93 protein-coding genes and 2 tRNA genes (1 of these 95 only partly in view) are annotated in these 96,011 nt (G+C 70.1%); 46 read left to right on the top strand and 49 right to left on the bottom strand.

The window, feature by feature from the left end:
• Positions 1 to 344: 344 nt before the first annotated feature.
• From BLQ43_RS08855 to BLQ43_RS08845, 3 genes are all read right to left on the bottom strand, one after another.
• Positions 345 to 1,604 (bottom strand): MFS transporter, encoded by a 1,260-nt coding sequence (locus BLQ43_RS08855; RefSeq protein ID WP_176758598.1) that lies wholly within the window; start codon positions 1,602 to 1,604, stop codon positions 345 to 347.
• Between the two features lie 271 nt (positions 1,605 to 1,875).
• Positions 1,876 to 2,976: an alkene reductase gene (locus BLQ43_RS08850; RefSeq protein WP_090019866.1), complete on the bottom strand. Its 1,101-nt coding sequence runs from the start codon at positions 2,974 to 2,976 to the stop codon at positions 1,876 to 1,878.
• An 89-nt stretch (positions 2,977 to 3,065) separates the two neighbouring features.
• Positions 3,066 to 3,659, bottom strand: a complete 594-nt coding sequence (locus tag BLQ43_RS08845) for a TetR/AcrR family transcriptional regulator (protein WP_090019918.1) — start codon at positions 3,657 to 3,659, stop codon at positions 3,066 to 3,068.
• Positions 3,660 to 3,810: 151 nt separating this feature from the next.
• On the opposite strand from BLQ43_RS08845, the gene ccmA reads away from it, so the two are divergent.
• The 7 genes from ccmA (at position 3,811) to BLQ43_RS08810 (ending at position 7,930) form a co-directional block, all read left to right on the top strand.
• Positions 3,811 to 4,479 (top strand): heme ABC exporter ATP-binding protein CcmA, encoded by a 669-nt coding sequence (ccmA, locus tag BLQ43_RS08840; protein WP_090019864.1) that lies wholly within the window; start codon positions 3,811 to 3,813, stop codon positions 4,477 to 4,479.
• Positions 4,476 to 5,192: a heme exporter protein CcmB gene (gene ccmB, locus BLQ43_RS08835; protein WP_245659521.1), complete on the top strand. Its 717-nt coding sequence runs from the start codon at positions 4,476 to 4,478 to the stop codon at positions 5,190 to 5,192. The genes ccmA and ccmB overlap by 4 nt, the downstream gene beginning before the upstream one ends.
• A 211-nt stretch (positions 5,193 to 5,403) precedes the next feature.
• Positions 5,404 to 6,165 carry a heme ABC transporter permease gene (locus BLQ43_RS08830; protein ID WP_090019915.1) on the top strand — a complete coding sequence of 254 codons (762 nt, stop codon included), beginning with the start codon at positions 5,404 to 5,406 and terminating at the stop codon, positions 6,163 to 6,165.
• A 4-nt stretch (positions 6,166 to 6,169) separates the two neighbouring features.
• Positions 6,170 to 6,361 (top strand): heme exporter protein CcmD, encoded by a 192-nt coding sequence (ccmD, locus tag BLQ43_RS08825; RefSeq protein WP_218119167.1) that lies wholly within the window; start codon positions 6,170 to 6,172, stop codon positions 6,359 to 6,361.
• A complete protein-coding gene (gene ccmE / locus BLQ43_RS08820; protein ID WP_090019862.1) occupies positions 6,358 to 6,819 on the top strand; it encodes a cytochrome c maturation protein CcmE in 462 nt (153 codons plus the stop codon). The genes ccmD and ccmE overlap by 4 nt, the downstream gene beginning before the upstream one ends.
• On the top strand, positions 6,816 to 7,403 hold the full coding sequence (locus BLQ43_RS08815) for a DsbE family thiol:disulfide interchange protein (protein ID WP_090019860.1): 588 nt from the start codon (positions 6,816 to 6,818) through the stop codon (positions 7,401 to 7,403). The genes ccmE and BLQ43_RS08815 overlap by 4 nt, the downstream gene beginning before the upstream one ends.
• Positions 7,404 to 7,429: 26 nt before the next feature.
• Positions 7,430 to 7,930 (top strand): GNAT family N-acetyltransferase, encoded by a 501-nt coding sequence (locus BLQ43_RS08810; protein WP_090019858.1) that lies wholly within the window; start codon positions 7,430 to 7,432, stop codon positions 7,928 to 7,930.
• Here BLQ43_RS08810 and BLQ43_RS08805 read toward each other — a convergent pair.
• Together BLQ43_RS08805 and BLQ43_RS08800 are read right to left on the bottom strand one after the other, a co-directional pair.
• Complete coding sequence (locus BLQ43_RS08805) at positions 7,927 to 9,159, bottom strand: EAL domain-containing protein (RefSeq protein WP_090019855.1); 1,233 nt, start codon at positions 9,157 to 9,159, stop codon at positions 7,927 to 7,929. The two genes, BLQ43_RS08810 and BLQ43_RS08805, sit on opposite strands and share 4 nt — an antisense overlap.
• Positions 9,160 to 9,494: 335 nt before the next feature.
• Positions 9,495 to 10,454 carry a methyltransferase domain-containing protein gene (locus tag BLQ43_RS08800; protein WP_090019853.1) on the bottom strand — a complete coding sequence of 320 codons (960 nt, stop codon included), beginning with the start codon at positions 10,452 to 10,454 and terminating at the stop codon, positions 9,495 to 9,497.
• A 209-nt stretch (positions 10,455 to 10,663) separates the two neighbouring features.
• Here BLQ43_RS08800 and BLQ43_RS08795 point away from each other — a divergent pair, with 209 nt between their 5' ends.
• From BLQ43_RS08795 to BLQ43_RS08755, 9 genes are all read left to right on the top strand, one after another.
• On the top strand, positions 10,664 to 11,434 hold the full coding sequence (locus BLQ43_RS08795) for an ABC transporter ATP-binding protein (protein ID WP_245659519.1): 771 nt from the start codon (positions 10,664 to 10,666) through the stop codon (positions 11,432 to 11,434).
• Between the two features lie 207 nt (positions 11,435 to 11,641).
• Positions 11,642 to 12,436 carry a lysine/arginine/ornithine ABC transporter substrate-binding protein gene (locus BLQ43_RS08790; protein WP_090019848.1) on the top strand — a complete coding sequence of 265 codons (795 nt, stop codon included), beginning with the start codon at positions 11,642 to 11,644 and terminating at the stop codon, positions 12,434 to 12,436.
• 444 nt (positions 12,437 to 12,880) lie between these two features.
• Positions 12,881 to 13,675 (top strand): transporter substrate-binding domain-containing protein, encoded by a 795-nt coding sequence (locus BLQ43_RS08785; protein WP_090019846.1) that lies wholly within the window; start codon positions 12,881 to 12,883, stop codon positions 13,673 to 13,675.
• Between the two features lie 75 nt (positions 13,676 to 13,750).
• A complete protein-coding gene (locus BLQ43_RS08780; protein WP_090019840.1) occupies positions 13,751 to 14,440 on the top strand; it encodes an ABC transporter permease in 690 nt (229 codons plus the stop codon).
• A gap of 3 nt (positions 14,441 to 14,443) precedes the next feature.
• Positions 14,444 to 15,217, top strand: coding sequence for an ABC transporter permease (locus BLQ43_RS08775; protein ID WP_090019838.1), 774 nt, complete (start codon positions 14,444 to 14,446; stop codon positions 15,215 to 15,217).
• Positions 15,201 to 15,980, top strand: a complete 780-nt coding sequence (locus BLQ43_RS08770; protein WP_090019837.1) for a hypothetical protein — start codon at positions 15,201 to 15,203, stop codon at positions 15,978 to 15,980. Before BLQ43_RS08775 ends, BLQ43_RS08770 begins: the two co-directional genes overlap by 17 nt.
• Positions 15,981 to 16,068: 88 nt before the next feature.
• Positions 16,069 to 16,422 carry a response regulator gene (locus BLQ43_RS08765; RefSeq protein WP_176758597.1) on the top strand — a complete coding sequence of 118 codons (354 nt, stop codon included), beginning with the start codon at positions 16,069 to 16,071 and terminating at the stop codon, positions 16,420 to 16,422.
• Between the two features lie 329 nt (positions 16,423 to 16,751).
• Positions 16,752 to 18,188, top strand: coding sequence for an RsmB/NOP family class I SAM-dependent RNA methyltransferase (locus tag BLQ43_RS08760; RefSeq protein WP_090019833.1), 1,437 nt, complete (start codon positions 16,752 to 16,754; stop codon positions 18,186 to 18,188).
• A gap of 37 nt (positions 18,189 to 18,225) precedes the next feature.
• On the top strand, positions 18,226 to 19,932 hold the full coding sequence (locus tag BLQ43_RS08755) for an ABC-ATPase domain-containing protein (protein ID WP_090019831.1): 1,707 nt from the start codon (positions 18,226 to 18,228) through the stop codon (positions 19,930 to 19,932).
• 69 nt (positions 19,933 to 20,001) lie between these two features.
• Here BLQ43_RS08755 and BLQ43_RS08750 read toward each other — a convergent pair whose 3' ends face one another.
• Positions 20,002 to 23,148, bottom strand: coding sequence for an Ig-like domain-containing protein (locus BLQ43_RS08750; protein ID WP_143006213.1), 3,147 nt, complete (start codon positions 23,146 to 23,148; stop codon positions 20,002 to 20,004).
• Between the two features lie 15 nt (positions 23,149 to 23,163).
• On the opposite strand from BLQ43_RS08750, the gene BLQ43_RS14380 reads away from it, so the two are divergent.
• A complete protein-coding gene (locus BLQ43_RS14380) occupies positions 23,164 to 23,907 on the top strand; it encodes a hypothetical protein (protein WP_143006212.1) in 744 nt (247 codons plus the stop codon).
• On the opposite strand, the gene BLQ43_RS08745 is transcribed toward BLQ43_RS14380, so the two are convergent.
• A complete protein-coding gene (locus BLQ43_RS08745) occupies positions 23,887 to 25,587 on the bottom strand; it encodes a tetratricopeptide repeat-containing sulfotransferase family protein (protein WP_143006211.1) in 1,701 nt (566 codons plus the stop codon). The two genes, BLQ43_RS14380 and BLQ43_RS08745, sit on opposite strands and share 21 nt — an antisense overlap.
• A 374-nt stretch (positions 25,588 to 25,961) precedes the next feature.
• Positions 25,962 to 26,546 (bottom strand): cupredoxin domain-containing protein, encoded by a 585-nt coding sequence (locus BLQ43_RS08740; RefSeq protein ID WP_090019826.1) that lies wholly within the window; start codon positions 26,544 to 26,546, stop codon positions 25,962 to 25,964.
• A gap of 202 nt (positions 26,547 to 26,748) precedes the next feature.
• Here BLQ43_RS08740 and putA point away from each other — a divergent pair, with 202 nt between their 5' ends.
• Positions 26,749 to 29,904 carry a bifunctional proline dehydrogenase/L-glutamate gamma-semialdehyde dehydrogenase PutA gene (gene putA, locus BLQ43_RS08735; protein WP_090019822.1) on the top strand — a complete coding sequence of 1,052 codons (3,156 nt, stop codon included), beginning with the start codon at positions 26,749 to 26,751 and terminating at the stop codon, positions 29,902 to 29,904.
• A 594-nt stretch (positions 29,905 to 30,498) separates the two neighbouring features.
• A complete protein-coding gene (locus BLQ43_RS08730; RefSeq protein WP_090019820.1) occupies positions 30,499 to 30,693 on the top strand; it encodes a DUF742 domain-containing protein in 195 nt (64 codons plus the stop codon).
• A gap of 831 nt (positions 30,694 to 31,524) precedes the next feature.
• Here BLQ43_RS08730 and BLQ43_RS08720 read toward each other — a convergent pair.
• The 4 genes from BLQ43_RS08720 to BLQ43_RS08710 form a co-directional block, all read right to left on the bottom strand.
• Complete coding sequence (locus BLQ43_RS08720) at positions 31,525 to 31,980, bottom strand: YbaN family protein (RefSeq protein ID WP_090019911.1); 456 nt, start codon at positions 31,978 to 31,980, stop codon at positions 31,525 to 31,527.
• Positions 31,981 to 31,993: 13 nt separating this feature from the next.
• Positions 31,994 to 32,911 carry a Glu/Leu/Phe/Val dehydrogenase family protein gene (locus BLQ43_RS08715; protein WP_218119166.1) on the bottom strand — a complete coding sequence of 306 codons (918 nt, stop codon included), beginning with the start codon at positions 32,909 to 32,911 and terminating at the stop codon, positions 31,994 to 31,996.
• Entirely contained in the window at positions 32,878 to 33,036 is a 159-nt protein-coding gene (locus BLQ43_RS14750; protein WP_218119165.1) for a hypothetical protein, read from the bottom strand. The genes BLQ43_RS08715 and BLQ43_RS14750 overlap by 34 nt, the downstream gene beginning before the upstream one ends.
• 66 nt (positions 33,037 to 33,102) lie before the next feature.
• Entirely contained in the window at positions 33,103 to 33,441 is a 339-nt protein-coding gene (locus BLQ43_RS08710) for a DUF4112 domain-containing protein (protein ID WP_090019816.1), read from the bottom strand.
• A 153-nt stretch (positions 33,442 to 33,594) separates the two neighbouring features.
• Here BLQ43_RS08710 and BLQ43_RS08705 point away from each other — a divergent pair, with 153 nt between their 5' ends.
• Positions 33,595 to 34,863 (top strand): MFS transporter, encoded by a 1,269-nt coding sequence (locus BLQ43_RS08705; protein WP_090019815.1) that lies wholly within the window; start codon positions 33,595 to 33,597, stop codon positions 34,861 to 34,863.
• 13 nt (positions 34,864 to 34,876) lie between these two features.
• Here BLQ43_RS08705 and BLQ43_RS08700 read toward each other — a convergent pair whose 3' ends face one another.
• The 6 genes from BLQ43_RS08700 to BLQ43_RS08675 all read right to left on the bottom strand — a co-directional run bounded on the left by BLQ43_RS08700 (position 34,877) and on the right by BLQ43_RS08675 (position 47,737).
• On the bottom strand, positions 34,877 to 35,206 hold the full coding sequence (locus tag BLQ43_RS08700) for a DMT family transporter (RefSeq protein ID WP_090019813.1): 330 nt from the start codon (positions 35,204 to 35,206) through the stop codon (positions 34,877 to 34,879).
• 171 nt (positions 35,207 to 35,377) lie between these two features.
• Positions 35,378 to 37,837: an ATP-binding protein gene (locus BLQ43_RS08695; protein WP_090019810.1), complete on the bottom strand. Its 2,460-nt coding sequence runs from the start codon at positions 37,835 to 37,837 to the stop codon at positions 35,378 to 35,380.
• Between the two features lie 174 nt (positions 37,838 to 38,011).
• Positions 38,012 to 38,917 carry a transglutaminase family protein gene (locus BLQ43_RS08690; protein ID WP_090019808.1) on the bottom strand — a complete coding sequence of 302 codons (906 nt, stop codon included), beginning with the start codon at positions 38,915 to 38,917 and terminating at the stop codon, positions 38,012 to 38,014.
• A gap of 147 nt (positions 38,918 to 39,064) precedes the next feature.
• Entirely contained in the window at positions 39,065 to 41,842 is a 2,778-nt protein-coding gene (acnA, locus tag BLQ43_RS08685; protein ID WP_437123476.1) for an aconitate hydratase AcnA, read from the bottom strand.
• Positions 41,843 to 42,269: 427 nt separating this feature from the next.
• Positions 42,270 to 47,150 carry an NAD-glutamate dehydrogenase gene (locus tag BLQ43_RS08680; RefSeq protein WP_090019806.1) on the bottom strand — a complete coding sequence of 1,627 codons (4,881 nt, stop codon included), beginning with the start codon at positions 47,148 to 47,150 and terminating at the stop codon, positions 42,270 to 42,272.
• A 122-nt stretch (positions 47,151 to 47,272) separates the two neighbouring features.
• On the bottom strand, positions 47,273 to 47,737 hold the full coding sequence (locus tag BLQ43_RS08675) for a CopD family protein (protein WP_090019804.1): 465 nt from the start codon (positions 47,735 to 47,737) through the stop codon (positions 47,273 to 47,275).
• Positions 47,738 to 48,072: 335 nt separating this feature from the next.
• Between BLQ43_RS08675 and BLQ43_RS08670 the strand changes: the two genes are divergently transcribed.
• Positions 48,073 to 49,179, top strand: a complete 1,107-nt coding sequence (locus BLQ43_RS08670) for an SMP-30/gluconolactonase/LRE family protein (protein WP_090019802.1) — start codon at positions 48,073 to 48,075, stop codon at positions 49,177 to 49,179.
• A 57-nt stretch (positions 49,180 to 49,236) separates the two neighbouring features.
• Here BLQ43_RS08670 and BLQ43_RS08665 read toward each other — a convergent pair.
• Positions 49,237 to 49,312 (bottom strand) — tRNA-Gly (locus tag BLQ43_RS08665).
• Between the two features lie 174 nt (positions 49,313 to 49,486).
• Between BLQ43_RS08665 and BLQ43_RS08660 the strand changes: the two genes are divergently transcribed.
• The 5 genes from BLQ43_RS08660 (at position 49,487) to BLQ43_RS08640 (ending at position 52,466) form a co-directional block, all read left to right on the top strand.
• Entirely contained in the window at positions 49,487 to 50,044 is a 558-nt protein-coding gene (locus BLQ43_RS08660) for a prolyl-tRNA synthetase associated domain-containing protein (protein WP_090019800.1), read from the top strand.
• 113 nt (positions 50,045 to 50,157) lie between these two features.
• Positions 50,158 to 51,096, top strand: coding sequence for a thioredoxin (gene trxA / locus BLQ43_RS08655; RefSeq protein ID WP_090019798.1), 939 nt, complete (start codon positions 50,158 to 50,160; stop codon positions 51,094 to 51,096).
• Positions 51,093 to 51,830, top strand: coding sequence for an LON peptidase substrate-binding domain-containing protein (locus BLQ43_RS08650; RefSeq protein ID WP_090019796.1), 738 nt, complete (start codon positions 51,093 to 51,095; stop codon positions 51,828 to 51,830). Before trxA ends, BLQ43_RS08650 begins: the two co-directional genes overlap by 4 nt.
• Before the next feature lie 44 nt (positions 51,831 to 51,874).
• Positions 51,875 to 52,054: a Trm112 family protein gene (locus BLQ43_RS08645; protein WP_090019794.1), complete on the top strand. Its 180-nt coding sequence runs from the start codon at positions 51,875 to 51,877 to the stop codon at positions 52,052 to 52,054.
• 7 nt (positions 52,055 to 52,061) lie between these two features.
• Positions 52,062 to 52,466 carry a gamma-butyrobetaine hydroxylase family protein gene (locus BLQ43_RS08640; RefSeq protein WP_090019793.1) on the top strand — a complete coding sequence of 135 codons (405 nt, stop codon included), beginning with the start codon at positions 52,062 to 52,064 and terminating at the stop codon, positions 52,464 to 52,466.
• A gap of 8 nt (positions 52,467 to 52,474) precedes the next feature.
• On the opposite strand, the gene BLQ43_RS08635 is transcribed toward BLQ43_RS08640, so the two are convergent.
• Together BLQ43_RS08635 and BLQ43_RS08630 are read right to left on the bottom strand one after the other, a co-directional pair.
• Positions 52,475 to 53,089, bottom strand: coding sequence for an exopolysaccharide biosynthesis protein (locus BLQ43_RS08635; protein ID WP_218119164.1), 615 nt, complete (start codon positions 53,087 to 53,089; stop codon positions 52,475 to 52,477).
• 35 nt (positions 53,090 to 53,124) lie between these two features.
• Entirely contained in the window at positions 53,125 to 53,793 is a 669-nt protein-coding gene (locus BLQ43_RS08630; RefSeq protein WP_245659517.1) for a DUF938 domain-containing protein, read from the bottom strand.
• Between the two features lie 180 nt (positions 53,794 to 53,973).
• Here BLQ43_RS08630 and BLQ43_RS08625 point away from each other — a divergent pair, with 180 nt between their 5' ends.
• The 3 genes from BLQ43_RS08625 to BLQ43_RS08615 all read left to right on the top strand — a co-directional run bounded on the left by BLQ43_RS08625 (position 53,974) and on the right by BLQ43_RS08615 (position 55,878).
• Positions 53,974 to 54,438, top strand: coding sequence for a tellurite resistance TerB family protein (locus BLQ43_RS08625; protein ID WP_090019789.1), 465 nt, complete (start codon positions 53,974 to 53,976; stop codon positions 54,436 to 54,438).
• 61 nt (positions 54,439 to 54,499) lie between these two features.
• Positions 54,500 to 54,841, top strand: coding sequence for a ferredoxin FdxA (gene fdxA / locus BLQ43_RS08620; protein WP_090019787.1), 342 nt, complete (start codon positions 54,500 to 54,502; stop codon positions 54,839 to 54,841).
• Between the two features lie 506 nt (positions 54,842 to 55,347).
• A complete protein-coding gene (locus tag BLQ43_RS08615; RefSeq protein WP_090019904.1) occupies positions 55,348 to 55,878 on the top strand; it encodes a CarD family transcriptional regulator in 531 nt (176 codons plus the stop codon).
• Positions 55,879 to 55,953: 75 nt separating this feature from the next.
• Here the strand turns inward: BLQ43_RS08615 and BLQ43_RS08610 are convergent, their stop codons facing one another.
• Together BLQ43_RS08610 and BLQ43_RS08605 are read right to left on the bottom strand one after the other, a co-directional pair.
• Entirely contained in the window at positions 55,954 to 57,429 is a 1,476-nt protein-coding gene (locus BLQ43_RS08610; protein ID WP_090019785.1) for a M48 family metalloprotease, read from the bottom strand.
• Positions 57,426 to 58,235 carry a thermonuclease family protein gene (locus BLQ43_RS08605; protein WP_090019783.1) on the bottom strand — a complete coding sequence of 270 codons (810 nt, stop codon included), beginning with the start codon at positions 58,233 to 58,235 and terminating at the stop codon, positions 57,426 to 57,428. The genes BLQ43_RS08610 and BLQ43_RS08605 overlap by 4 nt, the downstream gene beginning before the upstream one ends.
• Positions 58,236 to 58,269: 34 nt before the next feature.
• Between BLQ43_RS08605 and pip the strand changes: the two genes are divergently transcribed.
• Together pip and BLQ43_RS08595 are read left to right on the top strand one after the other, a co-directional pair.
• Positions 58,270 to 59,226: a prolyl aminopeptidase gene (pip, locus tag BLQ43_RS08600; protein WP_090019902.1), complete on the top strand. Its 957-nt coding sequence runs from the start codon at positions 58,270 to 58,272 to the stop codon at positions 59,224 to 59,226.
• A 62-nt stretch (positions 59,227 to 59,288) separates the two neighbouring features.
• Positions 59,289 to 59,365: transfer RNA gene (locus tag BLQ43_RS08595), tRNA-Arg, on the top strand.
• A 28-nt stretch (positions 59,366 to 59,393) separates the two neighbouring features.
• Here the strand turns inward: BLQ43_RS08595 and BLQ43_RS08590 are convergent.
• From BLQ43_RS08590 to BLQ43_RS08555, 8 genes are all read right to left on the bottom strand, one after another.
• Complete coding sequence (locus tag BLQ43_RS08590) at positions 59,394 to 60,542, bottom strand: PQQ-dependent sugar dehydrogenase (RefSeq protein WP_090019780.1); 1,149 nt, start codon at positions 60,540 to 60,542, stop codon at positions 59,394 to 59,396.
• Positions 60,539 to 61,660 (bottom strand): pyrroloquinoline quinone biosynthesis protein PqqE, encoded by a 1,122-nt coding sequence (gene pqqE / locus BLQ43_RS08585; protein ID WP_090019778.1) that lies wholly within the window; start codon positions 61,658 to 61,660, stop codon positions 60,539 to 60,541. Before pqqE ends, BLQ43_RS08590 begins: the two co-directional genes overlap by 4 nt.
• Positions 61,657 to 61,938, bottom strand: a complete 282-nt coding sequence (pqqD, locus tag BLQ43_RS08580; RefSeq protein WP_090019776.1) for a pyrroloquinoline quinone biosynthesis peptide chaperone PqqD — start codon at positions 61,936 to 61,938, stop codon at positions 61,657 to 61,659. Before pqqD ends, pqqE begins: the two co-directional genes overlap by 4 nt.
• Positions 61,935 to 62,705, bottom strand: coding sequence for a pyrroloquinoline-quinone synthase PqqC (gene pqqC, locus BLQ43_RS08575; protein WP_090019773.1), 771 nt, complete (start codon positions 62,703 to 62,705; stop codon positions 61,935 to 61,937). The genes pqqD and pqqC overlap by 4 nt, the downstream gene beginning before the upstream one ends.
• Positions 62,702 to 63,628, bottom strand: a complete 927-nt coding sequence (pqqB, locus tag BLQ43_RS08570) for a pyrroloquinoline quinone biosynthesis protein PqqB (protein ID WP_090019772.1) — start codon at positions 63,626 to 63,628, stop codon at positions 62,702 to 62,704. The genes pqqC and pqqB overlap by 4 nt, the downstream gene beginning before the upstream one ends.
• A gap of 24 nt (positions 63,629 to 63,652) precedes the next feature.
• Positions 63,653 to 63,778, bottom strand: a complete 126-nt coding sequence (gene pqqA / locus BLQ43_RS08565) for a pyrroloquinoline quinone precursor peptide PqqA (protein WP_090019770.1) — start codon at positions 63,776 to 63,778, stop codon at positions 63,653 to 63,655.
• A gap of 76 nt (positions 63,779 to 63,854) precedes the next feature.
• On the bottom strand, positions 63,855 to 64,658 hold the full coding sequence (locus BLQ43_RS08560; protein WP_090019768.1) for an ABC transporter permease: 804 nt from the start codon (positions 64,656 to 64,658) through the stop codon (positions 63,855 to 63,857).
• Positions 64,651 to 65,586 carry an ABC transporter ATP-binding protein gene (locus tag BLQ43_RS08555; RefSeq protein WP_090019766.1) on the bottom strand — a complete coding sequence of 312 codons (936 nt, stop codon included), beginning with the start codon at positions 65,584 to 65,586 and terminating at the stop codon, positions 64,651 to 64,653. The genes BLQ43_RS08560 and BLQ43_RS08555 overlap by 8 nt, the downstream gene beginning before the upstream one ends.
• A gap of 238 nt (positions 65,587 to 65,824) precedes the next feature.
• Here BLQ43_RS08555 and BLQ43_RS08550 point away from each other — a divergent pair, with 238 nt between their 5' ends.
• The 5 genes from BLQ43_RS08550 (at position 65,825) to BLQ43_RS08530 (ending at position 71,923) form a co-directional block, all read left to right on the top strand.
• Positions 65,825 to 66,886 (top strand): efflux RND transporter periplasmic adaptor subunit, encoded by a 1,062-nt coding sequence (locus BLQ43_RS08550; RefSeq protein WP_176758596.1) that lies wholly within the window; start codon positions 65,825 to 65,827, stop codon positions 66,884 to 66,886.
• A 9-nt stretch (positions 66,887 to 66,895) separates the two neighbouring features.
• Positions 66,896 to 70,018 (top strand): efflux RND transporter permease subunit, encoded by a 3,123-nt coding sequence (locus BLQ43_RS08545; protein WP_090019763.1) that lies wholly within the window; start codon positions 66,896 to 66,898, stop codon positions 70,016 to 70,018.
• A gap of 220 nt (positions 70,019 to 70,238) precedes the next feature.
• Positions 70,239 to 70,937 carry a nucleotide-binding protein gene (locus BLQ43_RS08540; protein WP_090019761.1) on the top strand — a complete coding sequence of 233 codons (699 nt, stop codon included), beginning with the start codon at positions 70,239 to 70,241 and terminating at the stop codon, positions 70,935 to 70,937.
• 3 nt (positions 70,938 to 70,940) lie between these two features.
• Positions 70,941 to 71,291 (top strand): hypothetical protein, encoded by a 351-nt coding sequence (locus tag BLQ43_RS08535; RefSeq protein WP_090019759.1) that lies wholly within the window; start codon positions 70,941 to 70,943, stop codon positions 71,289 to 71,291.
• A complete protein-coding gene (locus BLQ43_RS08530) occupies positions 71,288 to 71,923 on the top strand; it encodes a hypothetical protein (RefSeq protein ID WP_090019757.1) in 636 nt (211 codons plus the stop codon). Before BLQ43_RS08535 ends, BLQ43_RS08530 begins: the two co-directional genes overlap by 4 nt.
• A gap of 58 nt (positions 71,924 to 71,981) precedes the next feature.
• On the opposite strand, the gene BLQ43_RS08525 is transcribed toward BLQ43_RS08530, so the two are convergent.
• Together BLQ43_RS08525 and BLQ43_RS08520 are read right to left on the bottom strand one after the other, a co-directional pair.
• Positions 71,982 to 74,510: an ABC transporter permease gene (locus BLQ43_RS08525; RefSeq protein ID WP_090019755.1), complete on the bottom strand. Its 2,529-nt coding sequence runs from the start codon at positions 74,508 to 74,510 to the stop codon at positions 71,982 to 71,984.
• A complete protein-coding gene (locus BLQ43_RS08520; protein ID WP_090019753.1) occupies positions 74,507 to 75,202 on the bottom strand; it encodes an ABC transporter ATP-binding protein in 696 nt (231 codons plus the stop codon). Before BLQ43_RS08520 ends, BLQ43_RS08525 begins: the two co-directional genes overlap by 4 nt.
• A gap of 139 nt (positions 75,203 to 75,341) precedes the next feature.
• On the opposite strand from BLQ43_RS08520, the gene BLQ43_RS08515 reads away from it, so the two are divergent.
• Together BLQ43_RS08515 and BLQ43_RS08510 are read left to right on the top strand one after the other, a co-directional pair.
• Complete coding sequence (locus BLQ43_RS08515; RefSeq protein ID WP_090019751.1) at positions 75,342 to 75,980, top strand: arylesterase; 639 nt, start codon at positions 75,342 to 75,344, stop codon at positions 75,978 to 75,980.
• Between the two features lie 90 nt (positions 75,981 to 76,070).
• The gene (locus BLQ43_RS08510; RefSeq protein WP_090019748.1) at positions 76,071 to 76,841 is read left to right on the top strand and encodes an SDR family NAD(P)-dependent oxidoreductase; all 771 of its coding nucleotides are present in this window, start codon (positions 76,071 to 76,073) and stop codon (positions 76,839 to 76,841) included.
• A gap of 487 nt (positions 76,842 to 77,328) precedes the next feature.
• Here the strand turns inward: BLQ43_RS08510 and BLQ43_RS14375 are convergent, their stop codons facing one another.
• From BLQ43_RS14375 to BLQ43_RS08465, 11 genes are all read right to left on the bottom strand, one after another.
• On the bottom strand, positions 77,329 to 78,369 hold the full coding sequence (locus tag BLQ43_RS14375) for a hypothetical protein (RefSeq protein WP_143006210.1): 1,041 nt from the start codon (positions 78,367 to 78,369) through the stop codon (positions 77,329 to 77,331).
• Positions 78,370 to 78,534: 165 nt separating this feature from the next.
• The gene (locus BLQ43_RS14370; protein ID WP_176758595.1) at positions 78,535 to 79,431 is read right to left on the bottom strand and encodes a HEPN domain-containing protein; all 897 of its coding nucleotides are present in this window, start codon (positions 79,429 to 79,431) and stop codon (positions 78,535 to 78,537) included.
• Between the two features lie 181 nt (positions 79,432 to 79,612).
• A complete protein-coding gene (locus tag BLQ43_RS08505; protein ID WP_090019746.1) occupies positions 79,613 to 80,389 on the bottom strand; it encodes a succinate dehydrogenase iron-sulfur subunit in 777 nt (258 codons plus the stop codon).
• 47 nt (positions 80,390 to 80,436) lie between these two features.
• Positions 80,437 to 82,299, bottom strand: a complete 1,863-nt coding sequence (gene sdhA, locus BLQ43_RS08500) for a succinate dehydrogenase flavoprotein subunit (protein WP_090019744.1) — start codon at positions 82,297 to 82,299, stop codon at positions 80,437 to 80,439.
• Between the two features lie 9 nt (positions 82,300 to 82,308).
• A complete protein-coding gene (gene sdhD, locus BLQ43_RS08495; protein WP_090019742.1) occupies positions 82,309 to 82,692 on the bottom strand; it encodes a succinate dehydrogenase, hydrophobic membrane anchor protein in 384 nt (127 codons plus the stop codon).
• Positions 82,693 to 82,720: 28 nt separating this feature from the next.
• Complete coding sequence (sdhC, locus tag BLQ43_RS08490) at positions 82,721 to 83,110, bottom strand: succinate dehydrogenase, cytochrome b556 subunit (RefSeq protein ID WP_090019740.1); 390 nt, start codon at positions 83,108 to 83,110, stop codon at positions 82,721 to 82,723.
• Between the two features lie 250 nt (positions 83,111 to 83,360).
• Positions 83,361 to 83,906 carry a carboxymuconolactone decarboxylase family protein gene (locus BLQ43_RS08485; protein ID WP_176758594.1) on the bottom strand — a complete coding sequence of 182 codons (546 nt, stop codon included), beginning with the start codon at positions 83,904 to 83,906 and terminating at the stop codon, positions 83,361 to 83,363.
• A gap of 85 nt (positions 83,907 to 83,991) precedes the next feature.
• A complete protein-coding gene (locus BLQ43_RS08480; RefSeq protein WP_090019735.1) occupies positions 83,992 to 84,561 on the bottom strand; it encodes a carboxymuconolactone decarboxylase family protein in 570 nt (189 codons plus the stop codon).
• A 163-nt stretch (positions 84,562 to 84,724) separates the two neighbouring features.
• Positions 84,725 to 85,681 (bottom strand): hypothetical protein, encoded by a 957-nt coding sequence (locus BLQ43_RS08475; protein ID WP_090019733.1) that lies wholly within the window; start codon positions 85,679 to 85,681, stop codon positions 84,725 to 84,727.
• Between the two features lie 106 nt (positions 85,682 to 85,787).
• Positions 85,788 to 86,141, bottom strand: a complete 354-nt coding sequence (locus BLQ43_RS08470; RefSeq protein WP_090019731.1) for a cupredoxin domain-containing protein — start codon at positions 86,139 to 86,141, stop codon at positions 85,788 to 85,790.
• Between the two features lie 89 nt (positions 86,142 to 86,230).
• Complete coding sequence (locus BLQ43_RS08465; protein WP_090019729.1) at positions 86,231 to 87,202, bottom strand: hypothetical protein; 972 nt, start codon at positions 87,200 to 87,202, stop codon at positions 86,231 to 86,233.
• 148 nt (positions 87,203 to 87,350) lie between these two features.
• On the opposite strand from BLQ43_RS08465, the gene pdxY reads away from it, so the two are divergent.
• Positions 87,351 to 88,205, top strand: coding sequence for a pyridoxal kinase PdxY (gene pdxY / locus BLQ43_RS08460; RefSeq protein ID WP_143006208.1), 855 nt, complete (start codon positions 87,351 to 87,353; stop codon positions 88,203 to 88,205).
• 6 nt (positions 88,206 to 88,211) lie between these two features.
• On the opposite strand, the gene BLQ43_RS08455 is transcribed toward pdxY, so the two are convergent.
• Both BLQ43_RS08455 and BLQ43_RS08450 read right to left on the bottom strand, forming a co-directional pair.
• Positions 88,212 to 88,709: a GNAT family N-acetyltransferase gene (locus tag BLQ43_RS08455; protein ID WP_090019725.1), complete on the bottom strand. Its 498-nt coding sequence runs from the start codon at positions 88,707 to 88,709 to the stop codon at positions 88,212 to 88,214.
• A gap of 257 nt (positions 88,710 to 88,966) precedes the next feature.
• Complete coding sequence (locus BLQ43_RS08450) at positions 88,967 to 89,587, bottom strand: regulatory protein RecX (protein ID WP_218119163.1); 621 nt, start codon at positions 89,585 to 89,587, stop codon at positions 88,967 to 88,969.
• Positions 89,588 to 89,655: 68 nt separating this feature from the next.
• On the opposite strand from BLQ43_RS08450, the gene BLQ43_RS08445 reads away from it, so the two are divergent.
• The 7 genes from BLQ43_RS08445 (at position 89,656) to BLQ43_RS08415 (ending at position 94,706) form a co-directional block, all read left to right on the top strand.
• Positions 89,656 to 90,471 carry an ABC transporter permease gene (locus BLQ43_RS08445; protein WP_090019723.1) on the top strand — a complete coding sequence of 272 codons (816 nt, stop codon included), beginning with the start codon at positions 89,656 to 89,658 and terminating at the stop codon, positions 90,469 to 90,471.
• Positions 90,472 to 90,686: 215 nt separating this feature from the next.
• On the top strand, positions 90,687 to 90,965 hold the full coding sequence (locus BLQ43_RS08440) for a helix-turn-helix transcriptional regulator (protein WP_176758593.1): 279 nt from the start codon (positions 90,687 to 90,689) through the stop codon (positions 90,963 to 90,965).
• A gap of 279 nt (positions 90,966 to 91,244) precedes the next feature.
• Positions 91,245 to 92,051, top strand: a complete 807-nt coding sequence (locus BLQ43_RS08435) for a hypothetical protein (protein ID WP_143006207.1) — start codon at positions 91,245 to 91,247, stop codon at positions 92,049 to 92,051.
• A 108-nt stretch (positions 92,052 to 92,159) separates the two neighbouring features.
• The gene (locus tag BLQ43_RS08430) at positions 92,160 to 92,708 is read left to right on the top strand and encodes a hypothetical protein (RefSeq protein ID WP_090019717.1); all 549 of its coding nucleotides are present in this window, start codon (positions 92,160 to 92,162) and stop codon (positions 92,706 to 92,708) included.
• Between the two features lie 27 nt (positions 92,709 to 92,735).
• On the top strand, positions 92,736 to 93,143 hold the full coding sequence (locus tag BLQ43_RS08425) for a curli assembly protein CsgF (RefSeq protein WP_090019715.1): 408 nt from the start codon (positions 92,736 to 92,738) through the stop codon (positions 93,141 to 93,143).
• 56 nt (positions 93,144 to 93,199) lie between these two features.
• Positions 93,200 to 94,114, top strand: coding sequence for a CsgG/HfaB family protein (locus BLQ43_RS08420; protein ID WP_245659516.1), 915 nt, complete (start codon positions 93,200 to 93,202; stop codon positions 94,112 to 94,114).
• The gene (locus tag BLQ43_RS08415; protein ID WP_143006206.1) at positions 94,101 to 94,706 is read left to right on the top strand and encodes a hypothetical protein; all 606 of its coding nucleotides are present in this window, start codon (positions 94,101 to 94,103) and stop codon (positions 94,704 to 94,706) included. Before BLQ43_RS08420 ends, BLQ43_RS08415 begins: the two co-directional genes overlap by 14 nt.
• 5 nt (positions 94,707 to 94,711) lie before the next feature.
• Here the strand turns inward: BLQ43_RS08415 and BLQ43_RS08410 are convergent, their stop codons facing one another.
• The 3 genes in view from BLQ43_RS08410 to BLQ43_RS08400 are tightly spaced (at most 18 nt apart) and all read right to left on the bottom strand, a layout consistent with a single transcriptional unit that may run on beyond the window.
• Complete coding sequence (locus BLQ43_RS08410) at positions 94,712 to 95,410, bottom strand: class I SAM-dependent methyltransferase (RefSeq protein ID WP_090019711.1); 699 nt, start codon at positions 95,408 to 95,410, stop codon at positions 94,712 to 94,714.
• The gene (locus BLQ43_RS08405) at positions 95,407 to 95,694 is read right to left on the bottom strand and encodes a hypothetical protein (RefSeq protein WP_090019709.1); all 288 of its coding nucleotides are present in this window, start codon (positions 95,692 to 95,694) and stop codon (positions 95,407 to 95,409) included. The genes BLQ43_RS08410 and BLQ43_RS08405 overlap by 4 nt, the downstream gene beginning before the upstream one ends.
• Positions 95,695 to 95,712: 18 nt before the next feature.
• On the bottom strand, positions 95,713 to 96,011 hold the final stretch of the coding sequence (locus tag BLQ43_RS08400; protein WP_090019707.1) for a TAXI family TRAP transporter solute-binding subunit. The gene runs 781 nt beyond the window's last position; 299 of the gene's 1,080 nt are visible here — the last part of the coding sequence; its start codon lies beyond the right edge, outside the window; the stop codon is at positions 95,713 to 95,715.

Here is a 96,011-nt window from a genome sequence, read left to right as displayed (position 1 = left end):
CGACCGTGGCTTCCAGGACGCCTTCGACGGCTTCGCCCTCACCAACGCCGGCGGAAAACTCGCCGTCGAATCGCTGGTGATCAACGATTCGAGCGGATCGCGATAACGCCGCAACCACGCCTAGAGCATCGTGCGTGAAATCGTGTTTCCCAACGAACCAGAAGCGTCGGGATAACGCCATGTTTTTCCAGTGCGAGCAGTTTGCGCGCCTGCGGCGCGCGAGCCTTGCGGCTGTCCACGCACAAGCAAGCAGAATCACGCCGGGATGGCCACGGCGGCGTGGGCGTGACACCCCGAACAAGCTGATTCTGCTTTACGGCGATCTGCTCTAACGGCGAACGGCGCTAGGTCTGCTCATCCGCCGCGGGCAACCGCGGGCGCGGCATGCGCAGTTTGGCGCCGAACCACAGCGCCGTGGCGAGCGGCGGAATCGCGGCGACGAGGAACATGACCACCGGCCCCTCGGCCGCGGCCAGGAGCCCCGCCAGCACCGGCCCCACCACGCTGCCGACGGCCATGCTGAGCAAGGCGGCCGTGAAGCCGAGCGTGCTCAGCCCCGGAAACAACCGCACGCTCCAGAACGAGAAGACCGCGCTCACCATCATGATGGCCGCGCCGTGCAGCCCCGACGCGGCGATCACCCCGATCCACGACGTCGGCGCGAGCGCGATCAGCACAAGCGAAAGCGTCGCCGCGCCGAAGATGAAGCAAAACAGCGGCGCCAGGCCGCTTCGGGCCTCGATCCGGCCCGTCGCGAGGCCGAGAACGCCGAACGCGGCATAGCCGAGAAAGATCACGGGCGATGCCCCCGCGTTCGCGAGGCCCGGCAAGCCGCCGACGCTCGCCACGCGGTCGGCCGCGAACGACAGGAAGATCGCGTTGGTCATGCCGAAACACAGCGCCGTGGCATAAAGCGGAATGGCGGCGCGCTGGGCGAGACGGGCGCTGGCGGCCGCCGTCTCGGGCGTGGGCGCCGGCGCCAAGTTGGCCGGCAGGGCCGCGTGCACGATCTCCTTGACCGCCGTGGGGGTCGATTTCGGGTACCGGGTCGACGGCAGCCCGGCCCACGCGACGCCGGCCAGCACGAGCCCGCCGAGCGCGAAGCCGGCCCAGGCCACGCGCCAGTCCAGCACCCCCTGCGTCACGGCCAGGGCCAATCCCGCCGCCGCCGCGACGCCGAAGGTGGTCCCGGTCGAGACCACGGACAGCGCGGTGGGCCGGGCGTGCTCGGGCACGACACGCTCGGCCGCGTCGTTGAACGGCGCCCAGCACAGACCCGCGCTGCTGCCGGCAAGCGCGATCCCCACGGCGAGGAGCGTGGGTGTCCCGGCAACCGCAACCGCCGCGAACCCCACGGCCGCCGCCAGGGCACCGGAGACGACCGAGACGCGCTCACCGAAGCGCCGGCCCATCCAGGCACTCAGGAGAAGCGCCACGAGGAACGCCAGGAAGCCGCCGCTCGCGATCAGGCCGGCGGTCGAGGTCGAGAGCGCGAACGCGTCCCGGAAGCCCGGCAGGAAGAGGCCGAAGCCCATGCGCGCGGGGCCGAACGCGACAGCGGTGGCAAGGAAGCCGGCGGCGGTCAGCCGGGTCGCTGGGGTCATTGTCATGCTTGCCCTTCGCTGGCGGCCCTTGGCCGTTTCAGTGCAATGCGCGCGTCAACCCGGCGAATTCAGCCTTGGCATCGTTCGGCCATGGGGGGCGGGCAGCGTTTGCCCGTCCTGGGGCGCGCGAGCCGTCCCGGCGAACGCGGCACTGGACCGCCGCAGGGTTCGTGGGGACCCTCCCCGGGTCCACCCGCAAACGCAAACCGGGAATCGTCTTGGGCTGCCGCTGCGCGGCCGGGCGACAGGCCGAGCCCCGCCCGTGTCGCCGTCACGCCGCGCGCGACTCCGCGAGCGTCGGGTAGTCGGTATAGCCCTCGGCGCCGCCGCCGTAGAAGGTGTTCGGATCGGGCGTGTTGAGCTCGGCGTTCAGCTCCAACCGCTCCGGCAGGTCCGGGTTGGCGATGTAGGGCTTGCCGAAGGCGATGAGGTCGGCGTGGCCGGTCTCCACCGCCTCGATCGCGTCCGCGCGCCCGAAGCCGTTGTTCGCCATGTAGGGGCCGTCGAAGCGGCGGCGGAGCGCGTTCACGTCGCAGCCCTCGGGGTTCTCGCGGCTTTCCCCGATCTGGCCCTCGACCATGTGCAGGTAGCCCAGCCCGGCCTCGTTGGCCGCCTCAATGGCGTGGCCGAAGGTGGTCATGGGATCGCTGTCGTGGATGCCGTTGAAGGTGGAGAAGGGGCTGAAGCGCACGCCCACGCGGCCCGGCGACCACACCTCGCTCACGGCCGCCAGCACCTCGCGCAGGATGCGCACGCGGTTCTCGGGCGAGCCGCCGTAGGCGTCGGTGCGGTGATTGGCGCCGTCGCGCAGGAACTGGTCCAGCAGGTAGCCGTTGGCGGCGTGCACCTCGACCCCGTCGAAGCCGACGTCCTTCGCGTTCCGCGCGGCGCGGCGGTAGTCGTCGAGGACGCGCGGGATCTCGTCCGTCTCCAGCGCGCGCGGCGTGGAGGTCTTGACGAAGCCGGTGCCGTCGAAGGTGTGGGCGTCCGCCGCCTCGGCCGAGGGCCCGACCGGGGCCTGCCCGTTCGGCTGCAGCGAGGTGTGGGAGATGCGCCCGACGTGCCAGAGCTGCAGGAAGATGCGCCCGCCGCGCGCGTGCACGGCCTCGGTCACGGCGCGCCAGCCGTCGAGCTGGCTCTCGCTGTGGATGCCGGGCGTCCAGGCGTAGCCCTTGCCCTCGGGCGTGATCTGCGTCGCTTCGGTGATGATCAGCCCCGCCGAGGCGCGCTGGGCGTAGTATTCGGCGTGCAGCGCGTGCGGCGCATCGTCGCTGGCCCGCGCGCGGTTGCGCGTCAGCGGCGCCATGACGACGCGGTGGGGCAGCTCCAGGTCGCCGACCTGGATGGGCGTGAAGAGTTTGGGCGTGGTCATCGGGGTTCCTCCACCGGTTCGGAATATGGACCATTTAGTCCAGAATTAGCGGGAGTCAGAGCACGGCGGTGCGTGGACCGCCGGGATGGTCAGGCTGTGGGAAGCAGCGGCTCGGCGCGGTTCAGCGCGGCGTCGACCTGCTCGGGCGGCAGGCCCGCCTTGCGCAGCGTGATCGCCCCCAGCGTCAGCGACACCAACGCCCGCGCCCGGTCGGCCGCGCCGTCGGCGTCGGCCTCCGCGATCGTCTCCGCCAGCAGGCGCTCGACACGGGCGATGTGGCGCTGGATCAACTCGGTGATCTCGGCGTCGCGGGCGGCCAGCTCGCTGATGCAGTTGACCAGCAGGCAGCCGCGGTGGGCGTCCTTCGTCGTCACCATGGCGTGGATCATGGCGCGCACGGCCGCGCGCGGCGTGCGTTCCGCCGCCGCCACCTCGGCCAGCCGGTCGAGGCTGTCGTCGGCATAGCGGCGCAGCGCCGCCAGCATCGCCCCGTGCTTGGAGCCGAAGCAGCCGTAGAAGCTGGACCGGCTGATCCCCATGGCCCGGATCAGCGTGTCCACCGAGGTGGCTTCGTAGCCCTGCTCCCAGAACACCGTCAGCGCGGCGCGCAGCGCCTCGGCCTCGTCGAAGGCGCGCGGCCGGCCGGGACCGGCGTGCTCGGTCTTGGTGGGTGCTTCGGGCATCATACGCTGCGATCTGGACCGCTGAGTCCGAAATTCAAGGCCGCCCGCGCATGTTGACGGCGCTGGCCGCGGCGTGGTCTTCCCGCCTTCGGCCCAGGATGGCGTCCACAGGGCCCGGTGAACACCCCGATCCGAGGCACGACCCGCCGCGATGGCCCGCCACGCCTTGCCCGCCGGAACCCTGGAAGCCGACGGCCTGGGCTGTCTGCGCGGGGACGTGCCGGTGTTCGCGGGCGTGCGCTTCGCGCTGGAACCGGGCGACGCGCTGGTGCTGCGCGGCCCCAACGGGAGCGGCAAATCGTCGCTGCTGCGCGTGCTGGCCGGGCTGCTGCCGCCCGCCGCCGGGCGGCTCTTCTGGAACGGCGAGGCGATCGATCCGGGCGACGAGGCGCACCGCGGCCGGCTCGCTTACCTGGGCCACGCCGACGCGCTCAAGCCCGTGCTGACGGCGCGCGAGAACCTGGCGTTCTGGGCGAAGCTGCACGGCGCGGCGCCGGACGGGGTGGACGCGGCGCTGGACCGCCTGGACCTGCGCGAGCTGGCGGACACGCCCGTCGGCCTGCTCTCGGCCGGGCAGCGGCGGCGGCTGGCGATCGCGCGCATCGTGGCGAGCCCGGCGGCGGTGTGGCTGCTGGACGAGCCGGGGGTGAGCCTGGACGCCGCGGCGGTCCACCGCCTCGCCGCCGCGCTGGCGGCGCACCGGGCGGCGGGCGGGATCGTCGTCGCGGCGACCCATCAGCCGCTCGACCTCGCGGCCGCGCGCGAGCTGGACATGCGCAACCACGAACCCGCTCCCCTGCCCCCGGAGGCGATCCCGTGAAGCCAGGCGATCCCGTGACCGGAGGCGGTGCCGCGAGCGGCGGGCTGGCTGCGACCTTCGCCCAGGTGCTCGCGCGCGACCTGCGGCTGGCGCTGCGCCAGCGCGGGGACGCCATGCTGGCGGTGCTCTTCTTCGTGCTGGCGGCGAGCCTGTTTCCCTTCGGCGTGGGCGCGGGCACAGAGCTGCTGGCGCGCATCGCGCCCGGCGTGGTCTGGGTGACGGCGCTGCTCGCGGTGCTGCTGTCCCTGGACCGGCTGTTCGAGCGCGACCATCTGGACGGGTCGCTGGAGCTGCTGGCGCGCGCGCCCGCGCCGCTGCCGGTGATCGTCGCGGCCAAGACGGCGGCGCACTGGCTGACCAGCGGCTTGCCGGTGGTGGTCGCGGCGCCGGTGATCGCGCTGATGTACGCGCTGCCCTCTTCGGCGTATCCTGTCCTGCTGCTGGCGATGCTGCTGGGCACGCCGTGCCTGAGCCTGATCGGCAGCGTGGGCGCGGCGCTGACGCTGGGGGCGCGGCGCGGCGGCGTGCTGATGCCGCTGGTGGTGCTGCCGCTCTACATCCCCGTGCTGATCTTCGGGGTGGCGGCGGTGGACGCCAGCCTGGCGGGGCTGCCGGTGCGCCCGCACCTGATGCTGCTGGGTGCCATGCTGCTGGGCGCGACGGCGCTGGCGCCCTGGGCCGCCGCGGCGGGCGTGCGCCAGGCGGTGGCGTGATCGGCTGATGTCATCATGCCCCATCCACCTCTGGGTTTCGGGCCGCCGCCCCAAACCCATCTCCCCCTGGCCCTGGAGGGGGACAGGCGAGCTTGGCTCGCCTCGCACGCCGGAGGCGTGCAAGGGGGAGATCATAGAGGGGGTTGGGGCCACACACACGTCGCTCGGCCCGCGCTCAAAATGCGGGCCGTGAGGAATGACGGACGGCTCGATGACCGACACGGCCGCGCCGGCTCAGCGCCGGTGGAACCTTCACCGCTGGGCGAACCCCGGGCGCTTCCTGCGCCTTGCCGACGCCGTGCTGCCCTGGCTCGCGGGGCTGACGGCGGCGCTGCTGGCGGTGGGGCTGGTGGGCGCCCTGGCGCTCTCGCCGCCGGACTACCAGCAGGGCATGAGCGTGAAGATCATGTACGTCCACGTGCCCTCGGCGTGGCTGGCGCTCTTCGCCTACACGACCGTGGCGGCGGCGAGCGTCGTGGCCCTGGTGTGGCGGCACCCGCTGGCGGACATCGCGGCGCACGCGGCCTCGCCCGTGGGCGCGGCCTTCACCTTCCTGGCGCTGGCGACGGGCTCGCTGTGGGGCAAGCCCATGTGGGGCGCTTGGTGGGTCTGGGACGCGCGCCTGACGTCGATGCTGGTGCTCTTCTTCCTCTACCTGGGCCACATGGCGCTGGCGGGCGCGTTCGAGGACCCGGCGCGCGGGCGCAAGGCGGCGGCGGTGCTGGCGATCGTGGGCTTCGTCAACGTGCCCATCATCAAGTTCTCGGTGGACTGGTGGAACACGCTCCATCAGACGGCGAGCGTGATGCGCTTCGACGCACCCGCCATCCACGTCTCGATGCTGTGGCCGCTGCTGGTTATGGGGGCCGGGTTCACCGCCTTCTTCGCCACCGTGGTGCTGGTGCGCATGAAGGCCGAGCTGCTGGCGGTGCGCGAGCGCAACCTGCGCGCGCTGCAGCTGCGCGGGGATTGAGGCGATGCAGGCGGTGCTGGACTATCTGGCGATGGGCGGCTACGCGGCCTACATCTGGCCCGCGTACGGGCTGAGCGTGCTCGTGATGGGCGGGCTGGTGGTGCAGTCCGTGCGCCAGCTGCGCGCTCGCCAGCGCGCCGTGGCGGCGCTGGAACGCGGCCGCCGGCGGCAGCGCGACACCGACGGGGAGTCATGACGCAGCGCAAGAAACGCCGGCTGAGCCTGATCGCCCTGATGCTGCTGCTGGTCGGCGGGGCGACGGCGCTGGTGCTCACGGCCTTCCGCGACAGCGTGGTCTTCTTCTACGCGCCCACGGAGCTGCGCGCGAAGGAGATCCCGGCCGACCGGCAGCTCCGGGTCGGCGGGCTGGTCGTCGAGGGCTCGGTGGCGCACCACGGCGAGGGGCTGGTGACCTTCGCCATCACCGACAAGCGCACCGAGATCCCGGTGGAATACCGCGGCCTGCTGCCGGACCTCTTCGCCGAGGGCAAAGGCGTCGTCGTGAAGGGCCAGATGAACGGCAACGGCGTCCTGGCCGCCGACAATGTGCTCGCCAAGCACGACGAGAACTACGTGCCGCCGGAAGTGCAGGAGGCCCTGGAAAAAGCCGGTGAATGGAAGAAGGGCGCGCCGGAGGGCATGACGGCGGAATGAGCGAGCACGGCGCGACGCCCCCCGGCCTGGGCCGGCGGCTGCTGTTCGCGCTGCCGCTGCTGGCGGTGCTGGCCTTCGCGGGGCTGGCCTACTGGGGCCTGCAGCCGGGCCACGACCCGGACGCCGTGCCCACGGGCATGGTGGGCGAACGCATTCCGGACTTCACCCTGCCCGCGCTGGCGGGTGTGCGCGGCGGCGGCGTGAGCCTGGCAACGCTGACGGCCCACGAGGGCCCGGTCCTGGTGAACGTCTTCGCCTCGTGGTGCGCACCGTGCCGCGCCGAGCATCCGGTCATCATGCACCTGGCCGAGCAGCGCGGCATTCCAGTTTACGGCATCGCCTACAAGAACGCGCCGGCCAAGGCACGCGCGTGGCTGAACGAACTGGGCAACCCCTACCGCGCCGTGGGCGTGCTCTCCGAAAAGCGCGCGGGCGTGGGCATCGACCTGGGCATCTCGGGCGTGCCCGAAACCTTCCTGGTGGGCCCCAACGGCGTCATCCGCTACAAGCACAACGGCGCGCTCACGCGCACGATCCTGGAAAACGATCTGCTGCCCAGGCTCGCCGAGCTTCGCGACCAGTAACCCATGCCGCCAAGAGGGCCCGCCGCATGCCGACGGTGCACCACCGCGACGCCGAGCCGCGCGACGTTCCCCTGATCCTGCGGATGATCCGCGAGCTGGCCGAGTACGAAGCGCTTTTGCACGCCGTCGAGGCGGACGAGGCGGCGCTACACCGCACGCTCTTCGCGCCCGAGCCCAAGGTGTTCGCCATGATCGTGGAATGCGACGGCGAGCCGGCGGGCTTCGCGCTGTACTACTACACCTACTCCACCTTCCAGGGAAAACACGGCATCTACATCGAGGATCTCTACATCCGCCCGGCGTGGCGCAACCAGGGCCTGGGCAAGGGCGTTTTCCGCTGCCTGGCGGACAAGGCGTGCCGCGAGGACTTCGGGCGCATCGAGTGGAGCGTGCTGGACTGGAACAGCGATGCCATCGCTTTTTACGAGCGCCAGGGCGCCGTGGCGATGAACGAGTGGATCCGCATGCGCCTGGAAGGCGAGGCGATCACCGCGCTGGCTGCGCCCACAAGCGATGGTGCCGTTTAGCCCGCCGCGTCCTCCATCTCGTCCATGGAGCCGAAGGCGAGCAGGTCGTCGACGTAGAAGCCCTGGAAGTGGCGCACGTCCAGCGTCTGCGCCGCCTTCACGCCGCGCGCCTCTTCCACCCGGCACAGCACCACCGGGCGGTCCTGGGCGGTCACCGTCTTCACGGCGTCGCGGATGGAGTCGAGCCCCTTGTCGCGGCGGTCCCAGACGAACTTGTAGCCGTGCAGGTCGAGCTTGGCGGCTTCCGCCTGGGCGAGGGTCTCCGGCGTCACCCGGTCCGCCATCGTGCGGACGTTGTACTTTTCCAGCATCCGCTGGGCTTCGCGGAAAGAGTCCAGATTTTCAAGGATGTCGGGGATCGTCAGCTCAACCCAGAGTTCCGCGTCCACCTGGTCGGCAAGGTAGGTCGCCAGGCGCTCGAAAGCGTCGGACACCATGCTGGCGACGTTCATGTTCACGGAGACGTGGCCGACCTCGGCGTCCCAGCTGTTGGCGCGCTCGGCCGCCAGCGAGGCGAGCACGACTTCGTCCAGGCGCAGCGTGAGCTGGCGGTAGGCTTCCGGATCGCTGTCGAAGGTGACGCCGGGCAGCAGCTGGCTGCGCAGGTGCCCCATGCTGATGAAGGCTTCCCAACCCACCGGGTCGGGCCGGTCGTTGCTGCGCGGCATGTAGGCGATGGCCTGGCTGCGCCCGAATTCGCGCGTGAAACGCTTGGCGCCGGCGGCCTTGATGCGCTTCGCCAGCTCCTCGACGTGGCGGTTGGTCAGCGGCCCGGCGGGGCCGATCGGGGTCTGCAGTTCCTTCGGCGTGTCCACCGCCGAGCGCACGAGACGCGCGAGCTTGTTGGCGTCGCGGCGGGTGTGGATCACCTCCGTCAACTCGGAGGGGTCGACATCCAGGCTGGTGGCGTAGGTGCGCACGGTGTTCACCACCATCAGCCGCACCTTGTAGACGGTGTTGATCAGCGCCTGTTCGTTGCGCTGATTTTCCGGGATCAACGCGAACATGCGGTTGTTCACGTCGAAAAAGCGCAGCTCCTGTTTGCGGGCGTAGTCGGCCAGCTTGCGGCCCAGCGCCTCGCGTACGGCGCGGCTGTCCAGCGTCGCGTCGAAGGGGTGCATGGCGACGCTGATGAGCTTCACGCCCGGCCGGTTGCCCTTTCGCGTGCCGGCGACGAAATCCATGAAGGCGTGCGCTTCACTGCGGTCCGGTGCGGCCTGTTCCGCCATCGACGCTCCCGCCCACTCTTGAGGTTTCGCATCAAATCGAAAAACGTCGAACGTAGCGCGATGGTATGCAGTCTACCTCTTTGATCGCCTAAAAAAAGTTTCCCAAATGTTTACTCGGGCGATTGTCCTGCCCCGCCAAACACCGCATTCGCAGCCGTTCGACCAATGCACGCCGGCGAGGCCGCGGAGTCACGATCCCATTTGCGCCGCAACGGCCGCATTCCCGCGGATGCGGTTCGCGCTCAATCGGACGGCCGGAAACGAATTCAAATTTTCGTGAGCCGATCCTGTGTGACCGGCCCTTCGCACTCGCCGGTCCGTGCCCCGCGTGACGGTCAGCCGGACAGCATGCGGCCCTCTTCCTTCTTCATGGCCTGGAAGCGGACGACGCGGAGATCGCCGCTTTCCAGCGCGCGCAGGCGGCGGTTCCACACCTGCGACTCGTGCTGGACCACCTTGTCCATCTCCTCGCCGCGGCTGTCCTCCCCGGCGTTTTCCATGTAGGTGGCCCAGGCGCGCTTGATGGCGTTGGTCATGCCCGCCGAGATGTCCTCGGTGGTGGGCACGTCGAGCTTCAGGTCCTGAAGCGCCTTGACGTACTGCTTCGCCGTCCAAAGCTCGCCGATCTCGGGATCGTTGTCGCGCCAGCCCTGAAGCGCCTCCGAATCGGCGGCATCCTCGGCGAGCACGTAGTCGGTGAACAGCATGTAGCCGCCGGGCTTCAGCCCCTCTTCCAGCATCTGGAAGAGGTTTTCCTTGTCCGGGCAGCGGAAGAAGGCCTCTTTCGCGAAGATGCAGTCGTAGCCGCGCGGCTTCACGTCGAACTGCTCGAAGGTTTCCTCGTAGATGGCCGCGCGCTGCACCAGCCCCGCCTTGTCGGACAGCAGATGCCCGGCGGCGGCGAGCTGGGCGTCGGGTTCCAGCGCCGTGACCCAGGTGTTGAAGGCCTCGCAGATCGTGCGCGTGCTGCCGCCGAGCCCGGCGCCCACGTCGAGCACGCTCATCGAGGAATCGAGCCCCACCGGGGCAACCAGATCCACCACGTAATCGGGGTTGCAGGGCCGGTCGAAGCCCTTGCCCCAGACCTCCTGCATCAGGACGACGCGCTCCTGCTGGAGCGGCGACTTCTTCTTCTCCGACGCTTCGACCGCCTTTGCGTGCTTTTTCTTCTTCTTGCGCGCGTCTTCGGGAATCCGGATGTCGTAGCCTTCCCACCACGCCTTCAGCCGGACCCACAGGGGGATTCGGCCTTTTTCGACGTATTCGCGGGGGATGCGCATGCTCTTCTGCGCCATGGATCGTCCCGTTCGTTGGTGGGTGCCCGGCGACCGATGTAGAACCTTGCGACGGAAGAGGTAAACCGGCGGTAAAGGGGCCGTGCGCCGGACGTTGCGAGCCTCCCGCGCGGCCTGTAACACTCATGGCTGTGTGCGGCCGCGTGCCGCAGCCCCGGCGGCGCGCGCGGCGGCGCGCCCGGCATCAGCGATTGGGACGGATCGTGACGGTGGCCAACGGACACGCGCTCGACGTGCACGAGGTTCACAAGCGCTTCGGCAACGCCGAGGTGCTCAAGGGGGTCTCGATGCAGGCCCGCCAGGGGGACGTGATCGCCCTCATCGGCTCGTCCGGATCGGGCAAGAGCACCTTCCTGCGCTGCGTCAACCTGCTGGAAGTGCCCGATTCCGGCCGGATCCTCGTGGGCGGCGAGGAAATCCACCTGACGACGGGCAAGCGCGGCGCCACCGTGCCCGCGGACTGGCACCAGGTCGCCCGCATCCGCACGCGCCTGGGCATGGTGTTCCAGAACTTCAATCTGTGGACGCACATGACGGTGCTGGAAAACGTCATCGAGGCGCCCGTCCACGTGCAGAAGCGCGACAAGCAGGAAGCGATCCAGCGCGCGCACGAGCTGCTGCAGAAGGTGGGGATCGGCGACAAGGCCGAGCAATTCCCGGCGCAGCTCTCGGGCGGGCAGCAGCAGCGCGCGGCGATCGCGCGCGCGCTCGCCATGGAGCCGTCGGTGCTGCTGTTCGACGAGCCCACCTCCGCGCTCGACCCCGAGCTGGTGGGCGAGGTGCTGCGCGTGATCCGCCAGCTCGCGGAGGAGGGGCGGACGATGGTGATCGTCACCCACGAGATGAAGTTCGCCCGCGACGTGGCGGATCAGGTCATCTTCCTGCACCAGGGCCGCATCGAGGAGCAGGGAACGCCGGACCAGGTGCTGGTCGAGCCCACCTCGGCCCGCACGCGCCAGTTCGTCCTCGGCGAGGCGTAGAGCGCGATGAGACGACGCGGGATCCGCCCGCGCGCCACCTCGCGCTCGACCTCGTTGGGTTGCGGGCATGGTGGAACGCCCGGATCGTCCCGATCCGACCGCATCATGCCCCGGGGCAAGCCGCCCGCGCCCGGCGGCACGCGAACGCCGGCCCGCGTGGGCCGGCGACAACGAGAGCAAACGGACCGGAAACAGGGAGACCACGTTATGCGCAGAACCATCCCGTCGCTGCTGGCCGCGGTCGCCGTCGCGTTCGGCGCGCCCGCGGCGCTTGCCGGAAATTACGAGGGCTGCCCGGCCGAGATCACGATCGGCACCGAGGGCGCCTACCCCCCGTTCAACTACATCGGTGACGACGGCGAGCTGAAGGGCTTCGACGTCGACATCGCCAAGGCCCTGTGCGAGGAGATGGGCGCCGACTGCACCTTCGAGACGCAGTCCTGGTCGGGCATCATCCCGGGCCTGAACGCGAAGAAGTACGACGCCATCATCGCGTCGATGTCGATCACCGAGAAGCGCGACGAGAAGGTCGACTTCACCAACCGCTACTACAAGACGCCGGCCCGCTTCATCGCCGCCAAGGACATGGACGTCGAGATTTCCGAGTCGGGCCTCGAGGGCAAGACCGTCGGCGTTCAGCGCGCCACCGTCTCCGCCGACTTCGTGAAGGACAAGTTCGGCGACGTGGCGAACATCCAGACCTACGACACCCAGGAGGAGGCCACGCTCGACCTCGTCAGCGGGCGCGTCGACCTCGTGGTCGCGGACGCGGTCAAGCTGAAGGAAGGCTTTCTGGCGAGCGATCAGGGCCAGGCCTTCGAGTTCAAGGGCCCCGGCTTCTCCGATCCCAAGTGGTTCGGCGAGGGCATCGGCATCGCCGTCCGCGAGGGCGAGGACACCCTGCGCGAGTGCTTCAACAAGGCCATCGCGGGGATCCGCGAGGACGGCACCTACGACAAGATCTCCCAGGACAACTTCGGGATGAATATCTACGGCGGGTGATGTGCAGCCTGCCGCTTTCGAATCGGACGACCAGCGGCCGTGGCGCATCCTGCGTCGCGGCCGTTTTTGTTCCCGCAATCCAGTCCAGACCGCCGTCTTCCCTTTCGGGCACCGCCACGGACACAGACGCAAATCGCTTTAGTGGTTGTATTTTTTATCTTCGCACTACCGATGGTTCGAGATTTTGCGGAAACAAAATCACCGAATTTTACCCGATTCAAACGAACTGGGCGAAAACCGGGCACGAACTGCACGCGATACTTGACGAAAACCTTGTGAGAGAATCACCACTAAAGCGTGCAGCATCGTCGCGCGAATCGCGTTTTCAGGCTCGCCGAGGGGCACAGGACGTTGACGCGCCCCAAGGCCGCTCCAGCCGATGGGCACGCCGGGCGTGCCCTCGGCAACATCCAACGCGTCGCGCGCCCAAAGAGGAGTTCCAGGATGTTCGTGCGCGTGTTCGCGGCTGTCGTGGGTGTGAGCAGCTTGGTTACCGCGGTCACGGCCCCGGCGGCAGCTTACGAAAACTGTCCCGACACGCTGACCCTCGGGATCGAGGCGCAGTACCCGCCGTTTCAACACGTCGACAAGAACGGCAACCTAAAGGGATTCGATGTCGACATCGCGAACGCCCTTTGCAACGAAATGAGAGCTAACTGTTCCTGGAAACAACAGGACTGGGCTGGCATTATTCCGGGCCTAAAAGCCAAAAAATACGATGCAGCCGTCGCATCGATGGCAGCAACGAAAGAACGGGACGAAGAAGTCGATTTCACGAACAAGTACTACACGGTCACAGGGCGCTTCGTCGGCCCAAAGGATGTGGAGATCGAGATTTCCAAGGAATCCCTCGCCGGTATGACGGTCGGTGTCCAACGGGCGACCACGCAGGTCCGTCTGGCCCGCAACCGGTTCGGCGAGGCGATCGACCTCAAGACCTACGATACCCAGAAAGCCGTCAACCTGGACCTGATGAGCGGCCGCATCGACCTCATGATCGCGGACACGCTTATGATCGAGCAGAGCTTTCTGAACACCGAGCGCGGCCGAGCCTTTGAGTTCAAGGGCCCGAAATTCGACGACCCACGCTATTACGGCGACGGGGTGGCCATCGCCGTGCGCGAGGGCGCGGATCCGTTGCGTCGCTGCTTCAACAAGGCCATCAAGGGGATTCGGAAAGACGGAACCTACGACCGCATCAGCACAAAGCACTTTGGCCGCAACATCTACGACGGGTAAGGATGGGGTAGCCGGCTCGGGGGTATAACCGGCCCCCGGCCGGCTTGCCGCCGTCGGGACTCAAGCGAGGCACGCGTGATCGACCTGCACGGCTACGCCGGGCTGCTGCTGGACGGCTTCAAGCTCACGGTGCTCGTGGGCCTCGCGTCGATGGCGCTCGCCATCGTCCTCGGCCTCGTCGGCGCCACGGCCAAGCTGGCGCAATCGGCCACGATCCGCTGGCTGGCGGGCACCTACACAACGGTGGTGCGCGGCGTGCCCGAGCTGGTGATGATCCTGCTCGTCTACTACGGCGTGCCCACGCTGGTTCAGGACATCGCCGCCGGCTTCGGTTTCGACATCACGGTGGATTTCAACTCCTTCGTCGCCGGCGTGGCGACGATCGGCTTCATCTACGGTGCCTTCACCACCGAGGTGTTCCGCGGCGCCTACCTCGCCGTTCCCCGGGGTCAGATCGAGGCGGCCTACGCCTGCGGCATGTCGCGCCGGCAGACGGCCTGGCGCGTGACCCTGCCGCAGATGTGGCGCTACGCCCTGCCGGGGCTGGGCAACGTCTGGATGGTGCTGCTCAAGGCCACGGCGCTGATCTCGGTGATCGAGCTGCACGAACTGATGCGCGCCTCGCAGGTCGCCGCGCAGGCCACGCGCGAGCCCTTCACCTTCTACTTCATCGCCGCGCTGATGTACCTGGCGCTGACGATCGTCTCCATGCAGGTCCAGCAGCGCCTGGAAGCGCGCGCCAACCGCGGCATGCAGGGGGTCTAGCCGGTGCAGACGATCATCGACCACCTGCCCCAACTGCTGGACGGCGCGTGGCTGACCATCCAGATCACCGCGCTTTCGGTGATCATCGGACTCTGCCTCGCCGTGCCGCTGGCGATGCTGCGGTTGTCCACCTGGCGCGCGGTCCGCTGGCCGGTGCACGCCTTCATCTTCTTCTTCCGCGGCACGCCGCTGCTGGTGCAACTCTTCCTGATCTACTACGGCAGCGGGCAGTTCAACGACGCGCTGGAGTCCGTCGGCCTGTGGCAGTTCTTCCGCCAAGCCTACTTCTGCGGTGTGCTGACGCTGACGCTGAACACCGCGGCCTACACGGCGGAAATCCTGCGCGGCGCGCTGCAGACCGTGCCCCACGGCGAGGTGGAAGCGGCGCGCGCCTGCGGCATGCGCGGGCTGCTGCTCTACCGCCGCATCATGTTCCCCAAGGCGTTCCGCATCGCCTGGCCGGCCTACACGAACGAGGTGATCTTCCTGCTGCAGGCGACCTCGCTGGTGTCGATCATCACGCTCATGGACATCACGGGCGTGGCGCAGGCGGCGGCCTCGCGCACCTTCGCCTTCTACGAGATGTACCTGACGGCGGCGGCGATGTACCTCGTGCTGGTCTACGCCCTGCTGTTCGTCTTCAAGCGCATCGAATACCGCCTCACCGGCCACCTGCGGCCCGCGCGGGTGTCGCCCGAACCCACGGCGCCGGAACCGGTGGCGCCCGAACCCGTGCCCGCGACGCAGGGAGCGAGCGAGCATGGCCGCACCCCGTGAGCGCGGCGGCACGCTGATCGTCCAGTCCGTCTACGCCGATCCGCCCGCCTGGATCGGGCGCTGCATGGAGTCCGTGCGCGCCTGGGCGGAGGCGGCGGGTTTCACCTACCGCGGTCTGGGCGACGAGCTGTTCGACCGCGTGCCCGACTGGGTGCGCCGCAAGACGGCCGAGCGGCCGTCGACGTGCAGCGACCTGGCGCGCGCGGCGGTGCTTCAGGACGCCCTCGACGAGGGCTGGGGCCGCGTGGTGTGGCTGGACGCCGACGTGCTGGTCGTCCAGCCGGGCGCGCTGACGGCGGCGCTGCGGCTGGACGAGGGCTACCTTCTGGGCCGCGAGGCCTGGCTGCAGGCGGACCGCGGCGGCCGGCTGCAAACCCACACCGGCGTCCACAACGCGGTCTTCGCGGTGGCGCCGGACAACGCCTTCCTGGCGTTCTACCGCCACGCCGCCGAGCGCATCCTCGCCCGCCACGAGGGCACGATGGTGCCCCAGCTGATCGGCCCCAAGTTCCTCACGGCCCTGGACAACATGATGGGCCTGCCGGCCACCTGGGCGGTCAACATGGCCAGCCCGCGCGTGGTCGCCGATCTGGCCGCCGGGGGCGGACCCGCGCGCGACCGCCTGCTCGCCCGCAGCGGCCGCGTGCCCGCCGCGCTCAACCTGTGCCACTCGCACGCCGGCGCGGCGACGGACGGCGTGTCGGTCACGGCGGCCATGCTGGACGACGCCATCACCACCTGCCTGCGCGACGGCCTGCGGTAACACCTGGCCCACGAACGCCTGTCACACACCTGCCACGCAGCGTTCGCACGCCGAACCACCGGATGCGTCCTACCTTGGGCGTATGTCGGTGCGTGTGCTTCTGGTCGAAGACGACCGCGATTTCGCCGAGTCCGTGGCCCTGAACCTGGCCGAAGCGGGGTATGCGCTGCTGGGCCCGGCCACGAGCGGCGTGGACGCCTTCCGCGTGCTGGAGCACCAACGCCCGGACGTGGCGCTGGTGGACGTCTACCTGGAAGGCCAGCTCGACGGGCTCTTCGTGGGCACGCAGCTCGCCGAGCGCGGCGTGCCCGTGGTCTACCTCTCCGGCCGCTTCGAGCGGGTTCTGCGCGAGGGGCGCGAGCACGCCGCCGCCATGCTCGCCAAGCCGGTCGACGCCCACGACCTCGTGGCAACACTCCAACGCGTCCTCGCCACAGCTTAATACCCCATCTCACTGAGCGGACGACATGGGCTCATTCTGTCTTTGCGCGCCGTTAACCAGCCCAACGGGCTGTGCGCGCCGCAGGCGCGGGACACAACGCTCGCACGCCGACAGGCGTGCAACGCGCGAGCGAGCTGTCCTCCTGAAGGTGGACAGGCGCTTTCAGCGCCTCGCACGCTTCAGCGAGCAAAGAACCTTAACGCGATTCCGCTGATAACCCGAGGCCTGCGGTGCGTGTCGCTCACTGGGCACGCGTATAACAACCAGCCCGCCCCTGACAGCCGCCGCGCCATGGGCTATATCCCGGCGATCGACTGCTGGGAGGAACCATGGCCGGCACCCACGGCGCGGCGCTGGACCGCTACGCCCCGCTGATCCGCGACTGGGACGCCTTCGTGCGCGCCACCACCGAGCCGCGGCCCACCTGCGTCGTCGCCAACGGCAACCGCATCGGCGCCGACGGCCTCGCCGCGCTGTTGGACGCGGACGCCTGCCCCATCGAGCCCGTGCACTGGACCCAGGGGGCGCTGCGCGTGCCGCCGCCCGCGCGCCCCGGCGGCTGGTGGCCGGCGCAGGCGGGGCTGTACCAGATCCAGGAGGAAGCCTCGCTGCTGCCCGTGCACTTGCTGGCGCCGGAGCCGGGCGAGCGGGTGCTCGATCTGTGCTCGGCGCCGGGCGGCAAGGCGGCCCAGATCGCCATGGCGCTGGGCAACACCGGCACCGTGCTGGCGAACGACAAGGATTCCCGCCGCCTCGCCGCCGTGCGCGACAAGATGAAGCGTCTGGGGCTGGTGAACCTCACGGCCTGCGTCCACGACGCCGGGGACTTCCCGCTGGCCGCGGGCATGTTCGACCGCGTGCTGGTGGACGCGCCCTGCTCCGCCGAGGGCACGAACGCGCGCTCGGGCGCGGGCTACGAGCGCTCGGAGCGGACCTTCCGGCACTGGGTGGGCGGCCAGCAGCGCGCGCTCCTGCGCCGTGCGGTGAAGCTCACCCGGCCCGGCGGGCGCATCGTCTATTCCACGTGCAGCTTCGCGCCCGAGGAAAACGAGGCCGTTGTCGAGTCGGTCCTCCGCGACCTGCCGGGCGAGGTCTATCCCGTCCAGGTGAACGTGGGCTCGCTGCCCGCCGATCCGGGCGTGGCGGTCTGGGGCGACCACGCCTTCGACCAGGAGGTGGTGGAGAACGCCGTGCGCCTGTGGCCCCACCGCAGCGGCACGGGCGGCTTCTTCGCCATCGCCCTGGAGCGCCCGGCCAACGCGACGGTTTACGCGCCCGATCCGGCCGAGGTCGAACCGGCGGCGCCGGGCGAGCCGGCCGACCGCACCGCCATCCTCGACCCGCTCGTCCACCGCTTCGGCCTCGACCCGGCGGACCTCTCGGGGTTGAAGCTGTGGGAAGCCGGGGACCACGTTCACGCCACGGCCGAGGACCACCGCCCGCCGGGGCGGCCCCGCCCCACGGCCAGCGGCGTGCCCTTCACCCGCCGCGGCGCGCGCTGGCCCAAGCCCACGACGGCCGCCGCGCTCATGCTCGGTGACGCCGCGAGCCGCAACGTGGTCGCGCTGGACCGCGCGCAGGTGGACGCCTACCAGGCGCGCCAGGCGGTGCAGCCACGGCCCGAACAGCTCGCGGCGTGCGACGGGCGCGGCCACGTGCTGCTGCACTTCCAGGGCGTCAGCCTGGGCGTGGGCTTCCTGCACCCCGGCGACGGCGACACCCCGGCCACGATCGAAAGCCAGTTCCCGCGCGCCTGGATGCGCTGATCCGGACCGCGCCGCCCGCCACGACGACGGAGGCCGCATGCGCGCCGCGACGCGCCAGAGCTTGCAGCAGACCCTGCGCCGCATCGATGGCAAGGGCTACAAGGCCTACAAGGACATCGTTGGCAGCTACACCTTCGACGGCTTCGAGCTGCTGGTCGACCACGTCCAGGGCGATCCCTTCGGCAGCCCCTCGCGCCTGCGCGTGCGCGTGGCCGCCGAGACGGCCGCCTTCCCCGAGACGACGCGGAGCAGCGCCAGCCGTGCCGTGGCCCTGCGCGACTACCTGGCCCGCGCCTTCGCTTCCCGCGCGAAGCAGCTCGCCAAGCCGCGCGGCTCCGGCTCCTCCGGGCTCATCGCCATGGACATGCCGGGCCAGGAGATCCTGGAGCGCAGCGCCGTCGTGCTGCTGGACGACGGCGGCGTGGAGGCGCGCTTCGTCGCCGGGATGCCGGCGCAGGGCCGCTCCATCGCCGGGCGCGAGGCGGAGCAGATGCTGTGCCAGGACGTGCCCAAGCTGGTGCGGGAGACGCTGCGGTATGCCGCGCTCGATGCGACCGCGCTCCAGCGCCACGTCGAGGTCGCGGAGGACGCCGACGCCCTGCGCGCCCAGCTCGGGGAGAACGATCTGGTGGCCTTCGTCGCCGACGGAGCCATCCTGCCGCGCCGCTCGGGCGTGGACGACCGCCCCATGACCGACGGCCCCATCCCCTTCGAGAGCCCGGACAGCCTGCGCGTCACCCTGGAGCGGCCCAACGGCGGCTCGATCGGCGGCCTGGGCATCCGGCGCGGCGTGACGCTGATCGTGGGCGGCGGCTACCACGGCAAGTCCACGCTGCTGCAGGCGGTCGAACGCGGCGTCTACACCCACGTGCCGGACGACGGGCGCGAGTTCGTCGTCGCCGATCCCATGGCGGTGAAGGTGCGCGCGGAGGACGGCCGCAGCGTCACCGACGCCGACATCTCGCCCTTCATCAACGACCTGCCGGGCGGCGCGCGCACGGACGCCTTCTCCTCGCCCAACGCCTCCGGCTCCACCTCGCAGGCGGCCAACATCGTGGAGGCGCTGGAAGCCGGCGCCACGGGCCTCTTCATGGACGAGGACACCTCGGCCACGAACTTCATGATCCGCGACCGGCGCATGCAGGCCCTGATCGCCAAGGACCAGGAGCCCATCACGCCCTTCATCGACAAGGTGCGCCAGCTCTACGACGACCTGGGCGTGTCCACGACGCTCGTGCTCGGCGGCTCCGGCGACTACCTGGACAAGGCCGACACCGTGCTCGCCATGCAGGCCTTCCGGCCCGAGGACGTCACCGAGCGCGCGCGCGAGATCGTGGATCAGCACCGCACCGAACGCAGCGAGGAAGGCGGCGAGGCCTTCGGCCGCCCGCGCACCCGCACCCTGCGCGGCACCGGCATCACCGGGAAGGGCGACAAGCCGCCCAAGGTGAAGGTGCCGCACGCCCACGCCATCTCCATCGGCCTGGACGACATCGACCTCACGGCCGTCGAACAGCTCGTGGACGAAAGCCAGACGCGCGCCGTGGCCGAGGCCCTGATGACGCTCACCAGCGACAACCAGTTCCGCGGCCGCCCCATCCCGGAGGTGCTGGACCGCATCGAGCAGCGCCTCGCCGAGCGCGGCCTGGACGGCATCGGCAAAGCCCGCGGCGACCTTGCCCGCTTCCGCCGCACCGAGCTGGCCGCGGCGTTGAACCGCCTGAGGAATTTGAAAACTGGATAGCGCTGTAGGGCGGCATCGCGCGCCATGCGGCGCGCATGCCGCTCCAGGTGCCGGCGCCTTGCTGCCCCGTTACCCAAACGCCAAGGCGTCGTCGCCGAAGACCCCCTGGAAGCCGGTATCGCTGTCGCCGGGGTTGAGGATGACATCCTCATCGTCCGCCAGGTTCGTCAGCGTCACGCTGGCCTGGCCGCCGGCGAGCTGCAGCTCGCCGTCGCCGAAGCTGCCGTTCGTGACGGAGATGTCGCCCTCGGTCAGGCCGTCGCCGAAGAACACCTGATCGCCGTTCGCGAAGTCGTCAATCGTGACGGCCGTGTCCTCCTGGTTGACGATGAAGCGGTCCTCGCCGCCGTTGCCGGAGATCGTGGCATCCTGGTTCCCGTTGATGTTGTCGCTCTCGGCGGTGCCGGCCTGCACAACCGTCGGACCGCGGCCGCCCTGCGATGGCGGTCGTTCAGGCAATCCTGTGCTGCCCCCAGCACCCGCCAGGGCGGAGATGTCGTCCGCATCCAGGGGAACGCTTCCCGGATCGAAGGTATCGTCCAGAGCCTGCCCGCCGACGCGCGCGGTCTGGCCGTCAATCGAGGCGGTGGTCGCGCCGTCGGCGAAGGCCAGCTTCACGTCCGCGTTGAGCGCCACGTCCGCGCGGGTGCCGGAGGGCCCGGTCACGCTAACGACGTTGCCGCTCTGCGAAAAGCCGTGATCGGCCAGGTCGCCCGCGAACTCGACCTCGTCGCCCGTGTTGCCGGCGAATTCCAGCAGGCCGCCGTCGGGCACCTGCACGGTTTCGGCCTCGGCCGTCCCCCGCACCTCGGCGGCGAAGGGCACGCGCAGCGTCTGCGATTCCCCGTTCAGGACCACCAGGTTGGGCGTGCTGCTGGCCGGCGGGGTGTTGGCCGGCCCGCCGGACAGCGCGGACGCCGCATCCGGGTCGAGAAAGATGGCGCCCGGGTTGAAATCGCCGTCCAGGGTCTGCGAGCCCAGGCGGGTGGTGAAGCCGCCGTCTCCGCTTTGGATCGTGGCGGTGGTGCCGCCGTCGGCGAAGGCCAGATCGACGTCCCCGTTGAGCGCGATCGTGGCCTCGGTTTCGCCGTTGGCGAAGGTGATGGTGTTGCCCGAGGCGGAGACCTCGAAAGCATCCAGCGGCGCCGCGAATTCCACGGTGTCGCCCGTGTTGCCGCCAAAGGCGAGCGTGCCGCCGGCCGGCACCTGCACGGTCTCGTCCGCGGCCGTGCCGCGCAGATCGGCGGCGAAGGGCACGCGCAGCGTCTGGGCCTCGCCGTTGGTGACGACGATGTTCAACCCCTCGCTGCGCGGCGGGTTGGGGCCGACGCTGCCGGTTCCGCCGTCTGCATCTTCCACGGCCACTGCGATCTCAGCCCTGGCCGTGTTTCCCGCGCTGTCGGCCACCGTGTACGTAAACGTTTCCGTCCCGCTGAAACCGGCATCCGGCGTGTAGCGAATGCTGTTGCCGGCGGCCACCTCGGCAGTGCCATTGGCGGGCTCGCCAGGATCCTCAATCGTCAACTCGTCGCTGTCGGAATCGCTGTCGTTCGCCAGAACGTCGATCGTTACCGCCTCGCCGGCCGGTGTGGTGGCGTTGTCGTCGTTGGCGTTGGGGGGTTGCGAATTTTGCCCGAGGCTGACGGTCGTATCTTCGAATGCCACGGCTTCCACGCTTTGCAGCGTGCTCTCGTCCCCGTTCGGCGCGACGAGCGTGCTTTTGTCGTCTTCGAAGGCATAATCGTCGCGGCTGCCGCTGACCTCCACCGTGTCCGTCCCGGCACCGCCGATCAGGGTATCGGCACCCGCGCTCAGAACCAGGGTATCGTCATCCTTGCCACCGTCCAGGCGGTCGTCGCCGCTTCCGCCGATCAGGGTATCCTGGCCGCGTCCGCCATCCAGCTCATTGGCATCGCCACCGTTCACCGTGAGTTCGTCGTTGCCGGCGCCGCCGGAGAGCACGCTGCGCCCTTCCTCGGCTTGAACGACAGTGGCGGTCAGAATGTCGTTGCCATCTCCGCCAGCGAGATCGTTCTCCACCGTGCCTTCGGGTTGGCTCCCACGCACAACCTCGCCGGTCGCGCGCATCTCATCGTCGCCGTCACCGCCACGCAGCGTGTTTTCGACCGTGCCGAAGCTGTTAATCGTCTTGCCGTCAGCGACCATTGTATCGTCGCCGGAACCGCCGCGAAGGGTGTTCAAGACTTCTGCGCCGCTGGTGTTGGAATTGCCGAAACCCTCCGCCGTGAGCGTGTCGTCGCCGCTGCCGCCTTCCAGCACGTTCGTTGCCGTCCGGCCACCGTTCGACTGAACTTTTGCTTCAGCCGTGATTTCGTCTTTGCCGTTTCCGCCAGTGACCTCGTTGAGGGCCTGTGTCGTCAGTCCGTGAAAATCTCCGATCGCTTTGAGACTGATCGTGTCATGACCACCTCCGCCATCGACGATGTTGGTGACGCTGCTCTCCGAGGGTGCACCATCAAGTTCCGCGGTTGCCTCGATATCGTCATTGCCGCCTCCGCCACTTATTACATTTTTGGCATTTGACGTCCCACTTGTGAGATTAATAACCGCAGATGCATCGATGGTGTCATCGCCCCCGCCACCATCGATTTCATTGACGGTTTCCAGCAAGTCCGTCTCGCCGCTTCGGGCGGCCACGGCATTCGCGGTAATTGTGTCGCGCTGATCGCCGCCGTCCAGCTTCGTCGTTGCGCGCACTTCACTGCCACCCTCGGCCCGAACCGTGGCTTCCAGGGTGTCCTCGCCCTGACCACCGTTCTGTGTCGTGCTGCCTTCGAGCGCTTCAGCTGAATCCGTGCTGACCGAAAGATCGGTCGTCAGGTCGTCGTTGCCTTTTTCGCCATTCAGCGCGGTGTTGTTGAATTTGCTTGTTAAGATGTCGTCGCCTGCGCCGCCGAAAATCGTAACGCCGTCTGCATCCGCTTCGAGGGTGTCATCCCCCGGCGTCCCGCTGAGCGGCTCGGGCGGCGTGAACCTACGCACGGTTTCGTCTGCGGCCGCGCTGACGAAGCCGCCGTCGCGAGTCTGTTCGACGTCGAAGACGAAGGCGGCGTTGCCGGTGAACGTCCAATCGGTGCGGAAATCGCCGTTTCCTGTGGGCTCGAACGTGAAAATCTCGGTGCTCCGGCCGCTGTCGGGCTCGCCGAAGGCCGCCACGAACCCACCGTCATCGGTCTGTTCCACGTCCTTCGCCACGGGGGGTGTGGCGTCATGGGTGTCGGGGCGCCACGTCCACGCCGGGCCGTCGGGTCCGATCTTGCGGACGGTGCCATCAGCGCCGGCGGTGACGAAGCTGTCGCCCCGTGTCACCTCGACATCCTCGACGGCGTCCGTGTGCGCGTCGAAGGTCCACTCGGGCGCGACACCGCCGCCCCCGGTCTCGGCGAACTTATACACCGTGGTGTCGCGGGACGCGGCGACGAACCCGCCGTCCGCCGTCGTTTCCACGCCCGTGACCTGCTCGCCCGCGCCGTCGAAGGTCCATTCCGTGGTGGCGCCGCCTCCCGGTCCGACGGCAAACTTGCGAACGCTCGCGCCGTCGACCACGGCGAAGGTGCCGCCGCCAAGGGGAACGACGTCGCCCGTGCCGGCGGAAACGGTCCAGTCGGCGCGCACGCCTCCGTCGGCCGTTTCCGAGAAGCCACGCACCGTGCCGTCTCTTCCGACGCTGACGAAGTCGCCCCTGGCGGTGCGCTCGACGTCCGTCACGGTGCCGGCGTGCGCGTCGAAAACCCACGCCGTGGTGACGCTTCCGTCGGGCTGTTCGACGAACTTGCGCGCCGTGCCGTCCTCAGCCGCGGTGAGAAAACCACCCGCGAACGTGTGCTGGATATCGCGGACCGCACCCGCGTGCCCCTTGAACGTCCAATCGGCGGTGTCGAAGCGGTTCACCATGACAACACCTCGCTGGCTTCGGCGCGGCGCGCGCTCATATTACGCACCGTCCGGGGATAAAGCGTCCTGGCCGAACCGCGCGGCCAGCCCCGGAAACCGCCGCCACCGGCCCACGGAGCGCTCGGAGATGGCGTCACGCACCTGCCGCACGCTGGAGGTGCGCACGGGCGCGGCCGTGGCCGCGTGGCCGCCCGCCGCGCCGGGGTTCCAGGTGAAGCCGCAGAAATCCGCGATATCGCGGCCCACGCGGTCGGGCTCGCGCACGAGCGCTTCGTAGCGCACCTCCAGCAGCCGCGCCGGGGGCAAAACGCGCCGCCAGTGCGCCATCAGGCGGTCGTGGCTGGCCTGGCGGCGCGCGATGTCGTCCAGGTCGAAGCTCCACGACAGGCCGCGGTGAAACCGCGCCGTGAAGCAGCTGGCCATGATGTCCCGGGGATCGCGGCGCACGTGGACGATGCGGGCTTGCGGCAGGGCCGCCGCGATCAGCCCGATCAGGCGGCTGTTGGCCAGGTGCTTGTCCACCGCGAAGCGCGTGGCCGGCGGCGTCAGCGCGTTGACGCGCTTGATGTAGCTGCCCGCGGTCGCCCCGGTCGTCAGCGGCGAGACCACGGCCGCGCGTTCCGGCCAGGGCAGATCCCGGCCGTCGCCGATGACGGGCGCGTGGTCGCGCGCCTCCACGAGGTCCGCGCGCTCGCCCAGCGGCGCGACGGCGTCGTGGGCCGCCAGCAGCCGCTCCACCAGCGTCGTGCCGGAGCGCGGCATGCCCACGATGAAGATGGGCACCGCGCCGGACGTGCGGATGCCCGCGCGTCCGAGCCGGTCCAGGGTGCTCGCGGTGAACGTCCGCAGCGTGCGCGTTTCCGCGTCCTCGACCGCCGCCACGTCGCTGCCCAGGCGCGCGTGCACGCTGGCGTTGGCCGTCTCGTACCAGGCCCAGGCGTCCGCGAAGCGCCCCTCGCCCTCCAACATGCCGGCCAGCGCGAAGGCGTAGGCCTCGCGCAGTTCGCCCGTGGACCGCTCGGCCTTCTCGCGCACGCAGGCGAGCGCGTCGCCGCCGTGGTCGCGCGTGGCCTCCGCGGGGGCGCGGGTGTACCGGCGCAGCGCGGCCAGGTTGTACCAGGCGACGGGGTGGTGGGGATGGGCGCGCAGCGCCGCGCACGCGGTGTCCGCCGCGCCGTCCAGATCGCCCAGCGCGGCCTGGGCTTGCAGGCGCTGGTCGACCGTCGCCGTGTCCGTGTGGCCCGCGGTGAGCTGGACGATCTCGCGATCGCGCTCCTGCGCCGCCAGCAGACGGCACAACGGCACCAGGGCCTCGCGCGGCTCGGCGCCCAGGTGGTGCGCGCGGCGCAGGTAGCCTTCGGCCGGCACCGCGTGCGCCATGCTCTCCTCGGCCAGGATCGCGCCGAGGCGCGCGCAAGCGTCCGGATCGTGCGGGTTGATGGCGAGAATGGCGTGGTACAGCGGTTTCGCCGCGGCGGGGTCGTCGGCCTCGCGGTGCAGCTCGGCCGCCGCGTGGCGGGCGCGCACCTCGATGGGGTCGCGGCGGGCGGCGCGCGTGTAGGCGATCAACGCACCTTTTGGGCGGGCGCGGCGGGCCAGGGTGTCGGCCAGCTCCCGCCAGGCGCTCGCGGTGCCGGCCGTCCGCGCGTGCGCCCGCAACCGCCACGCCTCGCTGTGCTCGGCAAACGCCGCGAGCGACCGGCGCGTTCGGCCGGCAGCGTCAACGTGATTTGCGTCCATGCATTCGGACACGGCGAACACGCACTCCGTGCCGAGGTGAAAAGCACCGAAAAGATGCTTGAAAAGGCAAGCACCCGGTGCCGGAAACGCTCAATTGCGGATCGAGAGTATTTCGAAGGAACGTTCGAACAGGTTCCACCCACGCGTTTTCGGGCGCGGGATGGCGGCGCATCGTTTTCCGCATGCGATGACCATGCACTGGTCGGGCGACGGATAGAGCAGCAGCACGCACGGTCGGCTAGGTTCAGCCACCCCGCCGGGAGTCACCGCGCCGGGCGGGATTGCCCGCGCATGCCACCGGACTCGATCCGGTGGTCAGCGGGCAATGACGGGCGGGGTGGCAGGGTCGGCCCCGCGTCCCGTGAAAACGGGCCTCAGTGCCCGCCCTTCATGCGGAAATCGCCGCGCATGCCGGCCTTGTAGTGGCCGGGAATGTGGCAGGCGAAGCGGGCGTCGCCCCGGACGTCGTCCCCGAACGTCCACACGAGCGTTCCCGTCTCCCCCGGCTTCAGCATGAGCATGTTGGGATCGTCGTGGCTGGCGAGCTGCTCCCGGCTCATCCCCTGCATGCGCTTTTCGTGCGCGCGCTGCTCGGCGCGCGTGCCGATGAGGAAGGAATGGCGCAGCTGGCCGCGGTTGTGGACGACGAAGCGCACCGTCTCGCCCGGCTGTACCGAGATGCGCTCGGGCGAAAAGCCCATGCCCTTCGCCTCGATCTTCACCGTGCGGTCCACCTCGCCTGGATCGCCGGGTTCGCCCAGGGCGAAGTCGTGGCCGTGGCCGCCCTCCCCGGTGTGGCCGTCGTCTTCGTGACCGTCGTGCCCGTGGCCGTCGTGCCCGTGCCCGCCGTCGTGGTGCTCGCCCTGGTGCTGCGTCTCGCCGTTGCCGTTTGCCCAGAGCGGGCTGCTCGTCAACGCCGCCGCCAGGGCGAGCGCGATGGCCGTCGTGGTGTGTCGCATGCCGTGTGTCTCCGTGTTCGCCCCGGTCGGGGGACGCCTGGTGCGCACTCCTGATGCCTGACCGCGCGGGAAGGTCAAGCGTCGCCAGCCGCGATTGACCTGGGGCAAGAGCCGTTGCCTCGACCGGGGTGTCGGCCCACCATGTCCGCGAGCCTTACCGCGGGCAGGCATCCATCCCGGGGCGCAGCAGGAGACGACGCGCATGATCATCGACCCCAAGCTCGCCGAAGCCGACCCCCTTCGCCGCGCCGTGCGCGCCAACCACCACGCCGACGAGGACAGCGTCGTCACGGCCCTGCGCCATGAAGCGGAACTGGCCCCCGACGCGCGCGAGCGCGTCACCGACGCCGCCCGCCGGCTGGTGCGCGGCGTGCGCGAAGACCACCGGCCCGGCGGCATCGAGGCCTTCATGCACGAGTACGAGCTGTCCTCGCAGGAGGGCGTCGTGCTCATGTGCCTGGCGGAAGCACTGCTGCGCGTACCCGACAACGACACGATGGACAAGCTGATCGCGGACAAGATCGCGACGGCGGACTGGGAAACCCACCTCGGCCACTCCGATTCCATCTTCGTCAACGCCTCCACCTGGGCGCTGATGCTGACGGGCCGCGTGGTTCGCCTGGACGATTCCAAGCGCCGCGACTACGGCGCGGTGCTGCGGCGGATGATCCACCGCTCCGGCGAGCCCTTCATCCGCTCGGCCGTGATGCAGGCCATCCGCATCATGAGCCGCGAGTTCGTCATGGGCCGCACCATCAAGGAGGCCCTGGACCGCGCGAAGAGCGCGGAGAAGCGCGGCTACCGCTACTCCTACGACATGCTGGGCGAAGCCGCCCGCACGATGGCGGATTCCGACGCCTACCACCGCGCCTACCTGGACGCGATCGAAGCCATCGGGAAGGCCTCGAACGGGCGCGGGCCCATCGACGGCCCCGGCATCTCGGTCAAGCTCTCCGCCCTGCACCCGCGCTACGAGTTCGCCCAGCGCGAGCGCGTGATGCGCGAGATGCTGCCGCGCCTGCGCGAGATCTGCCGCGCGGCGGCCAAGCACAACATCGGGCTGTGCATCGACGCCGAGGAAACCGAGCGCCTGGACATCTCGCTCGACGTCATCGACGCCATCTCCGCCGACCCCGACCTCAAGGACTGGCAGGGCCTGGGCTGCGCCGTGCAGGCCTACCAGAAGCGCGGCGCGCCGATGCTGGACTGGCTGGCGGCAACGGCCAAGCGCGACGGCCGGCGGCTCATGGTGCGCCTGGTCAAGGGCGCCTACTGGGACACCGAGATCAAGCACGCCCAGGAGCGCGGGGAGTCCGAGTACGCCGTCTTCACGCGCAAGGCGAACACCGACGTCTCCTACCTTGCCTGCGTGCAGCGCATGCTGGCGCACAGCGAGCACATCTACCCGCAGTTCGCCACGCACAACGCCCACACCGTCGCCTACGTCATGGACGCCGTGGGCGAGCGCACGGACTTCGAGTTCCAGCGCCTGCACGGCATGGGCGAGGCGATGTACGACCAGATCGTGCCGCCGGACGCCTACGGCTACCCGTGCCGCATCTACGCGCCCGTGGGCGGGCACGAGGATCTGCTGCCCTACCTCGTGCGCCGGCTGCTGGAAAACGGCGCCAACACCTCCTTCGTGAACCACCTCTCCGACGAGAAGGTGCCGGTGGACGAGATCGTCGCCGACCCCGTGGACACCGTGAAGCGCACCGAGCGGGCCCGCCACCCGCACATCCCGCTGCCGCGCGACCTCTTCGGCACCGAGCGCGTCAATTCGCGCGGCGTCGATCTGGCCGATCCCGAGGAGCTGGCGCCCCTGGGCCGCGAGATGGACCGCGCCGCGGCCCAACGCTGGGAGGCCGCGCCCATTGTCGGCGGACAGGCCCGGCGGCGCGGCACACCCACCGAGATCGTCGATCCCGCCGACCGCCGCCGCGTCGTCGGCGAGGCCCACTGGGCCGGGCCGGACGACGTGGACGCCGCCCTGGCGCGGGCCACGCGCGCCCACCCCGACTGGGCGCGCACGCCCGTCGAGGCGCGCGCCGCCGCCCTGGAGCGCGCGGCCGACGAGCTGGAGCAGCGCTTCGGCGAGTTCATGGGGCTGACGGTGCGCGAGGGCGGCAAGACGGTGCCCGACGCCGTCGCCGAGGTGCGCGAGGCCATCGACTTCCTGCGCTACTACGCCGTGGATGCGCGCCGCAAATTCGCCGAGCCCATCCGCATGCCCGGCCCCACGGGCGAGCGCAACGAGCTGTATCTCCACGGGCGCGGCGTCTTCGCCACGATCAGCCCGTGGAACCAGCTGCTGGCGCTGTTTACCGGCCCGGCCTCGGCGGCGCTGGCGGCGGGCAACTGCGTGGTCGCCAAGCCGGCCGAGCAGACGCCGCTCATGGCGGCGGCGATGACGCGCGTGCTGCACCGCGCCGGAATCCCCGAGGACGTCTTCCACGTCCTGCCGGGCGACGGCCCCAGCGTGGGCGAGCCGCTGCTCAAGGACCCGCGCGTGGCCGGCGTGGCCTTCACCGGCGGCGTGGACACGGCCAAGCGCATCAACCGCGTGCTGGCCGAGCGCGACGGGCCCATCATCCCCTTCATCGCCGAGACGGGCGGGCTGAACGCCATGATCATGGATTCCACCGCCCTGCCCGAGCAGGCGGTGATGGACATCGTGCAGTCCGCCTTCATGAGCGCCGGCCAGCGCTGCTCCGCTTTGCGCGTGCTCTTCGTGCAGGACGACATCGGCGACCGCGTGACGCGCATGCTGACGGGCGCGATGGACGAGCTTCGCCTGGGCGATCCGGGCGAACTGCGCACCGACATCGGCCCCGTCATCAGCCCCGACGCCAAGGAGATGCTGGACGGTCACGCCCGCGCGATGGAGCGCAACGCCAAGCTGCTGCGCCGCGCGCCGCTGGACGGCGCCGGCGAGCACGGCAACTTCGTCGCCCCGGCGGCCTTCGAGATCGAGGGGATGAACGCGCTTCAGGGCGAGGTCTTCGGCCCCATGCTGCACGTCGTGCGCTACGACAAGCGACGGTTGGACGAGGTGATCGACGCGATCAACGCCACCGGCTACGGCCTCACCCACGGCATCCACACGCGCATCGACAACACCGTCGATTACGTCGCCGACCGCGTGAAGGCGGGCAACACCTACGTAAACCGCAACATGGTGGGCTCGGTCGTGGGCGTGCAGCCCTTCGGCGGCGAGGGCCTGTCCGGCACCGGCCCCAAGGCGGGCGGGCCGCACTACCTCTACCGCTTCGCCACCGAGCGCACGCTGACCATCGACACCACGGCGGCGGGCGGCAACGCCTCGCTGCTGGCGCTGGACGAGGATCTGCCGCGGTAACGGAGCCCAAGCCAGCGCCTCGTCATACGGTCGCTCATTGAGCGGAACCTACGACAAGCCGAGGATGTAGCAGCGGAGTCTCGCCAGGGTCCTTTGCACGCTGAAGCGTGCGAGGCGCTGAAAGCGCCTGTCCACCTTTAGGAGGACAGCCCGTCGAAGACGGGCTCGCGCGCCAGCGGCACGCAAAGACAGAATGAGGCCATGCGTTCCGCTCATTACGCATGCGTATCAGCCCCTGCCCGGCGCGACCTGCGCGCCGGGCATTTTGATTCGCGCGGGCGTCTACCCACGACAAATTCTTGGCGTTCGCTTATGATTTTTGAAAGAATTTTTATGGATGAGGGCGGGCCGCCGGAGCCGAATGGCGGCTGTGCGGCAAATGTGGTACCGCCGCCTTGCTCGGGCATGACGAGGCCGGACCGAAACGGGCCGGGACCGACATCATGCCCGGAAATAAAGGACATAGCCCGCGAGGCGCGGCCTTGGGCGTCGCCGTCATCCGACTTCCGGTGTATTCGGCGGAGATGTGGTGAATGCTAGCGTGTCACGTCCGGACGGCAGGGCTTCAACCACAGAGTTGCGTGACCATCCGCCATGTCACCTAACGACCACCCCACGAACCCGGGCAGCGGCCCGTCCACGCTCGGCGAGCAGCACCGCTGGGTGATGCGGCTGGCGCTGGACGGCTACTCGGTGCACGCCATCGCCGGGGAGTTGCGACTACCTGTCGACGTCGTGGAAACCCTGCTGACCGAAGCGATTACGCACGCCCGGGGCCAGATCCGCTGAGGCGCACGTCGCCGGGCGCCACCGGACCCGCCGGCACCTCTTCCGTCTCCCCGGCCTCGTCCACAGCGTCCACGAGTTGGTCGACGATGCACGTCGGGCCCGTGCCCTGGCAGCGGGCACAAAAACTCGTCACGAGCGGCCGCAGGTCGGATGCGATGCGCCACGCCTGCGTGCATGCGCAACTTTCCTCGTTGCGCGCGTTGCTGTCTTTCTTGGCTTCTGCCATGGCCGTTGCTTCCCCTTTGCTCCTGCCATTCAACGCCGGCCGCCGAGCCCACCGCTGGCTGTATACCGCGCCGGGATCCGTAGCCTCATTGAAAATTTGGAAAATGAAGATTTGGTGAACAGTGTTGTCGCCCTTTTGGGTGAGCTCGCACTCCCCGAATGCTTGGTGGCTACCACCTTGGACTTCAGGCCGCTTTGCGAGAGCTTTGGTTCCCGAAGCAGCCCAAAAAGAGCCCCTATCTGCCTCAAATCCAGGTCCGACGGTGCCGCACCCGCAGCTGTCGGCGGCGAGCCGTGCCGGTGCCATGCCTTTCGTTTGCGGCATCCCCCCGGCGCCCGACGTGCCCGATGACCGGTCGTCATCATCGCCATTCGTCCGTGTTTTCGCCGGCGCCGCCCCCCGGAGCGCCGGTTACCGGGGTGGCATTTCACGTGCTTCGAATAAAGGCCAATAACCACGAAACACTTGTATCTTTGGTGGTAGTCGCGGGCGAGATAAACGGTGAATCGGCCAACACCACGCGCAAAACGTTTACTTGAGTTCAAAAATACGCGCGATTCGCGCATGGCGTTTCGGCGGCCCGCGAGGGTCCGATCCGGCCGATGTCAGCCGTGGCGGCGTCCGGACTCGGCCGCATGGGAAGGCCGAGTCACGACGAAGGTGGCCGCGCCCGCGATGGCGGTCCCGGCGACGGCCGGCACGACGACGCCGTCCGCCGAGGCCACGGCGATGGCGATGGAGACGCCGCACGCGGCCACAGCGGCGATCTTGCCGCGCCGAGAGATGACGCCGTGATCCCGCCAGGCGCGCAGCGACGGGCCGAAGCGGGGGTGGGCGAACAAGCGCTCGCGCAGGCGCCGCGAGCCGCGCGCGTACGCCCAGGCGGCCAGGAGCAGGAAGGGCACGGTTGGCAGCAGCGGCAGTGCCGCACCCGCCGTGCCCAGCGCCACACAGCCGTGGCCGAAACCGAGCCAGAGCCAGCGTGTGAGCCGGCCGGCCGTCGGCGGTCCGTCGTGGCCGTTACCCGGATCGCTGCCCACGTCGCTCACCCCCGCTGGCATGACCACGCCGGAGTCAGATTGGTCCGCGCCCGCGCGGTGTGAAGCGGGTCTCCGCCACGCGGTCGGCCGCGGCGGCGGTGGTGGTGGCCTCGCGCTCGGCGCGCTGGAAGATCTCCAGCAGGGTGTCGTGGATGCGCGCCGCGTGGGCCAGCGCGGCCTGCGCGTCGTAGCCGGGGCCGCCGTGGCTGATGTTGATGACACCGCCGGCGTTGACGGCGTAGTCGGGCGCGTAGAGCACCCCCCGCTGGCTGAGCATCTCGGCGTGGCGGTCGGCCTCCAGCTGGTTGTTCGCCGCGCCCGCGACGATGCCGGCGCGCAGCTCGGGGATCGTGGCGTCGTTGAGGACCGCGCCCATGGCGCAGGGCGCCAGGATATCCGCGTCCGCGCGCAGGAGGGCGTCCGGCTCGCTCACCGCCGCGCCCAGCGCGTCGGCCGCTTCCCGCGCCGCTTCCGGATTGGTGTCGGCGACCACCAGCTCCGCGCCCGCCTCGGCCAGGTGCCGGCAGAGCTTGCGGCCCACGGCGCCGACGCCCTGCACGGCGACGCGCCGCCCGGCGAAGGAATCCGAGCCGTGGCGGTGCCGGAGCGCCGCGCGCATGCCGTGGAAGACGCCCCAGGCCGTCACGGGCGAGGGATCGCTGCTGCCGTCGGCGGTGGTGCCGGCGACGTGGGGCGTCACCTCCCCCATCGTGTCCACGTCGGGAACGGCGATGCCGGAATCCTCGGCCACCTTGTAGCGCCCGCCGAGCGCGTCCACGGCGCGGCCCATGCCGTGGAAGAGGGCGCGCGTCTTGTCGCTGTGCGGGTCGCCGATGAGCACGCTCTTGCCGCCGCCGAAGGGCAGCTCCGCGAGCGCGTTCTTGTAGGTCATCCCGCGCGACAGGCGCAGCACGTCCGTCAGCGCAGCCTCGGCGTCGGGATAGGGGTACATGCGCAGGCCGCCCACGCCGGGCCGCGGCCGGTGTGGTGCACGGCCACGATGGCGCGCAGGCCGGTTTCCGGCTCGCTGCTGTGCAGCACGTGCTCGTGGGCGTCGTAGGCGGGATGGTCGAACACGGCTCGTCTCCACTTTGCCGCTCTGCGTGCAGCCTTACCGCGCCGCGGCGCGCGTGCAACCACGCGTCAAACCCCGAGGTGCCGGCGAAGCAGGTTCACGTTGCGGCGGTTGCACTTCACCCCGGCGTCGAGCAGGTCGCCGGCCACGGGCACGAGCCCCACGACGAAATCCAGCGCCACGTTGCCCAGCATGGCCGCGACCAGGGCGGGCGGCGCCCCGAGCTGCCAGGCGCGCGCCACGATCAAGAGCGACACCGCGGCCATGACGGCGTCGCCGCCGCCCGGCACCAGCCCCAGGATGGGGTCCAGCCCCACCCGGATGCGCGTGCCGGGGATGCGCAGGAAATCGTCCAGCCAGTGCGCCAGGGTCGCCAGCCGCTGCACCTCGCGCGCCCGGTCCGCCATCGGCGCCGCCCTCCACCAGCTCACCCGCACGGGGTACGCGATTCCCGCGCGCCGCGTCGAGGCGCGCGCTCGCGCCGCGCGGCGGGGTTCACGCCGTGCCCGCGATCCGGCATAAGGCCGGGCGGCCCACCAGCACCCGAAACCGCTTCGGCCATGAGCGCACAGCCCCACGAGCCCCCGGCGCGCGTGACCGCGCGCGCGGTCCTGACGGTCTTCCTGCCGTTCGCGGGCGGGTATTACCTGTCCTACCTCTACCGCACGGTGACGGCGATCATCGCCGACCGCCTTCAGGCGGACGTGGGCCTGAGCGCCGCCGACCTGGGGCTGCTGACGAGCGCCTATTTCGTCGCCTTCGCCGCCTTCCAGCTGCCGCTGGGGCTGCTGCTGGACCGCTTCGGCCCGCGCCGGGTGAACGGGACGCTGATGCTGCTGGCGGCCCTGGGCGCGGTCGGCTTCGCGCTGGGCGAAGGGCTGCTGCAGCTGTGGCTGGCGCGGGCGCTGATCGGGCTGGGCGTCGCGGGCGGGCTGATGGCCGCGTTCAAGGCGATCACCCAGTGGTTCCCCGCGCATCGCTGGCCCATCGTCAACGGTTTCTTCCTCGCCATGGGCGGGCTGGGCGCGGTGTCCGCGACCGCGCCGGTGGAGGCGCTGCTGACCGTGACCGACTGGCGCGGGGTGTTCCTGGCGCTGGCGGCGCTCACGGTGGGCGTGTCGGCGGCGATCTGGTTCATCGTGCCCGAGACCGGCGCGGGGCACGCGCACGTCCGCCTGGGCGACCAGGTGGCGGGGCTGACGGCGGTTTACGCCGACCCCTTCTTCTGGCGCCTGGCGCCCGTGGCGGTGCTGTGCATGGGCACCACGCTCTCGATCACCGGGCTGTGGGCGGGGCCCTGGCTGCGCGACGTGGCGGGCATGGGCCGCGCCGAGGTGGCGGAGACGCTGCTGGTGGTGATGATCGCCATGACGGCGGGCTTCATCCTCTGGGGCAGCCTGGCCTCGACCCTGGAGCGCATCGGCATCCCGCTGACCGTCACCGTCAGCGTGGGCATCGCCATCTTCCTGCTGGTCTTCGGCGTGCTGATTCTGGGGCTGGTGCCGTGGGCGCCCGTGCCGTGGGTGGCCTTCGGGCTGATGGGGAATGTCACGGCGCTGTCCTACACCCTGCTGTCGCGCCACGTGCCGCTGGCCTACGCCGGGCGCGCCAACGCCGCGCTCAACCTGCTGGTGTTCACCACGGCCTTCGCGGCGCAGTACGCCATCGGCGGCATCGTCGACCTGTGGCCGGAAACCGGCGGCCGCTACCCGCCCGAAGCCTATCGCAGCGCCTTCGCGCTGTTCTGGGCGCTCTGCCTACTCGGCTGGGGCTGGTACCTGCTGCGCGCCAGGCGGGCCCCGCACGGCAGCTTCCGCGCGGCCGGCTGAACAGGCACCGCCGTTACGCAGCGTTCACCTTCAACAGCGCCACCCCGGCGACGATCAGCCCCATGCCGGCGAGCTTGGGCGCGGTGACGGCCTCGCCGAAGAGCATCGCGCCCACCAGCGCCACGCCCACGATCCCGACCCCAGACCAGATGGCGTAGACCACGCCCACGGGCATCGTCTTCAGGGTGTGCGCCAGCAACAGGAAGGCCGCGGCGTAGCCCGCCACCACGAGCGCGGAGGGGCCCAGGCGCGTCATGCCCTCCGAGGCCTTGAGCGCCGAGGTGGCGACGATCTCGCTGGCGATCGCCAGCGTGAGCAGGAATGCGGGCAGACCGAAGGTCATGGCGGATCCCTCCCGGCGGCGGCCCGGGTCATCGTCCTGGCGGCGCCTTGCCATGTGTCGAAACTATACCGTCCAGCCGGTACAGTCAAGCGCCGCGAGCGCGACGGCCCGGTGGCTCCCAATGGCGCAGCAGCGATTTTGATGGGTGAAAGCGCCCGATCGGAGGCGGGATCAGGCCGCCGAAGCACCGTCGTCGCTGGCGGCGCGAACCTCGGCCAGCGTGGCGTCCAGCGCAGCCAGCACCTCCGCGGTCATCGCCTGGCTCAGCTCGCCCGCCTCGGCGCGCGTCTGGGCATCGGCGCACACCGCGCCGAGCCGCCGCGCGCCGTAATTCAGGGCAACGCCCTTGAGCGTGTGCATCGCCGCGCGCGCGTCGGCCGGGTCCCGGCGGTGGGCATTCGCGACGCGCTCGCGTTCGTCCAGAAGGCTGTCGCGGAAACTCGCCATCAACTCGGCGCAGCCCGCGGACCCGAGGGCGGCGCGCAACTCCGCGGTGCGGTCGGGGTCGATCAGGGGCAACTCGGCGTAGCGCCCCGCCTCCGCCGGCGCGTCGGTTTCGGTCCGGGGCGCCTCGCCGCCGGCGGCGGTCAGCTCGGCAAGCGTGCGCCGCACCGCCGCCCAGGAGATCGGCTTGGTCAACACCGCCGCCACCCCGGCGTCGGTGTAGCCCTCGCGGTTCCCGGAAACGGCGTCGGCGGTCAGCGCCACGACGGGCAGATCGGGATTGCGTGCATCCCCGGCGCGGATGCGCCGCGCGGCCTCCAACCCGCCCGTGCCGGGCATGTGAACGTCGACGATGGCCGCATCGAACGGCTCGCGCCGCGCGGCCTCGACGGCGGCCTCGCCGTCGGTGACGAGGTGCACGCTGTGGCCGTCGCGTTCCAGCACGGTGCGCAGCAGCAGGCCGTTGGTGGGGTTGTCCTCGGCCACCAGGAGCGACAGCGGCTCGGGCCCCTCGGCCGACTGGCTTCCGGCGCCGTCCGGGGCGGCCTCGGCCTCGGCGGCGTGTTCCAGCGGCAGCACGACATCGAAGCGGCTGCCCGCGCCGGGGCTGCTGGCAAGGTCGATGCGCCCGCCCATGCCCTCAGCCAGCTGCTTGGAGATCGCCAGCCCCAGCCCCGTGCCGCCGTGCTCGCGGGTGGTCGCCGCGTCCGCCTGCTGGAAGGGCTCGAAGATGGTGCGCTGGCGCGCCGCGGGAATGCCGGGCCCCGTGTCCTGCACGGCGAGGCACACGCCCGTGCCGCCCGGACCGGCGCCCGCTTCGATGCGCACCTCGCCCTCGCTCGTAAATTTGAGCGCGTTGCTGACCAGGTTGGTGAGGATCTGGCGCAGGCGCACGGAATCGCCGAGCACACGCGTCGGGCAGCGATCGGCGACGGACACCTGCAGCGCCACCCCCGCTTGCCGGGCCTTGGGCTCGAAGAGCGCGGCGACCGAGCGCACCAGCTCCGGCACGTGCACGGGCGCGCGCTCGAACTGCATGTGGCCCGACTCGATCTTGGAGACGTCCAAGGTGTCGTTCAGCAGGTCCAGCAGGGCCTGGGCGGAGGTGCGCGCGTGCTCGACGTAGGCGCGCTCCTCGCTGTCCAGCCGCGAGGTGCTGAGCAGGTCCAGCATCCCCATCAGGCCCGTCAGCGGCGTCCGCAGGTCGTGCGACACCGTGGCGAGGAAGCGCGACTTCGCCGCGTTCGCCCGTTCGGCTTCGGTGCGCGCGACCTCGGCCTCGCGCTTCGCTTGGCGGACGGCGTCGAAGGCGCGGGCGAGGCTGAGTTCGTGGCTGATCCACTGGGCGAACAGCTGAATGAGTTCGCGGTCGGCGTCCTCGAACGGGGCGTGCGGCTGCCAGCTGGAAAAGTTGAGCGTGCCGAAGCGCTCCCCGTCCACCCACAGCGGCACGCCGATGTAGCTCTCCAGCCGGAAAGTCCGGTAGCAGGGGTGCGCGGCCAGTGCGCTCTCGCCGACGTGGGCGAAGGCCGTCGGCCCATCGGTCTGAAGGGTGTGCGTGCAGTAAGTGCCGCGGACATCGAAGGTGCTGCCGGGCGTCACCTCGCCGCCCGGCGAGGTCGCGTGCAGCACGGTGTAGGTGGTGCCGCGGACGTGGCTGACGATGCCCAGCGGCATGCGGAAGTGGCGGGCACCCAGCGCCAGGATCTCCTGGATCTTCTCGTCGCTGCTCAGCTCCTGGTCGGCCGTCTTGGCGTACAGCGCCTGCATCACCTCCTGAATCTGGCGCTGGCGCGATATGTCGCGGATGATGCCGAGGTAGCCCAGAACGGTGCCGTCCGCGTCACGCACGGTCGAGCCCGTGGTCTCGCTGGGGAAGGTCTCCCCCGACTTGCGCTGATAGCGGATCTCGTAGACGCCGGTGTTGGCGGTGCTGAGGGGGTTGAAGTGCTTGCGCCCGGTCGCCTCGTAGTCGGCCGAGTCGGCGTACAGCATCCGCGTGCGGTTGCCGATCAGCTCCGACGCCGAATAGCCGAAAATTTGTTCCGCCGCCGGATTGGCCAGCACGATGCGGCGCTCCGCATCCGCAAGCAGGACGGCATCCGGCATGCCCTCGAACAACGCCGCCAGCGCCGAGGTTTCCAAAACCTGCCCGGATGCCGACGGGTCGAACAACCGTTGAGGCATGGGGGCCTCCAGCGCACGCCGCAGCCGGCGATGTGCCGGGCCGCGGCAACCACACCCAAAGCGCGTGCTTTAACGGGCACCATGCACCCAAAGGGGAGACCACGAAAGGCCGAAAAACCCAACACAGGCCGCGGCCGCCGCGGGTGCGACGCACCGCCGCAGACGCCGGCGGCGTTACCCCTCGCCCTCGACGTTGGTCGTCACCTGTACGTCAACGTCCATGCGCTGGAAGTCGTCGGGGTAGCCGGTGAAGGTGCCCTGAAGCGGGATGGCCTGGCCGGGGTCGCGCGCCACGGCGACGCGGATCAGGTTGCCGCCGCCCATCTTGCCGTTGGTGGGGTCGAACTCCACCCAACCCGCGCCGGGCAGGTAGATCTGCACCCAGGCATGGGTGTTGCCGCCGCCCTGAAGGCCCTGATCGCCCGTGCCGTTGGTGTCGAGCGCGGGGTCGTAGAGGTAGCCGCTGACGAAGCGCGCGGCGAAGCCGAGGCTGCGCGCCGCCTCCATCATCAAGAGCGCGAGGTCGCGGCACGAGCCCGTGCCCAGCTCCAGCGTCTTCGCCGGGCTGCGCGTGCCCACGGCGTGGCGCACCTCGTAGCGGAAGTCGCGGTGGATGGCCTGGGTGATGTTCCGCAGCAGGCCGACGGTATCCACCGGATCCTCGGCTTCGTGGACGAAGGCCTTGGCCCAGGCGTCCACGCGGTGCTCGCCGTCGACGTAGTGCCGCTCCACCAAGCGGTTCAGGTCCGGCGCCTCTTCGGCCGGATAGCTGAAGGGATAGGTGCGCGCATACGGCGCCACCGGAAAGTCCTCGGCGCTGGCCCCGTAGTGCGCGATGTCGATCGTGCTCTCGAACACCAGGGTTTCGGCCGGGCGGTCGAAGGTGACGATCGCGAGGGAGTTGGAGAAGACGTCGTGCAGCCAGCGCGTTTCCGCCGGCGGCGGCGCGATGCGCAGGTTGGTCCCCATGACCCGCATGTCGTGGCTGTCGCGGGGACGGAACATCAGGCGGTGCTCCCCGAAGGAAACGGGGCGCTTGTAGTGGTACGTCGTGGTGTGACGCACGCGCATGCGCTGCATCGCGCACTCCGACGCCGTTGACGAAAAGCCCGCTGTGCGGACTGCGGCGCAGCCAGATCATGCGCCGCGGACGAAATCAACCCCGCACCCCGCCCGGCCGTCGGCCGGAACGGGGAACGGGGGGTGTGATCGCGCGGGCGGGGACGGTCAGGCGTTCTGGGTGCCCGCGAGCATCTGGCGCAGCACGTAGTGCAGGATGCCGCCGTTGCGGTAGTACGCCACCTCGTCGCCGGTATCCACGCGCGCCAGCAGCTTGACGTCCTCCGTCGAGCCGTCCGGGCGGTGGATGCGGGCGTCCACCTCCTTGCGCGGGTCCAGGCCGGCGGCGATGCCGGTGATCTCCCAGACCTCCTCGCCGGTGAGCTGGAGGCTCTTGCGGCTCACGCCGTCGGGGAACTGCAGCGGCAGCACGCCCATGCCGATCAGGTTGGAGCGGTGGATGCGCTCGTAGCTCTCGGCGATCACGGCGCGCACGCCCTGAAGGCGCGTGCCCTTGGCCGCCCAGTCGCGCGAGGAGCCGGTGCCGTACTCCTTGCCCGCGACGACGACGAGCGAGACGCCCTCCTGCTGGTACTTCATGGCGGCGTCGTAGATGGACATCTGCTCGCCGTCCGGCAGGTGGACGGTCACACCGCCCTCGACACCCGGCACCATCTCGTTGCGGATGCGGATGTTGGCGAAGGTGCCGCGCATCATGACCTCGTGGTTGCCGCGCCGCGAGCCGTAGGAGTTGAACTCCTTGGGCTGGACGCCGCGGTCCATGAGGTACTGCCCGGCGGGGCTGTTCTTCTTGATGGCGCCGGCGGGGGAGATGTGGTCCGTGGTCACGCTGTCGCCGAGCATGGCGAGCATGCGCGCGCCCGTGACGTCTTCCAGCGCCGGCACGTCCCGCGACATGCCCTCGAAGAAGGGCGGCTTCTGGATGTAGGTGCTCTCGGGGTCCCACTGATAGGTCGTGCCGCCGCTGACCGGGATCTCCTGCCACTCCTTCGGCCCGTGGAAGACGTTGGCGTAGCGCTGCTGGAACATCTCGGGCGTCAGGGAGTTGGCGATCTTGTCCTGGATCTCGTTCGCCGAGGGCCAGATGTCCTTCATGTAGATCGGATTGCCCTTGGCGTCCTCGCCCAGCGGGTCGTTGAGCAGATCCACGCGCATGTTGCCGGCGAGCGCGTAGGCCACCACCAGCGGCGGCGAGGCCAGGAAGTTCGCCCGGCAGTGCGGGTTGATGCGGCCCTCGAAGTTGCGGTTCCCGGAGAGCACGGAGCACGCGATGATGTCGCCCTGCTCGATGGCGCCCGCGATGTTGTCCGCCAGCGGGCCGGAGTTGCCGATGCAGGTGGTGCAGCCGTAGCCCACGAGGTTGAAGCCCAGCGCGTCCAGGTCGTCCTGCAGCCCGGCGGCCTCCAGGTAGTCCGTCACCACCTGCGAGCCCGGCGCCAGCGAGGTCTTCACCCAGGGCTTCACCTCAAGCCCCTTCTCCAGCGCGTTGCGGGCCAGCAGCCCGGCGCCCATCATCACGCTGGGGTTGGAGGTGTTGGTGCAGGAGGTGATGGCGGCGATGACCACGTCGCCGTGGTTCAGGCGGTAGTTCTCGCCTTCCACCGCGATGCCGCTGTCGTCGAACGCCTTCATGTCGTCGGCCACGGCGGCCGGGCCCTCTTCCGCCATGTTGCTGGCGGCACCGTTGCCGTTCGGGTCCAGGCCCAGCTCCTGGTACATGTGCGCGGAGAACTCGCTGGCCGCATAGCTGACCGCGATGCGGTCCTGCGGGCGCTTGGGCCCGGCGATGGACGGCTCCACGTCGCGTAGATCCAGCTCCAGCGTTTCGGAGAAGACCGGATCGGGCGTGTCGTCCTCGCGCCACAGGCCCTGGGCCTTGCAGTATTCCTCCACCAGCTTGATGCGGTGCGGGTCGCGGCCCGTGAACTCAAGATAGCGCGTGGTCTCGCGGTCGATGGGGAAGAAGCCGCAGGTGGCCCCGTACTCGGGCGCCATGTTGCCGATCGTGGCGCGGTCGGCGAGCGTCAGCGCCGAGAGGCCGGGGCCGTAGAACTCGACGAACTTGCCGACGACGCCGTGCTCGCGCAGCATCTGCGTGACCGTGAGCACGAGGTCCGTGGCCGTGGCGCCCTCGGGCAGTTCGCCGCGCAGCTTGAAGCCGACCACGTCCGGGATCAGCATCGAGATGGGCTGGCCCAGCATGGCCGCCTCGGCCTCGATGCCGCCGACACCCCAGCCGAGCACGCCCAGGCCGTTGATCATCGTGGTGTGGCTGTCCGTGCCCACCAGGGTGTCCGGCAGCGCCACCGTGGCGCCGTCGCTGTCCTGCTTGGTCAGCACCGACTGGCCCAGGTACTCCAGGTTCACCTGGTGGCAGATGCCGGTTCCCGGCGGCACCACGCGGAAGTTGTCGAACGCCTGCTGGCCCCACTTGAGGAACTCGTAGCGCTCGCGGTTGCGCTCGAACTCGCGGTCGACGTTCTGCTTGAACGCCTGCGGCGAGCCGAAGACGTCGACCATGACGGAGTGGTCGATCACCAGATCGACCTGTGTGGCCGGGTTGATGCGCGCGGGATCGCCGCCGAGGTCGTTCATGGCGTCGCGCATGGCCGCGAGGTCCACCACGGCCGGCACGCCGGTGAAGTCCTGCATGAGCACGCGCCCCGGCCGGTACGGGATCTCGTGGCTGGACTGCGCGTTCGCCAGCCAGCCCTGCATCGCCGTGATGTCGTCGGGCGTGACCGTGTTGCCGTCCTCGTGGCGGAGCAGGTTCTCCAGCAGGACCTTGAGCGAGAACGGCAGGCGCGAGACGTCGCCCAGGCCGTTCCGCATGGCCTCCGAGATCGAATAGTAGCGGTAGTCCTGCCCCTCGACCGTGAGGGTCTGGCGGCTGTTGAAGCTGTTCTGTGCGGCCACGGTGATCACTCCCGTCGTTGTGCGGCGTGCCCGCGCGTTGGAAGCCGGCGGGCTTTATGGCTTTTTGTGCGCTGCGGCATGCGCAATCTAGGGCATGAGGCGGCCGGATCGCAACGATCCGGGCTTTGGACACGCGGTCGCGCGCCATGGGCGCCCGATCACGCCTTCGCGAAACGCCGGGGCGCGCCAACGCCCCGTGGGCCTCTGACGCCATGCCAGGCTTCAGGGATCATCCCCACCCCCCCCACTGGTGGCGCGGAGCATGCGCTCCGCACCACCTTCTCCCCCTTCCCCTTCAACGAAGGAGAGGGGGAGCTTGTGAGGGGGTGGGGTTTTCCCGCGTTTTGTCATTCCTGGACCGGCTCTGCTCAATGAGAACCGTGAGCCCTCCCTGCAAAGCCGTCAGTTCGGCGGACTGATCCGCCGGATTGCCCGATCAGCCCTGGACCATGCTCTTCATCTGGCGGTTGGCGACCGCCAGCATCGCCAGGTCCGGCGTGCCCGTGGACTGCATCTCCTGCAAGAGTTCGTGCGTGCGGTTGACGGTGTGCTCGCGCGTGCGCGCCCAGGCGTCCACCGCCTGCGCGCCGCCGGCCCCGTCGGCCTTGGTCAGCACGTTGTGCGTCAGCGCCGTCTGGTGGCTGTAGAAGTCGTCCACGATGGCGGTGATCGCCAGCTTGTCCCAGGTGTTGTCCGTGGGCAGCTGGTTGGCCGCCGTGCGCAGCCAGTCGAAGCCGAAGCGGTGGCCCACGGCGAAGTAGGTGGTGCCCACCTCCTGAACCGGCAGATCGAGCTCGTGCGCGGTCTGCACGATGTCCAGCGCCGTCGGCAGGATGCCCAGCGCCGCCACGCGGCGGGCGAGCTCCTTGGGCGCGCCCTTCTGGGTGAATTCGCGCGCCTTCTCGTCGACGTGCTTGCGGCCGTCCTTGGTCAGCAGCGCGTCCAGGTTGCCGGCAACCGTGCCCACGCCGTCGGCGTAGGTGTCGACGGCGTCCTGCACGGCCATGGGCTGCTCGCGGGTGCGCAGGAACCAGGTGGCCGTGCGCTCGATCGTGCGGCCGATCTCCACCATCATGGCCGCCTGCGTCGCCGCCGGCACCTTGGTGTCCAGGGACTCGATCTCGTCCCAGAGCGCCTGCAGGCCGAAGACCTCGCGCACGACCGTATAGGCGCGGCAGATGGCGTCGGGCGAGTTGCCCGTGCGCTCGCGCATCTCGTGCACGAAGGCGAGGCCGCAGCGGTTGATGACCTCGTTGGTCATCGAGGTGGCGATGATTTCCCGCCACAGGCGGTGACTGTCCACGTAGGCCGGATAAGTCGAGCGCGCGGCCTTGGGGAAATAGGCGTGCAGTTCGCCGCGCATGAAGGGATCGTCCGGCAGGCCGGAGGCCAGCAGCTCGGCGTAGAGCACGTTCTTGGCGTAGGCCATGAGCACGGCCATTTCCGGGCGCATCAGCCCGATGCCCGCCTTGCGCCGCTCCAGGATGGTTTCGTCGTCCGGCAGCGCCTCCAGCGAGCGGTTGAGCTTGCCGCTGCGCTCGAGGGCGTGCATGAAGCGCGCGTTGCGGTTGAGCAGGTGGACGCCCAGCTGCTCCGTAACCGAGAGCGCCTGGGTTTGCAGGTAGTTGGTGCGCAGGACGAGCTGGGCGACGTCCTCGGACATGCGCTCCAGCAGCTGGTTGCGCTGCTTGCGGGTCATCTCGCCCGCCTGCTCCACCGCGCCCAGCAGGATCTTCAGGTTGACCTCGTGGTCGGAGCAGTCGGCGCCGCCCGAATTGTCGATGAAGTCGGCGTTGCAGCGCCCGCCTTCCAGCGAGAACTCGATGCGACCGTGCTGCGTGGCGCCCAGGTTGGCGCCCTCGCCGATCACCGTGGCGTTCAGGTCCTCGCCGTTGACGCGCAGCGGGTCGTTGGCGCGGTCGCCGACCTCGGCGTTGGTTTCGTGGCTGGCCTTGATGTAGGTGCCGATGCCGCCGAACCAGAGCAGCTCCACCTTCGCCAGCAGCATGGCCCGGATCAGTTCGTTGGGTGTGCACTGATCCGCCTTGATGTTGAAGGCCTTCTTGATCTCGGGCGTGAGCGTGATCGACTTGGCGCGGCGCTCGAACACCCCGCCGCCCTTGGAGATCTTGCTGGTGTCGTACTGGTCCCAGCCCTTCACCTCGTCGAACAGGCGCTTGCGCTCCTGCCACGAGGCCGCCGCGTCGGGATTCGGATCGACGAAGATGTGGATGTGGTTGAACGCGCCCACCAGGCGGATGTGCTTGGACAGCAGCATCCCGTTGCCGAAGACGTCGCCCGCCATGTCGCCGCAGCCGACGACGGTGAAGTCCTCGTTCTGGATGTCCTTACCGCGCTCGCGGAAGTGGCGCTTGACGGACTCCCAGGCGCCGCGGGCCGTGATCGCCAGCTCCTTGTGGTCGTAGCCCGCCGAGCCGCCGGAGGCGAAGGCGTCGTCCATCCAGAAGCCGTAGGCCTGGGAGACTTCGTTGGCGTAGTCGGAGAAGGTGGCCGTTCCCTTGTCCGCCGCGACGACGAGGTAGGGGTCGTCGGCGTCCCAGCGCACCACGTTTGTCGGCGGATCCACGGCGTCCTGCACGAGGTTGTCGGTTACGTCCAGCATGCCGCGGATGAACAGCTTGTAGCAGGCGATGCCCTCGTCCCACATCGCCTGCTTGCCGGCGCTGGCGGCCGGCGGGCGCTTGCAGACGAAGCCGCCCTTGGAGCCCACGGGGACGATGACGGCGTTCTTCACCTGCTGCGCCTTGGCGAGCGAGAGGATCTCGGTGCGGAAGTCCTCGCGCCGGTCGGACCAGCGCAGCCCGCCGCGCGCGACCAGGCCGAAGCGCAGGTGCACCGCCTCCACGCGTGGGGAATAGACGAAGATCTCGCGGAAAGGCCGCGGCAGCGGCAGCTCGTCCACCTCGCGGCTGGCGATCTTGAGCGAAAGCGTGGGCTTCTCGCCGCCCTCGTCCGCGCTTTGGAAGAAGTTGGTGCGCTGGGTGGCCTCGATGGCGTTGAGGAAGCGCCGCACGATGCGGTCCTGGTCCAGGCTCTCCACCTCCTCCAGCGCGGCGTGGACCGCGGCCACCGTCTCGCCGCAGGCGGTGTCGCGGTCGCCCTGGAAGGCCGGGTCGAAGCGGCGGTGGAAGAGCTGGACGAGCTGCGCCGCGATACCCGGGTTCCCGGCCAGCGTGTCCTCCATGTAGCTCTGGCTGAAGGGGATCGCGGCCTGGCGCAGGTACTTGCAGTAGGCGCGCAGGACGATGATGTCGCGCGAGTCCAACCCCGCCAGCAGGACCAGCCGGTTGAAGCCGTCGTTCTCCATGCGGTCGTGCCAGACGCGGTCGAAGACGTCGTGGAACTTCGCCTTCAACGCGGAGAGGTCGCTGGCATGGCCGCCGGCCACGCGCATGCCGAAGTCGTGGATGTAGACCGACTTGTCGAGGTCGGCGGGCTGGACGGCGTAGGGATGCTCCGAGATCACCTGCACGCCCATGTTCTCCAGCACGGGCAGGATGCGCGACAGGGGAATCGGCCCGCCGTAGTGATAGATCTTGAAGCGCACCTCGTCCTCGTCCGCCTCGATCGGGCGGTAGAGGTTGAGCGCCAGATCGCCGTCGGCGATGGCGCGCTCGGTGCGCGCGATGTCGAAGACGGCCGTGTGGGGCGTGAAGGTTTCCTGGTAGCTGGCGGGGAAGGCGTCGCCGAAGCGCCGCGTGGCCGCCAGCCCGGCCTGCTCGCCGCGGTCGTCGACGAGCGCGTCGCGCAGGTGGTCGCGCCAGGAGCGCGCCGCGTCCGCCAGCCGGCGCTCCAGGGCCTGCTTGTCGACCTGCGGGATCTCGCCCGGGGTGGTGCGCACGATGATGTGGACGCGCGCCAGCACGGCCTCGGTCAGGTTGGTGTAGAAGGCCGAGACCTCGCCGTTGAAGGCCTTGGCCAGGATGTCCTGAAAGCGCAGGCGCAGCGTCGTGGAGAAGTGGTCGCGGGGCACGTAGACCATGCAGGAGACGAAGCGCTCGAAGGCGTCGCGGCGCATGAAGAGCGCGACGCGCTGGCGCTCCTGGAGATGAAGAATCCCCATCGCGATGCTGTACAGGTCCTCGTCGGAAATCTGGAACAGCTCGTCGCGGGGATAGTTCTCCAGGATGTTGAGCAGCGCCTTGCCGTTGTGGCTGTCGCGGCGGAAGCCCGACCACGCGAGCACCTGATCCACCTTGCGCCGCAGCAGCGGGATCTCCGTGGGGCTGCGCGAATACGCGGCGGAGGTGAAGAGCCCGGTAAACAGGTGCTCGCCCACCACCTGCCGCTTGTCGTTGAAGATCTTCACCGCGATCGTGTCCATGTGCACGGGGCGGTGCACCGTGGCGCGGTGGTTGGCCTTGGTGATGCGCAGCAGCTCGTGCTGGTGCAGGAAGGTGCGCACGTCCGCCGGCAGGCGCCCCAGGTTCCGCAGCCCTTCGAAGATGCGGTAGTCGGGGTCGCGCAGCACGCCCAGGCCGGCATCCGGATCGATGTGGGCGATGGCGTCGTCGCCTTCGCCCTCGAAGGTGTAGCGGCGGTAGCCCAGAAAGGTGTAGTTGTCGGCGTTCGCCCATTCGAGGAAGGCGAGGGTTTCGTCGATCTCGCCCTGGTTCAGGTCCGGCGGCGCGGTGCGCAGCTCGTCGATGAGCGCGCCCATCTTGTCGCGCATGGGCCGCCAGTCGCGCACGGCCGCGCGCACATCGGCGAGCACGCCCTCCAGGCGCCGGCGCACCTCGGGGAGCCGCTCGGGCGCCTGCTCGCTGATGGCGATCTGCATGAAGGACTCGCGCACGGGCTCGGCGTCGGCCGTGCGCCGTTCGGCGCCGCTGGCGTCCTCGCCCGGCACGGCGTCGCTGTCCGGCGCGTCGATGGCCGTCAGCCGCCCGTTGGTGCCGCGCGTGACCACGAACATCGGATGGATGACGAGGTGGACCTGCCCCTCGTACTCGCTGAGCTGCGAGGTGATGGAGTCCACCAGGAAGGGCATGTCGTCGGTGACCACCTCCACGATGGTGTGGGAGGTGCGGTACCCGTGCTCCTCGTGATCGGGGTTGTAGACGCGCACGCGCGCCTGGCCGGGCTGGCGCTGCTGGGCGAAGGCGTACATCGCCAGCGCGCGCCCGTAGAGGTTGTCGGGCTCGTCGTCCAGCAGGTCGTCGGGCGGCACGTGGCGGTAGAACTGCCGCACGAAGGCGTCGAGCCAGCGGGCCCGCTCGGCGTCGTTGCGATGGTGGACGCGCTCGACGACGCGCTCGATGAGGTCCTTCTTGAGCTGGTCGGTGCCCGTGGTCATGCGGTCTGGCCTCCCCGGCGACGTTTTTTGATCTGCTTGATCGGGCTGGATGGGGCGGGCTGCTTTTTCCGATTGGGAAGGGTAGCGCGCATCGCGAGGCGAGAAAACGCCGCGCCGCGCGGTCAGCCCCAGTAGCGCCCACTCGCCCCCACCGCCACCACGATCAGGCCCAGGGTCAGGTTGATCGCCACCATCACGCGGATGCGCTCGATCGCGGCCTTGGCGCTCGCCGGGTCGCCGCCGTCCACGCCCGCCTTGAAGCGCCGCCAGGGGCCGAAGAAGACGTAGGCGAAGATCGCCGTCATCACCCACGCCAGCAGGTGCATGAGGTGCACGTGCATCCCCGCGCCGGCGAAGCCGCCGAAGCCCTGGAAGAGCACGTAGTAGCCGCTCGCCAGGAGCACGGCGATGCTGACCCAGACCACGGGGAAGAAGCGCGCGAAGGTGCCGCGCCACAGCGCCTGCCGCGCGGGCGGCTCCAGCGCGCCCAGGGCCGGGCGCACGAAGGCGTAGGCGAAGGCCATGCCGCCGACCCAGACGACGGCGGCGAGCGCGTGCAGGGCAAGCGCGAGGGCGATGTCGGGCATGGCGGTTCCTCCGGCTTTAGAGCAGATCGCCGTAAAGCGGTATCACCTTATTCAGGGTGTCACGCCCACACCACCGTGGCCGGACTTTATCTCGTGTCGCGCCCACACCCCGCGGCCGTCCCGGCGTGATTCCGCTTGCTCGTGCGTGGACAGCCACCAGGCTCCCGCGCCGCAGGCGCGGAATCTGCTCGCACAGGAAAAACAGGAACCTAGCGTGAGGTTTCCAGCTTTCTCGGCAAATACGATTTCATGCACGATGCTCTACGGTTGCGGGCGCGGCGCGCAACGGGGCAGACGCGATCCCACCACCGACACGGCCACGGACCAAGCCCGCCATGCCGCCGCGCCGAGCCGCCCGCGCCGCCGCCCTCGCCTGCGCCCTGACCACCGCCGCCGCGCCGGTGCCCGCCGCCGAGACCTGCACCCGCCGCCCGCTCGTGGACGCGGCGGGCGGCGCGCCGGTGCGCGGGGTGGAAGATCTCGCGCACGATCCCGCGACCGGCCGCCTCTACCTCTCCGCCTACGACCGCTGGGCCGTGGCCGACGCCACGGACGCGGGCGAGCGCCCGCCGGACGGCGGCATCTACGCGGTGTCGGCGGCCGCGCTGCGCGCGGGCGACGGCAAGCTGCGCATCCGCAAGCTGACGGGCCAATTGGACGGCGCCTTCCACCCCCACGGCATCGGCTTCGCGCGCCAGGGCGGCAAAGCGCGGCTGTTCGCGGTGAACCACGCCTGGGGCAAGGCCGGCGGCGGCTGGCGCAAGCGCTTCCGGCTGGCGGTCCTGGAACCGACCGGCGACAGCCTGACCCGCGTGGCCAGCCTGCGCGATCCGGCGCTGTGCCGCGCCAACGACGTCGCCGCGCGCTCGCCGACCACGGCCTTCGTCACGCGCGACCACGGCGCCTGCCGGGGGTTCGGGCGCTGGCTGGAGATGACGCTGGGCCTGGACCGGGCGAAGCTGCTGCGCGTAGAGCTGACAAACGAGCCGCGCATCCGAACGGTGGCCGACGAGCTGGCCATGGCGAACGGCGTGACGCTCGGGCCGGACGGCGCGCGGCTGGCGGTGGCGGAAACGCGCGGCGAGCGGATTCGCATCTACGACGCCGAGGCCGTGCACGCCGGGCCGGTGGCGACGCACCCCCTGCCCGGCGGGCCGGACAACCTGACCTGGAGCGAATCGGGGCCGATTCTGGCGGCCGTGCACGATTCGCTGACGGCGACGGGGATGGCGCGCTACCGCGTTTTTGGCCACCGGCGCGCGGGCAGCCACGTGGTCGCCGTCGACCCTGCGACGGGCGGCACGCAAACCCTGGTGCGCGACCGCACGGGCACGCGCCTGAACATGGCGACGGCGGCGATTCGCACGCACGGCAGACTGATCGCGGCGGGCCTGCTGGACGACGCGCTGCTGGTCTGCCGGGAAAACGACGGGGATACGTAAACGACGGGGGACCATAAAAGAACCCCCGGGCCTTGCTCGGCCCGGGGGTTCACAAGCTGGAGCGGGCGATGGGATTCGAACCCACGACCTTCTGCATGGCAAGCAGACGCTCTAGCCCCTGAGCTACGCCCGCAGCGATGTCGCGGCGGTCGCCGCCCCAGCACGTCCAGACATGTACGGATGTCGGCGGGCCGACGCAAGGGGTTTTTTCCAAGCGATCGCACGCGCTCATCCGGCCGGCTTGACGCCGCGCGGCCGCGCGGCGATCACCCGGCCAACGCAACCGCACAGCGGAGGGGAGCGCGCAATGAGCGAGGACGGCGGCATTCAACTCGTGGACGGCGGCAGCCCGGCGACGCCGGACGACCTCTTCCGCCGGCTCGACGAGCTGGGGATCGTGGTCAACACCGTGGAGCACCCGCCCGTGGTCACGGTGGACCAGGCCAAGGAGCTGCGCGGCAAGCTGGAGGGCGGCCACACCAAGAACCTCTTCCTGCGCGACAAGAAGGGGCGCATGTGGCTCGTCGTCTGCCTGGAGGACCGCGAGGTGGACCTCAAGTGGCTGCAGGAGCAGCTCGGCGCCGGGCGGCTGTCCTTCGGCAGCGCCGACCGCCTGGGCCGCTACCTGGGCGTGATTCCGGGCGCGGTGACGCCCTTCGCCGCCATCAACGACACCACCCAGGCCGTGCAGGTCGTGCTCGACCGCGGCATGATGGACACCTACGCCGCGCTCAACTTCCACCCGCTCGACAACACCATGACCACGACCATCGCCGCGCGCGACCTGATCACCTTCCTGGAGGCCATCGGCCACGCGCCGGGCACCATCGATTTCGACGCGGGCGGCGCGGCGACGGGCGGCTGACGCCGGGCCTTTCACGGCCTTGTCACCACGCAGCCGCGCAGCCATTTCCCAAGGGCCGGCGGCGGAGGCGCCGCCCGAGCCCGGCACGCCAGCGACACACGGGACGGCACATCATGAACGAGTCGCTCATCGGTCAGGCCCAGCAGGGCGGCGGAAACGCACCGGCCGACGTCGTCAAGGACACCGACCAGACCAACTTCGCGCGGGACGTCATCGAAGGCTCGATGCAGCGGCCCGTGATCGTGGACTTCTGGGCGCCCTGGTGCGGCCCCTGCAAGACCCTCGGTCCCCTGCTGGAGAAGGTCGTCCAGGAGCAGAACGGTAAGGTTCAGCTGGTCAAGCTGAACGTCGACGAGAACGCCGAGCTGGCCCAGCAGCTGCGCATCCAGTCCCTGCCCACCGTCTACGCCTTCTACCAGGGCCGGCCGCTCGACGGCTTCCAGGGCGCGCAGCAGGAATCCGGCGTGCGCCAGTTCGTCGAGGAGGTCGCCAAGGCCGCCGGCGGCTCCGAGGAGGAGCAGCGCCAGGCCATCGAGCAGGCGCTGCAGCAGGCCCAGGGCGCGCTCGACGCGGGCGAGGCCGCCACGGCGCAGAGCCTCTACCACCAGGTGCTGGACCGCGACGAGCAGAACGAGCAGGCGCTGGCGGGCCTGATCCGCTGCCACCTCGCCAACGGCGACGTCACCGGCGCGCGCGAGCTGTTCGACGCGCTCACCGAGGAGGTCCAGGCGAAGCCCGAGCTGGATTCCGCCCGCGCGGCCATCGAGCTGGCCGAACAGTCCGCCGGCACGGGCGAGATCGGCGAGCTGGAGCAGCGCATCGCCGCCGATCCGGCCGATCTGCAGGCGCGCTACGACCTGGCCATGGCCTACAACGCCGCCGGCCGGCGCGAGGACGCCTGTGACCAGCTGCTTGAGATCATCAAGCGCGACCGCCACTGGGAAGACGAGGCCGCGCGCACCCAACTCGTGAAGTTCTTCGAGGCGTGGGGCGCACAGGACCCCGTCACCAAGAGCGCGCGGCGCCGCCTGTCGTCGATCCTGTTCGCATGAGCGAAGACACCAATCCCTTCGACCCGCGGCCCGACGAGCTGCCGGCCACCCTGCCGATCTTTCCGCTGCCCGGCGTGCTGCTGCTGCCGGGCGGCCGGCTGCCGCTCAATGTCTTCGAGCCGCGCTACCTCAGCCTCGTGCGCACGGCGCTGGCCGAATCGCGCATGATCGGGATGGTCCAACCCGCCGATGAGGATTGCCCCGAGCGCGCCGCGTTCGAGTGCCTGCCGCCCGAGGAGGCCGGCGGCGAAGGGGACCCCGACGCGGACCCGGGCAGCGGGCCCGTCTACCGCGTTGGCTGCGCGGGGCGCATCGTCTCCTTCAGCGAGACCAAGGACGGGCGTTTCCTGATCACGCTGCGCGGCGTGACGCGCTTCCGCATCGAGCGCGAATACCCCACCCGCGGCGGCGTGCGCCGGGTCGTGCCGGCCTTCGACCGCTACCTGGCCGATCTCAAGCCGCAGCAGCCGAAGTTCGACCGCGTGCGGCTGCTGGAGGCGCTGGCGGGGTACTTCGAGCAGCAGGGCATCGAGGCGGACTGGGACGCCATCCAGCAGGCGCCCGACTGCCACCTCGTCACCTCGCTGGCGATGGTGTGCCCCTTCTCCTCGGGCGAAAAGCAGACCCTGCTGGAAGCGCCCGACATCACGATGCGCGCGCAGGCGATGACAAGCATGCTGGAAATGGCGATCCTGGGCGGCAACCAGTACGACATCGCCCCGTCGCGCCATTGAGCGGCGCGAGAGGCGAAGACACGCGCCCCGGAGACCCACGCCCCATGAGCACCGAGATCGACCGCAAGCTGCTGGACATTCTGGTCTGCCCCGTCACCAAGGCGGAGCTGGAATACGACCGCGACAACCAGGAGCTGATCAGCCGCGCGGCGGGCCTCGCCTACCCCATCCGCGACGGCATCCCCATCATGCTGCCGGACGAGGCCCGCCAGCTCGACGCGTGAGGCCGCGATGAGCGACGAGGACAACGCCGCCACCCGCTACGGCACCCAGCACTGGCCGCTGGAAATCCACTACGACAGTGACAGCAAGACGCTGCGCGTGGATTTCGACGACGGCCGAAGCTTCACCTACCCCGCCGAGTTCCTGCGCGTGCACAGCCCCTCGGCGGAGGTGCAGGGCCACAGCCCCGACCAGCGCCAGACCGTGCCGGGGCGCAAGCATGTCGGCATCATGGCCGTGGAGCCGGTGGGCAACTACGCCGTGCGCCTGCGCTTCGACGACCTGCACGACACCGGCATCTATTCCTGGGCCTACCTGCGCAAGCTGGGCGAGCAGCAGGACACGCTGTGGCAGCAGTACCTGGCCGAGCTGGAAAACCAGGGCCTTTCGCGCGAGCCCCAGCGCCGCGGCTGACCCGGCGGTTACAGCAACATTCCGGCTTCGACCGCGCCCCACACCATCGCGGCCGTGACACCGAGCGACACCGTGGCCGCGGCCAGCGCGAGCGCGAGCAGCACGCCGTCCTCCTCCAGAAACGCCAGCGCCAGCAGCCCGATGGCGAACACGGGCAGGACGTGGCTGAACGGCAGCGGCGCGAGCATGGTCGCGGCCAGCAGCAGCACCACAAGGCCGATGCCGCGCTTGGTCGCGCCGAAGGGCGTGCGCCAGCGCGGGCGCACGAGGCGTTCCATGCGCTCCAGCGCCGGGGCCAGTCGCGCCACCAGCCGCGTGAAACGCGGGGCCGACAGCGGGCGCGCGGCGATGCGCCGGGGCAGCCGGGGCACCTCGCGCCCCAGCAGCATCTGCACGGCCGGGACGGTGAGCAGCAGCCCCATGACCGGCGACGCGCCCGGCAGCAGCCCGATCAGCGCCACCAGCAGCAGCACGATGCCGAAGGAGCGATCACCCAGGCGCGTCACGATCCAGGCCAGGGTCACGGTGTCCGCCGGGGCGTCGTGCATCAGCCGGCGCAGGATCGCCGAGGTGGGCACGCGCGCCGCTCGGCCCGCCTCGGCGTCTGGAAGATCGCGCTGCACACTGGCTTCCGCTCAGGCCCTCAGACCGGGCGCGCTCAGGCCCGCCGGTCCGAGGTCATCCGCATGACGAGGATCAGGTTGTTGGCGGGCATCTCGACGACCTCGTCCAGGGCGACGCCGTGGCGCTGGGCGTCGCCCGCGACCTCGGCGACGTCGCGGATGCCCCACTCCGGGTTCTTGCTGCGCAACTGCGCGTCGAACTTGGCGTTGCTCTCGCTGGTGTGGGCGCCGTCGCGCGTGAACGGGCCATAGACGACCACGGGCGCGCCGGGCGGCAGGATGCGGGCGCAGCCGGCGAACAGCCCCTGCGTGGCCGCCCACGGCGAGATGTGCAGCAGGTTGATGCAGACGAGGGCGTCCGCGCGCTCGACCGGCCAAGTATCGGCGCTGACGTCCAGGTCCAGCGGCTCGGCGACGTTGGCGACGCCCTCGGCCGCGGCGTGGGCGGCGATGGAGGCGCGCATGCCCGGCTCGGGGTCGCTGGGCAGCCAGGTCACGCCCGGCAGCGCGGCGGCGAAGGCGACGGCGTGCTCGCCCGTGCCGGCGGCGATTTCCAGCACGGTGCCGGTCGTCGGCAGCACCCGCACCAGCACCTCGCGGATGGGCTCGCGGTTGCGCAGCGCGGCCGGCGCGGAACGGCGCGCGTCCTCGGCTTCGGTGAACCCCGGCTTGCTGTCGGCGCTCTGGTAAACGTTGGAGCTCACGACCATCTCCCTCGCTGCGGCGGGCGCAAAGGCGCAGCCCACCTATGGTTGCCGGCCATCAAAACCGCGTGCTAGATCGCATCGGTGCGGGCGCCAGGGAAAACCGGGTGCGCGCTCTCGTGCAACCGGTTCGATCGGCCCGGCCGCGTGCAACCGCGACGCGGCGGCTGGAGCGAGCGCATGTTCGACAAGATCAAGGCCATCTTCACCGATCCGGCCGGTCCGGCGCGCGGCGAAGGCATCCGCTTCGACCCCCTGCAGCACGCCGTGGCGGCGCTGCTGGTCGAGGCCGCGCGCATGGACGACCACTTCGACGCCGACGAACACGCCACGGTCGCGCGCCATCTGCGTGAGCGCTTCGAACTGGACGAAGCCACGGCCGAACATCTGGTCGAAACGGCGGAGGCCGAGGCCGACCGCGCGGTGGAAGTCTACAGCTTCACCCGCACGGTGAAGGACAACGTGGACCACGACGAGCGCGTGGCGATCCTGCAGATGCTGTGGGAGGTCGCCTACAGCGACGGCGAACTGCACGACTACGAGGCCAACCTGATGCGCCGGCTGACGGGACTGCTCCACGTCAGCGACCAGGAGAACGGCCAGGCGCGCAAGGCGGCGCTGGCGCGGCTGGGGCTTACCGGCTGAGGCGCGCCCCGCCCGCCGTGGCGGTCGTCCGGGCCGCCGTGATAGAGGAACGGATACCGCGATGACCTACGTTGTCACTGAATCCTGCATCAAGTGCAAGTATACGGACTGCGTCGAGGTGTGCCCCGTGGACTGCTTCTACGAGGGCAAGAACATGCTCGTCATCCACCCCGACGAGTGCATCGATTGCGGCGTGTGCGAGCCGGAGTGCCCGCCGGAAGCCATTCTGCCCGACACCGATCCCGAAGCGGAGAAGTGGCTGGACCTGAACACGCAGTACAGCGAGCAGTGGCCGAACATCACGCGCAAGAAGGACGCGCCCACCGACGCGGAAAGCCACCAGGGCGAGGACGACAAGTACAACAAGTACTTCACCCCCGAGCCCGGCAGCGGCGACGACTGAGCCGCGGACACCTTCGCCCGGCCCGCCGGCCCCGTGCAATCCGGTGCAGTGCGGCTCCGCACGCACGAGGTCAAGTCGCAGCCGGGCAGAGACATGTCGCGGATTGGCAAAGGCGAGCGTCCCGGCAGGCGCATAGCAGGGCTGCGGCACACACGCCAGCGCCAAAACGCCCGTAACGCGGGGCTCGTTCCGGGGTTGAAACGGCGTACCCCGCAGGCAAAAGCATTGCCTGCAACGGAATCGTCATGTATTTTCCCAATTGGTTGCTGAGCGGCGAACGCCGGACCCCCGGCGCTGATTGGACACGCGCCTGAAATCGCCTCTCCCGGCACCTCCGGCAACCAGTCGGCTCGTCTCCCGGGCCGGCGCGCTACGCCGCGTAGCTCACTGGGTGTTGAAATGGTCCCGCTGCCGTGGGCGGCGGGAATGGTTTGTTGATGGACATGAAACGCCGGCGATGAGCGCCGGTGCGCGCGAGCAAGAGGGCGGGAAGCGAGATGGCCGAGATGGCGACGGCAGAGCAGCAGTTCGCGGTTTCCGAGGGCGATTACGTCGTTTACCCGGCCCACGGCGTCGGCAAGGTCCAGGGCGTGGAGACCCAGGAAATCTCGGGCATGAGCCTGGAGCTCATCGTGATCCGCTTCGACCAGGACCGGATGACGGTGCGCCTGCCCGTGACCAAGGCGAATGCGGCCGGGCTGCGCAAGCTGTCCAGCCGCAACGTGATGGACAGCGCGATCAGCACGCTCAAGACGCGCAGCCGCGCCAAGAAGACGATGTGGAGCCGGCGCGCGCAGGAGTACGAGACCAAGATCAGTTCCGGCGATCCGGTCGCCATCGCGGAGGTCGTCCGCGACCTTTACCGCGGCGAGGATCAGGGCGAGCAGTCCTACAGCGAGCGCCAGATGTACCAGTCGGCGCTGCAGCGCCTCGCCCGCGAGTACGCCGCGATGGAGGGCACGGACGAAGAGAACGCGGCCTATCAGCTGGAGGCGATCATCCGCGCCAAGCGCGGGCAGACGACGGCGTCCGCCTGACTCACGTTTTCATCCTCTCCCTGTTGGTGCGCACGTTCCTGCCGGCCGCCCGGGCCCACCGGACGGCCGGCTTTTTTATGCGCCGGGTCCCGGCGCCACCAGCTTCACCTTCTCGCCCGGCGACAGCGTGTCGCCCGGCTGCAGGCCGTTGAGCACGCGGAAGCGTTCCAGCTTGAAGTCCGGATAGGGCATGCGCTCGGCGAGGCTTTCCACGGTTTCGCCCTCGCGGACCGTGTGAACCTGGATGCGCTTGGGCTTGAGCTCGGCGGCTTCCGCGTCCGTCAGCTTGCGGAAGGAGTGGGTCGTGCGCCGGAAATCTTCGTTGAAGCGCCCCGTCAGCTCCGGCGGCGTGAGGAAGAGGAAGCGGTAGATCTGCGTGGGCGAATAGCGGATGGCGACGAAGCGGGCGTCGCGCGTGCCCTGTTGCGTGTTCACGCGTGTGCTGCCCGTGGCCGCCGGCATGCCGTTGACCGTGATCTCCTCCACGTCCGACAGCCGCCGCCCGGAGGTCCACTGGTTCTGAAGGTGGTCGACGGGGTCGCTGCTCGCTTTCGGCCCGCCGGAATCGAAAATGATGACGCTGTCCTCGGGGCCGAAGGCGAGCACGCGTTCGGCCGAATTGAACAGGCGGAATGCCTCGGGCACCTCGAAGGCGAGCTTCAGCTTCGGGTGCAGGAATTCGTGGCGGCGGATGAAGCCCTGTTCCGCCGTGTGCCCGTAGACCATGCCGTCCAGCTTGGAGAGGAAAACGTCACGCCCGACAATGGGGCTCTGGACGGGCTTCTTGTCCGCCGCCGCCATCGCCTCGCGCACGCGCTCGGGCGTGCGCGGATGCGTGGCGAGCAGGCTGAAACCGTCGCGCGGCTCGCGCCCCTGCAGCTTGGCGTCCAGCTCGCTTTTCGCCTGCATGCGCTCCAGCAGCTGCGCCATGCCGTCGGCCTGGAAGCCGCCGCGCGTGGCGTAGCGCACGCCCAGCTTGTCGGCCTCGAACTCCTGCTGGCGCGAGTAGCTCGACAGCGCCACGGCGCCCAGCACGTTCGCCGCCTGCGCGCCCGCGCGCCCCAGGAAGACCCCGGCCGCCACGCCGGCGACCTGGCCGAGCACGTTGCCGCCGTAGCGCGCGGCGCTGTGCCGGGCGGTCACGTGGCCGATCTCGTGGCCCAGCACACCCGCCAGCTGCGCCTCGTTCTCGGTGATCGCAAGCAGCCCGCGCGTGATGTAGATGTAGCCGCCCGGCAGGGCGAAGGCATTGGGCACGGGCGTGTCGAGCACGGTGAAGGTCCAGTCCTTGTCCGGCTCCTCCGAGGTCTGGGCCAGCAGCTCGCCGACGCTGGACACGTAGGTCGTCAGCGCGCGGTTCTCGTATTCGCCGCCGAACTGGCGCAGGATCTGCGGGTGCTGGCGGGCGCCGATCTTCTTCGCCTGGTCCGCGCCCATGCCGCCGGTGAAGATCGTCTCGCCGGTCGCGGGGGCGGTCGTGCACCCCGCGTTCGCCGCCAGCAGCGCCGCCGCGGCCAGCCCGGCGGCCGTGCGCCGGATCGTCCCCGTCATTTGCCGATCACCTCGATCTGTTCAGGATGCGAGACCTCGATCTGGGGGCCGTTGTAGGACTCGATCCAGCCCCGCACCCGGATGCGCCGCCCTTCCAGCCGCCGGGCCGTCAGGCCCGCCGCGTCGAAAGCGGCGCGCGCCTCGGGCGGAATTGTGACCGTGAAGTCGGTGCGCCAGTCACGCCCGAAATTGAGGTACACCCGGCGATCTACCACCTCCGCCCGGCGCACGCGCGCCTCGACGATCTGCCAGCTTCCCACCGCCTCGTGCGTGCCGGCGCGCGAGCGCACGCGGTAGCGGTCCAGGGCCCACAGGCCGCGGTCCGCCCGGCGCGCTTGCTGTTCCAGGCGCAACAGCCGGTCCACCAGCGCGGTGTTGTCGGCGAAACTGTACACGCGTGCGGCGCCGCGGCGCACCAGTTCGCCTTGCAGCCAGGTGCCGTCGCGAAGATACAGATGGGCGAGGTAGCGGCCGTGGCGGTCGCGCCGCCGCCCGCCGTAGCCCAGGTGCACGCGCGCACCGGCCGCCAGGTCCACCAGCGCCCGGCGAGCTTGGCGGGCGTGGGGTTGTGCGGGCACGTCCGCTTGACCGGGGTTGAGTTCGGGGGCCTGAATGCCGACGAGGCGGATGCTCCGCCCGTCGGCGAGGTGGACGGTGTCGCCGTCGATCACCTCGGCCACGCGCCCCGTGCCGCCGTCGGCGAGCGCGGCCGGCAGGTCCGCCGCCTTCGCGGCCGGCCCGGTGAGCACGAGGATGGCGGCGAGCGCGGCGAGCCGGACACGGCGGCGGCGGACGGCGGCGGACATGCGCGGCCTCTTGGCTCTGCTTCGGGAGACGGCGATGACGCCCCGGATGCGCGACCTCTACCCGCCGGTCAGGGCCGCGCGCAGCGGCACCCTCCGCGTCGATGCCACGCACACGCTGTATTGGGAAGAGGCGGGGCGGCCCGACGGCACACCGGCGGTGTATCTGCACGGCGGGCCGGGGGCGGGCGTGGCCCCGGACCATCGCCGCTTCTTCGACCCGGACGCCTACCGCATCGTGCTGTTCGACCAGCGCGGTGCGGGGCGCTCGACCCCACTGGGGGAGACGCGCGCCAACACCACTGCCCACCTCGTCGCCGACATCGAGCGCCTGCGCGCACACCTGGGGATCGAGCGCTGGCTGGTGTTCGGCGGCTCCTGGGGCGCGACGCTGGCGCTGGCCTACGCCCAGGCCCATCCGGATCGCGTGCGCGCGCTGGTCGTGCGCGGCATCTTCCTGGGGCGGGCGCACGAGATCGATTGGTTTCTCAACGGCATCCGCATGGTGTTTCCGGAGGTCTGGCAGCGGTTTGCGGACTTCATCCCGGCGGCCGAGCGCGGCGACCTGCTGACGGCCTATCACCGCCGCCTGATGGACCCCGACCCGAGCGTGCACATGCCCGCCGCGCGCGCCTGGGCCGGGTACGAGGCGGCGTGCTCCACCCTGCTGCCGAGCCCGGACACTGTGGCCGCGTTCACGCGCGACCGTCTGGCGCTTGCCCTGGCGCGGCTGGAAGCGCACTACTTCGCCAACGGCGCGTTCCTGGACGAGAGGCAATTGCTGGACGGCATGGCCGCCATCCGCGATCTGCCCGGCGCGATCGTCCAGGGCCGCTACGACATGGTGTGCCCCATGGCGACGGCGCACCAACTGCACCGCGCTTGGCCCGCCGCCAGCTTCACCGTGGTGCCGGACGCCGGCCATTCCGCCATGGAGCCGGGCACGCGCCGTGCGCTCGTGGCGGCGACCGACGGCTTTCGGTATGTGCCCTGACCCGCTTCTGGTCCACGCGGGCGCGGCGTGCTACAAACCGGATGCGTGCGCTGGCCGCCCGTGTCCCCGTAGCTCAGCAGGATAGAGCGGCTGCCTCCTAAGCAGCAGGTCGTAGGTTCGAGTCCTACCGGGGACACCAGCCTCATCACTTCTTCGGCGTCCCAGCCTCACCATTCCTTGGGGGCCGGCGTCAGGCGCAAGACGCGGCCGTCGGGCGCGTCGGTGAGGAGGTAGAGGCTGCCGTCCGGCCCCTGGTCGACGGCGCGGATGCGCTCGTCCACGTCTTCCAGCAGCCGCTCCTCGTGGATGATGCGGCCCTGCTCGACGTCGAGGCGCACCAGCATGCGGAAGGCGAGCGCGCCGACGAAGAGGTCGCCCGTCCACGCCGGCACCTTGTCCGAGGTGTAGAAGTCCATGCCGGAGGGCGCGATCGAGGGGTCCCAGTAGTAGATGGGCTGTTCGAAGCCGGCCTTCTTTGTCCCCTCGCCGAACTGACCGCCGCCGTAGTCCTCGCCGTAGTGGATCGTGGGCCAGCCGTAGTTCTTCCCCGCTTCGGGGATGTTGACCTCGTCGCCGCCCTGGGCCGCGTGCTCGTGGATCCAGAGCTTTTGGCTGTCCGGGTGCAGCGCCGCGCCCTGGGCGTTGCGGTGGCCGTAGGACCAGACCTCCGGCAGCCGTCCCTCGACCCCGACGAAGGGGTTGTCGCGCGGGATGCCGCCGTCGGGCCGGATGCGGATCACCTGGGCGCGGTTGATGGTCAGGTTCTGAGCGCGCTCGCGCTCGGCGCGGTCGCCGATGGTGATGAAGAGCGTGCCGTCCGGCTTGAACACCAGCCGCGAGCCGAAGTGCCGCCCGCCGCGCGTCTTGGGCTGCTGGCGGAAGATCACCTCCACGTCCCTGAGCGCCAGCGCGTCGAGGTCGAGCCTCGCGCGCGCCACGGCCGTGCCGGCGCCGCCCTCGCCCGGCTCGGCGTAGGAGAAGTAGATGCGCTTGGTTTCCGCGTGGTCCGGGCCGAGGATGACGTCGAGCAGTCCGCCCTGGCCGGACGCGTAGACCTCGGGCACGCCCGAAACCGGTTCGGAAACGCCACCGTCCCGGTCCACCACGCGCAAGCGGCCCGGCCGCTCCGTCACCAGCATGCGGCCGTCGGGCAGGAAGGCCAGGCCCCACGGGTGTTCGAGGCCGTCGGCCACGGTTTCCAGCTCAAGCGTGGCCTGCTCGCTTTCGAAGCTCTGCGCGGCCGGCGCGGGCTGCGGGAGCGTGACCGCGGCGACCAGGGCCGCGGTCGCGGTGCCGACAAGCATGAAACGGATCATGGCGTTTCCTCTTCCGGCTGGTTGGCGGAGGCGGGGTGGTTGCCCGGCCGGCGCGGCGTGAAGGGCGGCGGCGCGTCGGGCGCCTCCGCAAGCGCGGCCACGCGGTCGTGGTGCGGGGACAATTCGCACACGGGGTCGGTGGCGGCGGGATCGCCGGTAAGCGCGAAGGCCTGGCAGCGGCAGCCGCCGAAATCCACCTCGCGGCGCTCGCACGAGCGGCACGGCTCCGGCATCCAGGCCGTCCCCCGGAAGCGCTCGAAATCGGCGCCGTGCGCCCAGATGGCCGCGAGCGGTTTGTCGGTCAGGCGCTCGCCCGTCGTGCCGGGCAGCTCGGCGGCGGCGTGGCAGGGCAGCACGGTGCCGTCGGGCGCCACGGTGATGAAGCGCCGCCCCCAGCCGCCCATGCAGGCCTTGGGGCGGCTGGCGTGGTAGTCGGGGGTGACGTAGTCGATCGCCATGCGGCCGGCCCAGCGCTCGCGCGCCGCGGCCACGGCGCGATCGGCGAAATCGACCTGCGCCCGCGTGGGCATGAGCGCCGCCCGGTTGGCGAGCGCCCAGCCGTGGTACTGCGTGTGCGCGACCTCCAGGCGCGCGGCGCCCATCGCCGCGGCTTCGTCGATGATCGCGGGCAGGTTGTCCAGGTTCCGGCGGTGGAGCACGGCATTCACCGTCAGCGGCAGCCCGGCCGCGCGGATGTGCTCGGCGGCGGCGCGCTTGGCGGCGTGGCCGCCCGCGTGGCCGCCGATGCGGTCGGCGGTGGCGGGGTCGGCGTCCTGAATGGAGAGCTGCACGTGTTCCAGCCCCGCCTCGGCCAGCGTGCGCACCCGCGCCGCGTCCAGCAGCACGCCCGAGGTGATGAGGTTGGTGTAGATGCCATGCGCGCGGGCGCGGGCCGTGATGGCTTCCAGATCGCGGCGGGCGACGGGCTCGCCGCCGGAAAGGTGAATCTGCAGCACGCCCAGCGCCGCCGCTTCGTCGAGGGCGCGCAGCCAGGTGTCCGGGTCCAGCTCCCGGCTCGCCCGCGCCAGCTCCAGCGGGTTGGAGCAGTAGGGACAGGCCAGCGGGCAGCGGTGCGTCAGCTCCGCCAGCAGGCCGAGGGGCGGGCCGGGCGCGCTCATGCCGCGATCACCCCCTTGTCCGCCAGATCGGCGAGCAGCGCCAGGACATCGCGCTCGATCGTCGCCGCATCGGCGTCGTAGCTCGCCGCCAGCACCGCCGCCACGTCCGCCACGCTGCGCGCGCCGTCCAGCAGCTCCAGCACCTCGACGGCGACGGCATCGGGCGTGAACACCCGCTCGGGCGCCAGCAGCACCGTGCCGCCGCGCGCGCGGCTGTGCTGAAGGCGCACGCCCGCCGCCAAGCGCGGCACGCTCGCGCGGGTGAGCCCGGCGCTCACGCGTCCTCCGGCACGAAGGCGCCGGGCGGCACGTGGCCCGGCGCGACGTAGGCGTGGTGCAGCGCGTCCAGCATGGCCCAGAGCACGTCGCACTTGAACGCCAGCGCGGCGATGGCCGCGGACTGCTGCTCGGGCGTGCGCGCGTGCTCGCACACCCAGTCCAGGGCGTGCTCGGCGTCGCGCGGCGCCTGGGTCAGGCGCGGGGTGAAGTAGGCGAGCGTGGCCTCGGAGACGAAGGAATAGTTCGCCAGCATGCCGTGGACGCGCTGGGAGATGATCTGGGGCGCGAACAGCTCCGTCAGCGAGGAGGCGATGGCTTCCACCAGCGAGCGCTCGGCGACGAAGCGCACATAGGCCTCGCAGGCGAAGCGGGTGGCGGGCAGGGCCTGCTGCTGGCCGCGCACCGTGGCCGCGTCGAGGCCCAGGTCGGTGGCCAGCGCGAGCCAGCGGTCCACCCCGCCCTCGCCCGGCCCGTCCCCGTCGTGGTCGGCGAGGCGGCGGCGCCATTCGCGGCGCAGCGCGGGGTCGTCGCAGCGCGCGATCAGGGCGGCGTCCTTGCGCGGGATGGCGGCCTGGTAGCAGTAGCGGTTGAGCGCCCAGGCCTGCACCTGCCCCTTCGTCAGCTCGCCGCCGTGCAGCAGGTGGTGGAAGGGGTGATGGCTGTGGTAGCGCGCCTCACCCACCGCGCGCAGCGCCGCCGCCAGGCCGTCGGGCGTCAGCGCCGTCCCCTCGGCGGCGGGATCGGGCAGCGGCTCGCCCCGGATCATGCCGCCACCTCCAGGCCGTCGAACGCGACCGTCCAGCCCGCCGCCTCGACCTCGGCGCGCTCGGGCGTGTCGGCGCGGATCATGGGGTTGGAATTGTTGACGTGAACGTAGACGCGCCGGCGCACCTTCACGTCCGCCAGCGCCGCCATGCTGCCGCCCGGCCCGGCGACGGGCACGTGCCCCATGCGCGCCCCCGTCTTGGCGCCCAGGCCCGCGCGGATCAGCTCGTCGTCGCGGTAGAGCGTGCCGTCGAAAAAGAGCGCCTCGGCCCCCGCGACGCGCCGCGTCACGCGCTGGTCCACCGCTGCGCAGCCGGGGATGTAGACCATGCGCCGCCCATCCGCGTCGGCCACCGCGAGGCCGATCGTGTCGCCGGGCGACCCGGCCAGGGCCGCCGGGTCGTCGCCCGTTTCCAGGTAGCGCGCCACCTTCCCCGGCACGGCGAAGGCCGTCAGCCACAGGCCGATGCCCGCGCCCTCGGCGTCGTGTACGGGCGTCGTGGCCTCCAGGGGAAGCTCGCGGCGGGACACCGTGGCGCGGTCCAGCACCTCGAACACCGGGCTGCCGGTCAGCGCGGCGTGCGCCCGCGCCGTGCCGTAGAGCGCCAGCGGCTGGCTCTCGCGCAGCGTCAGCAGCCCGGCGAGGTGGTCGACGTCGGCGTTGGTCACGGCCACGGCGGCGATGGGCGAGCCGCGCGGCGCGCTGCGCGGGTGCAGGGCCGGTGTGGTCAGGATCTGCTGGCGCAGGTCGGGCGAGGCGTTGAGCAACAGCCAGCGCCGCTCGTCCGCGGTGACGGCGAGCGCCGACTGCGTGCGCGGCACGGCGTCGGGATCGCCCCGCCACGCCCGCGCACAATTGCCACACCCGCAGTTCCACTGCGGAAAGCCGCCACCGGCGGCCGAGCCCAGGACGATCGCGCGCATGGCGCCGAGGTGCGGCCGGCTGCGCTAGCGGTCGCGCTCGGCGCAGATGTAGGCGTTGATCTCCATGCCCGCGGGGATCTCGCGCACCGTGGGCGCCGTCCAGGTCTTCGCCGGGGGCGGGGTCGGGATGGACTCGCGCTGAGCGGTCATGGGCGTCACCTCGCGCCGTGGTGGTTCGACCGGGAAGTTTGGACCACGAGGCCCGGCCGGTAAAGCCGGGGCCGATTCACCGCCGGAAAGCCGTGACCGCCGCCAGCCCCGTCGCCGCGGCGGCGAAGGCCGCCGTGACCGCGCGCGCCGTGACGGGGTCGAGCTGGCGGTAGCCCAAAAGCGCCCAGCGCAGCTCGTCCAGGGCGTAGGTGACCGGATTGACGTGGACGAGGGCCGTCAGCCAGCCGGGCAGCTCGGCCGCCGCCGTCCCGGCCGGCGGGGTCAGGGGAAAGATCGAGCCCGCCAGGAAGAAGGCCGGCAGGATCAGGGTGTTGGCGAAGACGCCGAAGCCCACGACGCTGCGCATGCGCGCCGCCAGCGCCAGGGCGAGCGCGGCGAAGGCCACCGCCAGCGCCGCCATGGGCAGCAGCGCCGCCAGCACCCCGCCCACGCTCGGCACCACGCCCACGACGGGCGCCAGCGCCAGCACGAGCAGGCCCTGCCCCACGGCCACGCTGGCGCCGCCGAGCAGCTTGCCCGTCATCACCGCCCATGCCGGCGCCGGGGACGCCAGCAGCTCGCGCAGGAAGCCGGCCTCGCGGTCCTGCACCGTCGCCAGGGCAGCCTGGGTCGCCGGGTAGAGGATGTTGAGCACGACCACAGCGGGCAGGACGTAGGCGGCGTAGCCCACGGGCGCCCCCGCGAAGCCCGCGCCCAGATAGGGCGCCAGCCCCAGCCCGAAGATGAGCACCCAGAGCACCGGCCGGCTCACCGCGCCCGCGAGCTGGCCGCGGTCGCGCGCCATGCGCAGCAGTTCGCGCAGCCACACCGCGTGGATCGCGGCGAGATCGGCGCGCAGCGTGGCGAGCGCGTCACGCATCCCGCTCTTCCGTCCCGCCCGTCAGGTGCAGGAAGGCATCCTCCAGCGTGGGCGGCGCCAGCTCCACGCCCGTCACCTGGGCGCGCGCGTCGGGATCGCTCAGCAGATCGGCCAGGTGGGCACAACGGTCGCCCGCTTGGACCCACAGCGTCGCGCCCGCGCGCCGGCGGGGAACCGTCAGGGCGTTCGCGGCGGCACTCGCGGCGTCGGCGTCGGCGAAGGTCAGGCGCAACGGCGGTGCGGGCGTGCGCGCCCGCAGCCCGCCCGGGGTGTCGAGCGCGCACAGCCGCCCGCGGTCGAGCACGGCGATCCGGTCCGCGTCCTCGGCCTCCTCGATCAGGTGGGTGGTCAGCAGCACGGCGACGGCGTCGCGGGCGCGCAGCTCGCCTACGAGCGCGCGCAGATCGCGGCGGCTGGCGGCGTCCAGGCCCGCCGTCGGCTCGTCCAGCACCAGCACGCGCGGGCCGTGGACGAGGGCGCGGGCGATCTCCAGCCGCCGCTTCAGCCCGCGCGAGAGCGCGCCCGCCCGCTCGTTGGCGCGCCCGGCGAGGTCGACGCGCGCCAGCGCGGCGTGGATGCGGTCGCCTCGCTCGCGGCGCGGCACGCCGTAGAGGCGCGCGTGGATAGCCAGGTTCTCCCGCAGGGTCAGGCGCTCGTCCACGGTGGGGTCCTGGAACACCAGCCCGAACTGGCGGCGCACCGCGCGCGGGGCGCGGCGGGCGTCGCGGCCGTAAACCGTCACCTCGCCGGCATCGGGCCGCAGCAGGGCGCAGACGGCGTTGACCAGCGTGGTCTTGCCGGCGCCGTTGCGGCCCAGCAGCGCCAGGAAGCCGCCCGCCGGCACGTCGAAGGAGACGCCGTCCAGCGCCGCCGCGCCGCCGTAGCCGTGGCGCAGGCCGCGCACCGCGATGGCCGGGGGCTCGCTCATCGCCGCCCGGCCCGGCGTCCGCGTGTCGCCTGAGTCGCCCGAAGCATGCCCCACCGCCTTTCACAACGCGCCCGCGTTTGGCAACGCCCGGCGCACTCACGCCGACGTGTTCGCGCGCCGGCCTTGACGCCCCGCGCGCGGCGGCCACCCTTACACGCTGCGGGCCGGTGACGGCATGCGCGCAGGAAACGAGGTTTGTGTGACGAAAACGTTGGGTGCGCGGCGTCGGCAGCGCGCCGTGCGAACGGGGCTGCTGGGCATCGCCGCGCTGATCGCCCCGGCCGCGCTGGCGCAGTCCGGCGCGGCGCCCGTTCAGGTCGAACCCGTCAAAACCCGTTCGATCGTGGAGCGCGTGGCCCTGTCCGGCACGGTGGCCGCGCCCAACACCGCCGAGGTGTCCGTCGCCATCGCCGGCAAGGTCGTGGCCGCCCCCACGACCGAGGGCGAGCGCGTCGAGGCGGGCGACACCCTGGTGAAGCTGGACCCGGAGCTGACGCGCCTGACGCTGGACGCGCGCGAGGCCGAGGTGCAGCAAGCCCGCGCCGAGCTGTCCGACGCCCGCCGCCGCCTGGAGACGACGCGCGAGTTGGCGGCCCGGAACAACGCGCCGCAGAACGAGGTGCGCAGCCTCGCCGACCAGGTGGCCGCGCGCGAGGCGGCGCTGGCCCACCGCCGCGCCCAGCGCGAGCGCGCCCGCGCGGAACTCGACCGCCACACCGTCACCGCCCCCTTCGCCGGGGTGGTCAGCCACAAGGCGGCGATGACGGGGGAATGGCTGGACCCCGGCGGCAGCGTGGTGGAACTCATCGGCCTGAAGCGCCTGCGCGTCGAGGTGCCGGTGCCTCAGCAGCACCACGGCAAGATCACCCCCGACACGCCCGTCAGCGTGCGCCTGGACGCCAAGCCCAACACCCGCTTCGGCGCGCGCGTGCTGCGCACCGTCCCCGTCAGCGATTCCCGGTCGCGCGCCTTCATGGCGCACCTGCGCCTGGCCGGCGACAGCGTGCCCATGAGCCCCGGCATGTCCGCGCGCGCCCACTTCGACCTCGCCACGGGCGAGCGCGGGCCCGTGATTCCGCGTGACGCCCTGATCCGCCATCCCGACGGCCGCGAGACGGTCTGGGTGCTCGACAAGGGCGAGCCGCCGACGGTGAGCGAGCGCGTCATCGACACCGGGCTGGCCTTCGACGGCCTGATCCACGTGCGCGAGGGCCTGAAATCCGGCGCGCGCGTCGTCGTCGAGGGCAACGAGGCCCTGACGCCGGGCCAGCGCGTGCGCGTCGTGCAGGCGGACAGCTAGGGCCCCGCGATGTTCGAGGGGCTGGTCCGGCGCGGAACGCTGGTCACGGTGGCGCTGCTCATCGTGTGCGTGCTCGGCATCGTCGCCGCCTTCCGCATCCCCGTGCAGATGATCCCCGACCTGGAGGTGCGCACGATCTCGGTGCGCACCTCCTGGCCCGGCGCCACGCCCCAGGACATCGAGCAGGAAATCCTGATCGAGCAGGAGGAGTACCTGCGCAACATTCCGGGGCTGGAAAAACTGGAGGCGACCGCGTCCAGCGGGCAGGCCAGCATCGAGCTGGAATTCCCCTACGACGTCGACATCACCCAGGCGATGATCCGGGTGAACAACGCGCTCAGCCAGGTGCCCAGCTATCCGGACAACGTGAACGAGCCCAGCGTCGACGCCACCTCGTTCTCGCAGAACTCCTTCATGTACTTCCGGGTGCAGCCCCTGGACGGCAACCCACGCGGGCTGGACCTGACGATGATGCGGGACTTCCTGGGCGATCACGTGCGCCCGCGCATGGAGTCCGTGCCCGGCGTGGCGGAAGCGGCCATCTGGGGCGGCAGCGAGCGCCGCATCCGCATCGACCTGGACCCCGCGCGCCTGACCGAGCGCTACCTCTCCGTCGCCGACGTGCGCGACGCCATCCGCGCGCGCAACCGCGACGTTTCCGGCGGCGACCTGGAGGCCGGCAAGCGCCGCTACCTGCTGCGCACCGTGGGCCGCTTTTCCGAGGTTCAGCAACTGGAGCAGCTGGTGCTGGCGCGGCGGGGCGACGCCATCACCCGGCTCGGCGAGGTGGCGGACATCGAGCTGTCCCACCGCGAGCCCGACCAGCGCTCCTGGGTCAACGGCGAGCCCTCGATCACCGTGGGCATCTACCGCCAGCCCGGCTCCAACGTGATGAAGATCAAGGACGGGCTGGTCGCCGCCATGGACGACATCAACCGCGAGGTTCTCAACCCCGCGGGCATGAAGATGCGCCTGACGGCCGACGACGTCACCTACGTCTCGGACTCGCTCACCAACGTCTGGCGCAACCTGGGCATCGGCGCTGTGCTGGCGCTGGGGGTGATGTTCCTCTTTCTGCGCTCCCCGCGCGCGACCTGGATCGCGGTGATGGGCGTGCCGGTGTGCGCCATCGCCGGCTTTCTGGGGCTGCTGGTCGCCGGGCGCACGGTCAACGTCATCTCGCTCGCCGGTATCGCCTTCGCCATCGGCATGACGCTCGACAACAGCATCGTCGTGCTGGAAAGCATCGAGCTGGAGCGCCGCAAGGGCCTGGACAAGGTGAAGGCCGCCGTGGCGGGCGTGCAGAAGGTGTGGCCGGCGGTGCTGGCCTCCACGCTGACGACCGTGCTGGTCTTCGTGCCCATCGTCTTCATCCAGGAAGAGGCCGGCCAACTCTATTCCGACATCGCCATCGCCGTCTCGGCGGCGATCCTGGCGTCGATGCTGGTGGCGATCACCGTGGTGCCGGCGGCCGCCGCGCGCTTCGACGTGCACGGCGGCAGCGGGCGGGGGCGCCTGGGCCCGGCGCTGGCGGCGGGCGTGGGCCGGCTGATCGCCACCTGGCCGCGCCGGCTGGCGGTGATGGCCGGCACCGTGGCGGCGAGCGCGGCCATCGTCGTCTTCCTGACGCCGCCGGCCTCCTACCTGCCGGAAGGCGAGGAGCCCAAGACCTTCGCCACGATGAACGCCCCGCCCGGCTACAACCTGGAGCGCATGACCGAGATCGCGCAGGAGATCGAAGCCGAGTTCCTGCCGCACGTGGGCGCGGACGGCGAGGCCTACGCCAAGGGCGAGACGGATATCCCGCCGCTCGCCTACCTCAGCCTCTCCGCCGAAGCCAGCAACATGCGCATCATCGCGGAGACGCAGGATCCCGGCCACATCCGGGCGCTGATGGACGCGATCACCGAGCGCTACGAGCAGTATCCGGGCATGCGCGCCTTCGCCGCACGCGGCTCCATCATCACCAGCAACGACGGCGGCACGCGCAGCGTCAACCTGGACGTCTCGGGCACCGACCTGCCCGCCATCTACCGCACCGCGCTGACGGCCTACCGCCGCGCGCAGGCCGTGTTCGACGACCCGCGCATCCAGGCCACCCCCTCGACGCTCTCGCTCTCCCAGCCGCTGGTGGAGGTGCGCCCCGACTGGAACCGCGCCGCCGAACTCGGCCTGGACGCGCGTGAGCTGGGCGCCGCCGTGGCGACGCTGGGCGACGGCGCCTACGCCGACGAATTCTTCCTGGGCGACGACAAGCTGGACATCTACCTGAACGCCGAGAACGGCCTGGCGGGCGGGCCGGACGCCCTTGACGACATGCCGGTGCACACGCGCAACGGCACCACGGTGCCGCTGGCCGACGTCGCCCGCATCGTGGAGACGGTGAACACAAGCACGCTGCGCCGCGTGAACGGCCAGCGCACGGTGACGCTCAACATCATCCCGCCCGACGAGGTGCCGCTGGAGGTGGGCGTGCAGCGCGTGCGCGAGGAGGTCGTCGGCCACCTGCGCCAGCGCGGCGAGATCCCGGCCCAGGTGGGCGTGGAGATCACGGGCGCGGCCGACGAGCTGCAGCGCACCCAGGAGGCGCTGTGGTCCAACTACCTCGTCGCCATCGCCGTGGTCTACCTGCTGCTGGTGGCGATCTTCAGCCACTGGGGCCATCCGCTCTTGATCATGACGGCGATCCCGCTGGGTGTGGCCGGCGGCATCCTGGGGCTGAAGGTGATGAACGTCGTGGGCGGCGCGCTGCCCGCCATCGGGCTGCCGGCGATCCACCAGCCCTTCGACATGATCTCGATGCTGGGCTTCCTGATCCTGATGGGCACGGTGGTGAACAACCCCATCCTGCTCGTCCACCGCGCCCAGGCGAACCTGCGGGCGGGCGAAACGGACGTGCGCGCGGCCGTGCAGGAGGCCGTGGCCTCGCGCCTGCGCCCCATCGCGATGTCCACGATCACCACGATCGTCGGGCTGGCGCCGCTGGTTTTCATCCCAGGCGCGGGCACCGAGCTGTATCGCGGCGTCGGCGCCATCGTGCTCTTCGGCATCATGGGCGCGGCGGTGGTGACGCTCACCTTCCTGCCCGCGCTCACCGCCAGCGTCCTGCGCGCTCGGGCCCGGCCGGCGTAAAATCCCGCACCGTCGCGACAAAGCTGTTCCGAAATCGTGTTGATGTCGATTGGATGGTTAACGCGCTGTTAATTTCGGTCGGGAATCCTGAGTGAAGCAGATGCGCGGAAGCGACCTGGGGTTCGATTGCAATCGAACGCAATCCGGATGGTCACCCGGATTTCGGGAGAAAGCCGCGCACGACAGGCAACCGCCGGCGCGACCGGAAGAGAGGACCGCCATGCACGTGTTGACGCTCGCCTCGCAGAAGGGCGGGTCCGGCAAGACCACGCTCGCCGGGCACCTCGCGGTGCAGGCCGCGCGCAGCGGCTTCGGCCGCGTCGCGGTGATCGACACCGACCCGCAGGGCAGCCTGAGCGACTGGTGGAACGCCCGCGCCGACCCGACGCCGGAGTTCGCCGAGACGGTGATGGAGACGCTGCAGCGCGACCTCACGGCGCTGGCGACGGCGGGCGTGGATCTGCTGGTCGTGGACACCCCGCCCGCGATCACCGACACGATCGAGAGCGTGATCCGGCTGTCCGATCTGGTGGTGGTGCCCACGCGCCCCAGCCCGCACGACCTGCGCGCGGCGGGCGCCACGGTCGACCTCGTGGAAGGCGCCGGCAAGCCGCTCGTCTTCGTCGTCAACGCCGGCAAGATGCGCGCGCGCATCACCGGGGAGGCGGCGGTCGCGCTGTCGCAGCACGGCACGGTCGCCCCCGCCACGATCCACCAGCGCAACGACTTCGCCGCCAGCATGATCGACGGGCGCACGGCGGCGGACCTCGACGCCAGCTCGCGCTCGGCGCGCGAGGTCGCCGAACTGTGGAGCTACCTCGCCAACCGCTTGCGCGGGGAGCGCCGGGAAACCGTGCTCACCGGCGCCCGCGAGGAGCCCGCGAAGACCCCGCTGACCCCGGCCGGGACGGAGGCGTGAGCCATGCAGGACCCCGCGCTCAAGGCCGGCTCCCTCGACGCCACGCTGCTCGCGCGCAAGGGTGCGGCACAGCCCGCGACCGTCAACCGCCCCGCCACGCGGAACACGCCGCCCCCGGCGGCCGTCGCGCCCGCGCCCGAGAGCGGCCGGACGTCCGGCAAGCGCGCGCGCCTGACCCTGCGCCTGGACCCGGTGCGCCATCGGCGCCTGCGCATCGCCGCCGCGCACCTGAACTGCTCGATGCAGGCGCTGCTGACCGAGAGCCTGGACGACCGCCTGGCGGCGCTGGAAAGCGTCTGCGCCTGCCTGCGCGCGGACAGCGAGGCGCCGGATGGGCAGGAGGCGGCGTCATGACCGGCCCGACCGACGACGCGGCCGCGCCCGAGGAGCCGGCCTCGCTGCTGGGCGTGGCGATCGTGCGCGGCGGCCGGGCGCGCCGGGCCGCCAGCACCGCGCATCCGCCGGCCGAAGCCGGGACCGCGACCGCGCCGGCCAACGAGAGCGCACCCCACCCAGCCGGGACGGGCGCGGCCGCGCCCGAGACGGGCCGGGGCGCGGCCGAGGCCCCCCGCTACCGCTCGCTGCGGCAGTACTGGCGCAGCCTGGGCGGCGGTCCACTCCCCAACGTGCGGGGGATCGAACCCGCGGTGGTCGCGGATCAATGGCCGTATGCCGTGCTCTTCCGCGCCGCGCCGGACGGCGCGCTGGACATCGCGCGCGTCTACGAGCCCGCGGAAGCGGCCGGCGGGCTGGACCATCCGCTCGCCGACGATCCCTTCTCCGAGGTCAGCACCTGGCTGATGGAGGTCGCGCGCGCCGCGGCCGACCGGGCGGTCCCCACGACAACCTCGGCCAGCTTCCGCGTGCGCCGGCGCCAGCGCGCCTACGCCGCCGCCGCCGCGCCCTTCGCGGCGGACGGCGACACCGATGGGCAACGCCGCGGCAGCGCCGCCTACGTGCTGCTCGCCGTCACCCGCAAGCGCTGAGGCCGGTCGGCCGGTTTCGCCGGGCGGGCTCGGACCATTTCCAAGTGGCGGCCCAGGGCTATTCGTTGCGCAGCAGCGGCGCCGCCTTCTGGCGCAGGGCGCGGTCGGTGCCGGCGTAGCCGACCACGAGGGTCACGGCCGTCGCGGCCACGGCGGTCGCGGCCACCACGCCCGGCATCATCACGAAGTCGCCGTCCATCACCCGGGTCATCACCACCCACGCGGCAACGCTACCAATGACCGAGGCGATGGCGGCGGTGACGAGTCCAAGCAGGCCGTATTCCAGCAGAAAGGCCACGGTCACGTTGCGCCGCGTGGCGCCCAACACCTTGAGCACCACGGCGTCGTAGATGCGCCGCCGGTGCCCCGCCGCGACCGCCCCGGCCAGCACCAGCGTCCCCGCCAGCAGCGTGATCGAGGCCGTGGCGCGCACCGCCAGCGCCACCTTGCCGAGCAGCTCGGAGACGCGGTTCAGCACCTCGCGCGTGCGGATGGCGGAGACGTTGGGGAAGCCCTCCGCCACGGCGCTTTCCAGCGCGGCCTCCTGCTGGGGCGGCGCCTTGGCGGTGGCGAGGTAGCTCTGCGGCGCCTGGGACACCACGCCGGGCGAGAACACCATGACGAAGTTGATGCCCAGGCCCTCCCAGTCGATTTCGCGCCAGTTGGCGATCTCCGCCTCGACGTTCCGGCCGAGCAGGTTGATCGTCAGGGTGTCGCCGGGTGCCAACTGCATGGCGCGGCCCAGCTCGGCGTCGATGGAGACGAGCTGCCGGCCCGAATGATCGCGGTCCCACCACTGCCCGCGCACGACGCGGCTGTTCGACGGCACCTCGCGCGCCCAGGTGACGCCGCGGTCGCCGTCGAACATCCACTGCACGTCCTCGGGGATGGTCAGTTCGGGGACGCGCGTGCCGTTCACCTTGACGATGCGCCCGCGCAGCATGGGCACGGCCTGGACCTCGCGCACGCCCTCGACGCCGCGCGCCGTTGCCTTGAAGGGGTCGAGCTGGTCCGGCTGGATGTCGATGAAGTAGTAGGCGGGCGCGTCCTTCGGCATCTGCTGCGTCACCTGACGCGTCAGGTTGCCGTCGATCAGCGCGATGGCGACCAGCACCGTCAGCCCCAGCCCCAGCGAGGTGACGACGCTGCCGGTCGGTGCGCCGGGGCGGTGCAGGTTCGCTACCGCCAGCCGCAACCCCGGCCGCCGCGCGCGCGGAACCCGTTTCGCCAGCGCAACGACACCCGCCGCCGCCAATCGGAACGCCAGCAGCGCGCCCGCCGCGCCGGCCACGAAGCCGAGCGCGAACAGGCGGTCGTCGGCCGTCCACACCGCCAGCCCGGCGAGCGCCGCCCCGGCCGCGCCGATGGCCGCCAGCGCCCACCCCGGCGGGCGCGCGGCGCGTTCCGCCACGACGTCGCGGAAGAGCGCGGCGGCCGGGATGCCCTGGGCGCGCGCCAGCGGCCACAACGCGAAGGCCAGCGTGGTCAGCACACCGAAGAGCGCCGCCACGGCCAGCGGCTGCGGGTAGATGCCGCCCGCGATCTCAAAGTTGAGCGTGCCCGCCAGCAGCGGCCTGGCGATCGCCGGCAGCGCGCCGCCGAGCACCAGTCCTAGCGCGATCCCCACGCCCGCCAGCGCCAGCACCTGCGCCAGATAGGTGGCGAACACCAGCCGCGCCGGCGCGCCCACGCACTTGAAGGTGGCGATCGTGGCCCGCTTGCCGTCCAGGTAGGCGCGCACCGCGTTCGCCACGCCCACGCCGCCGACCAGCAGCGCCGTCAGCCCCACCAGCGTCATGAAGAGCGTGACGCGGTCGACGAAGCGCGTCAGGCCGGGCGCGGCGCTGTCCAGCCCGCGCACGCGCCAGCCCGCGTCGGGAAACTGCGCGGCCAGCTTGTCCCGCCACGCCGCGGGGTCCGTGCCCGCCGGGAGGTCGAGGCGGTAGTGGTGGTAGACGAGGCTGCCCTCCTGCACCAGCCCGCTGCCGTCCAGGCTGGCGCGGTGGACCAGCACACGCGGGCCGAGCGTGAACGCCTGCGCCGCGCGGTCGGGTTCGCGCGTCAGCTCCCCGCGCACGCGGTAGGCGCGGTCGCCGATGCGCAATCTGTCGCCGGGGGTAAGCTCCAGGCGGCGGGCCAGCGTGGGCGCCACCAGCGCGCCCCAGGCCCCGTCGCGCTCGGCCAGCGCCGCGTCGAGCGGTTGCTCGGGCTGCGTTCGCGCCGCGCCGAACAGCGGATAGGCGTCGTCGACGGCCTTCAGCTCCACCAGCGTCTGCTGGCCCGCCCCTGGCGCGCGCGCCATGGCGCGCAGCTCCGCCGTTTGCGACAGGCGCTCGGCTTCCCGGTCCAGCCACGCCCGCTGCGTCTCGCTGGCGGGCGCGTGGATCGTGCGGATGGCGACCTCGCCGCCCAGCAGCGCGCGGCCGTCGTTGGCGATGCCCGTGAGCATGGCCTGCGACAGCGAGCCCACGCCCGCGATCGCCGCCACGCCCAGCAGCAGGCAGCCCAGAAAGATCCAGAAGCCGCGCAGGCCGCCGCGCAGCTCGCGCCGGGCCAGGCGCAGGGCGAGCCGGAGCGTGTCCGTCATGCCGTCGCCCGCGCCGCCGTCGCCGCCCGGCGGTCCGCGCGGATGGTGCCGTCCACCAGCTCCACGGTGCGGTCGCAGCGCCCGGCGAGGCTCATGTCGTGGGTGATGAGCATCAGCGTCGAGCCGTGGTCGCGGCACAGGCCGAACAGGAGCTGCATGACGTGTTCGCCGGTCGCGCCGTCCAGGTTGCCCGTGGGCTCGTCGGCCAGGAGCAGCTTGGGGCGCGTGGCGAAGGCGCGCGCCAGGGCGGTGCGCTGCTGCTCGCCGCCCGAAAGCTGGCCGGGATAGTGGGACAGCCGCGCGCCCAGGCCCGCCTGGTCCAGCGCGTCCGCCGCGCGGTCGAAGGCGTCGCGCCGGCCCGCGAACTCCAGCGGCATGGCGACGTTTTCCAACGCCGTCATCGTCGGGATGAGGTGGAAGTCCTGAAACACGATGCCGACGTTCTCGCGCCGGAAGCGCGCGAGGCCGTCCTCGTCCAGCGCCGAGAGGTCGTGGTCCGCCACGTGGACGAACCCGGCCGTCTGGCGTTCCAGCCCGCCCACGATCATCATCATCGACGACTTGCCGGAGCCCGAGGGGCCGACGACGCTGACGGTTTCGCCCCCGTCCACGCGCAGGTCGATGCCCTTGAGGATGTGGACCGGCCCGGCCTGGCTGGGCAGCGTCAGATGCACGGTGTCGAGATCGATCATCGCGGGACTCGCGTGGTGGATGACGGCGCCGGACAGGGATGTTGGCGCACGGCGCGCGCGATCAATGAACCCGCGCCGTCTTGCCGCGCAACCGGCGCACGCCGAAATCCTTCGCATCTCACCCGATGGAGTCGAACCAATGCGTCGCCCGCTCGCCGTCCTAGCCGCCGCGCTGGCGCTCCTGGCCGCTGCCCCGGCCGCCGCCGAGCCGCTGCGCCTGCTCGCCTTCGGCGACAGCCTCGTCCACGGCTACGGCCTGGCCGAGGGCAAGACCTTTCCCGACCAGCTGGAAGCGGCGCTGCGCGAAGCCGGGCACGCGGTGCGCGTCACCAACGCGGGCAGCTCCGGCGACACCACGGAAGCCGGACGCTCGCGCCTGGATTGGGTGGTGCGCCCGCGCACGGATGCCGTGATCGTGGTGCTGGGCGCCAACGACGCCCTGCGCGGCATCGATCCCGCCGTCACGCGCCGCAACCTGGACGCCATCCTGGGCCGGCTGACCGAACAGGACCTGCCGACGCTGCTGGCCGGGATGAAGGCGCCGCGCAACCTGGGCGAGAACTACGTCGCGCGCTTCGATGCCATCTATCCCGAGCTGGCGGAGAAGCACGGCGCCGTCTTCTATCCCTTCTTCCTCAAGGGCGTGGCGCAAAAGCCGGCGCTGAACCAGGATGACGGCATCCACCCCAACGCCGAGGGCGTGCGCGTCATCGTCGAGAACATGCTGCCCAAGGTGAAAAAGCTGCTGGCGCGGGCGCGGGACGCGTCCGGAAGCTGACCTCCGCCATTCGGGGTAGTTGCGCTGCATCAATGCCGCGGTGCAGCATCGCGGGCAGGCTCGCCGCGTCACACCGAATGGAGGTCCGCCATGAACCGCCTTACCGGCCAAGTCGCCGTCGTCACCGGCGGCGCGAAGGGCATCGGCGCCGCCGCCTGCGAGCGCCTGGCGCGCGAGGGCGCCAAGGTCGCCGTCACCGACGTGGCCGACGACGCCGGCCGGCAGGTCGTGGACGCCATCGAGAAGGCCGGCGGCACGGCCGCCTACTGGCGCCTCGACGTCACCGACGAGAATGCCGTCGCCCGCGTCCTCGCCGAGGTGGTGGACACCTGGGGCCGCCTGGACACGATGGTCAACAACGCCGGCATCGCCGGCATCAACGCCGAGCCGCACGAAATCAGCGCCGAGGACTGGAACACCGTCATCAACGTGAACGTCAACGGCGTCTTCTACTGCACCAAGCACGCCGTCGGGCACATGCGCGCCAATGGCGGCGGCAGCATCATCAACCTGTCCTCGATCTACGGCATCATCGGCGCGCGCGACATCCCGCCCTACCACGCCTCCAAGGGCGCCGTGCGCGAGATGACCAAGACCGACGCCCTCTTCTACGCCAAGGACAAGATCCGCGTGAACTCCGTCCACCCCGGCTTCATCTGGACGCCGCTGGTCGAGGACCTGGGCAAGAACTCGCCCCAGGGCGTCGAGGCGTTCCGCAAGGAGCTGGACTCCCGCCACCCCATCGGCCACGTCGGCGAGCCCGAGGACATTGCCGCCGGCATCGCCTTCCTCGCCTCCGACGACGCCAAGTTCATGACCGGCAGCGAACTCGTCATCGACGGCGGCTACACGGCCCAGTGAGGGAACAACACTTGTTCCATGGTGTCTGTCAGGAAGCGCATGCAGACACATCTCTACCGCCCGCTACGGTCTAGGGAACTGGGGGCCTGTCAACAGGCCCGGTCTGCGTATGGACGCCATCCAAACGCGACGGCTGCGGCTGTCTTGGGACCTGGGGGCTTGTCCAGCGTGACCGGTCAGCGGACGCCCGGCTTGTCGGGCGCCTTCGCGGCCCATCGGGCCGCAAGGCGCCGCACACCGACGGCTTCGCGGTTGGTGGGGTCGGTCAGGCCCTTGGGTCGGAACACGGTCCGGCAGCTTCCGAAGCGCGACCGCGCGGATTGGCTGGATTGCAAGATCGGGGTCTTGCAATGACGAGTCCGGCGGCGGAGCCCAATGGCTCGATTGTCAGGTACCTTCCTCAACTGTCAGGTACCTTCGCGGCCCAACGGGCCGCAAGGCGCCGCACGCTCGGCGGCATACACGCCTTATGGCGCGCGAGGCCGGCCTATTGCTCTGACGTCGCAGACTCGCCCTTCTGGTTAGGATTTGGAAAAACATCCATCGCATACTGCGTTGTCATTGGTACTATTTCTCTCCCATTTTCTTCGATTTTATTTCGAGTTTCTTTCGCACGATCAAATATGGAACTTGTCAATATTTCATTATATAATTCGTTTAAGGCTTTTCGGTTCTCCTGTTCTGTGTAGTTTTGCTTGTCCAGAGTTTTTATATTTTGCTTACATTCATTGACCGACCGCCTCGCTTTTTCGAGAAAGTTATAAAATTCCAATACATATTTGCATTCTATAGCCGATAATGAATCTAGTCGATCTTGATACTGTTTGTAAATAGGGGTGTTAAGGTTGCGCAACCATTCAGAAATAGCCTCTTGTAAGCGTCTTCTGTACTCTTCGATTGGCGTATTCTCTTTATCTATATCCAGTCCAGGATCGTATATATTCCGTTCCATCTCCTGTAAACGGAACAACTCCGCCATAAAAACCTGCCTGATCGCATCAGCATGCTTGGCGTCGTTTCGATCATCACGCTGCCGCTCAAACTTCGCATTCAAAAGCGCCGCGGCGGCAAGGCCAAGAAACCCAATCACTGCTCCAATCGCCTGTTGCCATTGGTTGGGCTCCCGCATCACCGGCGGAATAAGGACAACCGCGAACCCACCAGAGGCGGCCAAACCAACAGCCCAGCCGATGTGTTTCGGCCCAGCCGGGACGAGGCTGCGACACACAAGAGCAAGCTTCCATTGCCACCAAGGCCGCGGCAAGGCTTGAGCATTTCCGTTTGAAGATCGCGATGCATTGGCACCACTGGCATCGACATCAGGGTTTCCATATGCACGAGAGTGTTCGGAATCTCCCCAGATGCCGACGCCGAGAAGAAGCAGGGCGGCGGCCACGATACCCAGCGGCACCCATGAGACCTCGAACATTCCGGAAAGCTCGGCCCAGGTTACCGGACAGCCGAACGAGCCAGCAGTGCCGAGCGCCCCGGCGAGAAACCAAAAGACGATAAATGACCAGCGCGACATGCTGGCACATGTGGCATGCACACGCAGGAGTTGGCAAGCGACGGGTAGGACGCTAGGAAGGCACGGCCCACGCAGCACGGCACCTTCTCGTACCTATAGATCGTTAGGGAGCCGGCGTTGAGTCAGCATGCAGCCTTATGCGGCACGTCGTTGCGTCGAGTTCAATTAGATTGATTCATAATATGCGATAAGATGACGGCAATATGAAATATTAGGTCGAATTTTTGTTTTTCTATAAAGCTCGTTTTTGAACTCTGCCGGCTCGATTGTTGTTCTACCATAGCGCCGCCAAAACTCGTTCTTGAATTCGCAAAAGTTCCAAATATCTTCAAAAGAACCAATGTGATTCTCCATTAGCTGTTGGTCAAAATCGGCGACCAAGGCACCAAATAATTCTAGCGCACGCTTAAGGTTTTCCTCGCTTATTCCTTCAGCACTTCCGCTTTCAATATCGATTAGCTTATCAGTTACGTTTTCCATCCTACCAAAATGATGCGCCACTCGGTTTCTTTTCTTTCTTAATTCATCAAGCTTCTCTTGGTTATTCTTAACTTTATCAGGAGCTCTCGAGAATAGAGCTTCATAATTCATAATCCGATCTTCCCAGGCTCCTTTGACGAGCCTCTTGACGGAATCTTCAACATCTAAAGAACCGCCATATTTAACGAGATTTATCCCATCAATTAATTTTGGTTTATTGAAATGAATCCCAGGATCAGAGTAAAGTGCTAATGATATAATATTCCTCATATATGTTTCAAAATATGAGTGGGCCATGACCAAGCATGACAGTCTTAGCCATTTCTTGAAATTGCTGAAACTTGCTCTCCAGTTGTCGATATCGCGCGGGACTCGGCGGGCGTTTCCTCCAGACACGCAAAAGATATCATGCGCGTTCGAAACTTGGTCGGCATGGCGTGCTTTATAGTCCGCGAATTCTGATGCGGACACTGACGCCCAATACATATTGTTCAACTCATTATGATATTGCTCGAACCGAATGCGTGCACGTGACTGTTCGAGCCGTGGAGTCCAACGATGGAAAGAATCAGCAGAGGACATCATGCCGAAAACCCAACACAGAAAAACTTTTAACCCAATTAAGTATCTATGATCGGCGCAAAGTCGCGCATTTCACAATGCACATTATCGATACCTTTCCCAAGATAGGCACCTTCATCTCAGCCAGACGCCGGTGTCGACTGACTGACGGGATGAAACATCCTCATGTTTCAGCCTGCCCTCAGGTTCTCTCGACCATCAATTGCTTGATGTTCGAGATGGCCTTGGCGGGGTTCAGGTGTTTGGGGCAGGTGCGGGTGCAGTTCATGATGGTGTGGCAGCGGTAGAGGCGGAAGGGGTCTTCCAGTTCGTCCAGGCGCTCGCCGGTGTATTCGTCGCGGCTGTCGGCGATCCAGCGGTAGGCCTGGAGCAGCACGGCGGGGCCGAGGTATTTGTCGCCGTTCCACCAGTAGCTCGGGCAGGAGGTGGTGCAGCAGAAGCACAGGATGCACTCCCACAGGCCGTCGAGCTTGGCGCGGTCCTCGGGCGATTGCAGGCGCTCGCGCTGGGGCGCGGGGGTGTCGGTTTTCAGCCACGGCTCGATCGCGGCGTACTGCGCGTAGGCGTCCGTGAGGTCCGGGACGAGATCCTTGATCACCGGCATGTGCGGCAGCGGGTAGATCTTCACGTCGCGGTCGGTTTCCTCGATCGGCGTGATGCAGGCCAGGGTGTTGCGCCCGTTGATGTTGAAGGCGCAGGAGCCGCACACGCCCTCGCGGCAGGAGCGGCGGAAGGTGAGCGTGGGGTCGATCTCGTTCTTGATCTTGATGACGGCGTCGAGAACCATCGGCCGGCAGTCATCCAGGTCGATGGTGTATTTGTCGACGCGCGGGTTGTCGCCGGAATCCGGGTCCCAGCGGTAGATGCGGAACGTCTTGGGGCGCGTGGCGTTCGCCGGCGCCGGCCAGGTCTTGCCTTCCTTGACCTTCGAGTTCCGCGGCAGCGCGAATTCGACCATGCTCGCCTCGCCCGTTCCTGTTCTTCCGTGCGCCCCTCGGCGGCGTCTTAGTAGACGCGCGCCTTGGGCGGGATGTGCTGCACCTGGTTGCTCAGCGGCTGCATGTGGACAGGCCGCTCGTCGAGCGTGACCGTGCCCTTCTCCTGATCCAGCCAGCCGATCGTGTGCTTCATCCAATTGTCGTCGTCGCGCTCGGGATAGTCCTCGCGCGCGTGGGCGCCGCGGCTTTCGGTGCGCGCTTCCGCGGAGGCCACGGTCACCATCGCCTGCGAGAGCAGGTTGTCCAGCTCCAGCGTCTCCACGAGGTCCGAGTTCCAGATCATCGAGCGGTCGGTGACCGAGATGTCGCCGCGCTTGTTCCAGCACTGGCCCAGCTTGGTCTTGCCCTCGGCCAGGATGTCGCCGGTGCGAAAGACGGCGCAGTTGCTCTGCATCGTCTTCTGCATCTCCAGGCGCAGCTCGGCTGTGGGCGTGCCGCCCTGGGCGTTGCGGAAGCCGTCCAGGCGCGACAGCGTCGGCTCGGCCTGATCCGAGGGCAGCGGCTTGTGCGCCTCGCCGCGCGCGGTCTTCTCCGCCGCGCGCTGAGCCGCCGAGCGCCCGAACACCACGAGGTCCAGCAGGGAGTTGGAGCCCAGCCGGTTGGCGCCGTGGACGGAGACGCACGCCGCCTCGCCCACGGCCATGAGGCCGGGGACCACGCTGTCCGGGTTGCCGTTCAGCTTGGTCAGCACCTCGCCCTGATAGTTCGTGGGGATGCCGCCCATGTTGTAGTGGCACGTCGGCAGCACCGGGATGGGCTCCTGCTTCACGTCCACGCCGGCGAAGATCTTCGCCGTTTCCGCGATGCCGGGCAGGCGCTGATCGATGACCTCGGGGTCGAGGTGCATAAGGTTGAGGTGGATGTGGTCCTTCTGCGGCCCGCAGCCGCGGCCCTCGTTGATCTCCACCGTCATCGCGCGCGAGACGACGTCGCGGCTGGCGAGGTCGAGCGTTGAGGGCGCGTAGCGCTCCATGAAGCGCTCGCCCTCGGCGTTGGTGAGGTAGCCGCCCTCGCCGCGCACGCCCTCGGTGATGAGGCAGCCGGCGCCGAACACCCCGGTCGGGTGGAACTGCACGAACTCCATGTCCTGCAACGGCAGGCCGGCGCGCAGCACCATGCCGTTGCCGTCACCCGTGCAGGTGTGGGCGCTGGTGCAGGAGAAGAAGGCGCGCCCATAGCCGCCCGTCGCCAGGATGACCTGATGCGCGCGGAAGCGGTGGATCGTGCCGTCGTCCAGGTTCCAGGCGATGACGCCGCGGCACTCACCCTCGTCCATGATGAGGTCGAGGGCGAAGTACTCGATGAAGAACTCGGCGTGCTGGCGCAGCGCCTGCTGGTAGAGCGTGTGTAGCATGGCGTGGCCGGTTCGGTCGGCGGCGGCGCAGGTGCGCTGGGCCGTGCCCTTGCCGTAGTGCGTCGTCATGCCGCCGAAGGGGCGCTGGTAGATGTGCCCGCTTTCGGTGCGCGAGAAGGGGACGCCGTAGTGCTCGAGCTCGATGATGGCCGGGATGGCCTCCTTGGTCATGTGCTCGATGGCGTCCTGGTCGCCCAGCCAGTCCGACCCCTTCACGGTGTCGTACATGTGCCAGCGCCAGTCATCCTCGCCCATGTTGCCGAGCGCGGCCGAGATGCCGCCCTGCGCCGCGACGGTGTGGCTGCGCGTGGGGAAGACCTTGGAGATGCAGGCCGTGCGCAGGCCCGATTCCGCCAGCCCCAGCGTCGCCCGCAGGCCCGAGCCGCCGGCGCCAACCACGACCACGTCGTATTCGTGGTCGACGATGGGATAGGCCTGCCCGAGCGCGCCCGGCGCGCCGTTGCCGTTCGCCCCGCCGCCGTTCGCGCCGTTGCCGTCTGTGTGCCGCTTGGCCATCGCGATTCCTTACCCGCCGAACAAGATGCTCAACACGGCCAGCACCCCGGTCAGCGCGAGCACGATGCTCGCTGCTTTCAGGAACAGCAGGGTGCCCAGTTTCCAGGCCTCATGGTGGACATAGTCCTCGACCACCACCTGCAAACCCAGATAGCCGTGATAGAAGGTCGCAACGATGAGCAGCAGCAGCAGCCCGGCGACCACGGGCGAGCCCGCCCAGGCGCGGAACACCGTGTAGTCCGCGCCCGCCATCGTCACCACCGAGGCGACGAACCACAGCACCAGCGGGATCAGCGCCAGCGCGCTCAGCCGCTGCGCCCACCAGTGCTGCGTGCCCGTCTTCGCCGAGCCCAGGCCGCGAACGCGCGCGGCCGGCGTGCGCATCGCCTTCATCGCCCCGTCTCCCTTGCGGACGTCCCCGTCATTGAAGAATGAGCCCGGCCACCCAGGCGGCGAGCGTGAGCACGGCCGTCGCGGCCAGCACCGCGTAGCCGCTGCGGTAGGCGTTCACCAACTCGAAGCCGTAGCCGGCGTCCCAGAAGAGGTGCCGGATGCCGTTGGCCAAGTGGTAGAACAGCGCCGCCGACCAGCCGAGCAGCAGCAGGTAGCCCAGGATGGAGCCGATGAAGCCCTGCACGGCGGCGAAGGCGTGCGGTCCCGAGGCAGCCGCGACCAGCCACGCCGTCAGCAGCAGCGTGCCCAGCGCCAGGAACACGCCGGTGATGCGGTGGAAGATGGACAGCGCCGAGGTGAGCTGCGGCCGGTAGACCTGCAGATGCGGTGAAAGCGGACGCTCGCTGCGCGTGGTCACGATCCGTCTCTCCCTGTGTTCGGCCGGCCCCGTGTTCGACCGGTGTGGTCGCCCGCGCTCGGGCGCCGGGCCCCGACGGGCGTCACCCGCCCGCCGGTTGTCGTTTGCACCGCAGCGTAACGCGCCAGCCGCCGAACTTCGAGGGGGATGGCACACGTTGTTTTGCAAAAGCTTCACGAGGGCAGCAAGTTGCGTGCCGCTATCGAACCGGAAAAGGCCGCGGCGGCCGTGCCGGCCGCCGCAAAAGGCCTCACGCTGCGGACTTCAGCATCGACGCGATGCCCTGGTAGCCCTGCTCGGCGAGCATGCGCCCGGCCATGCGCACCGTGGCGTCGTCGCTGGGGATGCCCAGGCCCTCGACCCAGCGGTTCATCAGGTTGAAGTAGCCGCAGGACAGGATGGCGTAGGTCAGTGCCTGTTCCGACCAGCCCGCGTCGAGCACGGCGTCGACATCGGCCTGGGTGATGGAACTCGGGGCGGCGTTGAGCTTGTCGATGTAGGCGAGCAGCGGCGCCAGATCGGGGCGGCTCTGCGGCGTTCCGGCGTGGATGACGTCCTGCACGGTCTGCGGGTCGCCGCCCAGCTCGTGTACCGCGGCGCCGTGGGAATCGCGGCAGAATTCGCAGCCGTTGGCGTGGGAGACGCGGGCGGCGATCAGCTCGCGGTCGATCGCCGACAGCGGCGCGTCGCCGCGCATCGCGGCCTCGGCGAACTCGTGCAGCGGCGCGGCGACATCCGGCACCATGCCCATGGCGTCGATGAGGGTCGCGCTGGGGTTCGAGCGCAGATAGCTCATCCGGTCCTCCATACAACCGTGTGTTCGGCGGGCAGAAAAAACCCCGCCGCGCGTCTCGCGCGGCGGGGGTATGAGGGTCCCGAATTCAGCTGGCCTTGTCGAGCGCCTTGTCGGCCAGCGGCCCGTCCACGGGCGTCTCGGCGATGTGGTTCACGTAGTTGGACAGCGTCTTCATCGACAGCCCGAGGATCACGTCCAGCAGGTTCTGGCGCGTGTAGCCCGCGTCGAGGAAGGTCTGGACGTCGTCCTCGCTGACCCAGCCGTTCTTGTCGATCAGCTTGCGGGTGAAGGTGGCGAGCGCGTCCTGCTTGGCGTCCGGCAGGTTGCGGCCCTCGCGCAGCGCCTGGATGGTGCCCGCGTCCAGGCCGGTGCGCTCGGCCGAGGCGGTGTGCGCGGCGACGCAGTAGTTGCACTTGTTGTGCTGGCTGATGGTCAGCAGCACCACCTGCACGTCCGCCGCCGAGAGCGAGGACTTGCCGGTGAAGATCTGGTTCAGCGTCATGTAGGCCTCCGCCGCGGCGGGGGACTCCGAGATGACGCCGAAGAAGTTGGGCACGAAGCCGTAGCCCTGCTCCACCTTCTCCATCAGCGGCTTGGAGTCGGCGGGCGCGGTGTCCTTGGTGTGCAGCTGAAAGCCGTTCTTCGGGGCGCTCATGGCTCCCTCCCATCGGGTTTTGAACTGATCGGTCCAGATTTCGGCACGCATCGTCGCGCGCCGTTTGGCTCACGCCGGCATGTGGGACGCCGGTCCCGGCGCGTGCACCGTGGCGGCCCTCAAAAATGCGTGAGCGGCCCAGGGCTCGGCAGCGCGGCGGGCGTCAGCCGCCCCGCTCCGCGGTGTACTTGAGTTGCTCGAACATGACGTGCCAGAAGGGCAGCATCTTGCCGTCCGGCATGCGGAAGCCGGTGGGCACGGGTTCGTGCTCGTAGACGCCCTTCTCCGGCAGCGCCTTCATGGGCGGCACCATCAGGTGGAAGTGCAGGTCCTGCGCCGGGCGCACCTGATGGTCCTGGGCGAGCTTGTAGCCCTGCTGGCGCACGTACTCCGTGAGCATGCCGTGGACCAAGTGCGGCTTCGCCACCGGCTGGTCGTTGTAGCGCACCTCGCCCATGCCCCAGAACGCCAGATGCGCGAACTGCGTGGGCATCAGCGGCGTGCCCAGGCGCGTGAAGCCGTGCAGCAGGTGGTTGGTGACGACGCCGCCGAAGGTCGGGAACTCAAGCCCGTGCGCGGCCATGCGCTCGCAGCAGGTGACGGTGTAGGTGTTGCCGTCCTGATCGCGCCAGGACGCCGTCATCTCCACGCTGTCCCGCGTGACGGCCGCGTCGGTGGCGGTTTCGTCGTGCGCCCGGAGGGTGAGCGAATCCCCGAGCATCGTGGTGTGCTTGTCGCCGTAGGGCGTCTTCTCGGTGGTGACGGTGTAGTCGCCGTCCGCCTCCTCGCGCAGACGCGGCGGCAGGCCGTTGATGACGGGGGTCCCGCCGTGCGCGCGCGGCGCGCCCGGCACGCCGAAGACGTGCGTGTCCAGCTCGCGCTCGTCCGGCAGCTGGACGAAGACGACGCCGCCGTCCTGTTCGATGCGGACGTTCAGCGCGCCGCCGAGCAGGGTCTTGGGCTCCTGCAGATCGCTGTGCGCGTCCAGGTACCCCTGCTGCGGGGCCGGGGGCTGCCGCGGCGTGCCGCGCTCGTCTCCCTCGGCCGCCAGCGCCGGGCCCACCGCCAGGGCAACGCCAAACAGCGCGGCGGCGCGGATGGCGCGGGTGAAACGGCCCATCGTGAACCTCCCTTCCCGTCCACGGTCGCCGCGGGGCACACCCCCGCGGCACCGTTCGGGATACCACGACGGGGCGCGGTCCACGATGGCGATGGCACGATTGCGGCTATTGCACCTTCAGGGTGCCCGTCATGCCGGCGGCTTCGTGGCCCGGCACGGTGCAGACGAAGGTGTAGGTGCCGGGCTCCGGCTGCACGCGGATGGTTTCGGTGCCGTCCGTCTGGATCGTGCCGGTGTCGGCGTCGAGCTTCTTGAAGGTCAGGTTGTGGCTCAGGGCGCCCTGGTTCTTGAATTTGATGACCAGCGTCTCGCCGGCCTCCAGCTCGACCGTGCTGGGCTCGAACTTGAACTCCTTGCCCACCACCGTGACCGTCTTCTGCGCGGCCGCGGGGGTGGCGAGCGCGGCGGCCACACCGGCGCCGGCCAGGACGCGCAGGCCCGTGCGGATCGTGCGATTCATGGCGATCCTCCGTCAAACAACTCGGCATGTGCGGGAAAGCGGGGGGCCGGGCGCGCCGGCCGAAGCGGACGCGCCCGGCGATCACGCTGTTAGCGGACGATCGTGTCCTGCTCGAACATCACGTGGATGAACGGCTGGTTCTTGCCGTTCGGCAGCTCGAACGCGCTCTCAACCGGATCGAACACCGGGCCCTTCTTGGTGCCCTGGATCGGCGGCAGGATCAGGTGGGTGTGGTGCGGCTGCCCCTTCACCAGCCAGTTCTCCGGGGCCAGCGGCAGATCCGCCTGCTGCGCGAGCTTGTAGTTGTTGTCGCGCACGACCTCGGTGGTCATCAGGTGCATCACGCGGTGGTCGTTGACCAGCTCGCCGTTGACGTAGAGTTCACCCACGCCCCACCAGGCGGCGATCGTCCACACCTGGGGCATGAGCGGCGAGCCGATGCCGGTGGTCCCGTGCAGGTAGCCGTCCAGGAACACGCCGCCGTCGGTCTCGTAGCCCGGGAAAGGCGGCTTGACGACGTGGTCGAGCACCACGCGGTACTCGTTGCCCTGCGGGTCGGTGAACTCCGCCTCCATCGTGGCCGTGTCCGGCGTCTTGCCCGGCGGGCCCGGCGGGTCCTCGTTGATGTTGTCGTAGAGCTTGCTCTTGAAGCTGCCCTGGATGATGCGGCCGTCGTCGGAGAAGGGTGTGGGCGCCTTCAGGATCTGGCCGCCGTCAGGCCCCTTGGAACGCGCCTTCTCGGGCACGCCCACCAGCGTCGGCAGATCCTTGAGGAGCTGCGGCACGCTCGGCGGGCCCTTGGTCTCCTTGGCCTTCTTCAGCTTCGGAGCCAGGGTCATCTTCGGGTTCTCGGGCGTGCCGAAGACCTCCTCGCCGAGCTTGCGCGGCCCCGGCATCACCCAGTAGGTGACCTTGCCGCTGTCCTGCTTGACGGTGATGTCCGGCTGCTTCGCGTTGCCGTCGCTGTTGCCGGCCTGGGTGCTGCTGCACGCCGCAAGCGCGAGCACACCCGCGGCCGCGACCGCGGCGCCGGCGATCCGGCGCGTGGTGTCGAACGTCATCGTCCGCCTCCCTATCGGTTGGTTTCCACGGTTGAGGTGAGACAATATCCGTGCGCGTGTAAACTGGGCCTCACGGGGTTTTGACACCGTGTCATCCCGCGTGCCCGCCCGCCGCACGCGTTCCCGCATCATCACGGACCGCCGCGCCATGCCCGTGCTGTCGATCCATTCGCACGTCGTCTACGGCCACGTCGGCAACGACGCCGCCGCCTTCGGGCTGCGGCGGCTGGGCGTGGAAGCCTGGCAGATCGATACCGTGCGCCTGTCCAACCACCCCGGCCACGGCGCCTGCACCGGCGGCGCCACCGAGGCCGGCGAGATCGCGGCGCTGACCGACGGCCTGGCGGACCTGGGCGTGCTCGACGGCTGCGACGCCGTGCTCGCGGGCTATCTCGGGACCGCGGCGCAGGCCGAACCCATCGCGGCCGCCGTCCAACGGGTGCGGGCGGCGCGCCCCGGCGCGCTGGCGGTGGTGGACCCCATCATGGGCGACCCCGGGCCGGGCCGCTACGTGGCCGACACCGTCGCCGACGCCGTGGCCGAGCGGCTGGTGCCGCGGGCCGATCTGGTCACGCCCAACGGCTTCGAACTGGGCGAGCTGACGGGCCTGCCGGTGGGGAGCCGCGCCGAGGCACTGACGGCCGCCCGCGCCCTGCTGGCGTGCGGGCCGCGCATGGTGCTCGCGACCTCGCTGCCCACCGACGGCGACAGCGTGGAGATGCTGGCGGCCACGGCGGACGCGGCCTGGGCCGTGCGCGTGCCCCACCTGCGTTTTGCCGTGGCGCCGAACGGGGCGGGCGACCTGCTGGCGGGGCTGGTCACGGGCTGGCTGGTGCGCGGGGCGGCGCTCGCCGATGCACTGCTCGCCGCGGCGGATGCGGTGCATGAGGTGCTGCTGGCGACGCGGGACGCGGGCCGCCGGGAACTCACGCTGGTGCAGGCGCAGGACGCGCTGGCCGCCCCGCGCCGGAACGCCGAGCGCATCGTTTTGGACAAGGGCTGACCCCGATTAACCGTCCAGCCAGCGGTACATGACGTGGGCGTCGACGAAGCCGTGCTCGGGGTGGCGGAAGGCGCCGGGGAGCGTGCCCACGATCTCGAAGCCGAAATGCTGCCACAGCGCGATGGCGCGGGTGTTGGTGGCGACGACGAAGTTGAACTGCATGGCGCGGAAGCCGTGGGCGCGGGCGCGGTCGAGGGAATCCCGGCACATGGCGCTGGCGATGCCCCGCCCCTGGGCCGCGCGGGCCGTCATGTAGGCGCAGTTGGCGACGTGGTCGCCGTGGCCGCGCGCGTTGGCGCGCAGGACGTAGGTGCCGAGCACCTCGCCCCCGATCTCGGCCAAGAACACCCGGTTGCCCGGCGCGTGCCAGTAGGCGAGCGCGTCCTCGCGCGCGATGTCGGGCGCCAGCGCGTAGGTGTCCCCGGCGCGGACGACGGGGTCGATGATGGCCCAGATGGCGTCGGCGTCGGCGGCCTCGGCCGGCCGGATGATGGGGTTGCGCATGCTCGGCTCGTGCGGTTCCGTGAGGGACTTGGTGGCGCTCGCCCCGCCAGCGTCGGTGCAAGCCCCCGATCGTGCAATCCAGCGCTTCCCTTCCCCAACCGCTCGGAAACGCCCCATTCCCTCGCGGATCGACACAGGTGTCGCGTGACAGATGGTTCCAAGACTCAGTCTTGGTCCAAGGATCATCCTTGGTCGTGAGAGACCCGTCCATCTCGACGCAACGCCGGTGTCGAGTGACAAAAGCGATAAAACTGGCTTCAGTTTTCTAGGGGTCCCGGTTGGATGTCGGCTTCGGCTTCCAGGGCGGCGCGGTCGTCGGTGTCGACGATGGTGCGGGCGATTTCGGGGCCGAAGCCCTTGCGGCAGAGGGCGGCGAGGTCGCGCTCGCGGTTGGCGTCGCGGCCGGTGGCGCGGTAGGGGCCGAGCTTGCGCTTGCGGGCGTAGCGCAGCGCGGCGCCGAGTTCGGGGTCGGCGGCCTCCTCGCGCAGGCGCTCCAGGGCGTGCTCGATGGTGTCGGCGTCCACGCCCTTCTGCCACAGGCGGGCGCGGATGGCCTGCGCCCCGTGACCGGCGCGGTGGAGCGTAACCGCGCGCCCCTCGGCGTAGGCGGCGTCGTCCAGCAGACCCAACCGTTGCAGCTTCGCAACGATCGCGTTCACGGCCTCGGCGCCCTCGTCGGGATCGGTGCCGTGCCACTGCGCGGAGCGCTGCACGCGGCGCAGGAGGACGCGGCGCAGGTTGGCGGCGGAGGTGGCGTAGCGCTCCAGATAGTGCCACGCGGCCTTTTCCAGGCGCTCGGGCGTGGCCTTGCGCGGGCCGCCGCGTTGTTTGCGCTGGGTCGGTGGGGCGGAATCGTCGGTCATGACGGGCGCGAACATGACACGCATGCGTGCAGCGCAGCCAGCCTGCCTTGTTTCGCGGCTGCACAGCCGCTAGGTGGCACCCCATGACCCTCAACACCGCCGGCACCACCTGTCCGCGCCCGCGCACGATGGGCCGCGTCAACTGGCGCGGCTTCTGGACGCTGTACCGCAAGGAAGTGCTGCGCTTCCTCAACGTGGGGATGCAGACCGTCCTGGCGCCGATGATCACGGCGCTGATCTTTTTCGCCATCTTCAACCTGGCCCTCGGCCGGGCGATGGAGACGGCGGGCGGCGTGCCCTACGAGGTGTTCCTGGCGCCGGGGCTGATGATGATGACCCTGGTGCAGAACGCCTTCGCCAACACCTCGTCGTCGCTGCTGATCTCGAAGGTGCAGGGCAACATCGTCGACGTGCTGATGCCGCCGTTGTCGCCGGCGGAACTGACGCTGGGCTACGCGCTGGGGGGCGTGACGCGTGGCGTGATCGTGGCGGCGGCCGTGTGGGTGGCGCTGCTGCCCTTTGTCGACATTCCCGTGCACAACCTGGCGGCGATCGTCTATTTCGCCGTCATGGCGGCGCTGATGCTGTCGCTGGTGGGGCTGATCGGGGGCATCTGGGCGGACAAGTTCGACCACGTGGCGGCGGTGCAGAACTTCGTCATCACCCCATTGAGCTTCCTGTCGGGTACCTTCTACACGATCGACCGCCTGCCCGAGTCGTGGCACATCGCGGCGTATCTGGACCCGTTCTTCTACATGATCGACGGGATGCGCTACGGCTTCATCGGCCATGCCGACGGCGACCCGCTTGTCGGCGCGGTGATGGTGCTGGTCGTGGACGCCGCGCTTTTGCTGGTCGCGCACCGGATGATGGTCACGGGCTACAAGCTGAAGGCCTGACGCGTCCGCCCTCCCTGCACCCTGGACGCGCAGGGTGGTCCGGACGAGGTACTTTTCGTATCTAAAATCTGGCATACTTTCGATCCGAGTTTGTCACGGTACGTCCCCACGCCGCGGCGCCGAGGGACGTACGGAAGCGGGCCGGCGGGTGCGCGTCACGGCACTGCCGGGACACCATCCGCGCTTGGCCCGCGCGGGGTGGAAGGGGGACCGTCGTGGACGGGATCAGCTATCAGCACCAGCCGACCAACGCAGACATTGAGCAGAGCCGCGAGCGGGCCATTGCGCAGCTGCGCGAAACCTATGGGCTGACGCGGCAAGAGGCGCGAATCGGCACCCTCGTCGGCGAGGGTCACGTCATCCGCGATGCGGCGCGCGACCTGGGCATCCAAGAAAGCACCGCCCGCTGGCACTTGAAAAACGTGTTTTCCAAGCTGGACATCCACCGCCAGGTCGAGCTCGTGCGGCTGATCATGCACGCCGAGGCGCGCTGAGCGGCCGACCGCGACCAGAACCCCACGCTGTTACCAAGCGAAGGCCGCCACCGCCCGCTCCGCCCGCCGGAGCGGGCTTTTCTTACGCCCCCCGGGACACCCGTTCAGCGTGAACGGCCGGGGCTTGGGCCCGCGTCCGGTAACGGAATATAAATTTTTTCGAAAATCCCCCCAATTTTGGAGGCGCGGCGGCGGGCGCAATCGCCAAATATGCGTTCACGAGGCGCGCACCAATCCGATCCCAGCAACCGGCGCGCCGCCAAAGTAAGGATGCCAACGATGAAGAAGACTCTCCTTACCGCTGTGAGTGTCGCGGCGATCTTCGCTTTCGGCTCCGCTTCCCATGCGTCGAACGAGCAGAACACCGACCAGAACGGCAACACCAACAACTCTACCGTCATTCAGGCCGGGGCGGGCAATGTTGCCGGCACGGCGAGCGCGCCGAACATCCAGGACGGCAACACCAACACCTTCGCCATCGATCAGGTCGGCGACGACAACGGCAAGTGGTCCGTCACCTCCGGCAACAACGCCGGCGCCAACGTCGGCAACCTGAACCAGGCCATCGTCGACGGCACGACCGACACCCTGAACGGCAACGGCGCGAGCACGACCAGCAGCTTCCCCGGCCTGGGCGGCGCCTTCAACGACGTGGCCGAAGCCAACACCCGCGTGCGCCAGCTCGGCGATAACAACTACGCTTCGGTGAACTCCGGCAACGAGCGCGACAGCCGCAGCGGCGGGAACTTCGCCAACGTGCTTCAGGACGGCAACAACAACCGGGTCGAGGGCACCGGCGGCGGCGAGAGCATCGTCAACGCCTTCTCGCAGTCCGGCGTCTACAACGCCCTGCTGGCGAAGCAGACCGGCAGCGGCAACACCCTGAAAGGCGACCAGGTCGGCAACCGCAACACCTTCGCCTCGGTGCAGCTCAACGGCGGCAACATGCTCGACGGCTTCCAGCGCGGCAACGACAACATCCTGGCCTCCTACCAGAGCGGCGGCGACACGGCCGTCGTGACCCAGACCGGAAGCGGCAACACCCACACCAACATCCAGGGTGTGACCGTCCCGCAGGGCAACTGATCGTGGCGGCCGGCCCGCGGCAGCCGCCGCGGGCCGGCAGCTTCCCCGACGTGCCGCGATCCCCGGCGCCCGCCTTCTTCCAGGCGGGCGCCCTTCGAGGACACCCCCATGACCGCACGCATTCGCACCCTGGCCCTGATCCCCGCGGCGGCGCTCGCTCTGGCGCTGGCGCCGGGCGCCCAGGCCCAACCCGGCAACAGCGGGCAGCCCCCCGGCCAGGCCGGGATCGAGCAGATCGAGCTGCCCAGCGGCGTGACCATCCCGCAGCAGGGCCAGCCGTTCTCGCCGGAACTGGGCGAAGCCTTCGACCCGAGCGGCCCGTTGCCGGCGGTCTTCACCCAGCTGCCGCCGGCCGCGCCCGGCAACGCCGCCTTCGTGGTGCAGGACGGCAGCACCAACGCCTCCGTGCTGGTGGCCGCCGGACGCGGCAACCGGACCGCGCAGCTTCAGCGCGGCAGCGGCCACGTTTCCGAAGTCACCATCGAAGGCAACGCCAACCGCGCCCTGACCGACCAGGCGGGCCGCGACCACGAGGCGATCCTCACGATCGCGGGCGACGGCTCCGCCATTGCGACGATCCAGCGCGGCGCCGGCAAGCGCATCGAAATCGACCACACCGGCCCGCAGCCCGCGGGTCTCGTGGTCCGGCAGAACTGACGACCACCCCCGAACGGGAGACGACCCATGACCCGCACCGCCTTCGCCGCCGCCCTGGCCGCACTGCTGATCGCCGGCAGCGCGGGCGCCAGCCCGCTCACCTACCGGCCCATCAACCCCTCGTTCGGGGGCAACCCCTTCAACAGCGACCACCTGCTCGCCACGGCGCAGCAGCAAAAGCAGTTCGAGGAATCCCGCCGCAGCTTCCAGCGCGATCCCATCGCCGACTTCACCGCCGACCTGGAGCGCCGCCTGCTGTCCGAGGTCGCGCGCGACATCACCGGGGCGATCTTCGGCGAGAACCCGCAGGACAGCGGCCAGTTCGAGGTTGGGGGCACCACGATCAACTTTGAGCGCATCGGCGACGAGGTGCTCATCAACCTGACCGACGGCGCCAGCGAGACCTCGATCACGCTGCCGGCCCCGCAGTTCTGACCGCGCGGCCCGGCGCCGCTGCGGGTCGCAACACCAAGCCACGAAGGGGCACAGCCATGACCTCCGCTTTCCCGCGCGCGCTCCGCCGCGCCGTGCGTCCGGCCGCGCTCGTTCTCGCGCTAACGCTCGGCGCCTGCGCCGCCACCCCCATGACCGACCCCTTCGCCAAGGCCTCGCGCCTGGAGAACATGACCCCGGCCGGGCAGTCGCTGGAGCAGCTTCCCGCGCCGTCCAGCAAGGTCTTTGCCGCCGTCTACGAGTTCGCCGACCGCACCGGCCAGCACAAGCCCAACCAGAACTTCGCGGAATATTCCCGCGCCGTCACCCAGGGCGGCGCCGAGATGGTGGTGGACGCGCTCTACCGCGCAGGCGGGGGCCAGTGGTTCCACGTCGCCGAGCGGCGCGGGCTGCAGAACCTGCTGCGCGAGCGCCAGGTCATCCGCGGCACGCGCGAGGAGTACCAGGGCACCCGGGCGCAGCCGCTCAACCCGCTGAAGTTCGCCGGCATCATCATCGAAGGCGGCGTGGTCGGCTACGACTCCGATGTCGTGACGGGCGGCGCCGGCGCGCGCTTCCTGGGGGTGGGCGCCTCGACGCAGTACCGCCGGGACGTGGTCTCGGTCGCGATGCGCGCGGTCAGCGTCCGGTCCGGCGAGGTCATCGCCTCGGTCAGCACCACCAAGACGGTCTACTCCGTGCTGCTGGACGCCAGCGTCTTCACCTTCGTCGGCGTGGACGAGATCCTGGAGCTGGAAGCCGGGGCCTCGCGCAACGAGCGCCCGGCCCTGGCGGTGCGCCAGGCCATCGAGCTGGCGGTCTACGCGCTGATCATGGAAGGCGCCACGCGCAGCGTCTGGCACTTCAAGGACAAGGCCGCCGCCGAGCCCCTGCTGGACACCTACCGCCGCGCCAAGGCGGGCAATCTCAACAACCTGCTCGCCATGAAGAAGGCCGCGGATGCTCGCGACTAGCCTCGCCCCGCGCGTGGCGGCGGCGCTGATCCTGGCGGCGCCGTCCTTCCTCGCCGCCGGGACCGGCGAGCTGCCGCCCCCGCCCGGCACCGTCACCGACCCCCTTCGCCTGGCGGGCGCACAGGTCGGGGAGTCCCTGACGGCGCTGCGCGACCGCTTCCCGGAATTGGTGGTTCAGCCCGGCGTGAGCGAGGCGGTGACCCCGCCCGTGCCCATCCTGCGCGGCCAGCGCCAGACCATCGATCCCGAGCTGACGCGGGAGGTGACGCTCACCTTCACCGACGACCGGCGGCTCTACCGCGTCACCGAGGAACGCTACGGCCCCGCCGTCGCCTGCGCCGCGCTGTTCGAGCGCCTGACGGCGGCCAACGGGACGCCGGGGGTGCGCCAGCCCGGCTACCGGCGGTGGGAGCGCACCACGGTCCGCCACCACCAGATCCTGGACGCCGACTGCACCGACGGCGAAGCGGCCGTCGCCAGCCTCTTCGACCGCTCGATCCTGGAAGACTACGCCCGGGCCGTGGCCGCCGAAGCCGAACGGCGCCGCCGCACTCTCGCCCCCAAGGGGTCGGTGCCGGTGCCCTTCCGGTAGCGGGGTTAAACCACCCGCTCCAGCACCGCGACGCGGGTGGGCTGGTCGAGCCACACGCCCTCGGCGGCGGGCCGGGCCAGGCGATCGAAGGTGGCGCGCAGCGCGTCCTCGACGGCGGCAAGGCGCTCGGCCCGCGCGGGATCAACCGCCAGGATGTGCTCGCGGAACGCGGCGAAGGAAGCCTGGTGCACGGGCCGGGTGACGGTGGTGTCCGAGATGCAGCGCCAGGGTGCGCCGTGCACGGCCGCGTCGAGCACCGCGTTGGCGGCGCGGCGCACGGCGGTTTCGTCTTCCACCAGCCGCACCACCGCGAACAGCGGGCCTTCGGGCAACGGCTCGATCGCGATCAGCCGCCCGCCCGGCGCGAGCACGCGCGCGGCCTCGGCCACCGCGCGGTTCTGCTTGGCGAGGGGCACGTGGTGCAGCGCGTTGGCGTAGACCGCCGCCGCGAGACAGCGATCCGCCAGCGGCAGCGCCTCGCCGCCCGCCGCCAGCGGCTGGACCGGGCCATCGCCATCGCCGGTCCGCACGTGCGCCAACGCCGCCGCCTGCGGATCGAGCGCCAGCACGCACCGGCCCGTTCCCGCCAGCGAGCGCGCCAGCGCGCCGCGCCCGCAGCCGATGTCGGCGACCGGCCCGGCCGTCGCGGGCAGCGCGTCGCGGACGATCTCGGCCGTGTCGCGGGGGTCGGGCGGCGCGCTCACAGATCGCGGGCGGTCAGCACGACTTCCGGCGGGTTGCCGGCGAGGCGGCGCTCCACGGCCTGCGCGATCTCGCGGTCGAAATCCCGCACCAGGCGCAGCGGATCGGGGCGGCTGGGCGTGCGCACCTTGCGCTCCAGGGCCTCGGCGCTGACGGCCACGGGAAGCTGCCGGCTACCCCTATCGTCGCGCACCATCGCGGTGAGCTCGACGCAGCCGCGTTCCTCGTTCCATCCGGCGTCGTCCATGAGCGTGACCGTGGCGTTCACGCCCGCCTCCTCTTGCATGATCGGGATCGGAAACCGTCAGTTCGACGCCTTGGCGCCGTCGTCCGTCAGCAGACCCTGGTCCGCGTAATACCGCCGCGCCCCCGGATGCAAGGGAACGCCCAGCCGGTCCAGCGCCGTTTGTTTCCGGATCAGCCGCCCCTTGGGGTGCCCGGTGTCGAGCAGCGAGCGGTTGGACGGATGCCACAGCGCCTTCGTCAGCGCGTAGACGGTCTCGTCGTTCAGGTCCGCGCGCACGATCCACTGCGCGCCCACGGCCAGCGTCTGCGTGGTGTCCACCCCCGGGTAGGCTTCGGCCGGGATGGTGTGGCGCGCCA

The organism is Limimonas halophila, from assembly GCF_900100655.1.
Taxonomy (GTDB): Bacteria; Pseudomonadota; Alphaproteobacteria; order Kiloniellales; family Rhodovibrionaceae; genus Limimonas; species Limimonas halophila.
Note: the sequence above shows the minus strand (reverse complement) of the source record. Positions and strands in the feature narration are given on the sequence as shown.

Coding starts and splice junctions, on each gene's coding strand:
- BLQ43_RS08855 (WP_176758598.1), bottom strand. CDS start 1,604: ATGACCCCAGCGACCCGGCTGACCGCCGCCGGCTTCCTTGCCACCGCT.
- BLQ43_RS08850 (WP_090019866.1), bottom strand. CDS start 2,976: ATGACCACGCCCAAACTCTTCACGCCCATCCAGGTCGGCGACCTGGAG.
- BLQ43_RS08845 (WP_090019918.1), bottom strand. CDS start 3,659: ATGCCCGAAGCACCCACCAAGACCGAGCACGCCGGTCCCGGCCGGCCG.
- ccmA (WP_090019864.1), top strand. CDS start 3,811: ATGGCCCGCCACGCCTTGCCCGCCGGAACCCTGGAAGCCGACGGCCTG.
- BLQ43_RS08830 (WP_090019915.1), top strand. CDS start 5,404: ATGACCGACACGGCCGCGCCGGCTCAGCGCCGGTGGAACCTTCACCGC.
- ccmD (WP_218119167.1), top strand. CDS start 6,170: ATGCAGGCGGTGCTGGACTATCTGGCGATGGGCGGCTACGCGGCCTAC.
- ccmE (WP_090019862.1), top strand. CDS start 6,358: ATGACGCAGCGCAAGAAACGCCGGCTGAGCCTGATCGCCCTGATGCTG.
- BLQ43_RS08815 (WP_090019860.1), top strand. CDS start 6,816: ATGAGCGAGCACGGCGCGACGCCCCCCGGCCTGGGCCGGCGGCTGCTG.
- BLQ43_RS08810 (WP_090019858.1), top strand. CDS start 7,430: ATGCCGACGGTGCACCACCGCGACGCCGAGCCGCGCGACGTTCCCCTG.
- BLQ43_RS08805 (WP_090019855.1), bottom strand. CDS start 9,159: ATGGCGGAACAGGCCGCACCGGACCGCAGTGAAGCGCACGCCTTCATG.
- BLQ43_RS08800 (WP_090019853.1), bottom strand. CDS start 10,454: ATGGCGCAGAAGAGCATGCGCATCCCCCGCGAATACGTCGAAAAAGGC.
- BLQ43_RS08790 (WP_090019848.1), top strand. CDS start 11,642: ATGCGCAGAACCATCCCGTCGCTGCTGGCCGCGGTCGCCGTCGCGTTC.
- BLQ43_RS08785 (WP_090019846.1), top strand. CDS start 12,881: ATGTTCGTGCGCGTGTTCGCGGCTGTCGTGGGTGTGAGCAGCTTGGTT.
- BLQ43_RS08770 (WP_090019837.1), top strand. CDS start 15,201: ATGGCCGCACCCCGTGAGCGCGGCGGCACGCTGATCGTCCAGTCCGTC.
- BLQ43_RS08760 (WP_090019833.1), top strand. CDS start 16,752: ATGGCCGGCACCCACGGCGCGGCGCTGGACCGCTACGCCCCGCTGATC.
- BLQ43_RS08755 (WP_090019831.1), top strand. CDS start 18,226: ATGCGCGCCGCGACGCGCCAGAGCTTGCAGCAGACCCTGCGCCGCATC.
- BLQ43_RS14380 (WP_143006212.1), top strand. CDS start 23,164: ATGGGTGTCGGGGCGCCACGTCCACGCCGGGCCGTCGGGTCCGATCTT.
- BLQ43_RS08745 (WP_143006211.1), bottom strand. CDS start 25,587: ATGGACGCAAATCACGTTGACGCTGCCGGCCGAACGCGCCGGTCGCTC.
- BLQ43_RS08740 (WP_090019826.1), bottom strand. CDS start 26,546: ATGCGACACACCACGACGGCCATCGCGCTCGCCCTGGCGGCGGCGTTG.
- putA (WP_090019822.1), top strand. CDS start 26,749: ATGATCATCGACCCCAAGCTCGCCGAAGCCGACCCCCTTCGCCGCGCC.
- BLQ43_RS08730 (WP_090019820.1), top strand. CDS start 30,499: ATGTCACCTAACGACCACCCCACGAACCCGGGCAGCGGCCCGTCCACG.
- BLQ43_RS08720 (WP_090019911.1), bottom strand. CDS start 31,980: ATGCCAGCGGGGGTGAGCGACGTGGGCAGCGATCCGGGTAACGGCCAC.
- BLQ43_RS08715 (WP_218119166.1), bottom strand. CDS start 32,911: ATGTACCCCTATCCCGACGCCGAGGCTGCGCTGACGGACGTGCTGCGC.
- BLQ43_RS08710 (WP_090019816.1), bottom strand. CDS start 33,441: ATGGCGGACCGGGCGCGCGAGGTGCAGCGGCTGGCGACCCTGGCGCAC.
- BLQ43_RS08705 (WP_090019815.1), top strand. CDS start 33,595: ATGAGCGCACAGCCCCACGAGCCCCCGGCGCGCGTGACCGCGCGCGCG.
- BLQ43_RS08700 (WP_090019813.1), bottom strand. CDS start 35,206: ATGACCTTCGGTCTGCCCGCATTCCTGCTCACGCTGGCGATCGCCAGC.
- BLQ43_RS08695 (WP_090019810.1), bottom strand. CDS start 37,837: ATGCCTCAACGGTTGTTCGACCCGTCGGCATCCGGGCAGGTTTTGGAA.
- BLQ43_RS08690 (WP_090019808.1), bottom strand. CDS start 38,917: ATGCAGCGCATGCGCGTGCGTCACACCACGACGTACCACTACAAGCGC.
- BLQ43_RS08680 (WP_090019806.1), bottom strand. CDS start 47,150: ATGACCACGGGCACCGACCAGCTCAAGAAGGACCTCATCGAGCGCGTC.
- BLQ43_RS08675 (WP_090019804.1), bottom strand. CDS start 47,737: ATGCCCGACATCGCCCTCGCGCTTGCCCTGCACGCGCTCGCCGCCGTC.
- BLQ43_RS08670 (WP_090019802.1), top strand. CDS start 48,073: ATGCCGCCGCGCCGAGCCGCCCGCGCCGCCGCCCTCGCCTGCGCCCTG.
- BLQ43_RS08660 (WP_090019800.1), top strand. CDS start 49,487: ATGAGCGAGGACGGCGGCATTCAACTCGTGGACGGCGGCAGCCCGGCG.
- trxA (WP_090019798.1), top strand. CDS start 50,158: ATGAACGAGTCGCTCATCGGTCAGGCCCAGCAGGGCGGCGGAAACGCA.
- BLQ43_RS08650 (WP_090019796.1), top strand. CDS start 51,093: ATGAGCGAAGACACCAATCCCTTCGACCCGCGGCCCGACGAGCTGCCG.
- BLQ43_RS08645 (WP_090019794.1), top strand. CDS start 51,875: ATGAGCACCGAGATCGACCGCAAGCTGCTGGACATTCTGGTCTGCCCC.
- BLQ43_RS08640 (WP_090019793.1), top strand. CDS start 52,062: ATGAGCGACGAGGACAACGCCGCCACCCGCTACGGCACCCAGCACTGG.
- BLQ43_RS08625 (WP_090019789.1), top strand. CDS start 53,974: ATGTTCGACAAGATCAAGGCCATCTTCACCGATCCGGCCGGTCCGGCG.
- fdxA (WP_090019787.1), top strand. CDS start 54,500: ATGACCTACGTTGTCACTGAATCCTGCATCAAGTGCAAGTATACGGAC.
- BLQ43_RS08615 (WP_090019904.1), top strand. CDS start 55,348: ATGGCGACGGCAGAGCAGCAGTTCGCGGTTTCCGAGGGCGATTACGTC.
- BLQ43_RS08610 (WP_090019785.1), bottom strand. CDS start 57,429: ATGACGGGGACGATCCGGCGCACGGCCGCCGGGCTGGCCGCGGCGGCG.
- BLQ43_RS08605 (WP_090019783.1), bottom strand. CDS start 58,235: ATGTCCGCCGCCGTCCGCCGCCGCCGTGTCCGGCTCGCCGCGCTCGCC.
- pip (WP_090019902.1), top strand. CDS start 58,270: ATGACGCCCCGGATGCGCGACCTCTACCCGCCGGTCAGGGCCGCGCGC.
- BLQ43_RS08590 (WP_090019780.1), bottom strand. CDS start 60,542: ATGATCCGTTTCATGCTTGTCGGCACCGCGACCGCGGCCCTGGTCGCC.
- pqqE (WP_090019778.1), bottom strand. CDS start 61,660: ATGAGCGCGCCCGGCCCGCCCCTCGGCCTGCTGGCGGAGCTGACGCAC.
- pqqC (WP_090019773.1), bottom strand. CDS start 62,705: ATGATCCGGGGCGAGCCGCTGCCCGATCCCGCCGCCGAGGGGACGGCG.
- pqqB (WP_090019772.1), bottom strand. CDS start 63,628: ATGCGCGCGATCGTCCTGGGCTCGGCCGCCGGTGGCGGCTTTCCGCAG.
- pqqA (WP_090019770.1), bottom strand. CDS start 63,778: ATGACCGCTCAGCGCGAGTCCATCCCGACCCCGCCCCCGGCGAAGACC.
- BLQ43_RS08560 (WP_090019768.1), bottom strand. CDS start 64,658: ATGCGTGACGCGCTCGCCACGCTGCGCGCCGATCTCGCCGCGATCCAC.
- BLQ43_RS08555 (WP_090019766.1), bottom strand. CDS start 65,586: ATGAGCGAGCCCCCGGCCATCGCGGTGCGCGGCCTGCGCCACGGCTAC.
- BLQ43_RS08545 (WP_090019763.1), top strand. CDS start 66,896: ATGTTCGAGGGGCTGGTCCGGCGCGGAACGCTGGTCACGGTGGCGCTG.
- BLQ43_RS08540 (WP_090019761.1), top strand. CDS start 70,239: ATGCACGTGTTGACGCTCGCCTCGCAGAAGGGCGGGTCCGGCAAGACC.
- BLQ43_RS08535 (WP_090019759.1), top strand. CDS start 70,941: ATGCAGGACCCCGCGCTCAAGGCCGGCTCCCTCGACGCCACGCTGCTC.
- BLQ43_RS08530 (WP_090019757.1), top strand. CDS start 71,288: ATGACCGGCCCGACCGACGACGCGGCCGCGCCCGAGGAGCCGGCCTCG.
- BLQ43_RS08525 (WP_090019755.1), bottom strand. CDS start 74,510: ATGACGGACACGCTCCGGCTCGCCCTGCGCCTGGCCCGGCGCGAGCTG.
- BLQ43_RS08520 (WP_090019753.1), bottom strand. CDS start 75,202: ATGATCGATCTCGACACCGTGCATCTGACGCTGCCCAGCCAGGCCGGG.
- BLQ43_RS08515 (WP_090019751.1), top strand. CDS start 75,342: ATGCGTCGCCCGCTCGCCGTCCTAGCCGCCGCGCTGGCGCTCCTGGCC.
- BLQ43_RS08510 (WP_090019748.1), top strand. CDS start 76,071: ATGAACCGCCTTACCGGCCAAGTCGCCGTCGTCACCGGCGGCGCGAAG.
- BLQ43_RS14375 (WP_143006210.1), bottom strand. CDS start 78,369: ATGTCGCGCTGGTCATTTATCGTCTTTTGGTTTCTCGCCGGGGCGCTC.
- BLQ43_RS14370 (WP_176758595.1), bottom strand. CDS start 79,431: ATGTCCTCTGCTGATTCTTTCCATCGTTGGACTCCACGGCTCGAACAG.
- BLQ43_RS08505 (WP_090019746.1), bottom strand. CDS start 80,389: ATGGTCGAATTCGCGCTGCCGCGGAACTCGAAGGTCAAGGAAGGCAAG.
- sdhA (WP_090019744.1), bottom strand. CDS start 82,299: ATGGCCAAGCGGCACACAGACGGCAACGGCGCGAACGGCGGCGGGGCG.
- sdhD (WP_090019742.1), bottom strand. CDS start 82,692: ATGAAGGCGATGCGCACGCCGGCCGCGCGCGTTCGCGGCCTGGGCTCG.
- BLQ43_RS08485 (WP_176758594.1), bottom strand. CDS start 83,906: ATGAGCTATCTGCGCTCGAACCCCAGCGCGACCCTCATCGACGCCATG.
- BLQ43_RS08480 (WP_090019735.1), bottom strand. CDS start 84,561: ATGAGCGCCCCGAAGAACGGCTTTCAGCTGCACACCAAGGACACCGCG.
- BLQ43_RS08475 (WP_090019733.1), bottom strand. CDS start 85,681: ATGGGCCGTTTCACCCGCGCCATCCGCGCCGCCGCGCTGTTTGGCGTT.
- BLQ43_RS08470 (WP_090019731.1), bottom strand. CDS start 86,141: ATGAATCGCACGATCCGCACGGGCCTGCGCGTCCTGGCCGGCGCCGGT.
- BLQ43_RS08465 (WP_090019729.1), bottom strand. CDS start 87,202: ATGACGTTCGACACCACGCGCCGGATCGCCGGCGCCGCGGTCGCGGCC.
- pdxY (WP_143006208.1), top strand. CDS start 87,351: ATGCCCGTGCTGTCGATCCATTCGCACGTCGTCTACGGCCACGTCGGC.
- BLQ43_RS08455 (WP_090019725.1), bottom strand. CDS start 88,709: ATGCGCAACCCCATCATCCGGCCGGCCGAGGCCGCCGACGCCGACGCC.
- BLQ43_RS08450 (WP_218119163.1), bottom strand. CDS start 89,587: ATGTTCGCGCCCGTCATGACCGACGATTCCGCCCCACCGACCCAGCGC.
- BLQ43_RS08445 (WP_090019723.1), top strand. CDS start 89,656: ATGACCCTCAACACCGCCGGCACCACCTGTCCGCGCCCGCGCACGATG.
- BLQ43_RS08435 (WP_143006207.1), top strand. CDS start 91,245: ATGAAGAAGACTCTCCTTACCGCTGTGAGTGTCGCGGCGATCTTCGCT.
- BLQ43_RS08430 (WP_090019717.1), top strand. CDS start 92,160: ATGACCGCACGCATTCGCACCCTGGCCCTGATCCCCGCGGCGGCGCTC.
- BLQ43_RS08425 (WP_090019715.1), top strand. CDS start 92,736: ATGACCCGCACCGCCTTCGCCGCCGCCCTGGCCGCACTGCTGATCGCC.
- BLQ43_RS08420 (WP_245659516.1), top strand. CDS start 93,200: ATGACCTCCGCTTTCCCGCGCGCGCTCCGCCGCGCCGTGCGTCCGGCC.
- BLQ43_RS08415 (WP_143006206.1), top strand. CDS start 94,101: ATGCTCGCGACTAGCCTCGCCCCGCGCGTGGCGGCGGCGCTGATCCTG.
- BLQ43_RS08405 (WP_090019709.1), bottom strand. CDS start 95,694: ATGCAAGAGGAGGCGGGCGTGAACGCCACGGTCACGCTCATGGACGAC.